Origin of the sequence: Pseudomonas sp. BRM28 (genome assembly GCF_002939405.1) — a bacterium.
GTDB classification, from domain to species: Bacteria; Pseudomonadota; Gammaproteobacteria; order Pseudomonadales; family Pseudomonadaceae; genus Aquipseudomonas; species Aquipseudomonas palmensis.
The window spans coordinates 1-112,943 of the sequence record NZ_PEFV01000001.1; the positions used below are offsets into that span (position 1 = coordinate 1).

The window sequence follows — 112,943 nt, forward strand, 5'->3', positions numbered from 1 at the left end:
CGAATTCTACAGCGTTACAACCTGCTGTCAACCACCTTTTTCACCGCTGCCGATCTTTCGATCAAAGCACCTCCAGCCTGACCTGAAACGCCCAACTCATTGATATTCAAGGAGTTTTTCGTTCCGACTGCGCCGGAAGTGGGGCGAATTATAGAGAGATTAAATCGTGCGTCAAGGGCTAATTTGAAACTTTATCAAATCAGCCCTCGCCACCCTCTATATAGATAGGAGAGGGCGCCTACAGCACACCCGCGCCACGCAGGCGCTGCACCTCGTCACCCTTCAGCCCCAGCACCTGCATCAGCACCTGTTCGGTATGCTCCCCCAGCAGCGGCGGCGCATTGCGGTACTCCACCGGCGTCTCGGACAAACGAATAGGGCTGGCCACCTGCGGCACGCTGCCGGCCAACGGGTGAGGAATCTCTATGGCCAGGCCACGCGCCTGCACCTGAGGGTCCTGGAACATCTGCGCCAGGTCGTTGATCGGCCCGCACGGTACACCCGCCTGCTCCAGCTGGCTGACCCACTCGGCGGTAGTCTTGAACACCGTGGCCTGGCGAATCAGCGGGATCAGCTCGGCGCGGTTGGCCACACGCAGTTTATTAGTGGCAAACCGCGGGTCATCCGCCCACTGCGGCTGGCCGGCCACCTCGGCGAACTTGCGAAACTGCCCGTCGTTACCCACGGTCAGGATGAAGTCGCCATCGGCGGTAGGAAAATCCTGGTAAGGCACGATGTTCGGGTGCGCATTGCCCAGGCGACGCGGCGCAACACCCGTGGTCAGGTAGTTCATCGCCTGGTTGGCCAGGCAAGCCACCTGCACATCCAGCAACGCCATGTCGATGTGTTGCCCGCCGCCATCGTGATCCCGGTGGGCGAGGGCGGCCAATATCGCCACCGTCGAATACAGCCCGGTGAGAATATCGGTCAACGCCACCCCGACCTTCACCGGCCCCGCACCGTCCTCACCCTCCGGGCGGCCGGTAAGGCTCATCAGGCCACCCAGGCCCTGGATCATGAAGTCATAACCGGCACGCTTGGCGTAGGGTCCGGTCTGGCCGAAGCCGGTGATCGAGCAATAGATAAGCCGCGGGTTGATCGCCCGCAGGCTTTCGTAGTCCAGCCCGTAGGCCGCCAGCCCGCCAACCTTGAAGTTCTCGATCAGGATGTCGGACTTGGCCGCCAGCTCGCGTACCAGTTGCTGGCCTTCGGGCTGGGTGAAGTCGATGGTGACCGACTGCTTGTTGCGGTTGGCCGAAAGGTAGTAGGCCGCCTCACTGGTGTTCTCGCCATAGGCGTCCTTGAGAAACGGCGGGCCCCAGGCGCGCGTGTCGTCGCCCGCCCCGGGACGCTCGACCTTGATCACCTCGGCCCCCAGGTCCGCGAGGATCTGTCCGGACCACGGTCCGGCCAGCACTCGCGACAGATCCAGCACCCGCAGATGAGATAGCGCGCCCATGGGCTGGCTCCTTATTAATAGAAAGCCTGCAGACCGGTTTGCGCACGCCCCAGAATCAGCGCGTGCACGTCATGGGTACCTTCATAGGTGTTGACCACCTCGAGGTTGACCAGGTGGCGGGCCACGCCGAACTCGTCGGAGATACCATTGCCGCCCAGCATGTCGCGGGCCAGGCGGGCGATGTCCAGCGCCTTGCCGCAGGAGTTGCGCTTCATGATCGAGGTGATCTCGACCGCAGCAGTGCCTTCATCCTTCATGCGGCCCAGGCGCAGGCAACCTTGCAGGGCCAGGGTGATCTCGGTCTGCATGTCGGCCAGCTTCTTCTGGATCAGCTGGTTGGCGGCCAACGGGCGGCCGAACTGCTGACGGTCCAGGGTGTATTGGCGCGCGGTGTGCCAGCAGGCTTCCGCTGCACCCAGGGCGCCCCAGGAGATGCCATAGCGCGCCGAGTTGAGGCAGGTGAACGGGCCCTTCAGGCCACGTACATCCGGGAAGATGTTTTCTTCAGGCACGAACACGTTGTCCATCACGATCTCGCCGGTGATCGAGGCACGCAGGCCGACCTTGCCGTGAATCGCCGGGGCACTCAGGCCTTCCCAGCCTTTCTCCAGCACGAAGCCGCGAATGTCGCCCGCATCGTCCTTGGCCCACACCACGAACACGTCAGCGATCGGGCTGTTGGTGATCCACATCTTGCTGCCGCTCAGGCGATAGCCACCGTCGACGCTCCTGGCGCGGGTGATCATCGAGCCCGGGTCGGAGCCATGGTTGGGCTCGGTGAGGCCGAAGCAGCCGATCCACTCGCCGCTGGCCAGCTTGGGCAGGTACTTCTGCTTCTGCGCCTCGGTACCGAATTCGTTGATCGGCACCATCACCAGCGAAGACTGCACACTCATCATCGAGCGATAGCCGGAGTCGATACGCTCCACTTCACGGGCAATCAGGCCGTAGCACACATAGTTGAGGCCGCTGCCACCGTACTGCTCGGGGATGGTCGCACCCAGCAGGCCAACCTCGCCCATTTCACGGAAGATCGCCGGGTCGGTCTGCTCATGGCGGAAGGCTTCGAGCACACGCGGGGCGAGCTTGTCCTGGGCGAAGTGGAACGCGCTGTCACGCACCATGCGCTCTTCTTCGGTGAGCTGCTGATCGAGCAGCAGCGGGTCGATCCAGTTGAAGCTTGCCTTGCCAGCCATGTGCGAATCCTCGGAAACGTTTTGTCGTGGGTTGATCCTAGGCCGTAACGGGCGTGGCGACAAACGAGAATTGCGCATAGTCTTGTGATAATTTCTCACTTCGTAACGGCACCAACGGCCATTTTTACGACTGATTAGTGAGGTTGACGTATATGCGGCGCAAGATCCCCAGCACCACGGCCCTGGTGTGCTTCGAGGCTGCAGCCCGCCACGAAAGCTTTACCAAGGCGGCCCAGGAGCTCTCCCTGACCCAGGGCGCGGTGTGCCGACAGGTGGGCGGGCTGGAGGAGTTTCTGAATGTGGAGCTGTTTCGACGCTCGCGCCGTGGCGTGAAGCTCACCGAAGCCGGCCTGTCCTATAGCCGCCGCGTCGCCACCCAGCTGGACGCGGTGGAGCGCGATACCCTGTCGGTGATGGGCCAGCAGGGCGCCAACGTGATCGAACTGGCCCTGGTACCGACCTTCGGCACGCAATGGCTGCTGCCGCGACTGAAGGACTTTCAGCGCCTGCACCCCGAAGTCACCGTCAACCTGACCAACCGCACCCGTCCGTTCCTTTTCGCCGACACTCACTTCGACGCCGCCATCTATTTTGGCGACGCCGACTGGTCGGGTACCCAGTCCCACCGCCTGATGGGCGAGAACCCCGTGCCGGTGTGCAGCCCGGCCTTGCTGGCAGGGCAGGCTAGTCTTAGCGCCGAGGACCTCGCGCAACTGCCGCTGCTGCAGCAGACCACCCGACCCTATGCCTGGCGCCAGTGGTTCAACAGCCTGGAAATGAACGTGGCCCGCGACATGACCGGCCCGCGCTATGAGCTATTCTCGATGTTGGCCCAGGCCGCCATGCACGAGATGGGCGTGGCGTTGATCCCGCCCTTTCTCATCCAGCATGAACTGGGGGAGGGCAGGCTGGTGATTGCCAACCCGCATGCGCTGTCGAGCATCAAGGCGTATTACCTGATGATCCCGGAGCGCAAGGTGGAATCCGCCTCGCTGCGTGCTTTTCGCGACTGGCTGGTAGCCGAGGCCCAGCGCTATACCGCGCAGCACAAGGATCAGAGCGGTTTGTTGACCCCGTAGTCAGCAAATATCGAGCCCTACAGATATACGAAAATGTCGCAAATGAGCAGACTGTTCCGGTGCACGCCAAAACACCCCTTAGCCCTGCTGTTTACGGGGCCTTCGCGACATAAAGCCTGTGCACAAATGCGCTTTCGCGAAATTTGTCTGAAAAAATTTCAAATTTTGCGTAATGTCCCTGAAGCCCACGGTTCGCGGGCTTCAGGCCGTTTATTGCGACATTCGGTCACAGGGTGACTTGTAGTTTATCGTTCGTCACCCTTCAGAACCGGTTGAAGCGATTCAGGATCGCCTGCAAAATGCCGCGCCCCGCCCGGATTCAGGGCGGGATCGTGCTGATCGGCCGCCCCAGACGCACCATCCGCAGTGCGCTGGTTTACCAACAAAAGATCACGCAGGAGAAATTGACGTGCACATTGGTGTTCCTCTCGAAACGCAGACGGGCGAGACACGTGTCGCTGCCACCCCCGAAACCATCAAGAAACTGATCGGCCAGGGTCATCAGGTCACTGTGCAACGTGGCGCGGGCGTCAATGCCAGCGTGCCCGACAGTGCCTATGAAGCAGCAGGCGCGACCATCGGCAGCGCTGCCGATGCGTTTGGCGCACAGCTTGTACTCAAGGTTGTGGCGCCCAACGAAAGCGAACTGGGCCAGATCAACAGCGGCACCGTTCTGGTGGGCATGCTCAACCCGTTCAACAATGACGTGATTGCCAGGATGGCCGAACGCGGGATCACCGCCTTCGCTCTCGAAGCCGCGCCGCGCACCTCCCGCGCGCAGAGCCTCGACGTGCTGTCATCGCAGGCCAACATCGCCGGCTACAAGGCCGTGCTGCTGGCCGCGCATCACTACCCACGCTTCATGCCGATGCTGATGACTGCCGCAGGCACCGTGAAGGCTGCCCGCGTGCTCATCCTGGGCGCCGGTGTGGCCGGCCTGCAGGCCATCGCCACGGCCAAGCGCCTGGGTGCGGTGATCGAGGCCTCGGACGTGCGCCCGGCGGTGAAGGAGCAGATCGAATCGCTCGGCGCCAAGTTCATCGACGTGCCGTATGAAACCGATGAGGAACGCGAGTGCGCCGAAGGCGTCGGCGGCTACGCGCGACCCATGCCCGCCAGCTGGATGCAGCGTCAGGCCCAGGCCGTGCACGAACGCGCCAGACAGGCCGACATCGTCATCACCACCGCGCTGATCCCCGGGCGCAAGGCACCGACCCTGCTCAGCGCCGAAACCGTCGCGCAGATGAAGCCGGGCTCGGTGGTCATCGACCTCGCCGCCGCGCAGGGCGGCAACTGCCCGCTGACCGTGGCCGACCAGGTGGTGATCGAGAACGGCGTGACCATCGTCGGCCCCACCAACCTGCCAGCACAGGTCGGTGCGGACGCCTCGGCCCTGTATGCACGCAACCTGCTCGACTTCATGAAACTGCTGTTCGACAAGGACGGCGCCCTCACGATCAACCTCGAAGACGACATCGTCGCCGCGTGCCTGATGTGCCGCGACGGCCAGGTCATCCGCAAGAACGGATAAGGAGCCAGACAATGGAAGACATGCTGATCTCTCACGGCGTCTACAACCTGATCATCTTCGTGCTGGCCATCTATGTGGGCTACCACGTGGTATGGAACGTGACCCCGGCGCTGCACACCCCGCTGATGGCGGTCACCAACGCCATCTCCGCCATCGTCATCGTCGGCGCCATGCTGGCCGCCGCGCTGACCGTGACCCCGCTCGGCAAGACCATGGGCACCCTCGCGGTGGCCCTGGCAGCGGTCAACGTGTTCGGCGGTTTCCTCGTCACCCGGCGCATGCTGGAGATGTTCAAGAAAAAGGCCGCGAAGGCTGAGGGGAAGAAGTAAACATGAGCATGAACCTGGTAACCCTGCTCTACCTTGTCGCCTCGGTGTGCTTCATCCAGGCGCTCAAGGGCCTGTCGCACCCGACCACCTCGCGGCGCGGCAACCTGTTCGGCATGCTCGGCATGGCCCTGGCGGTGATCACCACCGTCGGCCTGATCTACAAACTGGGCGCGCAGCTGGCCACCGACGGCATCGGCTACGTGATCGTCGGCCTGCTGGTGGGCGGCACTGCCGGCTCGATCATGGCCAAACGCGTCGAAATGACCAAGATGCCGGAACTGGTCGCCTTCATGCACAGCATGATCGGCCTGGCGGCCGTGTTCATCGCCATCGCTGCCGTGGTCGAACCACAGTCGCTGGGCATCGTGGCCAGCATCAGCGACCCGATTCCGGTCGGCAACCGCCTGGAGCTGTTCCTTGGCGCCGCCATTGGTGCGATCACCTTTTCGGGTTCGGTCATCGCCTTCGGCAAGCTGTCGGGCAAGTACAAGTTCCGCCTGTTCCAGGGCGCGCCGGTACAGTTCAGCGGCCAGCACAAGCTCAACCTGGTGCTGGGCCTGGCCACCATCGCCCTGGGCCTGATCTTCACCTTCACCGGCAACCTGACCGCCTTCGCCCTGATGCTGGCCCTGGCCTTCGTGATGGGTGTGCTGATCATCATCCCGATCGGCGGCGCCGACATGCCGGTGGTGGTCTCGATGCTCAACAGCTATTCGGGCTGGGCAGCGGCGGGCATCGGCTTCTCGCTGAACAACTCGATGCTGATCATTGCCGGTTCGCTGGTGGGTTCGAGCGGCGCGATCCTCTCGTACATCATGTGCAAGGCGATGAACCGTTCGTTCTTCAACGTGATCCTCGGCGGTTTCGGCGGCGCCGCAGAAGCGGCCGGCCCGGCCGGTGCCAAGGAGGCGCGCCCGGTGAAATCCGGTTCGGCCGACGACGCCACCTTCCTGCTGAGCAACGCCGACACCGTGATCATCGTGCCCGGCTACGGCCTGGCGGTGGCCCGTGCGCAGCATGCGCTCAAGGAACTGACCGAAAAGCTCACCCACAACGGCGTGACCGTGAAGTACGCGATCCACCCGGTGGCGGGGCGCATGCCCGGGCACATGAACGTGCTGCTGGCCGAGGCCGAAGTGCCCTACGACCAGGTGTTCGAGATGGACGACATCAACTCCGAGTTCGGCCAGGCCGACGTGGTACTGGTGCTCGGTGCCAACGACGTGGTCAACCCGGCGGCCAAGAACGATCCCAAGTCGCCGATTGCCGGCATGCCGATCCTCGAAGCCTTCAAGGCCAAGACCATCATCGTCAACAAGCGCTCCATGGCCAGCGGCTATGCCGGCCTGGACAACGAACTGTTCTACCTGGACAAGACCATGATGGTGTTCGGCGATGCCAAGAAGGTCATCGAAGACATGGTCAAAGCCGTGGAGTAAGCCCTTGAAAAGGCTGTGACAAATAGCCCCAGCGCGGTACCGGCTGGGGCTTTTTCATGCCCGCCCAGCCGACAGAAGGCTCTACTTCAGGCCTTCGCATTCGACCTTGGTCGCGGGACGCCGACAGGCGAAATCAATAGACTGCGCATCTAGCTTTAGTAGCCCGAGATAATAATCCATGTACCGTGATCGTATTCGCTTGTCCTCTTTGCACAGCAAGGTAATGAGTGCGGCCGATGCCGCAGGTTTGATCGAGGACGGCATGACCGTCGGCATGAGCGGTTTCACCCGTGCCGGCGAAGCCAAGGCCGTGCCCCACGCACTGGCCGAGCGAGCCAAGCTGTCGCCGCTGAAAATCAGCCTGATGACCGGCGCCAGCCTGGGCAACGACCTCGACAAGCAGCTGACCGAAGCCGGTGTGCTGGCCCGTCGCATGCCGTTCCAGGTCGATAGCACCCTGCGCAAGGCCATCAACGACGGCAAGGTGATGTTCATCGACCAGCACCTGTCGGAAACCGTCGAGCAACTGCGCAACCAGCAGCTCAAGCTGCCGGACATCGCGGTCATCGAAGCGGTCGCGATCACCGAAGACGGCCACATCGTGCCGACCACCTCCGTGGGCAACTCGGCCAGCTTCGCCATTTTCGCCAAGCAGGTCATCGTCGAGATCAACATGGCGCACAACGCCAACCTCGAAGGCCTGCATGACATCTATATCCCGACCTACCGGCCGACCCGCACGCCGATCCCGCTGGTGAAAGTCGATGACCGCATCGGCAGCACCGCGATCCCGATCGACCCGGCCAAGATCGTCGGCATCGTCATCACCGAGCAGGCGGACTCGCCGTCCACCGTATTGCCGCCGGACGACGAAACCCAGGGTATCGCCAACCACCTGATCAACTTCCTCAAGCAGGAAGTCGACGCCGGGCGCATGACCAACAAGCTCGGCCCACTGCAGGCCGGCATCGGCAGCATCGCCAACGCGGTGATGTGCGGTCTGATCGACTCGCCGTTCGAAGACCTGACCATGTACTCCGAAGTGCTGCAGGACTCGACCTTCGATCTGATCGACGCCGGCAAGCTGAGCTTTGCCTCGGGCAGTTCCATCACCCTGTCGACCCGTCGCAACGCCGACGTGTTCGGCAACCTGGAGCGCTACAAGGACAAGCTGGTGCTGCGTCCGCAGGAAATCTCCAACCACCCTGAAGTGGTACGGCGCCTGGGCATCATCGGCATCAACACCGCACTGGAGTTCGACCTGTACGGCAACGTCAACTCCACCCACGTGTGCGGCACGCGCATGATGAACGGCATCGGTGGCTCGGGCGACTTCGCGCGCAACGCGCACCTGGCCATCTTCGTCACCAAGTCCATCGCCAAGGGCGGCGCGATCTCCAGCGTGGTACCGATGGTCAGCCATGTGGACCACACCGAGCACGACGTGGACATCCTCGTCACCGAGCAGGGCCTGGCCGACCTGCGTGGCCTGGCGCCGCGCGAGCGCGCCCGGGTGATCATCGACAACTGTGTGCACCCGGACTACCGCGACGCACTGAACGACTACTTCACCCGCGCCTGCGAAAAGGGTGGGCACACCCCGCACATCCTGCGCGAAGCCCTGCAGTGGCATGAAAACCTGGAAGAAACCGGGCGCATGCTGGCCAGCTGAGGCCGTCCCTGTACAGCCGGTGGCGCGCAATGCGCACCGGCTGTACAGTTGCCCCGCTCAACCGTTACACAAACTGTTCTACTGTACCGGTGTTTTGACGGTACCTTCCTACGCAAAATCCCCTCATTGACCCTAAATTGCACCGTTTCAGTGCGGACCGGTACAGTTGCGTCCAATCCGAGTGCAACAGTCTGCATAAACAGTTAACTGGCCCATCACAATGCAGGTGAACTGTATCTACTGTTATGGACGACACAGGAGGATCATTGGCATCAGTTAAATCACTACCTAATGCCGCCACAAGCGGAAGGATGACACCATGGAACGTACACTCAGTTCCGATCTGGCTTTTGAAAACAACGTTCAACAATCCCAGGGTTCGCTGCCACTGCGCCTGCTGGCCAACCTGATGCTGTGGCAACGCCGCATCGCCAGCCGCCACCAACTGGCTCGCCTGGACTCGCGTCTGCTGGCTGATGCCGGTATCAGCGAAGCACAACGTTACGAAGAGCTGAGCAAGCCTTTCTGGCGTTGATGCAGGGCCCGCCGGCCAACGCCGGCACCCCGAATTCAAAAACCCGTCGCAGGTGACTGCTGACGGGTTTTTTTGTTTGAAAGGCCCGTGCCAGAGCATTCGAACCCAATACCAGTACAGTTTTTATAAACCAAAATACTACCAGTACAATCGTACAGCTGCGCTGCACGAGCCGGCGAAGCAGACGCCACTGCACCACCTGCTGCATAATAGCCGGGCCCATATTCAGGAGATCGACCATGTCCCGTACCCGCCTGCTTGGCGCCGCAATGCTGCTGGCCCTGGCCTCCACTGCCCACGCATCCAGCTTCGTGGTCACCACCGATACCGTGGTGCGTGGCGTTGCCGCCTCCACCAACGCGACCTCCGATGCCTCCTCATCGCTGCGCGATGACAAGATCGTGCGCGCCGCCCGTGACGACGCCGCCAGCTTCGTCGCCAGCCAGGGCGCCATCCGCGGCGTGAAACTGGAAAGCGCCTTCGCCCACATCCGCCAGCAGGCCCCGACCCTGCAGGCTTCCGACGCCCAACTGGCCCAGGCGATCCTGGCCATCTGAACCGCGCAAGGGCCCGGTACACGTAACAACGTGTAAAAGCCGGGTACCCTGCGCTGGTCCCCACCCGCGCATTGGGATAGCCTTGCCGCCTGATTTCACAGCCAACCAGACCTCATGCGTTATTTGCTACCGCTGCTGCTCGCACTCTGCGCGTCGACTGCCGTCCAGGCCTTCGACCTGACCACTCAAAGCCTTGTGATTGCGGGCTACGCCACCAGCAAGGTGACCACCGCCCCGTTCGATCGCAAGCTGATCCTGGCCGCCCACGACGATGCCGCCGCCTACGTCGCCAGCGACGGCGCCCTGCGTGGCGCACAGCTGGAAGCCGCCCTGAACGCACTGCGCCAGCACACCCCCGAACTTCATGCCAGCGACCTTGAACTGGCGCAGGCAATTCTCGTCCAATGATCACAACCGATTTTCCGGAGATGCTCCATGCGTAAACCGCTGATTGCCGCCACCCTCGGCCTGATGCTGCTGGCCGACGTGGTCCAGGCACAAACCCTGGTGGCCACCAGCAATATCATCGTGCGTGCCTTTGGCCGCTCGATCGACTTCACCTCCGACACCACCACCTCGATCCGCGACTCCAAGGTCGTGCGCGAGGCCCGTGACGATGCCGCCAGCTTCGTCGCCAGCCGTGGCGATATCCGTGGCGCGCAACTGGAAGCTGCCTTCGATACCCTGCGCCAGCGCGTTCCCGAAGCACGCGACGCCAGCGACCAGGTGCTGGCCGAAGCCATCCTGTCGCTGTGAAACCCCTTGCCTGGCTGTTGGGCAGCGTACTGACGCTGCTCGGCGCCCCTGCGCTGGCCGACCTGCAACTGCACCTGCAGGCAGACGGCCTCGACCCGCAACAGCAGCGGGCCAGCCAGGCATTGCTCGACGAAGCCCTGCAGGCCCTGCCGCCACGCTTGAAGGCTGAGCTGGACCGCCGCGTCGACGTCTCCTGGACCACCCGCATGCCCGAAGACGCCTATGGCCAGGCGTCGCTGGTATCGAGCCTGGAGCTCAACCGGCGCCTGCTGCCGGGCCTCACCGATGGCAGCGCTGCCACCGCGCAGACCGGTCGGCCGCATGGCACGGTGCGCCAGGAGCTGCTGGCCACCGTTCTCCACGAGCTCACTCACCTGTATGACCGCGCCCGCCTGTGGCCAGCGCCCGAGCGCCGGCTGATCAGCCGCTGCGTGCGCCAGAACACCAGCCTGGGCAAGGTGGGGCTGCCCGATGAATGCCGCGGCCAGACCGAACGCCGCTTCACCCTCAGCGACGACCCGCGCCTGCTCGACCTCGCCGGCTGGCCGCAATACGTGGGCCGGCGTGGCGAGCGCGAACAGCACAACCGCCAGATCGCGCGCACCCCGGACAGCTACGAGCTGAGCAGCCCCAAGGAATTCATCGCGGTCAACATGGAGTACTTCCTCCTCGACCCGAGCTACGCCTGTCGCCGCCCGGCCCTCTACAAGTACCTGCGCGAGCATTTCGACTGGGCGCCTGCCGCTGCCGAGTGTGCGCCTGGGCTGCCGTTCCTCAACGCCGGCAACGACTTCGACAAGCAGCCGCTGGGCCAGGTCGACCCCGAACGCGTGTACGCCGTGGACTTCCTGCTGGCCGAAGCCAACCAGAACTGGGTCAGCCGCTGGGGCCACAGCATGCTGCGCCTGGTGATCTGCGCGCCGGGGCGCCCGCGCGGTCCGGACTGCCGCCTGGACCTGGACCAGCACCTGGTGCTCTCGTACCGCGCCTTCGTCAACGACGTGCAGCTATCGAGCTGGGACGGCCTGACCGGCGCCTACCCCTCGCGCCTGTTCGTGCTGCCACTGGCACAGGTGATCGACGAGTACACCAAGACCGAACTGCGCAGCCTGGCTTCGATCCCGCTCAAGCTCGACCGGGACGAAATCGAAGACCTGGTGCGCCAGGCCGCCGAGATGCACTGGAACTACGACGGCCACTATTACTTCCTGTCCAACAACTGCGCGGTCGAAACCCTCAAGCTGCTGCGCAGCGGCACCGGCAACCCGCGCCTGGCCGGGCTCGACAGCATCATGCCCAATGGCCTGCTCGAGGTGCTGCAGGGTCGTGGCCTGGCCGACATGAGCGTGCTCGACGACCCGCGCGAAGCCTTGCGCCTGGGCTACCGCTTCGACTCCTACCGCGACCGCTACCAGGCCATGTTCCAGGTGCTCAAGCAGCACCTGCCGGTGCCGCAGGCCAGCGTGGAGGCCTGGCTCGAACAGCCACCCGCCCAGCGCCAGCAATGGTTCGCCCAGGCCGACCTGCGCACCAGCGCGGCCTTGTTGCTGCTGGAACAGGCCGGCCTGCGCCGCCAGTTGCTGCTGGCCCAGGACGAGGTCAAGCAGCGCTACCTCAGCGGTCGCGAGCTCAACGACACCAACGTGGCCCAGGCCAACAGCACCCTGCAGCAGATCCTCGCCAACAGCGGCTTTCTCAGCAAACCGGCCGAACTGCTGAACGGCAGCGGCTACGGGCTGCCCCAGGCCAGCGAACGCCAGCAGCTGGAGCAGGCCAGCAGCCAGCGCCAGCAGCAACTGCAGCGCCTGACCGGCGACCTGGACAAGGAAGTACGCGCCTTGCTCGGCCCCGAGCGCGCCGCCGAAATCGCCGCCGTCGAAGCCAACCTCAAGCAGCTCGGTGAACACCTGCGCGCATTGCACAAGGCCGCTGGCGGGCTGCAATTGCCCTGAGTCGGTAGTTGACTTTGTAACTGCCTGTGCCACTATTTCGCCGCTTGAAAAATGGCATTTGGCTGCCATTGCGCCCCGCCGAAAGGCGCCGGGACATTTCGCAGAACCTCTTTCTTTCGACGTGACGGCCTGACCTCAAGCAGGCACTGCCGCGCACGGACGACCGTTGGCATGGTGGGATTATATGGACGTAGTCGGAGACGACCGCGAGTACGAGTGGTCGCTGGATGGGCAACGCTGGTTGCAGGATGCCCATGGCAGGTTCTCCCTGACCCACGTCGCCGGCAAGGCGCTGGAAGACGCGCAGCCCGACCTGGACTTTCTCGTCGGTGCGCAGCAGGCGCCCGGTGCGCAGGGCTGGCTGCCGGCCAGCTTCCGCCATTGCCCGCAGACCGGTACAGCCCTCACACCCGTGCGCTTCGACCGCCAGCAACGCTGGTTGCCGCCCTATGGCAACGGCAGCGGACGCCGGGTGGTGGAGGGCAGTTGCCGGCTCGACGGTGCCGAACACACCCTCGCCGCGCTGTACCGCAAGCTGGACGGCGCTACCCCGCGCAGCCTGAACACCGCGCACAAGTACGACCAGCTGCCACGCAAGAACGGCTTGAATTTTCTCGTCGCCAACCTGGGCGGTCATCGCGAGGCGCTGTTTGCGCTGGCCCGCGACGGCAGCCTGTTCCGCTGGCAGCGCCAGGCCCAGGAGTGGGCGGCGCTGTTGCCGCACAGCACCCCGATCGGCCGTTGCAGCCTGCCCAGCTGGGCGTGGGGCGTGAGCCTGCGCGAGGTGGGCGAACAGCAACGCCTGCTGCTGGCCTGTGACGAGGGTGCCGCCGAGGTGCGCGTCGACCCGCTCGATGGCCGCTACCATGTCGACCGCTGCCCGGGCCGTGCCATCGCCGCCCCCGGCGATCTCGACGACCAGGTACTGATCCCGCAGCAGATGCCCGACGGCAGCTTCAGCCTGGTGGCACGCCACAATGAACAGTGGACCCTGCACCCCATCGCCCACGCCAACCCGGCGCACCTGCAGGGCCTGTCCGCGCCACTGCGCGACCCGGCCTCGCGGCGCCTGCTGTGGATCGGCGCCCACGGCTACCTCAGCGTCAAGCTCGGCGCACAGCTGGACGCCCAGTGGCTGAGCTGGCCCGCCGGTGCCCAGGCCCGCCCCGAATACGGCCCGCCGTTCGTCAACGGCTACGGCATCTGGCAGCAACTGTTCGAGGGCAGCGAGCAGTACTGCCTGCGCCTGGACTCGGACGAACGCAAGGAAGTCAAAGGCTCGCGCCTGAGCACCGGGCACCTGAACTACATGTTCAACGTGCGCCTGGATGCGCCCTGGGGCGAGCACGACGTCGACAACACCCCCACCCGGCGCGAAGTGGTCTACCCCTTCATCGAGTTCATCGACAGCCAGTACCTGCTGTCGGTGCGCGTCGAGTGGCCGTCGAGCCTGCAACAGTTCTTCGGCAACGACCAGGCCATCGACAGCCAGTTCTGCCTGGAACGCGTGGGCCAGCCGCCCTTGAGCATCACCCTCAAAGTGGCCCAACCCTGGAACGCCCAGTGGTTCTTCCACGACAACGCCCTGTGGCTGTACATCGATTCGACTGGAGCGCTCTACCGATGGAACGCATGAACCGCCTGCTGCGCCGTGGCCTGCTGCTGGCCCTGAGCCTGGTGTGCCTGAGCGCCCAGGCGCAACCGCTGCGCCAGGTGTTTCTGGTACAGAACTCCGGCTGGATGGAGCCGTTCTACCTCGACCCGGCTTCGGGCTTCAAACCGCTGATCACGCAACTGGCCGCCACCGCCGCCGGCAACGGCGAAGTGGTGATCGGCGCCTTCAACCAGGCCGACAGCAGCCACCCCTCGCCGCAATGGACCTACCGCGGCCCCGGCACCCACGCCAAGCTCGGCGACAGCGTCAATGCCCTGGCCCTGGCACGCAAGGCCAGTGGCGCCTATGCCGACACCGACTTCAAGGAAGCCCTGCTGGCCGCGATCAAGACCGGCCTGGAAGGGCGCGAAGGCATCATCTGGATCGTCACCAACAACAAGAACAGCCCCAACAACAGCAGCGAGACCCAGCTCAAGAACCGCGAGTTCTACGACCTGCTGCACAAGGAAGACGTGATCAGCCGCATCGCCGCCTTCCCGCAGAAGATGCTGGTCAAGAGCAGCAACTTCGAAGCCAACGGCCTGATGATCTACGCCCTGGCCTACGGCGCCAATGCCGGTGCCGCGCTGGAACAGGTGCTGGCCCAGCCGGCCCTGGCCAAACTGCTGAACGACGCGCGTGTACGCCTCAAGCCGCTGACCCAGGCCGCCGTGCGCTTCATCCCGACCGGCGTCAAGGACACCCCCGACGTCAGTGCAGAGCTGGCCCCCGACCAGCAGACCGTGGTGCTCAACATCAACGTCGACGGCTCGCCCAAGACCGCGGTGTTGCTGGGCCGCTTCGAGAACCAGTTCAACCCCTACCAGATCCACTCGGCCAAGGTCGCGATGAGCCTGGACATGCCCGGCGAAGCCCTGCAGTCGGCGATCTCGATGGACCGCATCGAGAACCTCGAACCCGGCGCCCGCTCCGACGAGCTGTCGATCAGCCTGCAACTGCCGCCGCTGCCGTCGCAGTGGTCCAGCGAAGTGCTGCTGTCCAGCGGCTACCAGCGTGCCGGGGCCATCGAAGTGCGCCTGAGCGAGCAGCAACTGCAGATTTCCCAGCAGTTCATCGAGCGCATGAACGAGCTGTTCCCCAACGATGCACTGCCCGATGTGTTCCTGCCGTCCAGCGAAGCCAGCGCTTCGGCCACCCGCCTGCCGATCGTGCTGCAGATCAGCTACCCGCTGGGCCCGGTGCTGTTGCTGCTGGCCCTGCTGGTGCTGGCGTTGATCGGCCTGTTGCTGGCCAAGGCCCTGATCGGCGGCAAGAAGCCGGTCACGGTGATGGTCGAAGGCATCGCCCAGCAGTACCCGCTCAAGCCGTTCAGCAGCGCCAGCGTCTATGACGCCCGGCAGAACAAGGTCGCGACCGTAAAGCGCGGCCTGTTCGGCGCCACCCTCGAAAAACTCGCCGCCGACGTCGCCGTGCGCCTCAAATAACCCAGGACCCCGATCATGACCCAGACCAGCTCCCTGCCAGCCCCCGTAGAAAACGACGCCGCACCGGCCACCACCACCTCCACCCTGAGCGTTCCGGCGCCGCTGATGGACCTGGGCCCGAAAAAGGTCGACAGCCGTGACGCCCTGATCGGCGTGGCCGTACTGGTGGTACTGGCGCTGATCTTCTTCGTGATCAAGAACGCCTACGCCAACTGGCGCGTGCGCGAGCGCGTGGCCCCCAGCCGCGCCAACGCCTCGGGCTGGTTCCTGTTCCTGGGCCTGCTGCTGGTGTCGGCCATGGCCGTGCTGGCGGTGATCAACTCCGGTCAGTTCCTCACCCCGCTGTACCTTGCGCCACTGGCTGGCGTGGCCGGCATTTCGCTGGTGGCCTGGCTGATGACCTTCTCGGCCAAGCGCTGAGCCCGGCCTGCACTGCCCGCGTCAGGCCTGGCCTGACGCTTCAATTTGATCCACGGATTTAGCCCGCCGACCCGATTCGGCCAGCCCAGCCAGGGCTCATGGAGTTTCAGATGAACGAGAATGCACAACCTTCCGGCCCGGCAGCGCTGAACATGGTCAGCGAGAAGATCCACCCGACGCTGTTCATCGCCCTGGGCGGTACCGGCATGAAGGTCAACATTCGCCTGCGCCGGCGCATTCTCAATGCCATCTGGGGCGGCAACAACCAGGTGCAGCAGATTGCCGACTTCCCCCTGGTGCAGTTCATCAACTTCGACCTGGATGCTGGCGAAGTCACCCAGGACGGCAAGTCGATCAAGACCGACGTGCTGGCCGAGCAAGTGGCCTTCACCTCCGAAGAGAAGATCATCGAGCCGCTCAACCTGAGCAAGTACACCCACTCGATGGACGAGCTCAACCGCCACCGTGAAGTGGCCGAATGGTTCCCGCTGACCCCGGACAAGATCCGCGCCCTGGGCATCGACCCCTCCAAGGGCGCCGGGCAGATCCGTGCGCTGTCGCGCCTGTACTTCTACGACAAGTACCCGGTGATCCGCGACAAGCTGCGCGACAAGGTCGGGCGCCTGCTGGCCAACATCGGCGGCAACGCCGACAAGCTCAAGAAGCTCGGCCTGGAAATCGACCCCGGCAAGATCCGTATCGTCATCAGCGGCTCGGCGGCCGGCGGCACCGGGTCCGGTTCGTTCCTGGACATGGGCTACCTGGCCAAGGCGATCCTCAAGGAACACAACATCGCCGGCAAGGTCGACCTGTTCTTCGTGTTGCCCGGCGGCTTCCATGCCTACAACACCGAGCGCGTGCAGGCCAACGGCTATGCGGCGCTGATGGAGCTGGAAACCAGCATGCGCGGCAACCGTCTGGTCAAGCACTGGGACGCCACCGACAACCTGTTCATCGACAACCGCCCGTACGATGACGTCTACATCATCGACAACAGCAACGTCGCCCAGGCCAAGACCAGCGACCAGGAAGACGTCTACGAGATGCTCTCGGACGTGCTGTTCACCGACTTCACCTCGCAGGACTTCGCCAACAAGAAGCGTTCGATCGCGGTCAACCAGAACCAGCACAAGATCCGCTCCTACACTGTGCGCCTGCCCCAGGACTACGGCGACGACACCGAGCTGCGCTTCCCGTGCTCGTACTCCTCGCTCGGCCAGGCCGTGCTCGACACCCAGATCGATGCGCGTCAGAACGTGCGCCTGAGCCGTCAGGTACAGCAGATGCTCAAGGCGTTCTTCGGCATCGCCAACGCCTCGGCCAACGACAACCGTCCTACCGACCGCGAGCGTGACGACTTCCTGCGCGAGCAGCTGAACGTCACCCCGCGTACCTTCACCGAACTGCCGGACTTCCTGTCCAAGGTCGAGCTGACCCTGGCCACCGGCGAGTTCACCCACTACCAGATCGCCGACGACCTGCTGCTGGTGGAAGGCGACAACAGCATCACCGCCCAGATCGAGCAGAAGGTCGAAGCGTTGTTCGAACGCCTGCACAGCGGCGGCGCCGACAAGGACCAGTGGCTGACCCATGTGCGCGAGATCCAGCAGCAGCTGGAACGCGACACCAAGGGCAGCAACATCGACAGTGCCGAGCGCAACCACGAAGTGCGCATCAAGGAAAACCGCCAGCGCCGCCTGGCCGAACTGGTGCGCGAAGACGCCCTGCCGGAAAAACTCTTCCGTCGCCTGGACGACGATGAGCGCGGTGGCCTGGACTACACCCTGGCCCTGGTCGAGATGCTCAAGGACCGCCTGGAAAACGAAGGCAGCGGCATCATCCCGGCGCTGGAAAAGAACGCCGCACGCTTCAAGGAACTGGCCGAGAAGCTGGAGTCCTCGGAGCTGGCCCGCGAATTCGAGCGCCTCAAGGAAACCACCGGCGGCGGCCTGATGGCCCGCCTCAGCGGCAAGGACAAGCAGGCCGAGACCGTGCTCACCCAGGTCAAGGACACCCTGCGCGACAGCCTGCTGTTCTACGTGCGCCATGTGGCCGCGCGCGAGGCGGCCCAGTTGCTGCGCGAGCTGTCCGACTGGCTGGGCCGCAAGGAGTCGGTGGACCAGAGCGGTCGCGCGGTGTGGAACGGCTTCGTCGGTCGCCTGCAGGACGGGCGCAACGCAGTCGACCAACTGCTGCGCCGGATCGAGACCGACATCAGCAAGATCGACGCCAGCATCAAGGAAAAACACGCCACGCTGATCCCCCTGGCGCTGGTGCAGAACAGCGAAGAACAACCGGTGGACGGCGCCCAGGTACGCGAGTGGGCCAAGGACGCATTCAAGGACTTCGGCGGCTCCAAGACCCTGTTCGGCAAGCTGCAGGACGAGGAGGGCCAGGAAGAGCTGCTGTCCAAGCTGCGCGCCAAGGCCGTACAGCAACTGCCGCGCCAGACCCAGGGCACCGACCCGCTGCTCAGTGCGCTGGCCGCGCTGACCCCGGACGAGCAGCGCGAGAAGTTCCGCCAGTTGCTGCAACGTGCCATGCCGTGGACCCCGCTCAACCTCACCGGCGGCTTCGGCATCGGCAAGGACCGCTACACCTGCCTGGTCGGCGTGCAGGACGCCAATGAGTTCAAGCGCACCTATGGCGCCATGCTCGGCCAGTGCCTGCCACAGGGCACCGGCATGACCGCCGGGCAGATCCAGTTCGTCGAGTCGGGCACCCCGGGCAAGCTGATCTGCTTTACCGAGCTCAGCGGCTTCCCTCTGCCGGCGCTGACCCCGCTGCCGACCTACCTGGCCAGCTACCGCAAGGAAAGCACCACCATCCCGCTGCACAGCCACAAGCGCATCAGCCAGTTCGTGCAGCCGATCCAGTTCACCCAGGAGCAGTACCGCCAGTTCGCCGAGGACTTCAAGCTGTACCTGCACGCGGTCGTGATGGGGGTACTGCGCCGCAACCCGTCGGAGCGCTACGAACTGATGATCGACCAGGACTACTTCAGCGTCGGTGACGAGTTCGCGATCCGCCAGAACGGCCTGAACCAGCTGCAGCGCAAGGACATCGAAGACCAGCTGCGCCAACGCTACGAGCAACTGCGCAGCCCGCAGCAACTGGCAGCCATGGTCGCGCTGTTCGAAGACCTGCGCCGCGGCGCCTACAAGCCGCAGATGCGCCAGGACGAAATCGGCGTGTCGTCGCTGTACCAGACCTTCCCGTACAAGATCGCCGAGTTGCTGAAAAACGAGTACGACAACCGCCTCAAGCGCCAGGCCCCGGACAACGCCGAGCGCCTTGTCGAGCAGGCGCGCGCGTTGCTGCAGCAGTTCACCGAGCCGGTCAGCGGCTCGCGCGCCGATGTGTACCGCGACGAAGTGCACGACGAGCACAGCGAGAAGCGCACCCTGCTCAAGGACTTCTTCACCAGCGGCTGGCTCGACAGCCTGTTCCAGCCGGCCGCCAGCACAGCGCCAGTTGCCGCCCCCATGCCGGGCATGGCGCCACCGCCGCCACCAGGCGCAGCCGGCATGGTGCCGCCGCCGGTGGCCGCACCGCAGTACAGCTACCACCTGAGCGTGGCCGGCACCAACTATGGCCCGTACACCACCAGCCAGTTGCAGCAGTACGTGCAGACCGGCCAGGTGACCCGCGACAGCCTGTTGTGGCGCGAAGGCATGGCCGCCTGGCTGGGCGCCGGGCAGATCGCCGAGCTGGCCCACCTGTTCGCCCCGACGCCCGCCGCAGCGCCGCCTGTCGGTACCCCACCGCCCGTTGCGCCGATGGCGCCACCGCCTGTGAACTGAGGAAGGCCCCATGTCCGCATCCGCGAAAAATCCGGCCTTCCCGCTCAACTGCGCCAGCAGCGCGTGCAACCAGCCCCTGAGCGGCCCGGTGGCGTTCTGTCCGTACTGCGGCGCCAGCAGCCAGGTTGTGGCCGCTGCACCCGCCGCGCCGGCGCCGGTGGTCGTGGTGAGCGCGGCCCCGACCGCCATGCCCGCAGCGGCGCCCGCGCCGGTGATCGAATCGGTGCACACGCTGGCCCCGGCAGGCATCGTGAGCACACCGGTGGTGACGCCGCCGCCCGTACCGCCGGTAGTGCAAGGGGCGCCGGTGGCCAAGTCGCGCAACCTCGGGCGCAAGCTTGCCCTGGCCGCCGGTGTGGTTGTGGCGGTACTCGGCTACGGTGCCTACCAGGCCAGCCAGCGCCAGTCGCTGCAGCAGTTCGAAGCCGAACTGGCCGCCGGCCAGGCGTGCCTGCGCAGCAGCCAGTTCGACTGTGCGCTGGAAAAAGCCGAAAGCGCGCTGCGCATCGAGAGCAAGGACCCGCGCGCCATCAGCCTGCTGCAACGCGCCCAGGCCGGGCTCGAGGGCCAGCAGCGCGACCAGCAGGCCAAGGCCCAGGCGGCAGCCGCCGCGGCCAGTGCGGCAGCCGCTCGTCAGGCTGCGGCCGAACGGGCGCAACGCGAGCAGCAGGCCCGTGAGCTGGCCACCAAGGAGCAGCAGCTACGCGACGAGCAAACCCAGCTCGCCAAGCGCCAGCAACAGCTGGAACAACAGGCTCGCGTCGTGCAGCCGGCGCAGCAGCGTCCGCTCACCACCCCGCGCCCGCCCGTACAACGACCTGCCAGCGCAGCCAATGCCGGGCTGGTGGGCCAGCAACTGAGCCAGGCACGCAGCGCCCTGGCCCGTCGTGACGGTGCCACCGCCCGTTCGCTGGCCAACAGCGTGCTCAGCCAGGACCCTGGCAACCGCCAGGCGCAGATCATCCTGCGCCAGGCCGAGCAACTGCGCGCTCAGTCGTTCAATACGCCAAAGGGCCTGGGCGGGGTGATCATCGAGTAGCCCGCGCTATAGCGTCTCGCCGGGCTCGCCCGGCAGCTGCTCGTCCAGGTGCACCCAGGGCAGCCGGCTGTCGGTCCAGATATGCCGGCGCGGCTGCACCTGCTCCGGTGCGTCCAGGGTGGTGATGGTGATATCGATGCTTTCGGGGCTCAGGTCGGTGGTCAGCGCCATGTGCGCGCCACAGCGGCTGCAGAAGTAGCGCACGCAGCTGGCCGACGAGTCGTAGCGCTGGGGCGTGCCCAGCAGCCACTGGAAGTCCTCGCAGCGCACCGTCGCCCAGGTCACCAGCAACCCGCCGGTCACGCGCCGGCACACCGAACAATGGCAGTGCGCGACATCCTCCAGCGCACCCGCCACACGATACCGCACGGCGCCGCAATGGCAGCCGCCTTCATGCACTTCGCCCATCCTCGTCGCTCCTGCAGACCCGCACTGGTTGATGAAACCTTCTGTCGCCTTTGTGCCGCCGAAAGCTGGCTGAAAGCTTGGGCACTTAGCATCGCCTCACCTCCGGCAAAAGACCGGTCAGCCAGGGCTCTGACTTTACTGCAGTGCCCGGCCCAATCAACAACAACAATGGTGATACTGATGTCCTTCCACGCCCGCGTTCTGCCTGCCCTCCCGCCGTCACTCCCAGCACCGCGCACCTTGCGCTGATCCGTTCGTCCCTTTCTCGACGCGCCTCGCCTGGAGTAACTGCCCCATGCTGACCTTCCTCGGCTTCGCCATGGTCATCACCTTCATGTACCTGATCATGACCAAGCGCCTGTCGGCCTTGATCGCGCTGATTCTGGTACCGATCATTTTCGCCCTGTTCGGCGGCTTCTCGGGCGAGATCGGCCCGATGATGCTGCAGGGCATCAGCAAGCTGGCACCCACCGGCGTGATGCTGATGTTCGCCATTCTGTACTTCGCCCTGATGATCGACTCCGGCCTGTTCGACCCGGCCGTGCGCAAGATCCTCAAGCTGGTCAAGGGAGACCCGCTGAAAGTCTCGGTGGGCACCGCCGCGCTGGCCCTGGTGGTATCGCTGGACGGTGACGGCGCCACCACCTACATGATCTGCGTGGCCGCCATGCTGCCGCTGTACAGCCGCCTGGGCATGAGCCCGCGGATCATGGCCGGCCTGATCATCCTGGCCGGCGGGGTGATGAACATGACCCCCTGGGGCGGCCCCACCGCCCGCGCCGCCAGCGCGCTGCACGTCGACCCGTCGGACATCTTCGTGCCGATGATCCCGGCCATGGCCTTCGGCGTGTTCGCCATCCTGGCCATCGCCTATATGTACGGCAAGCGCGAACGTGCCCGCCTGGGCGAACTGCACCTGCCGGGCGATGAAATCGACCACAGTGAAATCAGCGTATCGCAATATCCCGACGCGCGCCGGCCCAAGCTGCTGTGGTTCAACGGCGCATTGACCCTGGCCCTGATGGTCGCGCTGATCGCCGGCCTGCTGCCGCTGCCGGTGCTGTTCATGATCGCCTTCAGCATCGCCATGGTGGTCAACTACCCGTGCCTGCAACAGCAGAAGGATCGCGTCGCGGCCCACGCCGGCAGCGTGCTGGCGGTGGTGGGGCTGATCTTCGCGGCGGGCATCTTCACCGGCATCCTGTCGGGCACCGGCATGGTCGAGGCCATGTCCAAGAGCCTGCTGGCGGTGATCCCCGAAGCGATGGGCCCGTACCTGGCGGTAATCACCGCGATCGTGAGCATGCCGTTCACCTTCTTCATGTCCAACGACGCCTTCTACTACGGCGTGCTGCCGGTGCTGGCCGAAGCTGCCAGCCACTACGGCATCAGCCCGGTGGAGATGGCCCGTGCCTCGATCGTCGGGCAACCGGTCCACCTGCTCAGCCCGCTGGTACCCTCGACCTACTTGCTGGTAGCCCTGGCCGGTATAGAATTCGGCGATCACCAGCGCTTCACCCTCAAATGGGCGGTGCTGGTGTGCCTGTGCATCATGTTCGCGGCGCTGCTGATGGGAATTTTCCCGCTGTTCAGCAGCCTATAATTCATCCGTTTCATCCCAACGCTTGCGCGTCGACCCCTGCGGCGCGCAACGCCCCACACGCTCGAAGGAACACACATGGAATGGCTGACCAACCCGGAAATCTGGGTTGCCTTTTTTACCCTGACGGCTCTCGAGATCGTCCTGGGCATCGACAACATCATCATGATCTCGATCCTGGTCAGCCGCATGCCCAAGCACATGCAGCAGCGCACCCGGATCTTCGGCCTGGCGCTGGCGATGGTCACGCGCATCCTGCTGCTGCTGTCGATCGCCTGGGTCATGCGCCTGACCGCCGACCTGTTCCATGTGTTCGGCCAGGGCATTTCCGGGCGTGACCTGATCCTGTTCTTCGGCGGCCTGTTCCTGTTGTGGAAGAGCTCCCAGGAGATCTACCACGGCCTCGAAGGCGAGGACGAAACCCACGACGAGCCGTCTTCCGGCAAAGCCGGTGGCAAGTTCCTGTACACCATCATCCAGATCGCGATCATCGACATCGTGTTCTCGCTGGACTCGGTGATCACCGCAGTGGGCATGGTGTCCCACGTGCCGGTGATGGTGGCGGCGATCATCGTCGCGGTGCTGGTGATGATGCTGTGCGCCAGGACCATCAGCGAGTTCATCGACAAGCACCCGTCGCTGAAGATGCTCGCGCTGTCGTTCCTGATCGTGGTCGGCACCGTGCTGATTGCAGAAGCCTTCGACGTGCACGTGCCCAAGGGCTACGTCTACTTCGCCATGGCCTTCTCGCTGGCGGTGGAGGCGATCAACATCAAGATGCGCACCGCGGCGGCGAAAAAGAAACAGCAGAGCGACCCGGTGAAACTTCGCAAGGACATTCCGGGTCAGTAACACTGGCTGCGTTGAACAACAGGCCCCGAATGGGGCCTTTTGTCTTTTGGGAGGGCAACGCGCCAGCGAAGTTGCCCTAACCGGCGCGCGAGGTTTCAAAGCCTGTGCATGCATGCCATGCTGGCGCCACGGCCCTTGGCCGACTACAGCTTAAGTGAGCACTGGAAAAAACCGCCGGTCACCAGGCCAGGCTCACCGCGTCATCCACTTGCCCCACTGGGGCGCCTTAACAGGGGGCCGTAAGTATGCTGACCCTGCTCAACCTGCTCTCGGCCGTGGCCCTGCTGATCTGGGGCACACATATCGTACGTACCGGCATCCTGCGGGTGTACGGTTCCAACCTGCGCCGATTGCTGAGCCAGAACATGGCCAAGCGGCCCCTGGCGTTCATCGCCGGCATCCTGGTCACGGCCATGGTGCAGAGCAGCAACGCCACCGCGATGCTGGTGACCTCGTTCGTCGGCCAGGGCCTGATGACCCTCACCCCGGCCCTGGCCATCATGCTCGGCGCCGACGTGGGGACCGCGCTGATGGCGCGGGTGCTGACCCTGGACCTGTCGTGGCTGTCGCCGCTGCTGATCTTCCTCGGGGTGATCTTCTTCCTCTCGCGCAAGCAGACCCGCGCCGGGCAACTGGGGCGCGTAGGCATCGGCCTGGGCCTGATCATCCTGGCCCTGCAACTGATCGTGGAGGCCGCTGCACCGATTACCCAGGCCCAGGGCGTCAAGGTGCTGTTTGCCTCGCTGACCGGCGACATCCTGCTCGACGCCCTGGTGGGCGCGCTGTTCGCCCTGATCTCGTATTCCAGCCTGGCCGCGGTGCTGCTCACCGCCACCCTGGCCGGCGCCGAAATGATCAGCCTGCCGGTGGCCATCGGCCTGGTGATCGGCGCCAACATCGGCAGCGGCCTGCTGGCGTTCCTGAGCACCAGCATGCAGAACGCCGCCGGGCGCCAGGTGGCGCTGGGCAGCCTGCTGTACAAGCTGATCGGCCTGCTGGTGGTCATCCCGGTGCTCGACCCGCTGGTGCACTGGATGGACAGCCTGACCTTCAGCCCGCAAGAGCTGGTGATCGGCTTCCACCTCATCTACAACACCCTGCGCTGCCTGGCCCTGCTGCCCACCGCAACGCCAATGGGGCGCCTGTGCCGCTGGCTGCTGCCCGAGCGCGAGGAAACCAACGGCCACGCCAAGCCCCGCCACCTGGACCCTGCCGCGCTGGACACCCCGAGCCTGGCACTGGCCAACGCGGTGCGCGAGACCCTGCGCCTGGGCGACCTGGTCGACAGCATGCTCGATGCCATGCTCAACGTGCTGCGCGGCAGCCAGACCGCCCTGACCCAGCAGGTGCGCACCCTCAGCGACGACGTCGAGGGCCTGTACAACGCCATCAAGCTGTACCTGGCGCAGATGCCCCGCGAAGACCTCGGCGAGCACGACAGCCAGCGCTGGGCCGAGATCATCGAGCTGGCGATCAACCTCAAGTTGGCCAGCGACCTGATCGAGCGCATGCTGCGCAAGGTGCAGCAGCAGAAGACGTCGCAGCGCCGCGAGTTCTCCCAGGTGGGCCTGGAGGAGCTGACCGTGCTGCAGACCCAGCTGCTGTCCAACCTGCGCCTGGGCCTGTCGGTGTTCCTCAGTGGCGACCCGCACAGCGCACGCCAGCTGCTGCGCGAGAAGCGTCGCTTCCGCGCCCAGGAGCGGCGCCTGGCCCATGCCCACGTCAGCCGCCTGCAGCGCAAGGTGGTGCAGAGCATCGAGACCAGCTCGCTGCACCTGGAACTGATCGCCGACATGAAACGTCTCAACTCGCTGTTCTGCAGCAGTGCCTATGCGGTACTGGGCGGCAGCGATACCGGCGCCCTGATGATCGACAGCGTACCGGACGATGCCCATTCGCCTTGACCCGGCGCTGCCCCGAACCCGTGCAAGGAAGCCTGTGATGCGTTGCCTGATGTTCATCTGCCTGTTGCTGGGCGCCTCTTCAAGCTTTGCCCTCGACCGCACCCAGGTCGAGGGCTACCTGTTGCCCAACGGCCTGCAGGTGCTGCTCAAGCCCGGCTACGAGCGCGACCATGTGTCGATCCGACTGGTGGTGGGCATTGGCTTCGACGACTTCCCGTGCGCGCGCCAGGAACTGCCGCACCTGCTCGAACACCTGTTGTTCAGCGGTATCGACGACACGGGCGAAGGCGGGCTGGAAGAACGCATGCAGGCCCTGGGCGGTGAATGGAACGCCTACACCAGCAGCGCCGACACCACCTTCGTCATCGAGGCCCCGGCGCGCAACCAGCGCAAGGTGCTCGACCTGCTGCTGGCCGTGCTCCAGGACACACGTATCGATGCCAACGCCTTGCAGGTGTCGAAGAGCATCGTCGAGCGTGAAGACGGCGGGCACTACACCCACCTGCAGCGCTGGCTGGACCGCCAGGACCTCGGCCACCGTGCCAGCGACCAGCTGGCGGTGGAGCTGGGGCTCAAGTGTGCCGAGCGCTCCTCGGTGCAGGACATGACCCTGGAAGAAGTGAATGAACTGCGCCAGCACTGGTACGCCCCCAACAACATGAGCCTGATCGTGGTCGGCGGCCTGGACCGCGTGCTGCCCGCCTACCTGGAGCGCACCTGGGGCCAGCTGGAGCCGGTGGAACCGGGCGAGCGCCGGGTACTCGATGGCGTGACCCACAAGGCCCAGGCGCGCCGCGAGCTGATCCGCGGCTGGCTGGGCGACAGTGCGCGGTTGCACTGGATGTTCCTGGAGCCGGTGCTGGATGAAAACCACGACGCCACCTACGACCTGCTGCAGCGCTACCTGGACTGGGCGCTGTATCGCGAATTGCGCCTGCAGCACAGCCTGTCGTACGGGCCGTCGGCGCAGCGCGAGCGTTTTGGCGACACCGGCCTGTTGAGCCTGAATGCCGACCTGGACAGCGATCAGGTCGAGGCGGCCGAGCAGATCCTGGGGCAGATGATCGAGCGCCTGCGCAAGGACGGCCTGGACCGCGCCACGTTCGAGCGCATCAAGGCCGCGGCAATCGCCCGCGAAGCGTGGACCAGCCAGGGCAACAGCGCGCTGGCCGACTACTACTGGGGAGCGTTGAACGACTATGCCGACGGTCGGGTCGGCGAGGCGAAGACCCGGTTGCGCGAGGTCAGCCTGGAGGATGCGGATGCGGCGCTGCAGGCGCTGTTCGCCGAGCCTGGGTATGTGCGGGTAGAGAAGCCGTTGCTGGGGTATGACCAGCTGTATGGGTTGGGGGCACTGGGGCTAGGGCTGGTGTTCGCGGCCTTGCTGCTGTGGCGTCGACGCCGCGGCTGACGCAATCGCGGGTCAAGCCCGCTCCCACAATGATCACGTGCACCCTGTGGGAGCGGGCTTGACCCGCGACAGGGCCATTACTGACACCCGAAAGCAGCGTATCCTGTAACAGATTTTTACCTCACCCAGCGAACGCCCCACCATGCCCGCACTTCTCCTGCGCCTGATCGACCTGATAAAGCGCTACCCGGGGGTCATCGCCCTCGGCGGTTTCATTTCCGGTATCGGCAGTTTCATCCTGGTAGACCGTCAGGAAGGCCTGGCCAGCTGGGTCGCCATCCTGCTGCTGGTGAGCTGGCTGTGGCTGATGTTCGAGAACACCTTCACCCAGCTGTTCACCCGCCTGTTCAAGCGCGAGATCCCGCAGCCGCTGCTGCGCTACGCCACGCAGATGATCCACCAGGAAAGCCTGTTCTTCGTGCTGCCGTTCTTCTTCGTCACCACCACCTGGAACAGCGGCCAGCTGGTGTTCACCGGCCTGCTGGCCGGCGCCGGGCTGGTGTCGATCGTCGACCCGCTGTACTACCGCTGGCTGGCGCCGCGCCGCTGGCTGTTCCTGGCCCTGCACACCCTGACCCTGTTCGCCGCGCTGCTCACGGCGCTGCCGATCATCCTGCACCTGACCACGTCGCAGAGCTTCAAGCTGGCGCTGGGCATCGCCATGCTGCTGTCGTTCCCGAGCCTGGCCAGCAGCTTCCCGATCAATCACTGGCGCCGTGCCGCCATGCTGGTGCTGGTCACCCTGGCCGTTGGCGGCAGCGGCTGGCTGCTGCGCTCGTGGGTGCCGCCGGCGACACTGTGGATGACCGAAGTGGCCATCAGCACCCAGCTGCAGAACCGCACCCCCGGCGACAGCCTGGAGCAGGTCAGCGCCAGCCAGATCCGCAGCGCCGGGCTCTATGCCTATACCGCGATCAAGGCCCCGCGCGGCCTCAACGAACGCATCTACCACGTATGGAAACAGGACGGCAAAGAGGTCGATCGCATTGCCCTGAACATCAATGGCGGGCGCAAGGAAGGCTACCGCGCCTGGACCCACAAGCAGGTGTTCCCCAGCAACCCGGTCGGGCACTGGCAGGTGCGCGTGCTCACCGAAGACGGCCAGGTGATCGGCGTGCTGCGCTTCGAGGTGGTTGATGACGGTCAAGCATCCGTCGCCAAGTGACGCTATGCTCTGACCCGGCGCACTGGAGCGCCTGCCGGACTGTCTGGAGCCTATGACCACCACCGTCACCCCCGCCAGCGCCACCCTCGATACCACGCGCAGCCCGGCCTGCCTGCGCATCGCCGGCGACTGGACCCTGGCCAACTACACGCCGCTCAAGCGCAGCACCGAGGCCCTGCACGGCCAGTACGATGCCAGCGCCCAGGTCGACCTCGCCCAGCTGGGCAAGCTGGACACCGCCGGCGCCTCGCTGCTGGTCGAACTGCTGGGTGCCGAGCGCCTGGGGCAACTGGCCGATGACCACGCCAGCCCGCTGTCGGCCGCCGACCGCGCCTTGCTGCACACCGTGTACTGCTCGCTTCAGGACTACTGCCTGCCAGAGCGCCAGCCGGAAACGTCCGTGCTGACCCAGCTGCTGTGCCGCATCGGCCGGGCAGTCGACGTGCTGTGGCAAGACACCCGGCAACTGCTCGGCTTCATCGGCCTGATCATCGCCACCCTGGCGCGGCGCCTGCTGCAACCCAGGCGCTGGCGCATGACTGCCGTGGTCGCGCACATCGAACAGACCGGCCTGGACGCGGCGCCCATCGTCGCGCTGCTGACCTTTCTGGTGGGTGCGGTGGTGGCCTTTCTGGGCGCCACGGTGCTGGCCAGTTTCGGCGCGAGCATCTTCACCGTCGACCTGGTGGCGTTCTCGTTCCTGCGTGAATTCGGCGTGCTGCTTACCGCCATCCTGATGGCAGGACGCACCGCCAGCGCCTTCACCGCGCAGATCGGCTCGATGAAGGCCAACGAGGAAATCGATGCGATCCGCACCCTGGGCCTGGACCCGGTCGAGCTGCTGGTGGTGCCGCGGGTGCTGTCGCTGCTGATCGCGCTGCCATTGCTGACCTTCGTCGCGATGCTGTGCGGCATCATCGGCGGCGCCGTGGTGTGCGCGGTGTCGCTGGACATCTCGCCGGCGATGTTCCTGTCGCTGCTGGAAAGCGACATCGGCGTTCAGCACTTCCTGGTGGGCCTGGCCAAGGCGCCGTTCTTCGCCTTCCTGATCGCGGCCATCGGTTGCCTGGAAGGTTTCAAGGTGACCGGCAGCGCCGAATCGGTCGGCGCCCACACCACCTCGGCGGTGGTCCAGTCGATCTTCGTGGTGATCGTGCTGGATGCGGTGTTCGCGCTGTTCTTCATGGAGATGAGCTGGTGAGTGAGGCAAGCCGCGAGAAGGTCATCGAGGTGCGGGGCCTGTGCAACCGCTTCGGCACCCAGAGCGTGCACGAACAGCTCGACCTGGACCTGTACCGCGGCGAGATCCTCGCCGTGGTCGGCGGCTCGGGCAGTGGCAAGTCGGTGCTGCTGCGCAGCATCGTCGGCCTGCGCCGGCCCAACGAGGGCACGGTGAGGATCTTCGGCCAGGACCTCAGCCAGGCCAGCGACCAGCAGCGCTCGCAGGTGGAGCGTCGCTTCGGTGTGCTGTACCAGAAGGGCGCGCTGTTCTCGTCGTTGACCGTCACCGAGAACGTCGCACTGCCGCTGATCGAACATGCCGGCCTGAGCCGCGCCGACGCCGAGCATCTGGCCGGGGTCAAGCTGGCCCTGGCCGGGCTGCCGCTGTCGGCGGCCGACAAATACCCCGCGTCGCTGTCGGGCGGCATGATCAAGCGCGCCGCCCTGGCCCGCGCCCTGGCGCTGGACCCGGACATCCTGTTTCTCGACGAGCCCACCGCCGGGCTCGACCCGATCGGCGCGGCCGCCTTCGACCAGTTGATCCTGACCCTGCGCGATGCGCTGGGCCTGAGCGTGTTCCTGATCACCCACGACCTGGACACCCTCTACACCATCACCGACCGCGTGGCCGTGCTGGCGCAGAAGAAGGTGCTGGTGGCCGGCCCCATCGACCAGGTCTCGGAAACCGACGACGCGTGGATTCACGACTATTTTCATGGCCCGCGCGGCCGTGCGGCCTACCAGGCCGCCACAGCGCTCAAGGAGAACTGAAATGGAAACCCGCGCGCACCATGTGTTGATCGGGCTGGTCACCGTGCTGGTGGTGGCCGGCGCCATGCTGTTCGGCCTGTGGCTGGCCAAGTCGAGCGTCGACAGCACCTTCAAGGACTACGAGGTGGTGTTCAACGAGGCCGTCACCGGGCTGTCCAAGGGCAGTGCGGTGCAGTACAGCGGGATCAAGGTGGGCGATGTGATCAGCCTGCGCCTGGACCCCAACGACCCCCGCCGGGTGCTGGCGCAGATCCGCCTGAGCGCCGAGACCCCGATCAAGCAGGACACCCAGGCCAAGCTGACCCTGACCGGCGTCACCGGCACCTCGCTGATCCAGCTCAGCGGCGGCACCCCGCAGAGCCCGCCGCTGGAAGGCAAGGGCGGCCGGCTGCCGGTGATCGTCGCCTCGCCATCGCCGATTGCGCGCCTGCTCAACAACAGCAGCGACCTGGTGACCAACATCAACCTGCTGCTGCACAACGCCAACCGGCTGTTCTCCGAAGAGAACGCCACCCGCCTGGGCGCCACCCTGGCCAACCTGGAGCAGACCACCGGCGCGATCGCCGGGCAGCGCGACGACATCCGCCTGGCCATCCAGCAGATGGCCCAGGTGGGCAAGCAGGCCGGCGCGGCGCTGGAGCAGACCAGCCAGCTGATGCGCAACGCCAACAGCCTGCTCGGCAGCGACGGCAAGCAGATCGTCAACAGCGCCGACCAGGCCATGCAGTCGCTGGCGCGCAGCACCGCCACCATCGACGCGTTGCTCACCGACAACCGCGAGGCGATCACCAGCGGCGCCCAGGGCTTCAACGAACTGGCCCCGGCGATTCGCGAACTGCGCGATACCCTGACTGCCTTGAAGGGCATCTCCCAGCGCCTGGAGGCCAACCCCAGCGGTTACCTGCTGGGCCGCGACAAAAACAAGGAGTTCACCCCATGAGCCGCCCCTGCCGCACCCTCGCCCTGGCCGCGCTGCTGAGCCTGAGCAGCGCCTGCTCGATCCTGCCCAAGGCGGAGCCGGCCGACGTGTACCGCCTGCCGGCGGCGCAACCGGTGCGCAGCAACGCCGCACCCGTGGCCTGGACCCTGCGTATCAACAAGCCGCTGGCCAGCGAGATCCTCGGCACACCGCGCATTGCCGTGGTGCCGGCAGGCGACCTGATCAGCAGCTACAAGGGCGCACGCTGGGCCGACCCGGTGCCGGCACTGCTGCGCAACCGCATGCTCGACGCCTTCCAGCGCGATGGCCGGGTACAGCGGGTAAGTGCCGACGACGCCAACCTGCAGGCCGACTACGAGATCGTCGGCGAACTGCAGGCGTTCCAGAGCGAGTACAGCGATGCCGGGCTGGCAGTAGTGGTGCGCCTGGATGCGCGACTGGTGCAGGGGCGTACCCAGCGCGTGCTGGCCAGCCACAGCTTCGAGGTGCGCCAGCCGGTGGCGCAGACCCAGGTACCGGCGGTGGTCGGCGGCTTCGGCCAGGCCACCGACCGGCTGATGGCGCAACTGGTGGACTGGACCGTGGCTCAGGCGAAGAACCAGTAGCACACCGCGATGGCCGCCAGCACCCCGGCCAGCTCGGCCAGCAGCGCGCAGCCCACGGCGTGGCGTGCGCGCTGGATACCCACGGCGCCGAAGTACACCGCCAGCACGTAGAAGGTGGTTTCGGTGCTGCCCTGGATGGTCGCGGCCACCAGTGCCGGGAAGCTGTCCACCCCGTGGGTCTGCATGGTCTCGATCAGCATGGCCCGCGCCGCGCTGCCGGAGAACGGCTTGACCAGCGCGGTGGGCAGGGCATCGACGAAACGCGTGTCCCAGCCCAGCCATTCGATGACATGACGAATGCCGTCCAAGCCGAACTCCAGCGCCCCCGAGGCGCGCAGCACGCCGACCGCGCACAGCATCGCCACCAGGTAGGGCAGCAGGCTCTTGGCCACGTCGAACCCTTCCTTGGCACCTTCGACGAAGGTTTCGTACACCGGCACCCGCTTGAATGCGCCGATCAGCAGAAACAGCATGATCAGGCCGAACAGCGTGAGGTTGCCCAGGATCGACGACAGGGTGGCCAGCGCGGTGGCCGACAGGCCCGCCAGCAGCGCCATGAAGCCGCCCAGCAGCAGCGCGCCGGGCACCATGTAGGCGAGCACCACCGGGTCCCACAAGCGCAGGCGCTGCATCACCGCCACCGACAGCAGGCCCACCAGGGTCGAGGCGCTGGTGGCCAGCAGGATCGGCAGGAACACCAGGGTCGGGTCCATCGCGCCTTGCTGGGCGCGGTACATGAAGATGGTCACCGGCAGCAGGGTCAGTGACGAGGCATTGAGCACCAGGAACAGGATCTGCGCGTTGCTTGCCGTGGTGGAGCTGGGGTTGAGCTCCTGCAGGGCGCGCATGGCCTTGAGGCCGATAGGCGTGGCGGCGTTGTCCAGGCCCAGGCCGTTGGCGGCGAAGTTCAGGGTGATCAGGCCCAGCGCCGGGTGGCCGGGCGGTACCTCGGGCATCAGGCGACGGAACAGCGGGCCGAGTACCTTGGCCAGCCAGTCGACGATGCCGGCCTTTTCGGCGATCTTAAGAAAGCCCAGCCACAGGGTCAGGGTACCGAACAGCAGCACCATGACTTCGACCGAAAGCTTGGCCATGGCGAAGATGCTCTCGACCATGGCGGCGAAGATGCCCGCGTTGCCACCCACCAGCCACTGCACCAGTGCGGAGAGGGCGGCCACCACGAAAAAGCCGAGCCAGAGGCCGTTGAGCATTGGTCGTTTCCCTTGCAAGTTGGAGCGCATGATAGCGGGGTGGGTAGGCAGACGCCATAAACGGCGGCGGCCCATTCGCCGGCAAGGCCGGCCCCTACAGGTTCGGCGTCGTCTGTAGGAGCCGGCCTTGCCGGCGAAGCTTCTGGCAGGCAACAAAAAGCCCCGACGGGTCGGGGCTCTTGTGTTTCAGGCCGTCAGCAGCTTAGTGCTGAGCGGTCTCGCCAGCCGGCGCCGGGGTCTTGCTGCGCCAGTGCGGCAGCGAGTTCCAGTACGCCTGGCCCTTGGCATCGTCATACATGCCTTCCCAGCGCGAGATGACCAGTACCGCAAGGGCGTTGCCGATCACGTTCAGGGCGGTACGCGCCATGTCCATGATGCGGTCGACACCGGCGATGAACGCCAGGCCTTCGAGCGGGATGCCCACACTGCCCAGGGTCGCCAGCAGCACCACGAACGATACGCCCGGCACACCGGCAATGCCTTTGGAGGTGACCATCAGGGTCAGCACCAGCAGCAGTTGCTGGCTGATCGACAGGTCGATGCCGTACAGCTGCGCGATGAAGATCGCCGCGATGCTCTGGTACAGGGTCGAACCGTCCAGGTTGAACGAGTAGCCGGTCGGCACCACGAAGCTGCAGATGGCCTTGGGCGAGCCGTAGGCTTCCATCTTCTGGATCACGCGCGGCAGCACGGTCTCGGAGCTGGCGGTGGAATAGGCCAGGATCAGCTCGTCCTTGAAGATGCGCATCAGTTTCAGGATCGAGAAACCGAACAGGCGGGCGATCAGGCCCAGCACCATGAAGGCGAAGAAGGCGATGGCGAAGTACACCAGCAGCACCAGCTTGGCCAGCGGCAGCAGCGAGGCGAAACCGAAGTTGGCCACGGTCACCGCAATCAGGGCGAACACGCCGATCGGGGCGTAGTTCATGATCATGTGGGTGACCTTGAACATGGCTTCCGACACGCCCTGGAAGGTTTTCACCAGCGGGTCGCGGATGTCTGCCTGCAGGCTCGACAGGCCCAGGCCGAACAGCACCGAGAAGAAGATGATCGGCAGCATTTCGCCACGCATCAGCGCAGCAAAGATGTTCGACGGGATCAGGTTGAGGATGGTCTCGATGAACGCATGCTCATGCTGCACCTCGGCGGCGGTGGCCTGGTACTTGGAGATATCCACGGTGCCCAGGGTGCTCATGTCGATGCCGGCGCCCGGGTGGAACAGGTTGGCCAACACCAGGCCGACCACGATCGCGATGGTGGTCACCACCTCGAAATAGATGATGGTCTTGAGGCCGATACTGCCAAGTTTCTTCGCATCGCCAACCCCGGCGATACCCACGACCAGCGACGAAATCACGATCGGGATGACGATCATCTTGATCAGGCGAATGAAGATGTCACCTGCCGGTTGCAGGACGTTACTGATCCACCATGCCTTTTCTGCACTGAAATGGTTCAGCAACGCCCCGATGGCGATCCCCAATACCAGACCGATGAGGATTTGCCAGGCGAGGCTTAGTTTTGCCTTCTTCATGTCGTTACCCTTTGTTCAAGTGGACACGGTCACTGCCTTGAAACCTGCATTCTAGAGCCGCTGAAAGCGATTCCCTGGAGTTTTCATGGTGCAGGCAATGCGCCGTAGAAGGTCACCGCAAGTGAGCGCAAGGGGCGCTCGGACCAGCGAAAAAGGCGCAACTATTCCGATGCAGGCGCACTGAGTCTAATGCCGTAAATGACTACCCTATGCCGAATCGGCATGATCTTTTTGGCATGAAACGGACGTCCCAGCGGCAGAAAACCTACCCGTTCGGAATCCCGAATAAGGCCAAAGCGCCATGATTAGGCCGATACAGCGGTATCCACAAACCGGCAAAACAGCGTTGTTCGACAATCCGAATGCGTGAAAAACGTCATTTGGCAGGTCAAAGAAGTCAGGAATTTTTTTGATGGGTGGTCAGCCGTCTGGCCGATCTGTCACTTTAAAGCGGGGAAATGCATCAGGCTTGCGCCGGGTGCACAAGTCTGACCGGGGGCTGCCCTGGCGGCATGCGACCCCGGTCCACGACTGTGTTGCCGTTTACCACCCTGACCCGGCCCATGAAGGAGGTACTCCCTGTACCCCTAGGCCCCTCCGATCCTGTAGCAATCAGAGCAGCCCGGCCCCCTGGTCATGCGTCCGCTCTCCTCGAGCGGGCGCAGCATAGAAACTGGAACAGGCAAAAGGTTCAGCTTCCATGGTGATACTGATGCGTCCGGCGACACTCAGTAATAGTTCGGGTCTTTCTTCAGCTGCTCTTCGAGCATCTGTTTCATGCCGTCATTCGGCTCGCCCAACCAACGCTTGTCGGTGTGACGGCTGGGTGACTTGTCGGCAGGCAGGCCGGCGGGCACCTGGACCCACAGCGCGTATGCCTCATCCTTGTCCCAGCTGAAGGCCACGATAAGACGGCTGCTGTCGCAGTTCTGCTCGGTCTCACACAAGGGGCCGACCAGATACTTGTCGCCGTCTTCCTCGATCGCCGTCATCTGCTCGGTGGAAGCACCACTGAGGTTGATGACCCAATCGGGCAGCCGCTCCTGCTTTTTGACCACTTTCTGCCAGGTTTCCCGGTACTCGGGGTCCGAACCAAGCAGTTGGCTGGTCCGGACCTGGCCGTCATTGGCCGCCATCGCCGCTGTACAGGCCCCCACCATCAGGGCGCCTGCCAGGGCTCTGTAGAGCGTCCCTTTCATAGTCAACCTCTACCGCGACGACCGAAGAAGAAGGAAGCGACGAACAGTACCAGGAAGACAATGAAGAGAATCTTCGCGATACCGGTAGCGGCGCCGGCGATACCACCGAAGCCCAGTACGGCAGCGACAATGGCGATGATCAGGAAGGTGATGGCCCAACTTAACATGGTGTTTCTCCTTACCGTTTTTGAAAGCGGTTGTGTCAGATGTGGGGCATTGCTCGGTCAGAACACCCAGCGTTCCTGCGGCACGACGGTTTCCACGGTGGCCGCATCGACCGAGTGGGTACGTGGCGCGGTCCTGGCTTCCAGCATCGAAGCACGCGTGGCCTGCACATGGGCCACGTGATAAGCCTGTACGGACATCTGGTTGGCGATCTGCTTGGACTGCCAGATGCTGTACATCTGCCCTGCAACCAAGGTCAGAAGCGCCGCCAGGCAGAGAAACAGCAACTGGCGTACGTGAAGCGGGGAAATCTGCACTAGGGCGGCGGTTAACAGGTTCATGCCGGGCTCCTCTGCTGCATCGTTGTTATTGACTGATAGAGTCATTGCAGCCTGCATGCCAGCTTTTGAAATCAAATAAAACGCTTATAAATCAACATCTTATGTATGTACTGAGGGCAGCTGCAGGACGCATCCTGCACGATGCCCCCCAGGGCCTCGTGCGATTTGCACGATCAGCCCTCCACCTTGATCGCCACCTTGAGCATGTCGGCGTCCACCCCGCGCACGCCGCGGATCTGGCGGGCAATCTCCTGGGCGATGGTCTTCTGCTCGTTGCTCATGACTTCCCCGGACAGGCGCACCACGCCCTCCTGTGTCGCCACCTTGATGTTGGGCCCGTCCAGGTTGCGGCTATATAAGAAGCTGGTCTGCACCTTGTCGTTGATCCACGCGTCGCTCTGCACCTCGGCCGCTGCCGCAGCGGCCTGCTCGCGGGCCTGGGCCGGGTCGCTCACGCCCAGGCTGATCAGATTGTTGACCAGGTACACGCCATCGGTAGAGGCCGCCACGCTGCCGGCCATCTGCTTGGCCTCTGCGCTGGTCACCCGGCCACGCAGGGTGACCACCCCGGCCCGGCTGTCGACTTCGATGGGCAGGCCCTGGGTCTGGCTGCTCCACAGCAGGCGGGCGCGGATAACCGCCCCCAGGGTGGCGTCCTCTAGGCGCTGGGCATAGGCGCGCCGTTGCAGGGTTTCATCCACCAGCTCGGGGTTGACCTGCAACTGGTTGTCGACCTGCTCGATGCCGGCGGTGGCCAGTGCCACCTGCGCCGCCAGCTCGCGCTCCACCTCGTTCTCCACCTCGCCCTGCAGGCGGGCGGTCTGACCCTGGATGGCCACTTCGATCTTGAACGGGTTGAGCAGTCGGTTGAGCGCCAGGGCGGTCTGCAAGGCGCCTTCCTGACGGGCCTGCTGCAGGCCGGGTTCGGCCGCCGAGGCGCTGGTGACACCCAGCGGGGTGAGCAGAAGTGCGGCAGTCAGAACTGCCAACGGGCGTATTGCACGCATGATGAAGCCTCCTGTTGGTCAGAAGGAACATCATCGCAATCGTTGTGCCAGTGCTCAAAAAATAAACAAACTCATTATTTTCAATGAGTTAGTCATATTCGCAGCAGGGAGCTAGCATGCAGGGCGCGGAATCAATCAGAATCGACCATGCAACTTGCCCGATTTTTCCGAGACTAACCAAGAACATTCTTAAAGGAGCGTAGGAAAATGGAATCTGCCACGGAACATCAGGGCCGCATTCTGCTGGTAGACGACGAGTCCGCAATCCTGCGTACCTTCCGCTATTGCCTGGAAGATGAAGGCTACAGCGTGGCCACGGCCAACAGCGCCGCCCAGGCCGAAACCCTGTTGCAGCGCCAGGTGTTCGACCTGTGCTTTCTGGACCTGCGCCTGGGCGAGGACAACGGCCTGGATGTACTGGCGCAGATGCGTATCCAGGCGCCGTGGATGCGCGTGGTCATAGTGACCGCGCATTCGGCGGTCGACACCGCTGTCGATGCAATCCAGGCCGGCGCCGCCGATTACCTGGTCAAACCGTGCAGCCCCGACCAGCTGCGTCTGGCCACTGCCAAACAACTGGAGGTGCGCCAGCTCTCGGCGCGTCTGGAGGCCCTGGAAGGGGAAGTGCGCAAACCCAAGGACGGCCTGGATTCCCACAGCCCGGCCATGATGGTGGTACTCGAAACCGCGCGCCAGGTGGCCAACACCGACGCCAACATTCTGATCCTTGGCGAGTCCGGTACCGGTAAGGGCGAGCTGGCACGCGCCATTCATGGCTGGAGCAAGCGCTCGCGCAAGGCCTGTGTGACCATCAACTGCCCGTCGCTGACGGCCGAACTGATGGAAAGCGAGCTGTTCGGCCATAGTCGCGGGGCATTTACCGGGGCCAGCGAAAGCACCCTGGGCCGGGTCAACCAGGCCGACGGCGGCACGCTGTTTCTCGACGAGATCGGCGACTTCCCGCTGACCCTGCAACCCAAGCTGCTGCGCTTCATCCAGGACAAGGAATACGAGCGGGTCGGCGACCCGGTCACGCGCCGCGCCGACGTGCGGATTCTGGCAGCCACCAACCTCAACCTGGAGGACATGGTGCGCGACGGGCGTTTTCGCGAAGACCTGCTGTACCGTCTGAACGTGATTACCCTGCACCTGCCGCCGCTGCGCGAACGCAGCGAAGACATCCTGACCCTGGCCGACCGCTTCCTGGCCCGCTTCGTCAAGGAATACGCGCGCCCCGCCCGCGGTTTCAGCGACGAGGCCCGCGCCGCGCTGCTCAACTACCGCTGGCCGGGCAACATTCGCGAGCTGCGCAACGTGATCGAACGGGCGAGCATCATCTGCCCGCAGGAGCGGGTAGAGGTCAGCCACCTGGGCATGGCCGAACAACCCACCAGCAACGCGCCGCGGGTGGGGGCTGCATTGAGCCTCGACGAGCTGGAGCGCGCGCACATCGGTGCAGTGCTGGCCACCAGCGACACCCTTGACCAGGCCGCCAAGACACTGGGCATCGATGCCTCGACGCTGTACCGCAAGCGCAAGCAGTACAACCTGTGAAGCTGGCAATGAAGCTGCGCACGCGGCTTTTTCTCAGCATCTCGGCGCTGATCACCGTGGCCCTGCTGGGCCTGATTCTGGGCCTGGTCAGCGTGCAGCAGATGGCCAGCTCGCAGCAGAAGCTGATCAGCGACAACTCCTACATCCTCGACCTGGGCCTGAAGCTGCGTCAGAACCTGGGTGAACAGCTGTCCCTGCTGCTGGACCCAGACAGCGAGGTGCAGGCGCTGCAACCGCTGCAGGACAAGTTTCAGCAACTGCTCGACGAGGGCCTGAGCCATGAACGCCAGGCCGAGGGGTTTGCGGGTTTCAGTACCGCCAACCGTGATTACCAGGCCTTCCTCAAGGCCTTTCGCGACAGCCCCGAGCCCAGCCGCAACCTGGGCCCGGACCAACCCCTGGGCGAAGCCTTCAACCAGTTGCGCACCGACCTGATCGACTCGCACAAGCAGGCCCTGGCGCATATCAACCACAGTGAACAGAAGGCCCGCGAACGTGCCCTGCTGGTCTCCAGCATGCTGGGCCTGCTCGGGCTTGCCGTGCTGGTGCTGGGTTTCATCACTGCCCACGGCATCGCACGCCGCTTCGGCCAGCCGATCGAGGCGCTGGCCAAGGCCGCCGACCAGATCGGCCAGGGCAATTTCGAGGTCACCCTGCCGGTAACCCCAGCCGTGGAGATCAACCAGCTCACCCGCCGTTTCGGGCTGATGGCCGAGGCGCTGCGCAAGCATCAGGCCACCAATGTCGACGAACTGCTGGCCGGCCAGCAGCGCCTGCAGGCGGTGCTCGACAGCATCGACGACGGCCTGCTGATCATCGACCGCGAAGGCCATCTGGAACACCTCAACCCGGTGGCCCAGCGCCAGCTGGGCTGGGACGCCAGCCGCCTGGGCCAGGGCCTGGGCAAGGCGCTGCAACGCCCGGAGCTGGACGACCAACTGCGCCTGATATTGCGTGGCGGCAGCCTGGACCGCGTGCCGGACGACCTGAGCCTGGAAATAGATGAAGAAACCCGCCTGCTGGCCTACAGCCTGACCCCGGTGTGCCATCCACAGGGGCAGATCCTGGGCGCGGTGATGGTGCTGCACGACGTCACCGAGCAGCGCGCCTTCGAACGGGTGCGCAGCGAGTTCGTGCTGCGCGCCTCCCACGAGTTGCGCACCCCGGTGACCGGCATGCACATGGCCTTCGGCCTTTTGCGCGAGCGCCTGACGTTTCCAGCCGAGAGCCGCGAGGCGGACCTGTTCGACACCATTGGCGAGGAGATGCAGCGGCTGACCCAGCTGATCAACGACCTGCTCAACTTTTCGCGCTACCAGAGCGGCTTGCAGAAGCTCGAACTGCAACCCTGCGCGATCGACGAGTTGCTGTCGCGGGCCCGCGAGCGCTTTGCAACGGCGCTGGCCGACAAGCAGATCGAGTTGCGCGTGGAGCTTGCCGCGCCACTGCCGCGCATCCAGGCCGACCCGGCGCAACTGGACCGGGTGCTGGACAACCTGCTGGACAATGCCATCCGCCATACGCCGGTGGCGGGCAGTATCCGCCTCAATGCCCGGCGGCATGCCGAACGGGTGATCATCAGTATCGAGGACAATGGCGAAGGCATTGCCTATGGCCAGCAGGGGCGGATTTTCGAGCCCTTCGTGCAGGTTGGGCGCAAGAAAGGCGGTGCCGGGCTGGGCCTGGCACTGTGCAAGGAGATCGTGCAGTTGCATGGCGGGCGCATGGGCGTGTACTCACGGCCAGGGCAGGGCACGCAGTTCTACATGGCGCTGCCGGTGTAACCGCCTTCGCCTGCAGGCGCCAGCCTTGCTGGCGAAGGGGCGCTACGCCTCGTCATCGATCCGCCGCGGCCCCAGCCGCCGCCCCCGGGTCACCAGCTCGACGAACTGGCGCGCACTGAGCGGGTGCGCGAACAACCAGCCCTGGCCATAGTTGACCCCCTCGCTGTTGAGCAGCAACGCCTGGTCCTCGTACTCGATACCCTCGGCGATCACCCGCAACTGCAGGGCGTGGGCCATGCGGATGATGTGCGGGGCCACGCCGCTGCTGGCCGCGTCGTGCCCCAGAGCATCGATGAACGCCTTGTCGATCTTCAGGCAGTCCACCGGCAAGGTCTGCAGGTAGGCCAGGCTGCAATAGCCGGTACCGAAGTCGTCGATCAGCACCTGGTGCCCCACCGCCCGCAAGGCCTGCAGGTTGTCCCGCGCCACCACCACGTCGATCAGCCCGCGCTCGGTGACCTCGAAGGCGATCTGGCTGGCCGACACATGGTGCAAGGCCAGCAGGCGCGCCGCCACCCGGCCGATGCGCGGCACCATCACATCGCACGCCGCCAGGTTCACCGAGATATACAACTGGCGGTTGGCGCGCAGCAGCTGGCCCAGCTGTTCGAGCACACGCTGCAGCACGAAGTCGGTGATCTGGCGGATCTGCCCGGTGTTCTCCGCCAGCGGGATGAACAGGTCGGGGCTGGTCAGCGTGCCGTCGGGGCGACGCCAGCGCACCAGGGCCTCGGCGCCCACGCAGCGCCGGCTGGCCAGCTCGAAGATCGGCTGATACAGCACCTGCATTTCGCCACGGCGCAGCGCGCCCTGCAGCTCCGAGCTCATCGAACGGCTCTGGCGCACCAGCTGCAGCACCAGCCAGCCGATGCACCAGGCCAGCAGCAGGCTGCCGGGGAACAGCAGCCAGAGCACGCCGTTCATCTTCAGCGACAGGCTTTCGCGCGGGGTGATCAGCACCAGCTGGTAGTCAGGCGATTTGGTGGGCATGCGGTATACCAGGCGATCGGGCAGTTCCATCAGGTCCACCCTGGGCGGTGGCGGCCACTGGTCGCCGGGCGGCCAAGGCTGCTCCGGGCCCAGGACCGGCACGGCACGCGCGCCGTGGTCGAGCACCACCAGCAGGCTGCCACCGGGCGGCAGGTCGACCACGTCGGTCAGGTGCCCGCGCGACGTCGACACGCGAAAGTGCCCACGCCCCAGCACCAGTGCGGCGCGGTTGTCGTCGGGTTCGGTGGTGGTATTGAGCCAGTAGCTGTAGGTGGGGCCCTGGATGTCCGGTGCCCGCAGCGGGTCGAAGTTGCTGCTGCCCAGCCGGTTGGAGCACGACTGCGTGCCGTCGAGGTAAGTGGCCTCGAACACGAAGCGGTTGTCGAAGGTCACCTGCTGCAAGGCTGCCTGCATCGCACTGCTGCACCCGCGCAGGGGCTGTGCCTGAAGGGCGTCGACGCTTTCGCGCAGTTGGCCGAAGATCTGCTCCAGGCGTTCGAGAAAGCGCTCGCCCTTGGCGTTCATCTGCGCGCTTTCGCGCTGCTGCACCTGGTGCATGGCCACGCCGAGGCTGGCCAGCAGCAACAGGGTTGCACTCGCCGTGGCCGCAAGCGTGGCCAGCAGCCAGGGTCGATAGAGGAGGCGACGCAACGTGGCAAGGGCAGGCGACATCAAGAATCATCCCGTTGAATACCATGAGGTATAGCAACTGCCGGACGAATCAGCCTGCCCGTTGGGCGGTACCGCTCAGCGCTGGCTGTTCAGCACCTGCAGAATCGCGGCAGTCTGGGCATCCGGCTGGCCGTCGAACAGCTGTGGCCGAAAGCGCATCTGGAACGCTGCCAGTACATGCCGGGTGCTCACGTCCAGCTCGCCGGTCTGCTCGATGGCGTAGCCAAAGCGCGCCAGTTGCTGCTGGTACCAGGTGATGCTTGGCGGGTTGACGTCAAAGCGCGCGCGCTGCTGCGCCACCGCCTGAGCGTTGGGCCAGACGCCAAGGCCGGCGTCGGCCAGGCGTTTCCAGGGAAACATCGGGCCCGGGTCGAGCTTGCGCAGGGGCGCGATGTCGCTGTGGCCGATGATGTGTCGCGGCTGGATGCCGTTGCGCTGCACGATATCCTTGAGCAGTACGATCAGCGCCTGGATCTGCGCCTCGCTGTAGGGGTGCCACACGCGCCCGGTGGGGGTGTCGGTGAAGCCCGGGTTGACGATCTCGATGCCGATGGAAGTGGAGTTGAGCCAGGTCCGGCCCTCCCACTGGCTGTCGCCGGCATGCCAGGCGCGACGACTTTCATCCACCAGCTGATAGATGGTCGCCGGGTTGTCGCCGATCAGGTAATGGCTGCTGACTTCACCGTGGGTCAGCAGGGCCAGCGAGCGCTCGAGGTTGGCATTGGTGTAATGCAGCACCACGAACTGGATGCGGTTGTCCTGGTTGACCGAGGGGTGGCTACGGTCGATCTTCAGGCCGGTGGCGCAACCGGCCAATGTCAGCATCACAAGCGCGGTAAGGAAGGCTTTCATGGAAATGGGGCAGGGCCTGGGCAGTCGGTAATGCAATAGCATAACGTATCCTGCGCAAACCCGTTCACCCCTGTTCGACGCGGTTGCGACCCAGGTGCTTGGCGCGGTACAGCGCCTCGTCGGCGCGCTTGAGCACTGCGTCGCTGCGCTCGCCGGAGCGGAACGCGGTGATGCCGATGGACAGGGTGATGGTCACCCGTTCGCCCTTGAAGTGGAACGGGCAGGCTTCGATGGCGCCGCGCAGCGTCTCGGCCAGCTCGATGCCGCCACCCAGCGCGGTCTGCGGCACCAGCAGGACGAACTCCTCGCCGCCGAAGCGGGCGATGAAATCGCGGCTGCGCAGACGCTTGCGCAGCTCGTTGGCAACGATCTTGAGCACCTTGTCGCCGGCCTGGTGGCCGTAGCTGTCGTTGATGCGCTTGAAGTGGTCGAGGTCGAGCATGGCCATCAGCAGGTGGCCGCCGTTTTCCTGCCAGGCGAGCATTTCCTGCTCCAGGCGCTCGGCCCAGGCGGCGCGGTTGGGCAAGCCGGTGAGCGGGTCGATCAGGGCCTTCTGGCGCTGTTCTTCAAGGTGCTCGCGGTAGCCCAGGGCTTCCTGCTCCATGCTCGCGACCCGCTCGGCCAGGCCTTGCAGGCGGCTGGCCAGTTCCTGCTCGCGCAGGTCACGCTGATGCTGGTGCTCGTCCATGGTGCCGAGCAGGCCCTCGAGGCGGTTCTCGAGGATGTGCTTGAGACTGTCGAGGTCGGCAGCGCCCTGCACGCTGCTTTGCAGGCCGTCGACCTGTTCGCGCAGCTGGGTATTGAGGTCGCGGGCGACGGAGCTGTTGTCGGCATGCCCTTCGCTGGCCTCCTGCAGGTGGCTCTGGAACGTCTCGAGGCGCTCGTTGAGCTGTTGCAGGTAGGCTTCGAATTCATGCTGGCCGCTGTCGGTGATGGCCAGCATCAGTACCGCCAGGTCATCCAGCACCGGCAGCAGCTCGTACCAGTTCAGCCCGTGCTCCAGGCGCTGACGCACCGCCAGGGCCTGGGGCTTGTGGCGTTCGGGCAGGGTCAGGTCGTCGAGCAAACCGAGCAGGGTCTGCTCGATATGGGTGGCGACGGAGCTATAGGAAGGCTCGGTGCCGTCGGGGAGGGCGTAGAGGAGTTCTTCAGGGGTGGGTTCGGGTGCCCCATCGACTTCGACAGCGTCCGCGTGCTCGGTCAGCACCGGGGCAGGCGTGGGTGGCGGTGTGAGCGCTGGGGCCTCTTCGCCAGCAAGGCTGGCGCCTACAGTGTAGGAGCCGGCATTGCCGGCGATGGGCTGCGCAGCAGCCTCGGCGTCCTCTGTGTCGACCAAGGCTTGGGGCTCGGGCAACGGCTGCAGTTCATCCACATCCGCCGCAGCCGGCGCAGGCTGCTCATGCACAGGTTCGACCGCTGCTTGCGCCACCGGCTCCAGGGCCTGCGTTTCGGGTTGAGCGACCTGCGTCTCTTCTTCACGCCCGCCAAACAAGCGCTGCAGAAACCCCGGCTTGCTCGCCTCTTCTGGGTGCTCCAGCACCGCCAGCGCCTTGCCCTGCAAGCCACTGAGCTCGCTCAGCAGCAACGGCATCTCGCGTGACTGGCTGGCCCGCGCATCCAGCTGCTTGGCAAATTTCTTCAGCGGTCGGCTGACCTCGCTGGGCAACGGCAGCTTCTGCAACTGGGCCACCAGCGCGTTGAGCGCGGTGCCTACCTGGGCGATCCGGGTTTCACGGCGCTGCTCGGAATCGAGCACGGCCTTTTCCAGACGCGGGATCAACCCGGCCAGGGCGGCGTCCATGTTGTCGGTACGGATGACCTCGCGCATTTCCTTCATGCACTGGTCTACCGCGCGGTCGCTGCCTTCGGCCGCCAGGGTGCTGCGCACCAGGCCGCGGCGCAGCAGGTCGAGACGGGCGTCCCACCGGCGTTCGAGCTTTTCCTGCTGCTCGATGCTCTTGAGGTATTTTTCTTTCCAGCGTTGAGCTTCGTCGGTCATGCCAAGGTCCGCAGATAAGGGGACTAACGCAAGGCCGGAAGGGTATCGACAGTCAGGGCATCAGGCAAACGAATCTCGACCGCCACGGGGAGATGGTCGGAAATCGGCTGGGACAGCACCTCGACCCGTTCCAGGGTGAGGCTCGGGCTGAGCAGAATATGATCAAGGCAACGCTGTGGTCGCCAGCTGGGGAAGGTCGCTTCGACCTGCGGCGCAATCAGGCCCAGGTCGCGCAGCGGGGAGTGCTGCAACAGGTCGGTGGCATGGGTGTTCATGTCGCCCATCAGCACCTGGTGACGATAGCCGCCGATCAGCTCGCGGATATAGCCCAGCTGCAGGGCACGGGTTCGCGCGCCAAGCGCCAGGTGCATCATCACCACCACCAGCGCATCCTCGCCTTCACCGAACCGCACCAGGATCGCACCGCGGCCGGCCGGGCCGGGCAGCGGGTGGTCTTCGAGCAGTTGCGGCTTGAGGCGGCTGAGCACGCCGTTGCTGTGCTGGCCCAGGCGCCCGAGGTTGCGGTTGAGCTGCTGGTACCAGTAGGGGAAAGCACCCAGTTGCGCCAGGTGTTCAACCTGGTTGACGTAGCCCGAGCGCAGGCTGCCGCCGTCGGCTTCCTGCAGGGCCACCAGGTCGAAGTCGCCCAGCAGGTTGCCGATCTTCTGCAGGTTGCCGGCACGCCCCATGTGCGGCAGCAGGTGCTGCCAGCTGCGGGTCAGGTAGTGCCGGTAACGCTCGGTGCTGATGCCTACCTGGATATTGAAGCTGAGCAGACGCAAGCGACCGTCGGACGGTAGACCACTTGCATCGATATGGTGCTCGTTGACCTGCGGTTCGTGCAGGCCGACGAGGCGCTCGGATTTCCAGCGGCGCATAGTTTCGCCTCTTATTTGGCGGCGCGTTCCTTGGCAATCAGTTGGTCAGCAACGTTCAGTACGCCGTTCGGGCCACCTGCGGTGCCCAGGTCGAAGGTGTACTTGCCGTTGACGACCATGCTCGGAACGCCCTTGATGTTGTACTGCTTGGCAAGTTCCTTGGCCTGGTTGACCTGTCCCTTGATGGCGAACGAGTTGAAGGTGGCCAGGAACTTGTCCTTGTCCACACCCTGGGTGGCCAGGAAGTCGGCCATCTCTTCAGGCTTGGTCAGGTGCTTGCGCTGGTTCTGGATGGCATCGAACACGGCCGCATGCACCTTGTGCTCCACGCCCATGGCTTCCAGGGTCAGGAACATCTGCCCGTGGGCGTCCCATGGCCCGCCGAACATGGCGGGAATACGCTTGAAGTTCACGTCGTCAGGCAGCTTTTCGACCCACGGGTTGATCGTCGGTTCAAAGCTGTAGCAATGCGGGCAGCCATACCAGAACAGCTCGACCACTTCGATCTTGCCAGGCTGGGACACCGGTACCGGGTTGCTCAGCTCGACATATTCCTTGCCGGCGATCACAGGGTCTGCGGCCTGGACCGTCATACCGAAGGCGCTGGCGGCGACCAGCGCGGCGCCGAGAATCAGATTACGCATGCGTTACTCCTGAGCAGTGATGTGTCGCCTCGTCGCGACCTGGGTTCAGACAGGCCGGGGCAGGCCCGAGTTCGTTAGTGTAACGGCAGCGGGCACAAAAAAGGGTGGCCCGGGCCACCCTTTTCATTTTTGCGCCGCTGTATTAACCCAGCGTTAAACCGGGGCTCAGTGCAGGCCCTGGATGTAGCTGGACAACGCGTCGATGTCCTTGTTGCTCAGCTTGCTGGCGATGGTGCGCATGGTGGTGGCATCGCCATCGTTGGTGCGGTTGCCTTCACGGAAGTCCGTCAGCTGCTTGGCCACGTAGCTTGCGTGCTGACCACCCAGGTGCGGGAAGCCGGCGGCGGCAATGCCTGCGCCGTTGGGCGAGTGGCAACCGGTGCAGGCCGGCAGGCCTTTTTCCAGATCACCGCCGTTGAACAGTGCGCGACCACGCTCGACCAGCGCCGGGTCGGCGGCGCCCACGCTGCCTTTCTGGCTGGCGAAATAGGCCGCGATATCGGCCAGGTCCTGATCGTTGAACGCGGCCAGCATGCCGGTCATTTCCAGCACGGTACGTTTGCCCGACTTGATGTCGTGCAGTTGCTTCTCCAGGTATTTCTCGCCCTGGCCGGCCAGTTTCGGGAAATTCGGCGCCATGCTGTTGCCGTCGGGGTTGTGACACGCGCCACATACAGCGGTTTTTGCCTGACCGGCAGCAGCATCCCCAACGATATTGCCGGCAGCGTTGGCAGCCCCGGTGATGCCTAAGGTCAACAGCAGACTCACGAATAGTTTGTTCATCAGCTAATCCAACTACGGCTAAGGGTGAAAGAGTTATGTATCGAGGCAACCTGTCTTGTTGACTCACCCGGTCAGGGTGGCCTGATCGTCCTCGTTACTGCAGTCCATGCACAAACCACGCGGCGGCATAGCCTTGAAACCCTGGGGAGCTGCTTCGACAGCCTCTGCGGTCCCTTATGTCAGGCGTGACTTCCACGCTGTAGGGATCCTGTGTAGCCTGAGCGCCGAATACGACCCTTTCAGGGTTGGGGCTGCACTGCGTCTACTGCGCAAGCTTGGTCAAGCAGCTCCCGTGCACATCCTCCTACGCTGGGATAATGCGCACACAAAAACTGGGGCATTATATACTCCCGTGCCTGAAACGGAAACGACACCGCTTGCCGAGAGCCCCTCGAGCAACGCCCAATCGGAAATACCATGCAAGTCAAAAACCCCATCCTCGGACTCTGCCAGCAGGCCAAATTCGCCCTCAGTGCCGCCAAAGTCGACCAGTGCCCGGACGACGAAGGTTTCGAAGTGGCCTTTGCCGGCCGCTCCAACGCCGGCAAGTCCAGCGCCCTCAACACCCTGACCCACGCGAGCCTGGCGCGCACCTCGAAAACCCCGGGGCGTACCCAGCTGTTGAATTTCTTCAGTCTGGACGACGATCGGCGTCTGGTCGACCTGCCGGGCTATGGTTATGCAAAGGTGCCGATCCCGCTCAAGCAGCACTGGCAGCGCCACCTGGAGGCCTACCTGGGCAGCCGGGAGAGCCTCAAGGGCCTGATCCTGATGATGGACGTGCGCCATCCCATGACCGACTTTGACAAGATGATGCTCGACTGGGCCGTGGCCAGCGGCATGCCGATGCACATCCTGCTGACCAAGGCCGACAAGCTGACCTTCGGCGCGGCCAAGGGCACGCTGCTCAAGGTACAGGCCGAAATCCGCAAGGGGTGGGGCGACAGCGTGACTATCCAGCTGTTCTCGGCGCCCAAGCGCCAGGGGCTGGAAGAGGCCTACACGGTACTGGCTCGCTGGCTGCAACTGCCGGACAAGCCCGCAGAATAAGGGCTGCCCGGCAAATGCCGGGCAAAAAAAACCCCGGACTTCGTATGGGGAGGGGGAAGTTCGGGGTTCAAGTTCCGGACCGCTAGGGCGGGGTCCAGATATCTGCCAACACTTAACACAACATAGGAGCATCGAAGGGCTTCACCAGCCATTCAGTTACTCTGAGTCGTGGTTCACCGGTTTAGTTCCTCGGCGCGGGAAACTATTTTCCATAGGCCGAAAAAGCAGAAATTGCCGCGACCTTATGCCGCAGCAGATTTCTGTTTTTGGTAGGCATCAAGCACGCTTTTCAGTGCGCCTCGTCCCAGTTCGCCCCCACGCCCACATCCACCACCAGCGGTACATCCAACTGCGCGGCACCGCTCATGTGCACGCGAATCTCCTGCGCCACCTGTTCCACCAGGTCCTCGCGCACTTCCAGCACCAGTTCGTCGTGCACCTGCAGGATCACCCGGGCATCCAGCGCAGTGCTCGCCAGCCAGTTGTCCACCGTGACCATGGCGCGCTTGATGATGTCAGCTGCGGTGCCCTGCATCGGCGCGTTGATCGCGGTACGCTCGGCGCCAGCGCGCTCCTGCGGACGGTTGGAGTGAATGGTCGGCAGGTACAGGCGCCGCCCGAACAGCGTTTCCACGTAGCCCTGGTCGGCCGCCTGCTTGCGGGTGCGCTCCATGTAGTCGCGCACGCCCGGGTAGCGGGCAAAGTACACGTCGATGTAGGCCTTGGCCGTCTTGCTGTCGACGCCGATGTCCTTGCCCAGCTTCTTTGCGCCCATGCCGTAGATCAGGCCGAAGTTGATCGCCTTGGCGCTGCGCCGCTGGTCGGAGGTCACGTCGCCAAGCTCCACCTTGAACACTTCGGCCGCGGTGGCAGTGTGCACGTCCAGGCCGTTGCGGAAGGCGCTGAGCAGGCCTTCGTCCTTGGCCAGGTGGGCCATGATGCGCAGCTCGATCTGCGAGTAGTCCGCCGCCAGCAATTTGTAGCCGGGCGCCGCGATGAAGGCCTGGCGAATGCGCCGGCCCTCGGCGGTACGCACCGGGATGTTCTGCAGGTTCGGGTCGCTGGACGACAGGCGGCCGGTGGCAGCCACCGCCTGCTGGTAGGAAGTGTGGATACGCCCGGTACGCGGGTTGATCTGCTCGGGCAGGCGGTCGGTGTAGGTGCTCTTGAGCTTGCTCATGGAGCGGTACTGCATCAGCACCTTGGGCAGCGGGAAGCCTTCCTCGGCCAGCGCCTCGAGGGCTTCTTCAGCCGTCGACGGCTGGCCCTTGGGGGTCTTCTTCAGTACCGGCAGGCCGAACTTGTCATAAAGGATGGCGCCCAGCTGCCTGGGCGAACCCAGGTTGAACGGCTCGCCCGCCAGCTCGATGGCTTCGCGCTCCAGCGCGTCCATCTTGTCGCCCAGCTCGCCGCTCTGGATCCTGAGCAGGTCGGCATCCACCAGCGCGCCCTCGCGCTCGATACGCGCCAGCACCGGCACCAGCGGCATCTCGATATCGCTCAGCACACTGGCCAGGCTTGGCAGCGCCGCCAGCTCGGCGTGCAGCTTGTGGTGCAGGCGCAGAGTGATGTCGGCATCTTCGGCGGCGTAGGGGCCGGCCTTGTCCAGGTGGATCTGGTTGAAGGTCAGCTGCTTGGCACCCTTGCCGGCAATGTCGGTGAAGCCGATGGTGGTGTGGTCCAGGTACTTCTTGGCCAGGCTGTCCATGTCGTGGCGGGTGGCCGTGGAATTCAGCACATAGGATTCGAGCATGGTGTCGAAGGCCACCCCACGCACGGTGATGCCCGCGCAGTTGGCCAGGATGTTGATGTCGTACTTGGCGTGCTGCCCGACCTTGGCCTTGTTCGGGTCTTCCAGCAGCGGCTTGAGCGCGTTCAGCACCAGCTCGCGGTCCAGCTGCTGCGGGGCGCCTTCGTAGTCGTGTGCCAGCGGGATGTAGGCGGCCTCATGGGGCTTGACCGCAAACGACAGGCCGACCAGCTGGGCCTGCTGTGCATCGACCCCGGTGGTTTCGGTATCGAATGCGAACAGCTCGGCGTCCTTGAGCTTTTGCAGCCACACGTCGAAACGTGCCTTGTCCAGAATGGTTTCATAGGCGGCCTCGACAGGGGCTACCGGCTCGGCAACGGCCACCGGGGGCGCCTCGGCGTCGGGTGTGGCGGCAGGGGGCGGGGCGAGCTCCAGGCGCTTGTTCTCGCGCTGAACTTCGTCGATCCAGCCCTTGAACTCGAGTTCGGTGTACAGCTGCAGCAGCGTTTCGCGGTCAGGTTCGCCCAGGTGCAGGTCGTCCAGCCCGACCTCCAACGGCACGTCGACCTTGATCGTGGCCAGCTGGTACGACAGGAACGCCAGCTCCTTGTGCTCCAGCAGCTTGGCCGGCAGGGTCTTGGCCCCGCGGATCGGCAGGCTCGGCACCAGGTCGAGATTCTCGTACAGCTCCTTGATACCGCCATTGACGCCCACCAGCAGGCCGACGGCGGTCTTCTCGCCCACGCCCTTGACCCCGGGGATGTTGTCGGATGAGTCGCCCATCAGCGCCAGCAGGTCGATGATCTGCTCGGGTGCGACGCCGAACTTCTCCTTCACGCCCTCGATGTCCATCGACGAGCCCGACATGGTATTGACCAGGGTAATGTGCGCATCCACCAGCTGGGCCATGTCCTTGTCACCGGTGGAGATCACCACCGGGCGGGTCGCCGCGGCGCTGCTGCGGGCCAGGGTGCCGATCACGTCGTCGGCCTCGACCCCCTCCACGCACAGCAGCGGGAAGCCCAGCGCCTTGACGCTGGCGTGCAGCGGCTCGATCTGCACACGCATGTCGTCGGGCATGCTCGGCCGGTTGGCCTTGTACTCGGCGTACATCTCGTCGCGAAAGGTGCCGCCCTTGGCGTCGAACACCACCGCGAAGGGGCTGTCCGGGTACTGCTTGCGCAGGCTCCTGAGCATGTTCAGCACACCCTTCACCGCGCCGGTGGGCATGCCCTTGGAGTTGGTCAGCGGTGGCAGCGCGTGGAACGCGCGGTACAGGTAGGACGAACCGTCCACCAGGACGAGGGGAGCTTGGCTCATGAGCAGAATCAACCTTTTCAACGGGCCCGGCGCTAGAATGTCCGGAACATTGACGACAAAGGGACAAGGTTATCATGCGTAGACTAAATCGCCTGTTGCTGCTCGGTGTGTTGGCTGCCGCTCCACTGGTAGCCAATGCGGCGGATGAAGCGCCTTCGGCCGATCCGGATGTAACCATTCGCACGGAAGGCGACAAGACCATCCAGGAATACCGCCAGAACGGTTTCCTGTATGCCATCAAGGTCACCCCCAAAGGGGGCAAGCCTTACTTTCTGGTGCGCGCAGACGGCTCGGAAGGCAACTTCATCCGTTCCGACCAACCCGACATGCTGATTCCTTCCTGGAAAATCTTCGAGTGGTAATGCGGGCCCCTACCATCCACCTGGCACTTCCTGCGGGAAGTGCCCGAATGAGCAGTTTTTGACCATGTCTGTCTTCACCCCACTGACCCGGCCCGAGCTGGAAACCTTTCTGGCGCCCTATGGACTGGGTCGCCTGCGGGACTTCCAGGGAATTGCCGCCGGCACCGAGAACAGCAACTTCTTCGTCAGCCTCGAACAGGGTGAGTTCGTGCTGACACTGGTCGAACGCGGGCCGATCCAGGACCTGCCGTTCTTCATCGAACTGCTCGACGTGCTCCACGAGGCCGACCTGCCGGTGCCCTATGCGCTGCGCACCCGCGACGGCGTGGCCCTGCGCGAGCTGGCCGGCAAGCCGGCGCTGCTGCAGCCGCGCCTGCCGGGCAAGCACATCAAGGTGGCGAACAACCAGCATTGCGTACAGGTGGGCGAACTGCTCGGCCACCTGCACACCGCGACCCAGCACAAGGTGCTGGAGCGCAAGACCGACCGTGGCCTGGACTGGATGCTGGCGACCGGCGCCGAACTGATGCCGCGCCTGAACCCGACGCAACAGGCGCTGCTGCAGGGCTGCCTGGACGAGATCGTCGCGCACCAGGGCCAGATCATGGCGCTGCCGCGGGCCAACCTGCACGCCGACCTGTTCCGCGACAACGCCTTGTTCGAAGGCACCCACCTGACCGGGCTGATCGATTTCTACAATGCGTGCTCCGGGCCGATGCTGTATGACCTGGCGATCACCCTGAACGACTGGTGCTGCGACGATGCCGGGCAGATCGACCCGCCGCGGGCGCGGGCGTTGCTCGGTGCGTATGCCGCGCTGCGCCCGTTCACCGCAGCCGAGGCACACCTGTGGCCGGTGATGTTGCGGGTGGCCTGCGTGCGGTTCTGGCTGTCGCGGCTGATTGCGGCCGAGTCGTTTGCCGGGATGGACGTGCTGATTCACGACCCGGCGGATTTCGAGGTGCGCCTGGCGGCGCGTCGGCAGGTGGACATCGCCCTGCCGTTCGCGTTGTAACTGAGCCACTCCAGGTAGGAGCCGGCCTTGCCGGCGGAGCCGTTGGGCTGCAGCGCAGCCCTTCGCCGGCAAGGCCGGCTCCTACAGATCGGTGGGTCAGAGCTTTTCCAGGCACCCCGCCAACCCATTGCCCAGGTTCTCCAGCAACCGCTCATAGCCATTGGCATCCGCTGGCATCGTGCCGCCCAGCGCATCCAGCTCGGCCAGCGTCACCGGCAACCCCGCTGTCAGCGTCTCGGCCAGCCGCGGGCGTAGCGGCGGCTCGCTGAATACACAGGTCTTGCCCACTTCCTGCAGGCGCTTGCGCATCGCGGCCACGTGCTGCGCGCCCGGCTGCACCTCCGCCGCCACACTGAACACGCCGGTGTGCTTGAGCCCGTAGGCCGCCTCGAAGTAATCGAAGGCTTCATGGAAGACAAAGTACGGCTTGCCCGCAACAGCGCTCACCCGCGCCTTGAGTCGCGCATCCAAGGCATCCAGGCGCTCGCCGAATGCCTTGGCGTTGGCGGTGTAGCGCGCCTGGCTCTGCGGATCGGCCGCGCCCAGGTCCGCCGCCATCTTCGCCGCAATCACCCGCGCGTTCACCGACGACAACCACAGGTGCGCATCCAGGCTGCCTGGGCGGTGGTCATGGTCGTGCTCGTCGGCGTCTTGCGCGTGGGAATGGCTGTCCTCGCCGAAATGGCGCAAGGTCAGGCCCGGCAGGCTCTGCACCGCCACCGTCGGCTTGCTGCGGCTACCCAGCACACGGGGCAGAAAACCCTCCATGTCCGGGCCGATCCAGTACAGCAAGTCCACCTGGCCCACCTTGCGCACATCGGAAGGGCGCAAGGCGTAATGGTGCGGCGAAGCGCCCGGTGGCAGCAGCACATCCGGCGTACCGACACCGTCCTGCACCGCTGCGGCGATCAGCTGCAGCGGCTTGATGCTGGTCAGCACCTGAACCTCGGCCTGCGCCGGGGTCATCAACAGGCTGCTTGTGACAAAAGCGACAAAAAGGGCAAAAAATCGGGACACGATAGGCACTCATCGGGGCAGGAACGGGTAACATAATAACGTCTCTCAACAGAACCGTCGCTGCCCATGCCCAATACCCCGCTGGCCAACCGTCCCCACGACCACTCCCACTGCGTGCACAGCGCGCTGGCCGAGGCCGATGCGCTGTGCGCGCGTCAGGGCCTGCGCCTGACCGCCCTGCGCCGCCGCGTGCTGGAGCTGGTATGGCAAAGCCACAAGCCGCTGGGCGCCTACGACATCCTTGCCGTGCTCAGCGAGCAGGACGGCCGCCGCGCCGCACCGCCCACCGTGTACCGCGCACTGGATTTCCTGCTGGAAAACAGCCTGGTGCACCGCATCGCGTCGCTCAATGCCTTCATGGGCTGCAGCCACCCCGAGCATGCCCACCAGGGCCAGTTCCTGATCTGCCGCCAATGCCACGTGGCAATCGAACTGGAGCAAGCCTCCATCAGCGACGCCATCGTGGCCAGCGCCAATGATGTGGGTTTCAGTGTCGAGACCCAGACCGTCGAAGTGGTCGGTCTGTGCGGCACCTGCCGGAGCGCCTGATGAGCAACGCGTTGATCCGCCTCGAGCAGGTGGGCGTCACCTTCGGCGGCCAGGCCGTGCTCGACAGCATCGACCTGTGCGTGGAGCCCGGGCAGATCGTGACCCTGATCGGCCCCAACGGCGCCGGCAAGACCACCCTGGTACGCGCCGTACTCGGCCTGCTGGCGCCGCATACCGGCAGCGTATGGCGCAAGCCGCGACTGCGCATCGGCTACATGCCGCAGAAGATCCAGGTGGACGCCACCTTGCCGCTGTCGGTACTGCGCTTTCTGCGCCTGGTGCCGGGCGTGGACCGCAAGACAGCACTGGCGGCCCTCAACGAAGTGGGCGCCGAACACGTCATCGACAGCCCCATCCAGACCGTGTCCGGCGGCGAGATGCAGCGGGTGCTGCTGGCCCGCGCGCTGCTGCGCAAGCCAGAACTGCTGGTGCTCGACGAGCCGGTACAGGGCGTCGACGTGGCCGGTCAGGCCGAGCTCTACAGCCTGATCACGCGCCTGCGCGACCGCTACGGCTGCGGCGTGCTGATGGTTTCCCACGACCTGCACCTGGTGATGAGCACCACCGATCAGGTGGTGTGCCTCAACCGCCACGTGTGCTGCTCGGGCCACCCGGAGCAGGTCAGCGGCGACCCGGCCTTCGTCGAGCTGTTCGGCAACAACGCGCCAAGCCTGGCGATCTACCACCATCATCACGACCACGCCCACGACCTGCACGGGTCGGTGGTCACACCGGCCCCTGGCGGGCATGTGCACGGAGACCACTGCAAGCATGGCTGATTTTCTGTTGTATGCCCTGCTTGCAGGCTTGGCCCTGGCGCTGGTGGCGGGCCCGCTGGGCTCGTTCGTGGTGTGGCGGCGCATGGCGTATTTCGGCGACACGCTGTCCCACGCGGCGCTGCTGGGCGTGGCCCTGGGCTTCGTGCTGGACGTCAGCCCGACGCTGGCGGTGACCGTCGGTTGCCTGTTGCTGGCGCTGTTGCTGGTGACCCTGCAGCAGCGCCAGCCGCTGGCCTCCGACACCCTGCTGGGGATTCTCGCGCCGAGCACGCTGTCGCTGGGCCTGGTGGTGCTGAGCTTCATGCACGATGTGCGCATCGACCTGATGGCCTACCTGTTCGGCGACCTGCTGGCGATCAGCCCGGGCGACCTGGCGTGGATCCTGGGCGGCAGTGCGCTGGTCCTGTTGCTGATCGTGGCGCTGTGGCGTCCGCTGCTGGCGGTGACCGTGCACGAGGAACTGGCCCGGGTCGAAGGCCTGCCGGTGGCTGCGCTGCGCCTGGCGCTGATGCTGCTGATCGCGGTGGTGATCGCGGTGGCGATGAAGATCGTCGGCGTGCTGCTGATCACCTCGCTGCTGATCATCCCCGCCGCAGCCGCACAGCGGCATGCGCGCTCGCCGGAACAGATGGCGCTGGGCGCCAGCCTGATCGGCGTAGTGGCGGTGTGTGGCGGGCTGGCCCTGTCGTGGTTCAAGGACACCCCGGCCGGCCCATCCATCGTGGTGTGTGCGGCAGTGCTATTCTTGGTGAGCCTGGCGCTGCCCCGGCGCTGAGCGCGCAGCCCCATGGGCAGGGTGCGGCCGACAGGGTCGCGCCCTGCGACATTTTAATCGCCGCTACATCCTGAAGAGTTATTTTCGCGCCAGCGCGCTGGGTGTAGACTTGCTCGCTTTTTGCGCAAATAGAGAGTCGCAGGAATGAAGCCGTTCGCCTCCCGTTATCTGCTCCTTGCCGCGTTTTCCGTGCTGCTGGCCGCCTGTTCCAGCGCGCCGGTCGACCCGCCGCCGCCCGCGCAGCCCGATGCCTGGCAGCTGCTGGAGCAGAACATCGCCAGCAGCGAGCTGGCCACCGCCGAAGACCAGCTGGCCACCTTGCAGGCCCAGTCGCCGGACGATGCACGCCTCGAACCCATGCAGCGCCAGCTGGCCGAAGCCTACCTGCAGCGCAGCCAGATCGTGCTGCAGAAGGGCGATGTGAATGCCGCAGCCACCGCGCTGGCACGTGCCCGTGCGCTGATGCCCAAGGCCCCGGCGCTGACCGGCGGCGTGAATGGTGCCATCACCCAGGCGCGCAAGGCCGAGCTGGACAAGGCCGAGGCCGCGCTCAAGGCGGCGGAAACCAAGCCGCCGGCAAAAGTCATCGACCCCACGGCGCCGAGCACCGTAGTGGCGTTGAAAATCACGAAAATAGAAGAACTTCGCCGACAACTGGATGACATCGCCACCGATGTAGTGAATTACCAGTGTGACGTGGTGTTCCAGGTGCCGCGCCGTGATGACGCGCCGTGGCTACAGACCTTGCTGGCCAAGCGGGTAAGCAAGCGCGATGCGAGCTTCGCCTTGCAGCAGGCCCACGAGATTCATCGCAACCAGCAGGCGCAGGTGGTGCTTACGCCGCGGCGCGCCGAGTGATGTCGGCGGTGCCTTCTTCGCCGGCAAGGCCGGCTCCTGCAGGAGCCGGCCTTTTTGACTACGCCGGAATGGCCTTGGCGGCCGCTTCCCGCGACCACACCCGGTGCTTGGCAATCGCCGCGATCAACGCCTTGTAGGCCTTCTGATCGCTGCCCACCACCATGCCTTCATCCGCCTTGAGGCCCAGCTTGTCGAGCACGGCCTTGGCATCGCTGTCGGTACCCAGCGGCTTGAGGTGCTTGTAGGCCTCCAGCACGAAGTGCAGCGCCACGCCATCGCCGCTCAGGGCCTGCAGGCTGGCCTTGCCACCGGCGATCCATACCGCATCGAGCACCACCGACGGCATGCCTTCCATCGAGGCATCTACTGCCAGGGTCTTGCCGGCAGCGGTCTTCACCGGCGCCGAGGTCGGCCCCAGCAGCACGCCCTGGGCGCTCTCGGCCTGCAACGCCTTCACCAGCGGGTCCACCAGCGTGGCATCCACGCCATCGGCCACCAGAATCGCCACCTTGCGCCCCTTGATGCCTTCGCCCAGCAGGTTCATCTGGCTCAGCGCCGGCGAAGCCTTGAGCGACTGTGGCTTGACGTCCACGGTGCCGGCCTTGGGCGCCGGCAGGCCAAGGTTCTGCGCTACCCGCGCCGCCAGCTTGAGGTCGATGTTGGCGAGAATCTCGTTCACCTCGCGGGCACGGATATGCTCGCGCTCCACCTTGCCCAGCTCGAAGCTGTAGGCACTGATGATGTGCTCCTGCTCGGTCGGGCTCATGCTCTGGAAGAACAGCCGCGCCTGGGAGAAGTGATCGCCGAACGAGGGGCTGCGCTGGCGCACCTTGTGCGCCTCGATGCGCTCGGGGTAGGTCTCGAAGCCGCCATCCTGCGCCGCCGGCGGGGTTTCCTTCGGCCAGCCGCCATCGATGGAGTTGGGCTCGTAGGACGCCCGGCCCTTGTGCACGGTGGTACGGTGCTGGGCATCGCGTTGGCCGTTGTGGTTGGGTGCCACGGGCCGGTTGATCGGGATCTCGTGGAAGTTCGGGCCACCCAGGCGGCTGATCTGCGTGTCGGTGTAGGAGAACAGCCGGCCCTGCAGCAGCGGGTCGTTGGAAAAGTCGATGCCCGGCACGATATGACCGGGGCAGAACGCCACCTGCTCGATTTCGGCAAAGAAGTTGTCCGGGTTGCGGTTGAGCACCATCTTGCCAAGCGGTGTCACCGGTACCAGCTCTTCTGGGATGATCTTGGTCGGGTCGAGCAGGTCGAACTCGAACTTATGCTCGTCGGCCTCGGGCACGATCTGCACGCCCAGTTCCCATTCCGGGTAGTTGCCGGTCTCGATCGCTTCCCACAAGTCGCGGCGGTGATAGTCAGTGTCCTTGCCCGCCAGCTTCTGCGCCTCGTCCCACAGCAGCGAATGCACACCCTGCTTGGGCTTCCAGTGGAACTTGACGAAACTGGCCACGCCTTCGGCGTTGATCAGGCGGAAGGTGTGCACGCCAAAGCCCTGCATGGTGCGCAGGCTTTTCGGTATCGCGCGGTCGGACATCGCCCAGATCACCATGTGCGCCGACTCGGGCACCAGCGAGACGAAGTCCCAGAAGGTGTCGTGGGCAGAACCGCCGGTGGGGATCTCGTTGTGCGGCTCGGGTTTGACCGCATGCACGAAGTCGGGAAACTTGATCGCGTCCTGAATGAAGAACACCGGCATGTTGTTGCCAACCAGGTCGAAGTTGCCCTCATCGGTAAAGAACTTGACGGCAAAGCCGCGCACGTCGCGCACCGTGTCGCCCGAACCACGCGGCCCCTGCACGGTGGAGAAGCGCACGAACACCGGGGTGATCTTGTCCGGGTCCTGCAAGAAGCCGGCCTTGGTCAGTGCGGCATGCGACTCGTAAGCCTGGAAGTAGCCATGCGCGCCGGTGCCGCGGGCATGCACGATGCGCTCGGGAATGCGCTCATGGTCGAAATGCGTGATCTTCTCGCGCATGATGAAGTCTTCAAGCAGCGAGGGGCCGCGGTCACCGGCCTTGAGGGTGTTCTGGTTGTCGGCAACCTTGACCCCCTGGTTGGTGCGCAGCGCCTGGCCGGTGGCATCGCTGCGAAACGGCTCCAGGCTCTGGAGCTTGGCGTTGGTGTTGGCCTTGTCGGGCGTCTGGGCGCCGGCGAGTTGACTTTCCTGGGGCGCATTCTTCTTGCTGGGCATGGGTCTGCAACTCCTCATCATCGTACGCGGGGCCCCTGGATGGGGCTCTTCAGGTAGTGACTGACAGGAGTGCCGGGCGTTCCTTTCGAATGACCAGCGAGCAACCACTGATCGCGTTATTCCTCAAGCGTTGGTCAAACACGAAATAAATGCTAAGAACCTATATACGAACAGGCTAAAATGCGCCCCCCGGCTAACAGCTGACCCTATTTCATGCGCCCCACAAGGTTCGCTACGTGATCGAGTTTCAACAAGTCCATAAAACCTACCGCGTCGCCGGTAGGGACATTCCCGCACTGCACCCGACCAGCCTGCGCGTCGAAGACGGCCAGGTGTTCGGTCTGATCGGCCATTCCGGTGCCGGCAAAAGTACCCTGCTGCGCCTGATCAACCGCCTCGAGGCCCCCAGCGGCGGCAAGATCATCGTCGACGGCGAAGACGTCACGGCGTTCAACGCCAACGACCTGCGCCGCTTCCGCCAGCAGGTCGGGATGATCTTCCAGCACTTCAACCTGCTGGCCTCCAAGACCGTGGCCGACAACGTGGCGCTGCCGCTGACCCTGGCCGGGCGCATGTCACGCACCGAGATCGACCAGCGCGTCGGCGAGCTGCTGGCCCGGGTAGGGCTGAGCGAGCATGCCAGGAAGTACCCGGCACAGCTGTCCGGCGGCCAGAAGCAGCGCGTCGGCATCGCCCGCGCCCTGGCCACCAAGCCCAAGATCCTGCTGTGCGACGAAGCCACCAGCGCCCTGGACCCGCAAACCACCGCCTCGGTGCTGCAATTGCTGGCCGAGATCAACCGCGAGCTGAAGCTGACCATCGTGCTCATTACCCACGAGATGGACGTGATCCGCCGCGTATGCGACCAGGTGGCGGTGATGGACGCCGGGCAGATCGTCGAGCAGGGCCCGGTGGCGCAGGTGTTCCTGCACCCCAAGCACCCGACCACCAAGCGTTTCGTGCAGGAAGACGAGCAGGTCGACGAAAGCGAACAGCGCGACGATTTTGCCCATGTACCGGGGCGCATCGTGCGCCTGACCTTCCAGGGCGACGCCACCTATGCGCCGCTGCTGGGCACCGTGGCCCGTGAAACCGGGGTGGACTACAGCATCCTCGCCGGGCGTATCGACCGCATCAAGGACACCCCCTACGGTCAACTGACCCTGGCCATCACCGGTGGCGACATCGAGGCGGCATTTGCCCGCTTCATTGCGGCAGATGTTCATATGGAGGTACTGCGCTGATGGACGCCCTGAGTTTCTTTGCCAACATCGACTGGGCCGAAATCTGGCTGGCCACGATCGATACCATGATCATGCTGTTCGGCTCGCTGCTGTTCACCGTACTGCTGGGCCTGCCACTGGGCGTGCTGCTGTTTCTGTGCGGCCCGCGCCAGCTGTTCGAAGAAAAGCGCGTGTATGCGCTGCTGTCGCTGGTGGTCAACGTGCTGCGTTCGCTGCCGTTCATCATCCTGCTGATCGTGATGATCCCGTTCACCGTGCTCATCACCGGCACCTCGCTGGGCGTGGCCGGGGCCATCCCGCCACTGGTGGTCGGTGCCACGCCGTTCTTCGCGCGACTGGTGGAAACCGCCCTGCGCGAGGTCGACCGCGGCATCATCGAGGCCACCCAGTCGATGGGGGCCACCACGCGCCAGATCATCATGAACGCCCTGCTGCCCGAAGCGCGGCCGGGCATCTTCGCAGCCATCACCGTGACGGCCATCACCCTGGTGTCGTACACCGCGATGGCGGGTGTGGTGGGTGCCGGCGGGCTGGGTGACCTGGCCATCCGCTTCGGCTACCAGCGCTTTCAGACCGACGTGATGGTAGTCACCGTGGTACTGCTGCTGGTGCTGGTTCAAGTTCTGCAGAGTGTCGGCGACAAACTGGTTGTGCATTTTTCCCGTAAGTAACCAAGGGTCGGCCACGCCGACGCGCCGGGGGCCGGAACGGCCCTCACAAGGAGCGATTAGATGAAAAGACTGCTTGCTGCTGTTGCCGCCGTCGCGGCCTTCTCTGCCCACGCGGCCGAGACCCTGACTGTTGCCGCCACCCCGGTACCGCACGCCGAGATCCTCGAGTTCGTCAAACCGGCGCTGGCCAAGGAAGGCGTGGACCTGAAGGTGAAGGTGTTCACCGACTACGTCCAGCCCAACGTGCAGGTGGCCGAGAAGCGCCTGGATGCCAACTTCTTCCAGCACCAGCCGTACCTGGACGAGTTCAACAAGGCCAAGGGCACTCACCTGGTCAGCGTTGCCGGCGTGCACCTGGAGCCGCTGGGCGCCTATTCGAACAAGCTCAAGAAGCTCGACGAACTGCCATCGGGCGCCACCGTGGTCATCCCCAACGACGCCACCAACGGCGGCCGTGCCTTGCTGCTGCTGGACAAGGCTGGCGTGATCAAGCTCAAGGACAACACCAACATCCTGTCGACCGTGAAGGACATCACCGGCAACGACAAGGGCCTGAAATTCCGTGAGCTGGAAGCTGCCACCATTCCGCGCGTGCTGACCCAGGTCGACCTGGCGCTGATCAACACCAACTATGCGCTGGAAGCCAAGCTCAACCCTGAAAAGGACGCCCTGGTCATCGAAGGCAGCGATTCGCCTTATGTGAACATCCTGGTGACCCGCGAGGACAACAAGGATTCGGACGCGGTGAAGAAGCTGGTAGCAGCACTGCACACGCCTGAAGTGAAGAAGTTCATCGAAGAGAAGTACAAGGGCGCGGTCAAGCCAGCGTTCTGATTCAGAAATGCCAAGGGCTGCTACGCAGCCCATCGCGGGTCAAGCCCGCTCCCACTAGTTCTCCACCGCCCTTGAAACCAGGGATGTACCTGTGGGAGCGGGCTTGACCCGCGAAGCTTTCAGTCGCGCTTGACCAGCACCGGCAACTGCGCCACCAGCTTCTGGTTGTTGAACGGCGCCCGAATGAACCCGCGCTGGGTACCATCCGGGCCGAGCAGCGCCAGGTTGCCACTGTGATCGACCGTGTAGTTCGGCTTGCTGGTATCGGCCGGAATGAACGGGATGCTCACCGCATTGGCCAGCTTCTGCGTATCCTCCAGCGACCCCGTCACCCCGCGAAAATCCTTGTCGAAGTAGCCCAGGTACGTCTTCAACTGCGCCGGTGTATCCCGGTTCGGGTCGACGCTCACCAGCACCACCTGCAGACGGTCCACCGCCTCCTTGGGCAGCTCGCTCTTGACCTGCCGCAGTTGCGCCAGCGTGGTCGGGCAGATGTCCGGGCAGAAGGTGTAGCCGAAGAACAGCAGCGACCACTTGCCCTTGAGCTGGTCCAGCACCACCGGCTGGCCGTTCTCGTCGGTCATCTGCAGCGCCGGCACCTGGCGGCTCTGCGGCAGCAGGATGATCCCGGCATCGATCAGCGCCGTGGGGTCGCCCTGGCTGCGATTGCTCAGCACCTTGTTGATGGTAAGCCCGAGAATCAGTGCGACCAGGGCAACGAGGATGAAAACGGTTTTCTGGGTTCGAGTCATAGGTTCAACAGTAGGTAATGGTCAACAAGCAGCGCGATGAACAGCAGGAACAGGTACGCGATAGAGTACTTGAAGGTCCTGACCGCCGCGTGCGGCCGACTGCCACGGTACAACACCCAGGCCCAGTGCAGGAAGCGCCCGCCCAGCACCACGGCGCACGCCAAGTACAGCGGCCCGCTCATGTGGATCACGTAAGGCAACAGGCTCACCGCCAGCAGGGCGGCGGTGTACAGCAGAATGTGCAGCTTGGTGTAGTGCTCGCCGTGGGTCACCGGCAGCATCGGGATATCGGCCTTGGCGTACTCCTCCTTGCGATGGATGGCCAGGGCCCAGAAGTGCGGCGGAGTCCAGGCGAAGATGATCAGCACCAGCAACAGGGGCTCGGCGCCCACATGCCCGGTCACCGCCACCCAGCCCAGCAGCGGCGGCGCCGCCCCGGCCAGCCCGCCGATCACGATGTTCTGCGGCGTGGCCCGCTTGAGAAAGCCGGTGTAGAGCACCGCATAGCCCAGCAGCGAGGCCAGGGTCAGCCAGGCGGTCAGTGCGTTGGTGAAGCTCAGCAGCAGCACCATGCCCAGCACCGCCAGCAGCAAGGCGAACGCCAGCGCCGCCAGCGGTGCGACGCGCCCCTCGGCCAGCGGCCGCTTGTGGGTGCGCGCCATCAGTGCGTCGATGCGCCGGTCCACCACATGGTTGACCGCCGCCGCTGCGCCCGCACACAGGCCGATGCCCAGGTTGCCGAACACCAGCACCGTCCATGGCACGCCCGCGCGGGTGGCCAGGAACATCCCCACCAGCGAGGTGATGAGCATCAGCACCACCACCTTGGGCTTGGTCAGCTCCAGGTAGTCGCGCCACAGCGCCTGCTGGCGCGCGGGGTTCAGAAGCGTTGCCATGGGTTCTCTCCCAGATAATGCATCACGCCCACCGGGCGCAGCGGCGTCAGGCGCCAGCCCTGGCTGACCCTGCGCGCCTTGGGCTGCGTGGCCAGGCGCGTGCGGTAGTTGACCAGCACCAGCGTCAGCAGCAGCGCCGCGCCACCGGCGTTGTGCGCCACCGCCACCGCCAGCGGCAGCCCGAACGCCACATTGCTGATGCCCAGCCCCACCTGCACCGCCAGCGCCAGCAGCACCAGCCTGGCCAGGCGCCGCAGACCGATAGCGTGCAGCTGCCAGGCCAGGGTCAGCAACACCAGCGTGACCAGCAGCGCCCCCAGGCGGTGGGTGATATGGATGGCGGTACGCGCCTCGCTGTCGAGCTGTCCGCCCAGGTAGTTGGGGCCGATGTGCTGGGTGAGGTGAAAGCCGTTGGCAAAATCCGCCTCGGGCCACCACTGGCCGTGACAGGTCGGCAGGTCGACGCAGGCCACCGCGGCATAGTTGGCGCTCACCCAGCCGCCCAGGGCGACTTGACCGATCACCAGCAGCAACGCCAGTGCCGCCAGGCGCCTTAGCCGCAGCGGCAGGCCGGGCAGGGGCATGAACGCGCGCGACAGGCGCAGGCTCAGCAGAAACAGCAGGCTCAGGGTGGCAAAGCCGCCCAGCAGGTGCGCCGTGACCACCTGCGGCCACAGCTTGAGGGTGACCGTCCACATGCCGAACGCGGCCTGGAAGAACACCACCGCCAACAGCAGCAGCGGCAGGCGGTACGGCTGGCCGTTGTGCCCGTGCCGACGCAGCGCCTGCACCGCCAGCATGGCGATCACCAGCGCCAGGGTGCCGGCAAAATAACGGTGCACCATCTCGTTGCGGCCCTTGTGGGCCTCGACCGGCGTGTCCGGGTAGTGACGTTCGGCATGTGCCAGTTGCGCCTCGGTCTTGGGCACACTGATGAAGCCGTAGCAGCCCGGCCAGTCGGGGCAGCCCAGGCCGGCGTGGGTCAGGCGGGTATAGGCCCCCAGCAGCACCACCACCAGCGCGAGGAAGGTGGCGAACACGGCGAGGCGGTATCCAGGTCTGGCCATGGTGCGTGCCTCCTAGCCGATGTTGGACAGCTTGAGCAGATGGCGCAGGTCGTTGAGCAGGTCCTTGCCCTTGACCCGTGCGTCGTAGCGCAACACCAGGTTGCCGTGGGGGTCGACGATCCACAGCTGCGCGCCCTTCAGGCCCCCGGCGGCCCTGCTGTACTGCGCCAGCTCCAGCGCATAGCGCTGCAGTTGCGGGTACTCGCGCGCAAGCCTGGCCTGATACGCCTCGCTCAACGGTTGCCCGGCGGCCAGCGCGTGGCTGGCACGGGCGGCGTCGCGGCCAAGGCCGATCTGTACCTGGCGCGCCAGGTACACCAGTTGCTGGCAGTCTGCGTCACAGTCACCAGGGGTGCTGACCAGCAGTTGCCAGCGCGCCTCGTCGGTCGCGACCCCCAGCTCGGCGCGGCCCTGGCCGTTGCCGATCAGTTCGCCGTGGTAGCTGCGGCTTTCCGGCACCCAGAACTGCAGCTTGTACATGCCGGTGGCGAGCATCATCGGCCCCACCACCACCAGCAGGATCAGAATCAGCTGCAACCGCCCGCGCCAACGACGGCGCGGCACTTCAGACGTGCCGGATGGATGCATGACGGCGCCCATGGTGGTTCTCCTTGTCGTTGTGCCAGCCGAAATAGAGGTACAGCGCAACCAGCGCCGCGGCCAGGGCAAACCATTGCACGGCGTAGCCCAGGTGTTTCTCCGGGCCCATCGCTACCACTGGCCAGTCCAGCCGGTAGCTGGCCGGGCCCGGTTCCAGGCGCAGTTCATGGGCAAAGCCCTCGCGGCCCAGTTGCGGCCACAGCTGCGCGGCATCCACCGCCGTGAGCAGGTGCGGCCAGCGGCCCCCTTGCGGGTCGGCGTGCAACTGGAAGGTGCTGCCCGGCGCCACATATACCCAGGCCTGCAGGGCAAGCGGTGTCTCGGGGGTGCTGAACTGCACCGCCACACGCCGGTCGGGCCAGGGCAGCCAGCCGCGATTGACCAGCAGCCACAGGCCGCTGGCCTGGTCGTGAAAGGGTTGCAGCAGCTCGACCCCGGCCTGGCCGTCGCGCAGGCGGTTGTCGAGCAGCACACTGTGGGTGCGGTCGAAACGGCCATACAGGTGCACCCGGCGATAGGCCGGGTCGCTCGCCTGCGCCAGCTGCTCGCTGGCCAGGGGCGCTGCCACCCGGCGCTCTGCATAGGTGGCCAGCAACTCGCGCTTTTCGGCGGCGCGCCCCAGCTGCCAGCAGCCCAGCGCAATCAGCCCCGGCAGCAGCAACATCACCACCAGGGTCGGCACCCGGCCGGGGCGGAACGGCCTCATCGGGGCCCCGCAACGGCTGTCGCTATACTTGTTGTAGTCATCGCATCCCCCGGAGTACCGCCATGCTCAAAGCCGCGATTGTCCTGATGCTGCTGGCGACCGTGATCAGCCTGTTCAGCGGCCTGTTCTTTCTGGTCAAGGACGATGACAACTCGACCCGCCTGCTCACCGCCCTGAAAATCCGTGTCAGCCTGGCCGCCATCACCCTGGCGCTGGTCGCCTGGGGTTTCTACAGCGGCCAACTGGTGTCCCACGCGCCGTTCTAGGCGCGGCTACAGCACATACACGAAGATGAACAACCCCACCCACACCACATCCACGAAGTGCCAGTACCAGCTGGCCGCCTCGAAGCCGAAGTGCTTGTCGGCGCTGAAGTGCCCGCGCAGGATGCGCATCAGCATCACGAACAGGATGATCGTGCCCATGGTCACGTGGGCCCCGTGGAACCCGGTGAGCATGAAGAAGGTGGCGCCGTAGATCCCCGAATGCAGGGTCAGGCCCAGTTCGGTGTAGGCCTCGTGGTACTCGTAGGCCTGCAGGATGAGAAACGCCACGCCCAGCACGATGGTCAGCGCCAGCCAGAATTTCAGCGCACCGCGGTGATCCTTGCGCAGGGCATGGTGGGCGATGGTGATGGTCACGCTGGAGCTGACCAGCAGAATGGTGTTGATCAGCGGCAGGTGCCACGGGTCGATCACATCGCTGGGCGGTGGGAACAGCTTGGGGTCGGGGGTATGCAGCAGCGGCCAGGCGAACTGGAAGTTCGGCCACAGCATGTGCGCCACGCCCTTGGCACCTTCCCCACCCAGCGCCGGGCCGGCCAGGTGGCGCACGTAGAACAGCGCACCGAAGAAGGCCACGAAGAACATCACCTCCGAAAAGATGAACCACGACATGCCCCAGCGGAACGAGCGGTCCAGCTGCGGGCTGTAGAGCCCGGCGCGGCTTTCCTTGATCACCGCGCCGAACCAGCCGAACAGCATGTAGGCCAGGCACAGTGCGCCTACGAAGAAGATCAGCGGGCCATGGGAGTCCTCGTGGCCGGCCTTCATGTCGTTGAACCAGGTGCCCAGGCCGAACACCGTGATCAGCATGCCGAGGGTGGCGATGATCGGCCACTTGCTCTGCGCCGGTACGTAGTAGTGCTGATGAGCAGCCATGGATCGTTCTCCTTATCGGGCGCTCTGTACGGTCTGGGTGGCCACGTGGGCCACCGGCGGCTGGCGAGCGGTGATATCGAACAGCGTGTAGGCAAGCGTCAGGTGTTTCACATCCTTGGGCAGGTCGCGATCGACGATGAAGCGCACCGGCATCTCGATGCGCTCACCCGGCTGCAGCACCTGCTGGCTGAAGCAGAAGCATTCGGTCTTGTGAAAGTACGCGGCCGCCTCCGCCGGGCTGATGCTGGGAATGGCCTGGGCGGTCATCGGCTTGTCGGTGGGGTTGCGCGCCACGAAGATCATCTGGTTCACCGCGCCCGGGTTGACGTCGATCTGGTCGGCGGTGGAGTAGAAGTCCCAGACCATGTCGCTGGCATTGGTCGACAGGAACTGCACCTTCACCGAGCGCGTGGGGTCGCTGACCTGGCTGCCTGCGTACTGCCCGCCGGTCTTGCCGTTGATGCCGAAGGCCTTGCACATCACGTCGTAGATCGGCACCAGGGCAAAGCCGAAGGCGAACATCACCACCGTCAGCAGCATCAGCCGCGTCACCAGTCGCCGCAGCGACGTGCGCTCGTTCATGGCAGCACCCTCATTTCACTTCCGGCGGGGTCTGGAAGGTGTGGTAGGGCGCGGGCGAGGGCACCGACCATTCCAGCCCTTCGGCGCCATCCCATGGCTTGGCCGGGGCCGGCTTGCCGCCACGGATGCACTTGATCACGATGAACAGGAAGAAGATCTGCGTGACGCCGAAGGTGAACGCGCCGATCGACGACACCATGTTGAAGTCGGCGAACTGCAGGTTGTAGTCCGGCACCCGGCGCGGCATGCCCGCCAGGCCAACGAAGTGCATCGGGAAGAACGCCATGTTCATGCCGATGAACGACAGCCAGAAGTGCAGTTTGCCGAGGGTTTCGTCGTACATGTGCCCGGTCCACTTGGGCAGCCAGTAGTAGGCGGAGGCGAAGATGCCGAAGATCGCCCCCGGCACCAGCACGTAGTGGAAGTGCGCCACCACGAAGTAGGTGTCGTGGTACTGGAAGTCGGCCGGGGCAATGGCCAGCATCAACCCCGAGAAGCCGCCGATGGTGAACAGGATGACGAAGGCGATGGCGAACAGCATCGGCGTCTCGAAGGTCAGCGAACCTTCCCACATGGTGCTCACCCAGTTGAACACCTTCACCCCGGTGGGCACCGCGATGAGCATGGTGGCGTACATGAAGAACAGCTCGCCCACCACCGGGATGCCGACCACGAACATGTGGTGCGCCCACACGATGAACGACAGGAAAGCGATGGCCCCGGTGGCGTAGACCATCGAGGTGTAGCCGAACAGCGGCTTGCGCGAGAACGCCGGGATGATCGAGCTGACCGCGCCGAACGCCGGCAGGATCATGATGTACACCTCGGGGTGACCGAAGAACCAGAACACGTGCTGGAACAGTACCGGGTCGCCACCACCGGCGGCGCTGAAGAAGCTGGTGCCGAAATGGATGTCCATCAGCATCATGGTCACCACACCGGCCAGCACCGGCATCACCGCGATCAGCAGGAACGCGGTGATCAGCCAGGTCCAGACGAACAGCGGCATCTTCATCAGGGTCATGCCGGGGGCGCGCAGGTTGAGGATGGTGGCGATCACGTTGATCGCGCCCATGATCGAGCTGATGCCCATCAGGTGGATGGCGAAGATGAAGAAGGTCACGCTGGCCGGTGCGTAGGTGGTCGACAGCGGGGCATAGAAGGTCCAGCCGAAATTCGGCCCGCCGCCGGGGCTGAACAGGGTCGATACCAGCAGCAGGAACGCTGCCGGCAGCAGCCAGAAGCTGAAGTTGTTCATGCGCGGCAGGGCCATGTCCGGCGCGCCGATCATCAGCGGGATCATCCAGTTGGCCAGGCCGACGAAGGCCGGCATCACCGCACCGAACACCATGATCAGGCCGTGCATGGTGGTCATCTGGTTGAAGAATGCCGGCTCCACGATCTGCAGGCCGGGCTGGAACAGCTCGGCGCGGATCACCATGGCGAACGAGCCGCCGAGCAGGAACATGGCGAAGGCGAACCACAGGTACATCGTGCCGATGTCCTTGTGGTTGGTGGTCAGCACCCAGCGCATCAGGCCCTTGGCCGGGCCGTGGGCGTGGTCATGGGCGGCATGACCGTGGTCGTCGATGACTGTACTCATGTCCTGTCTCCCCGGTTCATTGGCTGTCGGCCTGCTTGAGCGCCAGCACATCCTTCGGCGTGACCATGTCGCCCTTGTTGTTGCCCCAGGCGTTGCGCTCGTAGGTGATCACGGCGGCGATATCCACTTCCGAGAGCTGCTTGCCGAACGCCGCCATGGCCGTGCCGGCCTTGCCGTGGAAGACGATGTTCAGGTGATCCTTGATCGGGCCGGTGGCGATCTTCGAACCCTTGAGCGCCGGGAACATCGGCGGCAGGCCCTGGCCTTCGGCCTGGTGACAGGCCACGCAGGTGGTGTGGTAGACCTTGTCGCCGCGCTCGCTGAGCTCCTGCAGGGTCCACTCCTTGCTGGTCAGCTCCTTGAGCTTGGCCGACTCGGCCTTGCGTTCGGCCAGCCAGGTGTCGTAGTCGGCCCTGGACTTGACCTCCACCACCACCGGCATGAAGCCGTGGTCCTTGCCGCACAGTTCGGTGCACTGGCCGCGGTAGATGCCCGGCTTCTCGACACGGGTCCAGGCCTCGTTGACGAAACCGGGGATGGCATCGCGCTTGACCGCGAACGCCGGCACCCACCAGGAATGGATGACGTCGGCGGCAGTCACCAGAAAGCGCACCTTGGCACCCACCGGGATCACCAGCGGCTGATCGACCTCCAGCAGGTAGTGCTCGTCCTTGGGTGCCTTGTTGTGGATCTGATCGGCGGGGGTGGCCAGGTTGCTGAAGAACTCCACGTCCTGGCCCAGGTACTTGTAGTGCCACTTCCACTGGTAGCCGGTGACCTGGATATCCACGTCCGACTCGCTGGCATCGTAGATGTCCACCAGGGTCTTGGTGGCGGGGATGGCCATGGCCACCAGGATCAGGAACGGCACCACCGTCCACATGATCTCGACCCAGGTGTGCTCATGAAAATGCGCCGGCTGCTGGCCGGTGGAGCGACGGTGCACCATCATCGACCAGAACATCGCGCCGAACACCACGATGCCGATCACCACGCAGATCCAGAAGATGGTCATGTGCAGGTCGAACACGGCGTTGCTGACTTCAGTCGCCCCCGGCGCCATATTCACGGTCCAGGCGGCGTGTGCCGGCGTGAACAGTGACCACAACAGCAGGCCCATCCAGGCATGTGGATGTCGCATCATTGCGGGTTCCCCTTATGATTCTTGTTATCCCGGAGGCAGGGCCTACGGCTAAGGGTACGGCGTCAAGACGGCGAACTTCGACGGCGAGCCCCTGCTGGACAGCAGGCGGGCCTCATCAACCAATCACTTTCAAAGCGGAGTATAGACAGCCGCCCGGACCGCGCAAAAAATCGCCGAGAGGGGGTTGATGGCCATTTGATATGCCTTACAGCGACATAAACGCACATCGTTTATGACAAATCCGTCTTAACTCTTTTTCGAACCGAGCTACCTTATGTCATCCGTGTGTTTCCCTTGTCCCTGGAGTTGTCATGAACATCGCCGCTTTGCGCGAGCAGATCACCCGTGCCCGTCAACATGAGGTCCAAACCGGCCAGTTGAAAAAGCAACTTGAAGTGCAACTGCCCCACCTGCATCCCTCGATCAACCTGCCTGAGCAAGACCCGCATGCGGCGCTTGTGGGGTTTGTCGACGCGTACATCGATCAGGTACCCGAATTGCTGGAGGCCGCCAATGCGGTGGCGCGCGAGGCGGGCATCGAGTCGCAGATCAAACCGGTACTGAAAATTGCCGAAGCCTATTTCCTGCAGCCGCCGGCGATCATGCAAGGCCAGGTCGGCCTGGGCTGCCTGCTGGATGAGGCCTACCTGGCGCACCGCCTGGTGGAGGAAGTGAACGACCTGTACATCAAGCATTTCAAGCAGCCACTGATCCCACTGGATACCACCGTGGCCAACCTGATCGCGCATCAGCTGATCGGCGAGGCATTCGCCAACCAGCTGGATGAGGTGGTGCACCACTCGGTGGACGAAATGCTCAACGACGAAAGCTTCGCGCTCGAATCGGTAGAGGCCTACCGCGACAAGCTGAGCAGCCCGGACACCGGCGCGGCGTGGAAGCGCTGGCCGTGCCTGTCGCGCCAGCTGGGCGTGGGGCTGGAGCTGGATCAGTCGGCCTGACCGGCTCGGCGGCGCAGCCTTCGCCAGCAACGCTGGCTCCTACAGGGTTACACCCCGTGTAGGAGCCAGCCTTGCTGGCGATTCGTTCAGGCGCCAAGCCCTGCCGCCATACGCGCCCGCCCCTCGGTGCGCCGCTTCAACCCGCGCGGCTCGATCACCAGCACCGATCCATTGCCCGCATTCGCCCGGCCCCAGTCCTCCAGCAGCTCGAGACACGCGTGGTCGATGTAGCTGAGCTGGGCCAGCGGTACATGCAACGTGGTACATACCGGTACGTTATCAAGCACCCGGGCGAGTGCCGGGACCTTGAGAAACGTCGCCGCACCGCTCAAGCGAAGCTCCAGGTGCCCCGGCGTATCCAGGTGGCTGACGCTGATCTTCAACCGCGCCGCCTTCAGCGCAAGCTTGAGCAAAGTCAGGGCGAAACCCAGCAGTACGCCGGTCAACAGGTCGGTGAAGATGATCGCCAGTGCGGTCGCCGCGTAGGTGAACATCGGCATGCGCCCATAGCGCCCCAACCCGCGGAACGCCTTGAAGTCCACCAGCTTGAAGCCGGTGTACACCAGTACACCTGCCAGGCTCGCCACCGGGATCTGCTGCAGCACACTGCTCAGCACCACCACGAACGCCAGCAGCCATGCCCCATGCAGAATAGCCGACAGCCGCGTCTGCGCACCGGCCTGCACGTTGGCCGAACTGCGTACGATCACCCCGGTCATCGGCAACGCCCCCAGCACGCCACAGAGCATGTTGCCCACCCCCTGGGCCGACAGTTCACGGTCGAAGTCCGAACGCTGGCCACTGTGCATGCGGTCCACCGCTGCCGCCGACAGCAGCGTCTCGGCACTGGCGATGAATGCCAGGGCGAGCGCCGCCACCAGCAGGTGCGGGTTGGCCAGTTGCAGCAGGTCGGCGGGGCGCAGCCAGTCAATGGCCTCGGCCAGGTTGGCGGGCACCACCACGCGGTTCACCGGCAACGCCAGCCACAGGCTCAGCAGGGTCATCAGCGCCACCCCGAGCAAGGCCCCCGGCACGAAGCGCAGACGCTGCGGGCGCAGGCGCTCCCAGCCCCACATGATCGCGATGGTGCCCAGGCCCAACGCACCCGCCTGCCAGGCATTGCCGGGGCCTTCCGGGGTCAGCGCCTGCAGTACGGTCTGTGGGAACGCCGTCAGGTTGGCCAGCCCGGAAGGCTGCGGGCTGGCGTCGAACATCACATGCGCCTGCGACAGTACGATCAGCACGCCGATACCGGCGAGCATGCCGTACACCACCGCCGGCGCCGTGACCCGGAACCAGCAGCCCAGGCGCAGGCGCCCGGCCAGCAGTTGCAGCAGGCCCGCCAGCAGCAGGATCGGCCCGAGCATGGCCATGCCATGCTGGCGTACCAGCTCGAACACCAGCACCGCCAGGCCCGCCGCCGGGCCGCTGACCTGCAATGGCGAGCCGGCGATGAACCCCACCACCAGGCCACCGACGATGCCGGTGATCAGACCCTTGGCCGGGGGCATGCCGGAAGCGATGGCGATGCCCATGCACAGCGGCAGCGCCACCAGAAACACCACCACCGAAGCCAGCAGTTCACGCGGCAGGGCCGCTTTCAATTGCGTCATGTTCACCTTGATTCTCCCTCTATCGATCACGACGGGCCATTCCGCTGGCCCGCACGCCGCAGTAACGCCGCCACGCGGGCAGCCGCAAGCCGCCGGCAGGCCGGCAAGGCATTCATGGAAATTCAAGGCAGCCGACTACCTGGGCTGCACGCGAACGTGCAGCCTTCAGTCACCCTGTTGCGAATGAGGTGTGGCTAGTAGCGCCCGCGCGGGGTGGCGCAGGGAATCGGCTGGCCGCTCTGCAGGGGCAGGAAGCGGTCGCTTACCGCGTCATAGGCGGTGATTTCGCTGGTTTCGATGTCGTAGATCCAGCCGTGGATATACAACTGGCCGGCCGCCAGGCGCGAGGCGACCGAAGGGTGGGTACGCAGGTGCTGCAACTGCGCGATGACGTTTTCCTTGGTCAGCACCTGCATGCTTTCGTGTTCGTTGTGGCAATGGCAATTGTCTTCGACCACCGTGCGCGCCACCTCGGCATGCCGCAACCAGGCCTTGACCGTGGGCATCTTCTCCAGGCTCTGCGGGTTGAGCACGGCACGCATGGCCCCGCAATCGGAATGCCCGCACACGATGATGTGCTGCACGCCCAGGGCCATCACCGCGTACTCGATGGCCGTGGATACACCACCGTTCATCTGCCCGTAGGGCGGCACCACGTTACCCACATTGCGGGTCACGAACAGGTCGCCTGGGGAGCTGTGGGTAATCAGTTCGGGCACGATGCGCGAGTCGGCGCAGGTAATGAACATCGCCCGCGGCTTCTGCGCAGTGGCGAGTTTCTTGAAGAGCTCTTCCTGTTGCGGGAAGACTTCATGATGAAAATGCAAAAAGCCGTCGACGATATGCTTCAGTGCGGCATCGGCGCTTTCGGCTTGATCAGCCGGGCCGTTTTGAGAGGGGTCCTGGTCTTTCATTGTTGATCCTCTTTGACGGTTTGAAGGTAAGTCCATTTTACCGGTTCAAGATTCAGACAACGCAATGAAGCTTGGATGTCGCTCACGCTCAATAAAGCACAGTGCGGCTGCCTGGCGTTTCACGCTACGCGGAAAAACTTAACTCAAACTGAATTTGGAGGCTCTAGAACGGGCGTTCCAGAACAAAAGGGCGGGCCTCGGATACTAGCAAAAAAGCATTAATGGCAACTACCCATTAATGCATTACAGCAGCGACAACTGCCCACCGGGCGGGCAGAACGCGCTGCAATCGAGCGCATGGCCTTCACGCCGGTTCAGTCCCAGGCGGCGCATGGCCTTGTCGAAACGCTGCGCCAGCAAGTCGGCAAACACGCCTTCGCCCCGCATGCGTGCGCCAAAACGGCTGTCGTACAGCTCGCCGCCACGGCTCTGACGGATCAGGCTCAGCACATGGGTCGCACGTTGCGGGTAATGATCCTGCAGCCATTGCTCGAACAGCGGCGCCACCTCCAGCGGCAGGCGCAGCAGCATGTAGGCCGCGTGCAGTGCCCCGGCCTGCTTGGCCGCCTCCAGCAGGTGTTCCAGTTCGCTGTCGTTGATCATCGGGATCATCGGCGAACACAGCACACCTACCGGTACACCCGCCTCGCGCATCACCCGAATCGCCCGCAACCGCGCCTTGGGCGCGGCGGCACGCGGTTCCAGGGTGCGCTTGAGCTCGTCGTCGAGGGTGGTCAGGCTGATCATCACCGACACCAGGCGCTGCTGTGCCAGTTCGGCCAGCAGGTCGAGGTCGCGCAGGATCAGCGAGCCCTTGGTCACGATGGTGACCGGGTGACGGTAGCGCAGCAGCACTTCGAGCAGGCGCCGGGTCAGCTGCTGTTCGCGCTCGATGGGCTGGTACGGGTCGGTGTTGGACCCCAGGTTGATCGGGGCGCACACGTAGCCTTTCTTCGACAGCTGTTGTTCCAGCACCGCCGCCGCGTTGGTCTTGGCGATCAGCTTGGTCTCGAAATCGAGCCCCGGCGACAGGTCCCAGTAGGCGTGGCTGGGGCGGGCATAGCAATAGATGCAACCATGCTCGCAACCTCGGTAGGGGTTGATCGAGCGGTCGAAGGGCAGGTCGGGCGAGGTGTTACGGGTGATGATGGTTTTGGCCGTCTCGATGCGGACTTCGGTGCCCTGGGTCAGCGGCACCTCCTGGTACCAGCCATCATCCTCGGCCACAGAGCGGGCAGGGGCGAAGCGGTTGTGCGGGTTGTGCGCGGTACCGCGACCACGCACAGGCGCTGGAGTGAACATGGCGGGCCCCTATACTGTTTTTATATACAGTACTGCATCGCCACCAGGACCTCCAGCACCGCTCGGCGCCCGACGTGGCTACGGGTTAAGGCCATGCCACTGCAGAAACGGCAGGGGGCTCACGTCACGCCCGCGAAACACCTTGAACCCTGCCGTGATCGAGCGCCCGGCCCCCGGGGCAACAATGGCCTCGAGCAGGGCACGCCCGGTGGCCGGGTTGAGCACGCCTTCGGCTTCGAACCGGGCGAAGGCATCGATCGCGTAGACCCGTGACCACAGGTAGCTGTAATAGCCCGCCTCGTAGCCGCTGGCCAGGTGATCGAAGGCCTGGGCCGGGCGCTCGAAATCGCCCAGCGGCCACGGCAGCACTGCGTCGAACTGTTCCACCACCTGCTGCTGCAGGCTTTGCGCAGCAGCCGGGTAGGTCTCGCCATGCAGGTGCAGGTCCAGGCGCGCCATTGCCAGGTCTCGGGCAAACGTGAGCCCTTGCTGCTGTTTCTGCTGGTCGAGAAACGCCTGCACCGTGGACTGCGGCAGTGCCTTGCCTGTCTGGTAGTGGTGGGAGATACCGGCCAGGTACTCGGCCGACCAGCACCAGCGCTCCAGCAGCTCACTGAAGAACTCGATCCCGTCCGGCCCCAGGCTGTCGATATCGGACAGGCGGTAATCGGTGGTGGCCACCAGCAGCTGGTGCAGGCAGTGACCGAACTCGTGGTACAGCTTGCGCAGGTCCAGGTGGGTCAGCAACGGTGGGGCAACCCCGTCGCCACGCTCGACTGCGCAGAACAGCGCCGCCGCGCCCTTGTGAAAACGACCCTCGGCATCCACGTGGCGGTTCCATACCCGCAGGCTCCAGGCGTAGTCCTCCTTGCCCGGGCGGGTGATCGCATCCATGTACAGGTACCCCACCAGCGCATGGCCCTGGGTTACCTCGAAGCACCGCACATCCGCATGCCAGGCCTGCAACGTGCTGGACGGCGTGATCTGCACGCCGAACAGGGTATCGGCCAGCTGCGTCATGGCCAGCACCACCTGCTCCAGCGGGAAGTAGCCACGCATTTCCTCGCCAGACAGCGCCAGCGGGTGCCGATGCGCACGCTGCGCGTAGAAGGCGATGTCCCAAGGCTGCAGGCCACCCAGGCGCGCCTGCTGGTCGAAGGCCCGCAACCGCGCGGTTTCGGCGCTACGCCAGGCGGCGCTGTGGGTGCTCAGGTCCTGCAGAAACCGCGTGACCTGTTGCGTCGATTCTGCCGTCTTGGTCTGCAGGCTGAGTTCGGCAAAGCTGGCAAACCCCAGCAGTTGCGCCTGCTCATGGCGCAGTCGTCGCAACTCCAGCAGCACCGGGCCGTTGTCGGGGCCTGCGTCCAGCTCCGACGCGCGGCCATGGTAGGCCCGATACACGGTTTCACGCAGGCTGCGGTCTGTGGCCTGCTGCAGGATGGCCAGGCACGGGGCCTCTTCCAAGGTCACCAGCCAGCCCTCGAGGCCCTTGGCCTGGGCCTTGCGAGCCATGGCGGCGGTCTCCAGCGCGTCGACCCCCTGCAGGCGCCGGGCATCGGTGATCAGCAGGGTCCAGGCGCCGGTGGCGTGTGCCAGGTTGTCGAGGAACAGGTTGCGCTGGGCACTGATGCTGGTTTGCAGGGCCATCAGGCGGGCACGCTCGGTTTCACCGAGCTCGGCGCCGCTCAGGCGAAAGGCCTTGATCGACTGCTGCAGCGACATCCTGCGTTCGTGGCTGAACAGCGCACCGTGGGCGCTGTCGGCCAGACGCTGATAGAGCGCCAGCAACGTGGCGTTCTGCAGCTTTGCCTGATGATAGGCCTGGGTCTTGAGCCAGCACTCGTCCACGGCGGCCTTCCAGGCCTCGCCGCGGGTGTACAGGGGCACGATCAGGCGAACGGCGTTGTTGAGGCGTGCATCCAGTGCATCGATGGCCATCACCAGGTCGTCCCAGGTGGGCAGGCCACGCTGGGCCAGGATGATGCGGGCCAGGGCGTTGTGGTTGTCGAGGATGATCTGGTCGATGCCCGCCGTCAGGTGTTCCAGGCGGATGTCGGCGTAGGCTGGCGGATCGAGGGGGGCGAGCAGGGGATTGCTGGTCATGGGCAGCTCCTTGAGTGACGGGAAGGTCCCGTCACTTTCAAGGGTTGCCGGTGCGCCAGGGGCTAACTATGTATGCCCCTGCACCAGCCACACGGCCCGCTAGGGCTTCTTCAGCTTCGGATTGGGGAAGAACTGCACCGTCTGCACCGCAGGCTGGGGCGCCTTGGCCTCGGCCTGGTTGACGCGGGTGCCCAGTTCCTTGGGCACCGACAGGCCCTGTTCGTTGAGCGTGTCGGAGAACCCGCAGGCCACGCACTCGCGGTGTGGCACTCCGTCTTCGCTCCACATCATCAGCTTGTCCGGCTCGCTGCACGCCGGGCATACGGCCCCGGCAATGAAGCGTTTCTTGGTCTTGCTCATGCCGCCAGGTCCTCGCTCAGGCCACTGTGGCGCAACAGCGCATCGATCGACGGCTCACGGCCACGGAAGTCGACGAACAGGCGCATCGGCGCCTGCGAGCCGCCACGGGCCAGAATCGCCTCGCGGAAGGCGCGACCGGTTTCGGCGTTGAGCACACCCTCTTCCTCGAAGCGCGAGAAGGCATCGGCCGACAGCACTTCAGCCCACTTGTAGCTGTAGTAACCGGCCGCGTAGCCGCCGGCGAAGATGTGCGCAAAGCTGTTGGGGAAGCGGTTGTACGCCGGCGGGCGCATCACCGAAACCTCGTCGCGCACCCCTTCGAGCACCTCCAGCACGCTGCGGCCATCGCCGTGGCTGGCGTGCAGTTCGAAGTCGAACAGCGAGAACTCCAGCTGGCGCACCATCATCAGGCCCGACTGGAAGTTCTTCGCCGCCAGCATCTTCTCCAGCAGGTCCTGCGGCAGGGCAGCGCCACTTTCGTAATGACCGGAGATCAACGCCAGGCCTTCGGGCTCCCAGCACCAGTTCTCCATGAACTGGCTCGGCAGCTCGACCGCGTCCCAGGCCACGCCATTGATGCCGGATACCCCGGCATGCTCGATGCGGGTCAGCAGGTGATGCAGGCCGTGGCCAAACTCGTGGAACAGGGTGGTGACTTCATCGTGGGTCAGTAGTGCCGGCTTACCCGGGGCGGCCGGGGTGAAGTTGCACACCAGGTTGGCCACCGGGCTCTGCAGGCTGCCATCGGCCGTGCGGCGACGGTCGCGGGCGCCGTCCATCCAGGCACCGCCGCGCTTGTTGGCGCGGGCGTACAGGTCGAAGAAGAAGCGCCCCACGTGCTGGCCGTTTTCCTTGATCTCGAACAGGCGCACGTCCGGGTGCCAGGTATCGAAGCCTTTCACCTCGGCGATCTCGATGCCGTACAGGCGCTGCACGATGGTGAACAGGCCCGACAGCACCTTGTCGATCGGGAAGTAGGCACGCAGGGCTTCCTGCGACACGCTGTAACGCTGTTCGCGCAGCTTCTCGCCATAGAAACCGCTGTCCCAGCTCTGCAGGTCCGGGCAGCCCTGCTCGGCGGCGTAGGCCTTGAGCTGGGCCAGGTCCTGGGCGGCGAAGGGTTTGCTGCGCTTGGCCAGGTCACGCAGGAAGCTCAGCACCTGGTCGCTGGACTCGGCCATCTTGGTGGCCAGGCTCAGCTCGGCGAAGTTGGCATAACCCAGCAGCTCGGCCAGCTCCTGACGCAGGTCGAGGATCTCGCGCATCACCGGGCCGTTGTCGAACTGGCCGGCGTTGGGGCCCTGGTCCGAGGCACGGGTGCAGTAGGCCGCGTACAGTTCTTCGCGCAGGGCACGGTCGTGGGCGTAGGTCATCACGGCGTAGTAGCTGGGGAATTCCAGGCTGATCAGCCAGCCATCCAGGCCCTTGGCCTGCGCGGCGGCCGCCATCTGCGCCTTGGCCGATTCGGTCAGGCCGGCCAGTGCGGCCTCGTCGGTGACGTGCTTGGTCCAGGCCTGGGTGGCGTCGAGCAGCTGGTTGGAGAAACGGCTGCCCAGCTCCGAGAGCTTGCTCTGCACCTCGGCATATCGCTTCTGCTGGTCGGCCGGCAGGTCGATACCCGACAGGCGGAAGTCACGCAGGGCATGTTCGAGGATGGTTTTCTGCGCCACATCGAAGCCGGCGGCTTCGGGGCTGGCGATCAACGCTTCATAGGCCTGGAACAGCTCGCGGTTCTGGCCCATTTCGGTGGCGTAGGCGCTCAGGGCCGGCAGGCAGGCCTCGTAGGCCTCGCGCAGCTCGGCGCTGTTGCACACCGCGTTGAGGTGGCTGACCGGGCTCCAGGCGGCACCCAGTCGGTCGTTGAGTTCGTCCATGGCCAGCACCAGGCCGGCCCAGGTGGGGTTCTGGCCCTGGGTTTTCAGGATCGAGGCGATGGCGCTGCGGTTGTCGGCCAGGATCTGTTCGATCGCCGGCAGCACATGCTCGGCACGGATCGCCGAGAAGGGCGGCAGGTCATAAGACTGCAGAAGCGGGTTGTTCGCACTCACGGTTAAACACCTTGGCAGAAGAAACACCGCTCCATCTTAATTACAATCGACGCTGACCGCAGCTATCAGCCTTACAGAGAGACACTATTCATGGCCATCCGCAGCTTCCAGCAACACATTCCGCGTCTCGGCGCCCGCGCCTTCGTCGACCGCAGCGCAGTGGTGCTGGGTGATGTCGAGATCGGCGAGGACAGCTCGGTATGGCCTCTGACGGTGATCCGCGGCGACATGCACCGCATCCGCATCGGCGCGCGCACCAGCGTGCAGGACGCCAGCGTGCTGCACATCACCCATGCCGGGCCGTTCAATCCCGACGGCTACCCGCTGCTGATCGGCGATGACGTGACCATTGGTCACAAGGTCATGCTGCATGGCTGCACCCTGGGCAACCGCATTCTGGTCGGCATGGGCAGCACCATCATGGACGGCGCGGTGGTCGAGGACGAGGTGATCATCGGTGCCGGCAGCCTGGTACCGCCGGGCAAGACGCTGGAGAGCGGCTTCCTGTACGTGGGCAGCCCGGTGAAGCAGGCACGGGCGCTGACCGACAAGGAACGCGCGTTCTTCCCCTACAGCGCCGCCAACTACGTGAAGCTCAAGGACCTGCACCTGGCCGAAGGCTTCGACCAGCCCGAGTGAGTTATCCACAGCCCCCTTTTTTCGAGACTGTCATGCACCAGCAAACCATTCTGTTCGACCTCGACGGTACACTTACCGACCCCCGTGAAGGCATCACGCGCTCCATCCAGTACGCCCTCGCCAAGCTGGACATCGACGAGCCGGACCTGGCCCGCCTGGAACACTTCATCGGCCCGCCCTTGCTGCAGGCGTTCATGCAGTTCTACGGCTTCGACGAGGCCAAGGCATGGCAGGCGGTGAACTTCTACCGTGAGCGCTTCAAGGTCACCGGGTTGTACGAGAACCGCGTGTTCGAAGGCGTGAGCGAGCTGCTCGAAGGGCTGCAGGCGCAGGGGCGCACGCTGTACATCGCCACCTCCAAGCCCTGGGAGTTCGCCCGCGAGATTGCCCGGCACTTCGATTTTGCCCGGCATTTCAAGGTCATCTACGGCAGCGAGCTGGACGGTACGCGCACCAACAAGGTGGAGCTGATTGCGCACCTGCTGGCCGAAGAAAACCTGGACCCGGCGCAGACGCTGATGATCGGCGACCGCAAGCACGACCTGATCGGCGCGCGCAGCAACGGGCTGGAAGCAGTGGCGGTGGGCTACGGGTTTGGCAGCCGCGAGGAATTGACCGCAGAGCAGCCGGCTTATCATTTCGACACGCTGGGCGAGCTGCATCGGGCCTTCATGCGGTCCTGAAGGCCTTTTCGCCGGCAATGCCGGCTCCTACAGGGGGTGCGAAGCGTTGTAGGAGCCGGCCTTGCCGGCGGAGCTTTCCAGGGCCTGCTGGCGCTGCTCGAACGGCAACCGCCCCCAGGCCTCGACCCGCTGGTAGAACACCGCCCAATCTCCGCCAACCTCCCGGAACAACGCTGCAAACGCAGGCACCCACTGGTCATACAGCCCGAACGGCAGCAGCTTGGCGTTGTTCATCGGCGCGTTGATCCACGCGTCATAGCGCTTGTCGCCCTGCCACCTTGTATCGCGCAGCACCCGGTACTCGCTGCGCAGGCGCTCGAACTCGGCCTGCTTGCCCGCGCGCATCGCTGCCTCGTCCAGCGGCTGTGCATACAACGTCTTGAGCCGCTCGCGGCTGGCCAGCACCAGCCCCACGAACTCGTCACGCTGGCGCGCTCCACCCTGCGGCAAGGGCGCCAGCCCGCGGGCCGCGCGCCACTGGCGCGAACCTTCCTGCTCCACAAAGGTGGCAAACGACTCGTTGAACGCCGTGTCGTCCTTCACGTACACGCGCTGGTGCGCCAGTTCGTGGAAGATCACCGTGGCCAGGCGCTCGTCGCCCCAGCCCAGCATCGAACTGAGAATCGGGTCGTCGAACCAGCCCAGGGTCGAATAGGCCTCCACCCCGCCCACATACACATCCTGCCCCTGCGCCTTCTGCAACGCCGCCGCCCCGCGCGCCGCACCCTGGCTGTAGTAGCCGCGATAGGCCACGCAACCGGCGATGGGGAAGCAGTAGGTATGCGGTTCCAGCGAAAACTCCGGGGTGGCGAACACGTTCCACACCACGAACGGGCGCCCGATATCGGCGTACACCCGGTAGCTGCGGTTGTCCGGCAGCTTAAGGTGGCTGCTGGCAAAAGCGCGTGCCTGCTGCGCTTTCGCCAGGTGCTGGCGCAGGGCAGGGGGGGTGGCCGGGTCGGCCACCAGCACCGCCACCGGCTCGCGCGCGCGCAGCAGCTGCCATTGCCCGCTGGCCAGCTGGCTGTAGTAGCCGAGGCTGGTGCAACCGTTGAGCAGCCCGAGCAGCAGCACGGGAACCAACCCGCGGAAAACGCGGTCGAGTGCCCCGGGGCTTGAGCGCAACCAGAAAAAAATTCGAACCATGTGCAGGGATGTCTCGCTCAAGTGCTCATCGGCCCAAGACTATCCTGCCTGCCCGGAGTTTTGCCATGCGTACGATGCTTGCCGCCAGCGCTGTGCTGGCCCTGACCGGCTGCGCCGGCCTGCCCGCCGCCGACCCGAACCAGGCCTGGGTCGACCTCCAGCCCGCTGCCGACGACACCCTGCACGCGCTGGAGGTGGACGAGCGCAGCTGGGCCGACACCCGCTACTTCGAAGTCACGCCGGGCAGTCACGAGCTGACGGTGCGCTATCAGTTCGCGGTAGCGCCCGGCAATATCGGGCCGGTGGACGAACCACTGTGGCGCGATTGCCAGCTGAACGTGAAATTCAAGGATTTCAATGCCGGCCAGCGCTATCAGTTGCAGGCCGGCAGTATCGGCTTCAGGCCCTGGGCCAAGCTCTACGACGAGCAGCGCAAACTGGTCGGCACCGGTTTGCCTGCCGGATGCCAGCGTACCTGAACAGACTAATGGCGCTATGCTTGTAGCTTGTAGCCCGCCAGCGGAGATTGCCATGCGCCAGCCCATGATGCTGCTTGCCATCAGTACCTTGGGGGCCTGTGCCAGTCCCCTGCCACCGGTCGACAGCAAGCAGGCCTGGATCGACCTGTATACCGTCACGCCGGGCAAGGTGCTCATGGCCGACCGCCTGGATGGTCAGCGCCTGAACGACGGCCGTTTCTTCCAGGTCACGCCGGGCAAACATGAACTGGTGGTGCGCTTTGATTTCGAGGTGTATTCAGGCGGTTTCAGCACCGACCCCACCGAACGCACCTGCTACCTGAAGATTCGCTACGATGACTTCCAGGCCGGCCAGCGCTACCGCATCGAAGCCCGCGCCCCGGCCATGCAGCCCAGTGCCTATCTGTACGACGCGCAGCGCAAGCTGGTCGCCGAAGAACAGAACGACATCTTCTGCATCCCGTGACGGCTAGCGATCGTTTTTCTGGTAGATGATCTTCTTGGTGCCGTTCTCACAGCTGCCCACCACCATGTTCTGGTCATGGACTTCATCGTTGGTCACGATTTCCAGGGTGTAGGAAGAGACATTGTTGGCCTGGATCTTGGCTTCGATCTCGGCCTTGAGCTCGGCGCAGTCCTTGGGCGCGGCCAGCGCACTGGTGGCCAGCAACGAGGTCAGCACAGCGAATGCAATACGAGTCATCAGAACAGCTCCTTGTGGCGGCAGACCATCTGCCGACAGCCATTTGACCACAAGAAGCCGTGCGTCGTTCTGATCTGCGCCGGCGTCAGTCCACCAGGGTGGCGTCCAGGCTGATCTGGGCCTTGAGCACCTTGGATACCGGACATCCCGCCTTGGCCTTGTTGGCCAGCTCCTCGAATTTCGCCTTGTCGGCACCGGGCACCTTGGCCTTGAGGATCAGGTGCACGGCGGTGATGGCAAAACCATCGGGCTGCTTGTCCAGGGTCACTTCGGCGATGGTGTCGATACGCTCGGCGGTCAGGCCGGCTTCGCCGAGGATCATCGAAAAGGCCATGGAGAAGCAGCCTGCATGGGCAGCGCCGATCAGTTCTTCAGGGTTGGTACCAGGCTGGCCTTCGAACCGGGTGTTGAAGCCATAGGGGTTGGCCTTCAAGGCGCCACTCTCGGTGGAGAGCTGGCCCTTGCCGGTCTTCAGGTCGCCTTGCCAGATTGCCGATGCTGTCTTTTTTATCGAACTCATAAAGCCTCCTGAGTGCCTGAGAGCGCGGGGGATCGCGCCTGGCGTTCAATTCAGAGGGCGTCACCACGGGCAAGTTCAGCCCGATTGCAGGGGCAGGCATTGAATACCTGTGATCTGCCCATACAGAGTCAGAAAGGTCGCGGCATGCTGTCGGCCTAACCATTCAGGAGGCGTACACGCCATGACGCGACTCGCGGACATCAAATACTCCACCCTCGACCTGGTACCGGTACGCCAGGACAGCGGCCCGGCCCAGTCGCTGCGCAACTCGCTGGACCTGGCGCAACACGTGGAGAAATTCGGCTACAACCGCTTCTGGGTGGCCGAGCACCACAACATGGACGGCATTGCCAGCTCCGCCACCTCGGTGCTGCTGGGGTACCTGGCCGGTGGCACCTCGACGATCCGCGTGGGTGCAGGCGGGGTGATGCTGCCCAACCACGCGCCGCTGGTGATTGCCGAGCAGTTCGGCACCCTGGCCAGCCTGTACCCGGGCCGTATCGACCTGGGCCTGGGACGTGCGCCGGGCTCCGACCAGATGACCGCCCGCGCCCTGCGCCGCGAGCGCTCGGGCAGCGCCGACGACTTCCCGGACGATGTAGAGGAACTGGTGCGCTACCTGGGCCCGCGCACGCCCGACCAGAAAGTGATTGCCGTGCCGGGGTATGGCACCGAGGTGCCGATCTGGCTGTTGGGCTCGAGCCTGTTCAGTGCACAGCTGGCGGGGATGCGCGGCTTGCCGTATGCGTTTGCCTCGCACTTTGCGCCGCGCATGATGCATGAAGCGATCCGCGTGTACCGCAACCACTTCAAGCCCTCGACAGTGCTCGACAAGCCCTATGTGATGTTGGGTGTACCGCTGGTGGCGGCCGATACCGACGAGCAGGCCGAGTACCTGGCCACCTCGGTGTATCAGCGAATTCTGGCGTTGATGCGTGGGCAGAGCCTGGTGCAGCGCCCGCCCGTCGATAGCATGGACGGCCTGTGGCAGCCCCATGAGCGGGAGGCAGTGGGAAGTTTCCTGGGCCTGGCGATGGTGGGCGGGCCAGAGAAGATCCGCGCCAAACTGGACGTGCTGCTGGAGCAGACCGGTGCTGATGAGCTGATCTTTACCTGCGACCTGTACGAGCATGCGGACCGGATCCGGTCCTACGAGATTCTGTCTCAGGTCATCAAGGGCAACTGAAGGCCCTTTCGCCAGCAAGGCTGGCTCCTACGTAGGAGCCAGCCTTGCTGGCGAAAGACTCACCGATCAACCGCGCTTGTACACGATTTCCTTGGTACCGCCTTCACACGACCCCACCACCTTGCCATCGGTCGCAGCGCCCTTGTCGACGATCTCCAGCGAATAGTGCGGTACGCCATTGGCGTCGATCTTCGCGGCAATCTCGCTCTTCAATTCTTCACACGGCTTGCCCGCCGCCAGCGCAGTCCCGGCCAGGGTCATCAAGCCAAACGCCAATACCAACTTCTTCATCGATCGCATTCCTTGTTCAGATCAAAAAGGGTTCAGGGCCAGCCGGCCGCCATCAGCTGTTGGCGATACGGAAGCCCACCTTGATGGTTACCTGAAAATGCGCCGCCTTGCCATCCTTGATATGGCCCCGGGTCTCGGTCACTTCGAACCACTCCAGGTGCTTGATGCTCTTGGCCGCTTCGGCCAGGGCATTGTTGATCGCGTCCTCGATGCTGCTGGGCGAGGAGCCGACCAGTTCGACCTTCTTGTACGTGTGGTGATCAGACATGACTACTCTCCATCAATGGTGTGCATTGAGCCTAGCAGCGCCAGGCAGGTTTACCTGTGTGGGTAAAAACCTGGCAAAAGTTCGATTGCTCTGCACTTTCGCGGCACTGCGCAGTCCCATTCTTCACATGCCACTCAAACCCTGAAGGAGAGCCACCATGGCCAATAGCTCGCTACGTAAAGCCTCGTTGCAAAGCATGGAAGCGGAAATCGAAAGTCTCCTCAAATCCCTGGAAAACCTCAAAGACGATGCTTCGGACGAGTCGCGCAAGACCCTGAAGAGCCTCAAGGGCAATGCCGAAAATGCCCTGCGTCACTCGCGCAGCCTGCTCACCGATGCCTATGAAGAGGTCAAGACCAAGACCCGAGAAACCGGCATCGCCACCCGTGACTATGCCCAGCAACACCCCTGGACCACCGCCGGCGTGGCCGTGGGCGCACTGGGCCTGCTGGCCGCCTACCTGCTGTGCAAGCGCGGCGACTAAAGCGTCTGCCGCCCCAGTTCGGCGCGCAACCAGTGCGCCAGCTGCTCGGCGCGCCCGTCCGCGGCGCGCCGGGGCACCCACAGCGCCAATGACGCCCGCGTAGGACCAAAGCCCCACGGTGCCGCCAGCCTGCCGGCACGCAGGTCATCGGCCACCAGCGGCTGCGGGGCGATCGCCACCCCCAGGCCGGCCACAGCTGCCTCCAGCAAGTAATACAGATGCTCGAACCCTTGCCCGTAGCGCATTGCCTGCGGGTCGATGTGCTGTTGGCGGGCCCAGTCGGGCCAGGCCTGGGGCCGCGAGGTGGTGTGTAGCAGGGTTTCCCCCAGCAAGGCGCTGGCTGGCGCCTGACGCAGGCGGTCGAACCCTGGAAAGTGCGGGCTGAGCACCGGCCCGATGCATTCCTGTGCCAGCACGTGCACCTGCATGTCGGCCGGCCACGGCGGCTCGGCGAATACCAGCAGCGCATCCAGCCCCGGCCGGCGCGGGTCCAGGTCGCCTTCGCCCGCCGACAGGTGCAGACGCAGCTCTGGCAGGTCGGCCTGCAGGCGCCCAAGGCGCGGAATGAACCAGCGCGCCAGCAGGCTGCCTGAACAACCCAGCACAAACGGTGCGTCGGCGCGGTCCTGGCCCAGCTCGGCGCACACGCTGCGCAGGCGCTCGAAGGCGTCGCTGCTGGCGTCGCGCAGGCGCACACCTGCATCTGTGAGTTTAATGCCGCGCCCTTCCTTGACGAACAGGCTCACGCCCAGGTGCTCTTCAAGCACCTTCAACTGCCGGCTCACCGCACCGTGGGTCACGTGCAGTTGCTCGGCAGCCTGGCTGACGCTGTTGAGCCGGGCGGTGGCTTCAAAGGCCCGAAGGGCATTGAGCGGGGGCAGTTCTCTGGCCATTGACGTGTGAGTTTTCCTGACAGGTTGTGGCGATCTTATCGGTTTTCAGCGGCGCGTGTCGTGGGTAGAGTAGGCCCATTGCGACCTCATACCCACGCCCTGGAGCGACCCATGACCCAGACCAACTTCCGCAGCGGCCCCGATGCCAACGGCCTGTTTGGCGCATTCGGTGGCCGCTACGTGGCCGAAACCCTGATGCCGCTGGTGCTCGACCTGGCCCGCGAATACGAAGCGGCCAAGGCCGACCCCGAATTCAACGAGCAACTGGCGTACTTCCAGCGCGACTACATCGGCCGTCCTAACCCGCTGTACTTCGCCGAGCGCCTCACCGAACACTGCGGCGGGGCGAAGATCTTCTTCAAGCGCGAAGAGCTCAACCACACCGGCGCGCACAAGGTGAACAACTGCATCGGCCAGGTGCTGCTGGCCAAGCGCATGGGCAAGAAGCGCCTGATCGCCGAAACCGGCGCCGGCATGCACGGTGTGGCCACCGCCACCGTGGCCGCACGTTTCGGCCTGCCCTGCGTGATCTACATGGGCGCCACCGACATCGAGCGCCAGCAGGCCAACGTGTTCCGCATGAAGCTGCTGGGCGCCGAGATCGTGCCGGTCACCGCCGGCACCGGCACCCTCAAGGACGCCATGAACGAAGCGCTGCGCGACTGGGTGACCAACGTCGACGACACCTTCTACCTGATCGGCACCGTGGCCGGCCCGCACCCGTACCCGGCGATGGTGCGCGACTTCCAGTCGATCATCGGCAAGGAAACCCGCGAGCAGCTGCAGGCCAAGGAAGGACGCCTGCCCGACAGCCTGATCGCCTGCGTGGGTGGTGGCTCCAACGCCATGGGTCTGTTCCATGACTTCCTCGATGACGCCAGTGTGCAGATCATCGGCGTCGAGGCCGGCGGCCACGGGGTCGACACCGACAAGCACGCAGCGAGCCTCAACGGCGGCGTGCCCGGCGTGCTGCACGGCAACCGCACCTACCTGCTGCAGGACGCCGATGGCCAGATCACCGACGCCCACTCGATTTCCGCCGGCCTGGACTACCCCGGCATCGGCCCGGAGCACGCCTACCTGCACGAAGTGAAGCGCGTCGAGTACGTGAGCATCACCGACGACGAGGCGCTGGATGCGTTCCACGCCACCTGCCGTCTGGAAGGCATCATCCCGGCGCTGGAAACCTCCCACGCGCTGGCCGAAGCCATCAAGCGTGCGCCCACCCTGCCCAGGGACCACCTGATGGTGGTGTGCCTTTCGGGGCGTGGCGACAAGGACATGCAAACCGTAATGAGCCATATGGCCGCGCAGGAGAAGCAGGCATGAACCGTCTTGAACAACGTTTTGCCGACCTCAAGCGCGAGGGCCGCGCTGCCCTGGTGACCTTCGTGACCGCCGGTGACCCGGGCTACGACGCTTCGCTGGCGATCCTCAAGGGCCTGCCGGCTGCGGGTGCCGACGTGATCGAGCTGGGCATGCCGTTCACCGACCCGATGGCCGACGGCGTGGCCATCCAGCTGGCCACCCTGCGTGCGCTGGAGGCCGGGCAGACCCTGGCCAAAACCCTGCAGATGGTGCGCGAGTTCCGCACCGGCAATGCCACCACGCCGATCGTACTGATGGGTTACTACAACCCGATCCACCGCTTCGGCGTGGAGAAGTTCGTGGCCGAGGCCAGGGATGCGGGCGTGGACGGCCTGATCATCGTCGACCTGCCGCCGGAGCACGACGCCGAGCTGGCCACCCCGGCCCAGGCCGCGGGCATCGACTTCATCCGCCTGACCACCCCGACCACCGATGACGCGCGCCTGCCACGCGTGCTGGAGCGCAGTTCGGGCTTTGTGTACTACGTGTCGGTAGCCGGCGTGACCGGCGCAGGCTCGGCGACCAGCGATCAGGTAAGCGGCGCCATCGAGCGCCTGCGCCGCCACACCGACCTGCCGATCAGCGTGGGCTTCGGCATTCGCACGCCTGAACAGGCGGCAGCCATTGCGCGGCTGGCCGATGGTGTGGTCGTGGGTTCGGCGCTGGTGGACAAGGTGGCCAACGCCAGTACGGGCGAGCAGGCGGTAAGCGATGTGCTGGCGCTGTGTTCGGCGCTGGCCGAAGGTGTGCGCGGCGCGCGCAAAGGCTGATACCGCGTCGCCTCTTTCGCCGGCAAGGCCGGCTCCTACAGACACCGCAGTCCTGTAGGAGCCGGCCTTGCCGGCGAAAGCCTCACCGCCGCTTCAAGCCCCTTCGAACATCGAAAGATCCAGCGGCCGCACGGCCCCCATCCAGATCGCATGGTCCCGATGATCGGCCAACTCATCGCCGGTCAGCGGATGCAGAAACACCACCAGCCCCTTGCGGTACAACGCCAGCCACGGCAGCACCACGCCCACCATCTCCGGCCCGAATGCCAGCTGGCAGCTCCAGTCCGGGTGCGGCCCCACCGGTTTCTGATGCATGCGCCCCATGCTCACGCCAAACAGCGTGGCGGCTTCCTCGCACAGCGCCCGCGCCTGCTCCATCGTACCGGCGTCGTAATACACATGGGCGTGATACCCCTTTATCCGTTGCACGCTGCCTCCTGAATTCGACCGAACCCCCAGGTGCTCCCGCAGGTCCAAAGGCCATCAGGATACCCCCGGAGCGCTATCGTGAAAAACGCCGAAACACCTGTCTTCAAACTGATCCTGCTCGGCGGCCAGTGCACCCTGGGTGATGCGCTGGTAAGCGAACTGCTGCAGCGCCAGCACGAGGTGACCCTGATCCTCGACGACCTCAACCAGCCCCAGGCGCGCCCCGGCCTGCACGTCAAGAACGGCGGCCTGGCCAGCGCAGACCAGGCCGAACAGAGCATCGCCGGCGGCTCGGCCGTGGTGTGCCTGCTCGACGGCCTGGCGCCCGGCGACTTCTCGCGCCAGGGGCTGATGACCCAGGCCCTGCTCGCGGGCATGGCCCGCACGCCCCTGCGTCGCATCGTGCTGGTGGGCCAGTTTGGCGGCGGCGCGGCGCCGCTGGCGGAGTTGTTGCAGGCCGGTGGCCTGCGCTGGACGTTGGTCAACACGCCACTGAGCGAGCACCCGGACAGCCTGGCAGGCATCGCTGCGGGCATTGCCGACCTGCTGGACCTGAACCTGCATGTTGGCGAACAGGTGAATTTCATCGAGGCCCCCTGACTTGCACCGGGCCGCCATAGCCTGCACCCTGAGCCTTCACCGCACTGCATAGAGAGCTTCATGGCCTGGCTAGAGCGCCACCGTCTGTTTCCCTTTCTCGCCTCGTTGCCTCGGCAAACCCGTGCCAGCGTGCGGCGCGACCTGCTGGTGGGGCTCAGCGGGGCGATCCTGGCCCTGCCGCAGTCGATCGCCTATGCGCTGATCGCCGGCCTGCCCGCCGAGTACGGGCTGTACGCGGCCATCGTGCCGGTGCTGATCGCGTGCCTGTGGGGCTCGTCGTGGCACCTGATCTGCGGGCCCACCGCCGCCATCTCCATCGTGCTCTACGCCAGCATCAGCCCCGTGGCGGTGCCCGGCAGCGACGACTACATCCGCCTGATCCTGCTGCTGACCTTCCTGGCCGGGGTGTTCCAGTGGCTGCTGGGCATGCTGCGCTTCGGCGCGCTGGTGAATTTCGTCTCGCACTCGGTGGTGCTCGGCTTCACCCTCGGCGCTGCAGTGGTGATCGCCCTGGGCCAGGTGCCGAACCTGCTGGGGCTCGACCTCGCCAGCCAGGCCACCGCCCTCAGAACCCTGCAAGGCCTGCTGCAGCATGCCGGCGACATCGACTGGCCATCGCTGCTGGGGCTGGGCACCTTGCTGCTGGGGCTGTCGATCAAGCTCGCACGGCCGCGCTGGCCGGCGCTGTTGATCAGCCTTGCCGGCGCCAGCCTGCTGGTGTGGCTGTGGCCGGCACTGTTCGGCCATGTGGCGCTGGTGCCGGCGTTCATTGGCCGGCTGCCACCGCTGAGCCCGCTGCCGCTGCTGGACCTGGAGCTGATCCTGCGCCTGCTGCCCAGTGCCGTGGCGGTGGGCATGCTGGGGCTGGTCACCAGCCTGTCGATTGCGCGCTCGCTGTCGATCCGCTCCGAACAGCTGATCGACGCCAACCAGGAGATCCGCGCCCAGGGCCTGTCCAACCTGGGCGGTGCATGGTTCTCCGGCTACCTGTCGTCGGGCTCGTTCACCCGTTCCGGGCTCAGCTATGAGGCCGGGGCGCAGTCTCCGCTGGCGGGGGTGTTCTCGGCCCTGTGGGTGGCGCTGTTCGCCGTGGCGGGCGCCAGCCTGATCGCGCACATCCCGATCCCGGCGATGGCCGGCAGCATCCTGCTGATCTGCTGGGGGCTGGTGGATCACCGTGCGATTCGGGCGCTGTACCGGGTCAGCCGGCCGGAGTTTCTGGTGATGCTGCTGACCTGCGTCGCTACCTTGCTGCTGGAGCTGCAGACGGCGATTTATGCCGGGGTGCTGGCGTCGCTGTTCTTCTACCTCAAGCGCACTTCGCAGCCACGGGTACAGCAGTCGCGCGAAGGCGAGGCGGATGTGCTGCGGGTGTTCGGCTCGATCTTCTTCGGCGCCAGCCATTATCTGCAGGTGCGCCTGCAGCGGTGCCAGGCACCGGTGGTGGTGATCGATGCGCGGCAGATCAACTTCATCGATTACTCGGGGGTGGAGATGCTGCACCAGGAGGCGCGGCGGCTGCGCCGGCAGGGACGTCAGCTGGTGCTGCGGCGGGCGAGGGGGCAGGTGGTGGAGGAGTTGCAGAAGCTGGAAGGGGCGGCTGATTGCCCGGTCCAGTTTGAGGATTGAGTTGCGCCCTTCGCCGGCAAGGCCGGCGCCTACAGGGGCCGGCCTTGCCGGAGAAGGCAGCGCCGCGTTCTAGCCCCGCGCCAGCTGCCGGCGCAGCTCATCGAGCACCGGCCCGGTGTCCGGGCGCACCCCGCGCCAGATGAAGAACGCCTCCGCCGCCTGCTCAGCCAGCATTCCCAGCCCGTCCAGCACCTTGGCCGCCCCATGCTCGGTGGCCCAGCGACAGAACGGCGTGGGCTCCTTGGCGTACATCATGTCGTAGCACACGGTCACGCCCGGTTCGATCAGGCTCGCGGCAATCGGCGGCATCTCGCCGGCCAGGCTCGCCGAGGTGGCATTGATGATCAGGTCCACCGGCTCTTCCAGCCAGCTGAAGCCGCTGGCGGCCACCGGCCCCAGGTCGTCGAACTCGCGGGCCAGCTGCTCGGCCTTTTCTACCGTACGGTTGGCAATCACCAGCGACGCAGGCTCATGCGCCAGCAACGGCTCGAGCACCCCGCGCACCGCGCCGCCGGCCCCCAGCAGCAGGATGCGCTTGCCCTTGAGCTCGACCCCGGCATTCACCGTGAGGTCGCGCACCAGGCCGGCACCGTCGGTGTTGTCGCCCTGCAGGCTGCCGTCGGGCAGCCGGGTCAGCGTGTTCACCGCCCCGGCTCGCCAGGCGCGTGCGGTCAGGCCGTCACCCACCAGGCGGTAGGCTTCCTCCTTGAAGGGCACGGTGACGTTGGCGCCACTGCCCTGCTTGAAGAAGCCCAGCGCGCACATGCTGAAATCGTCCAGCGGCGCCAGCAGGGTGTTGTACTCCAGCTGCTGGCCGGTCTGGTCGGCGAACAGCCGGTGAATCAGCGGCGACTTGCTGTGGCCGATCGGGTTGCCGAATACAACGTACTGGTCCATGACGCGTTTCCTGAGTCCGCCCGGCGAATCGGGCACGTTATCCACAATGGGTTCAGTGAGCGGCCTTGTCCAGGCCCAGCCAGTCGCGGTCCTGCAGGAAGTACTCGGTCAGGCGTGCTTCTTCGCTGCCCGGCGCAGCCTTCCAGTCATAGCCCCAGCGCACCTGCGGCGGCAGCGACATCAGGATCGACTCGGTACGACCGCCCGATTGCAGGCCGAACAGGGTGCCACGGTCGTACACCAGGTTGAATTCCACGTAGCGCCCGCGGCGGAACTCCTGGAATTCACGCTGCTGGGCGGTGTACGGCTGCGCCTTGCGCCGTTGCACGATGGGCAGGTAGGCCTCGACGTAGGCATCGCCAATGGCGCGGATGAAGGCGAAGCAGGTGTCGAAGTCCCACTCGTTCAGGTCGTCGAAGAACAAGCCGCCGATGCCCCGCGGCTCGCCCCGGTGCTTGAGGTGGAAGTAGCGGTCGCACCAGGCCTTGTAGCGCGGGTACACATCGGCGCCGAACGGTGCGCAGGCCTGCTCGGCCACGCGGTGCCAGTGGATGCAGTCTTCTTCGTGGGCGTAGTAGGGCGTGAGGTCGAATCCGCCGCCGAACCACCATACCGCCTCTTCGCCTTCCTTCTCGGCAATGAAGAAGCGCACGTTGGCGTGGGAGGTCGGTACATGGGGGTTGTGCGGATGGATCACCAGCGACACCCCCAGCGCCTCGAAACCACGGCCAGCAAGTTCGGGGCGGTGCGCGCTGGCAGACGGCGGCAGGCCGCTGCCGAACACGTGCGAGAAGTTGACCCCGCCTTTTTCGATGACGTTGCCTTCGCCGATCACCCGCGTGCGCCCACCGCCACCGGCTTCGCGTACCCAGGCGTCCTCGACGAAGCGGGCGCCGCCGTCTTCGCTTTCCAGGGCGGCGCAAATCCGGTCTTGCAGGTCGAGCAGGTAGGCCTTCACGGCCTCGGTGCGGGTAGTCATCAGGTCACCTTGGAAACGGGCTAGGGCCGGGCCAGGCGGGGGCCGGCGCTGAATTCGGCGCGTAGCATACCACCGGCGGCAGGCCACCCGCAGTTGACGGCGATCAAGCAAAGGCGTCCGATAGGGGTTTTCCCGGATCCAGCAGGAGAGTGCAGATGGCCAAGCGTATCCAGTTCAGCCAGCATGGCGGCCCCGAGGTATTGACCCTGGTGGACTTCGAACCCGCCGCGCCCGGCCCGCAACAGGTCCGCGTGCGCAACCACGCCATTGGTCTGAACTTCATCGACACCTATTTCCGCAGCGGGCTGTACGCGCCGCCGGCACTGCCCTCGGGCCTGGGCACCGAAGCTGCCGGCGTGGTCGAGGCGGTGGGCGAGGGCGTGACGCGGATCAAGGTGGGCGATCGGGTGGCCTACGCTGGCGGTCCGCTGGGTGCCTACAGCGAGGTGCACACGCTGCCTGAAGCCAACCTGGTGAAGCTGCCCGAGAGCATCAGCTTCGAGCAGGCCGCCGCGGTGATGCTCAAGGGCCTGACCGTGCAGTACCTGCTGCGCCAGACCTACGCGCTGCAGGCCGGCCAGACGGTGCTGTTCCATGCCGCCGCCGGTGGGGTGGGTTCGCTGGCCTGCCAGTGGGCCAAGGCCCTGGGCGTGAAGCTGATCGGTACCGTGAGCTCGCCGGAGAAGGCGGCGCGGGCCAAGGCCCTGGGTGCATGGGAAACCATCGACTACAGCCGTGAAGACGTGGCGCAGCGCGTGCTGGAGCTGACCGGCGGCAAGAAGTGCCCGGTGGTGTACGACGGCGTGGGCCAGGACACCTGGCTGACCTCGCTGGACTGCCTGGCGCCGCGCGGGCTGATGGTGAGCTTCGGCAATGCGTCGGGCGCGGTGAGCGGAGTCAATCTGGGGATCCTGGCGCAGAAGGGCTCGCTGTATGTGACCCGGCCGACGCTGGCCAGCTATGCCAACAATGCCGAGAACACCCAGGCGATGGCCGACGAGCTGTTCGAAATGATCGCCAGCGGCAAGCTGGCTGTGGATATCCAGCAGCGCTATCCGCTGGCCGAGGCGGCCAAGGCTCAGGCAGAGCTGTCGGCGCGGCGGACGGTTGGGTCTACGGTACTGCTGCCCTGAATCGGCGCTGAATGCTTCGCCGGCAAGGCCCGCTCCTACAGACGTTGGCGCGCCTTTAGGAGCCGGCCTTGCCGGCGAATGGGGTCACCCCGCTCTGACGACCTGCCCCGTGGCCAGGTCGCGAATCACGCTCGGGTTGCGCCGCCCGCCCAGGCTGCCGCCCAGGATCACATCCAGCTGCCCGTGGAAGTACTGTTCCACACGCAGGCGCGAGCGCGCTGCCGGCCGGCCCTGCGGGTTGGCCGAGGTCGACACCAGCGGGCCCACCAGCGAACACAGGTCGCGCACCACCGGGTGGTCGCTGACCCGCAGCGCCACGGTGTCATGCACGCCGGTGATCCATTCCGGCAACATGCCCTGGTGCGGCACCAGCCAGGTATTGGGCCCCGGCCAGGTGCTGGCCATGCGGTCCAGCCACAGCTCGGGGAAGTCCTCGAACAAGAAGTCGAACTGGCGGATGTTGTCCGCAATCAGGATCAGCCCCTTGTTCACCGAGCGGGACTTGAGCGCCAGCAGGCGGTCCACCGCCTCCTCGTTCCACGGGTCACAGCCCAGGCCCCAGACCGCCTCGGTCGGATAGGCCAGTACCGCACCCGCCCGAATTTCCCGCGCGGCTTGTTGCACACGCCAACTGTTCACCATCGTTGTCACTCCGCGTTCAAAGGCTGGTACGCAGTGTACTTAGCCCGGCCGGGCAAACCAACGCCCCGCGTCACTGCACACACGCCCGTCCAGCTCCAGTTCGGTGAGCGTGGCCAGCACCTGGGGCAGGGCCTGACCGCTGGCCAGCGCCAGCGCCTCGGTGGTGTGCGGCGCCGCCAGCAGCAACCCCAGCAGCGGGTGCACCACCGGCTCGGGGGCGGCCGACGGAAGGTTCTGCCAGCCACGCAAACTTTCCAGAATCTGCTCTATGCTCTCCACCAGCATCGCGCCATCACGTATCAATTGATGGCAGCCCCTGGCCCCCGGATGGTAGATGGAGCCAGGAATCGCGTACACCTCGCGCCCCTGTTCGGCTGCCAGGCGCGCGGTGATCAGCGAACCGCTGGCCAGGCTGGCCTCCACCACCAGCACGCCGAGCGACAGCCCGCTGATGATGCGATTGCGCCGCGGGAAGTTGGCCGCCACCGGTCCGGCATCCAGCGGGAACTCCGAGACCACTGCGCTACCGCGCTCGGCCATGGCCTGCGCGAGGGCATGATGTCGCTGTGGATAAAGTTTTTGCAGGCCGGTGCCGAGCACGCCGATAGTGCGTCCGCCAGCATCCATTGCAGCCTGGTGAGCGGCACCGTCGACCCCCAGTGCCAGGCCGCTGGTAATCACGAAACCGGCCTGGGCCAGTTGCCTGGAAAACGCGGCCGCGGTGTCCAGGGCCGGGCGTGAAGCGCGCCGGCTGCCGACGATGGCCAGCTGCGGCTGCTCCAGAATCATCGGGTCGCCGGCAATGAACAGAAGGGGCGGGGCATCGCAAAGCTCGGCCAGCAAGCCAGGGTAGGTGGGGGCGTCCCACATCAGCAAATGCTGCCCGGGCCGCTCTAGCCAGGCCATTGCAGCCGCTGCGCCGGCGTAAGCCTCGGCACTGTGGCGGGCCGTTATGCTGGCCGGGCTGCGGCCCAGCGCCCGCCATTGTGTGGCGGGCGCATCAAGCGCGGCGGCCGCGCTGCCAAAGGCTTCCAGCAGCAGGCCAAAGCCCTTTGGCCCGATATCGGGAAGGCGGTGCAGGCGCAGACGTGCCTCGAGTTCAACCGGCGAGCACGCCGCAACAGGCGGGAGGGGCATCGGATCATCCTTGATCGAAGGCGGGTCAGCCACGCGTGAAAACCTGTGGATAACTCTGTTGATAATAGTTTGACAACTCGCCGCCCGGTGCGGGCCGCCAGTCGCCTTCAAAACCCTAGCCGACCTTGAGAAGGGTGCCGAACGCGCCGAATACCTTTATTATGTGCATTCATGTTTGCAACCCATCGCACAGTGCAGCTCATACGCTTATGGCCATCTTGAACATCCTCGAATTCCCGGACCCGCGCCTGCGCACCATCGCCAAACCGGTGACGGAAGTGGACGACAGCATCCGTCAGTTGATCGATGACATGTTTGAAACCATGTACGAAGCCCCTGGCATCGGCCTGGCCGCCACCCAGATCAACGTGCACAAGCGCGTGGTGGTCATGGACCTGAGCGAAGACCGCAGCGAACCGCGGGTCTTCATCAACCCCGAGCTGGAAATGCTCACCGACGACATGGACCAGTATCAGGAAGGCTGCCTGTCGGTACCCGGCTTCTACGAGAACGTCGACCGCCCGGTGAAGGTCAGGGTCAAGGCCCTGGATCGCGACGGCAAGCCCTTCGAACTGATCGCCGAAGGCCTGCTGGCCGTGTGCATCCAGCACGAATGCGACCACCTCAACGGCAAGCTGTTCGTCGACTACCTGTCGAACCTCAAGCGCGACCGCATCAAGAAGAAACTGGAAAAGCAGCACCGCCAGAACGCTTGATCCCTCATTCCAGAAGGCTTGCTCCGGCAAGCCTTTTTCTTTTTAAGCGAGAACTGCATGCGCATCGTCTTCGCGGGCACCCCCGAGTTTGCCGCCGAACACCTCAAGGCCCTGCTGGCCGGCCCCCATGAAATCGTCGCGGTCTACACCCAGCCAGACCGCCCGGCCGGCCGTGGCCAGAAGCTGATGCCCAGCCCGGTCAAGCAGCTGGCTGTGGATAACGCCATCCCGGTGCTGCAACCGCCGACGCTGCGCAGCCCCGAGGCGCAGGCCGAGCTGGCCGCACTCAAGCCCGACCTGATGGTGGTGGTGGCCTACGGCCTGATCCTGCCCCAGGCGGTGCTGGATATTCCGCGCCTGGGCTGCATCAACAGCCACGCCTCGTTGCTGCCACGCTGGCGCGGCGCCGCGCCGATCCAGCGCGCGGTGCAGGCCGGCGACGCCGAAAGCGGCGTGACGGTCATGCGCATGGAGGCCGGCCTGGACACCGGGCCGATGCTGCTCAAGGTCAGCACCCCGATCAGCGCCAGCGACACCGGCGGCAGCCTGCACGATCGCCTGGCCGAACTGGGCCCGCCCGCGGTGCTGCAGGCCATCGACGGCCTGGGCGCGGGCACCCTGCACGGCGAAGTGCAGGACGACGCCCTGGCCACGTATGCCCACAAGCTGAACAAGGACGAGGCGCGTCTGGACTGGTCGCGCCCCGCCAAGGAACTGGAGCGCCTGATCCGCGCCTTCAACCCGTGGCCGATCTGCCACAGCACCCTGGGCGGCGAAGCCCTCAAGGTGCTGGGTGCGCGCCTGGCCGATGGCAAGGGCGCGCCGGGCGAGATCCTGTCTGCCAGCAAGGACGGCCTGATCGTGGCCTGCGGCGAGCAGGCGCTGTGCCTGACCCGCCTGCAACTGCCCGGCGGCAAGGCGCTGAACTTCAGCGACCTGTACAACAGCCGCCGCGAAAAATTCGCCAGCGGCACGGTGCTGGGCCAATGAACCCGCGTCTGGCCGCCGCCCGCGCCCTGGCCGCCGTGCTCAGCGGCAAGGCCTCGCTCAACAGTTCGCTGCCCGCCCAGCTGGACAAGGTCGAGGCCCGCGATCGCGGCCTCACCCAGGACCTGGCCTTCGGTACCGCACGCTGGCAGCCACGCCTGTCGGCACTGGCCGAGCGCCTGCTGCAAAAGCCGTTCAAGGCCGCCGACAAGGATGTCGAGGCGTTGCTGCTGGTGGGCCTCTACCAGCTGCTGTACACCCGCGTGCCGGCCCACGCCGCCATCGGCGAAACGGTCGGGTGCGCCGACAAGCTGAAAAAGCCCTGGGCCAAGGCCCTGCTCAATGCCGTGCTGCGCCGCGCCCAGCGCGAGAGCAGCGAGATGCTTGCCAAACTCGAACGCGACCCGGTGGTGCGCACCGCGCACCCGCGCTGGCTGCAGAAGTCGCTCAAGGCGTTCTGGCCCGAGCAGTGGGAAGCCATCTGCGCCGCCAACAATGCCCACCCGCCGATGATCCTGCGGGTCAACCGCCGCCACCACAGCCGCGATGCCTACCTGGGCCTGCTGCGCGAAGCCGGCATCGATGCCGCGCCGTGCACGTACAGCCGTGACGGTATCCTGCTCGCCGAGGCCTGCGACGTGCGCGGTTTGCCGGGCTTCGAACAGGGCTGGATCAGCGTGCAGGACGAAGCCGCGCAGCTGGCCGCCGACCTGCTCGACCTGGCGCCCGGCCAGCGCGTGCTCGACGCCTGCTGCGCCCCCGGCGGCAAGACCTGCCACCTGCTCGAGGCGCATGCCGGGCTGGAGGCGGTGGTGGCCATCGACCTGGAAGCCAAGCGCCTGACCCGCGTGCGTGAAAACCTCGACCGCCTGGGCCTGGAGGCCCAGTTGATCGCCTGCGATGCCCGCGACACCGCCAGCTGGTGGGACGGCAAGACCTTCCAGCGCATCCTGCTGGACGCTCCCTGCTCGGCCACCGGTGTGATCCGTCGCCACCCGGACATCAAGCTGACCCGCCAGGCCGATGACATCGCTGCCCTGGCCAGCCTGCAGGGCGAGCTGCTCGACGCGCTGTGGCCAACCCTCGAAGTGGGCGGCATCCTGCTCTACGCCACCTGCTCGACCCTGCCGACCGAGAACACCGAAGTGATCGAGGCGTTCCTGGCCCGCACGCCGGGCGCGCGCGAGCTGGACCTGGCCACCGAGGCCGGCATCCGCCAGCCCCATGGCCGGCAGCTGCTGGCGCAGGAAGGCGGCCACGATGGCTTCTACTATGCCAAGCTGATCAAGATCGCCGCCGTTCGCGGACACTAACCAGCACAAGGGAGAGCGGATGAAGATCATCATCCTGGGCGCGGGGCAGGTCGGCGGCACGCTGGCCGAGCACCTGGCCAGCGAAGCCAACGACATCACCGTGGTCGACACCGATGGCGACCGCCTGCGCGATCTGGGCGATCGCCTCGACATCCGCACCGTGCAGGGCCGCGCCTCGCTGCCGACGGTGCTGCGCCAGGCCGGTGCGGATGATGCCGACATGCTGGTGGCGGTGACCAACAGCGACGAGACCAACATGGTCGCCTGCCAGGTGGCCTACACCCTGTTCCACACCCCGACCAAGATTGCCCGGGTTCGCGAGTCGGCCTACCTGACCCGCAGCGGCCTGTTCAACAACGAGGCGATCCCGGTCGACGTGCTGATCAGCCCCGAACAGGTGGTCACCCACTACATCAAGCGCCTGATCGAGCACCCCGGCGCCCTGCAGGTGATCGACTTCGCCGAGGGCAAGGTCCAGCTGGTGGCGGTCAAGGCCTACTACGGCGGCCCGCTGGTGGGCCAGCAGCTGCGCCAGATCCGCGAGCACATGCCCAACGTGGACACCCGCGTGGCGGCGATCTTCCGTCGCGACCGGCCGATCAAGCCACAGGGCGACACGGTGATCGAGGCCGACGACGAGGTGTTCTTCATCGCCGCCAAGAACCACATCCGCGCAGTGATGGGCGAGCTGCGCCGCATCGACGAAACCAACAAGCGCGTGGTGATCGCCGGCGGCGGGCAGATCGGCGAACGCCTGGCCGAGGCCATCGAGAGCCGCTACCAGGTCAAGATCATCGAGATGAACGCGGCCCGTTGCCGCTACCTGTCCGACACCCTCGACAGCACGGTGGTGCTGCAGGGCAGCGCCTCGGACCGCGACCTGATGCTGGAAGAGAACATCGCCGACGCCGACATCTTCCTGGCCCTGACCAACGATGACGAAGCCAACATCATGTCCTCGCTGCTGGCCAAGCGCCTGGGCGCGAAGAAGGTGATGACCATCATCAACAACCCGGCCTATGTCGACCTGGTGCAGGGCGGCGAGATCGACATCGCCATCAGCCCGCAGCAGGCCACCATCGGCACCTTGCTGGCCCACGTACGCCGCGGCGACATCGTCAGCGTGCACTCGCTGCGCCGTGGCGCGGCCGAAGCCATCGAGGCCATTGCCCACGGCGATTCGAAGTCGAGCAAGGTGATCGGCAAGGCCATCGAGGACATCGCGCTGCCGCCGGGCACCACCATCGGTGCGATCATCCGCGACGAGCAGGTGCTGATCGCCCACGACGACACGGTGATCGAGTCCGGCGACCACGTGATCCTGTTCGTTGTGGATAAAAAGTACATCCGCGACGTGGAGAAGCTGTTCCACGTGGGCCTGAGCTTCTTCTAGGGAGAAACCGGAATGCGCGAATCACTGGAAAAGATGCTGGCCAAGGGTGTGGATAACTCGCTGCTGCGCTTCGGCCTGGGCAAGGCCTGGCTGGATGAGGGCAACGGCGCAGAGGCCGCGCTGCACCTGCGCCGCTGCGTGGAGTTCGACCCCAAGTACTCGGCGGCGTGGAAGCTGCTGGGCAAGGCGTATCAGGTGCAGGGCGACGTGGCCGGCGCGCGCCAGGCCTGGACCGAAGGGCTGGCTGCAGCGCAGGCGCATGGGGACAAGCAGGCGGAGAAGGAGATGACGGTGTTTCTCAGGAAGCTCGACAAGGCCTGAGCGCGCGTCGCTTCATTCGCCGGCAAGGCCGGCTCCTACGCAAATCGCCTGTAGGAGCCGGCCTTGCCGGCGAAGGGGCGCTCAGTACCAGCGCGTCTCGCCCGGCGGGCGCTTCTTGAAGCGCTTCATGCTCCACATGTACTGGCTTGGATACGTGCGCACATAACGCTCCACCACCTTGCTCATGGCCGCCGCCGAGGTCTCCACGTCGGTGCTGTACATCGCATCCGGCGCCGCTTCCAGGATCACCTTGAAGCCCGAACCGTCCGGCAGGCGCAACGCATGCAGGAACACCCCCACCGCCTTGCCACCGGCCAGCATGTTCGGCACGAACTTGCTGGTCAGTGCCTTGGTGGCAAAGAACGGCACGAACACCCCCGCCGATTCCGCCGGCTCCGGGTCGGCCGGAATGCCCACCTGGCCGCCCTTGCGCACTTCCTTGATGATGCTGAGGATGCCTTCCTTGGTCGACGCCGCCACGCGGTTGCCCAGTTGCACGCGCTGTTCGCGCAGCAGGTCATCCACCGCCTTGAGCTTGGGCGGACGGTAGAAGATGATCGGCTTGCACTGGCTGCAATAGAAGTGGTTGAGCACTTCCCAGTTGCCCAGGTGGCTGGTGATGCCCACCACGCCCTTGCCCGACGCCAGTGCCTCGTGCAGCACCTCCAGGCCCTCGACCTCGCGCACCAGGTCGATGGAGCGCTGCGCCGGCCAGATCCACGCACAGGCGCTTTCGGTGAACGACTTGCCGATATCCATCAGCGTGCGGCCCACAAGGCGCTCGCGTCCGGCCGGGTCCATCTCGGGGAAACACTTGGCCAGGTTGATGCGCACCACGTTGCGCGAGCTGTTGGGCACCTTCCACATGATCCAGCCGATGGCCGCGCCAACCCGCTGCACCGCGCCCCAGGGCAACTTGGCAAACAATCGCAACGCCCCGACCATCAAGGCGCCCTTGAACTTATCCACAGGCAGGTTCCTCCTTCTGCAAGCCGCGCATTGTAACCGTCAGCGGCGCAGGGCGGCGTAACGATCGCAATCGGTGGTGTGATCCATGACCATGCCAGTGGCCTGCATGAAGGCATAGCAGATGGTCGGCCCGACAAAGGTGAAGCCGGCCTTCTTCAGGGCCTTGCTCATGGCCGTGGCCTCATCGGTCACCGCCGGCACCTCGTTGCGCTGGCTGAAATGATTGATTTTCGGCACCCCGCCGACGAACGACCAGAGCCACTGCGCCGGCTCGTCCAGCGCCAGCCAGGCCCTGGCGTTGCGCCGCGCGGCGTTGAGCTTGAGGCGGTTGCGGATGATGCCGGGGTCGAGCATGCGCTCCTCGATCTCGGCATCGGTCATCTGCGCCAGGCGCTGCGGGTCGAAGCCGAACAGCACCTCACGGTAGCGCTCGCGCTTCTTCAGCACCGTGATCCACGACAACCCGGCCTGAAAGCCTTCGAGCAGCAGCATTTCGAACAGCGCGCCGGGCTCGCGCTGGGGCGTGCCCCACTCGCTGTCGTGGTAGGCCTGGTACAACGGATCATCGGTACACCAAAAGCAGCGTGGCATAAGGCTCCAAGGGTAGAGGCGGGGGCGAATCGGGTTATACTCCCGCTCTTTATATTCGCAGCCCTGGAAAAGGTGAATTTCGTGAGCCAGCCTACGCCAGCCGTGCGTACCTTCCAAGACCTGATCCTCGCCCTGCAGCAGTACTGGGCCGAGCAAGGTTGTGTGGTACTTCAGCCCTACGATATGGAAGTAGGCGCCGGCACTTTTCATACCGCCACCTTCCTGCGCGCCATCGGCCCGGAAACCTGGAACGCCGCTTATGTGCAGCCCAGTCGTCGCCCGACTGACGGCCGCTACGGCGAAAACCCCAACCGCCTGCAGCACTACTATCAGTTCCAGGTGGTCCTGAAGCCGAACCCGGACAACTTCCAGGAACTGTACCTGGGCTCGCTCAAGCACGTGGGCCTGGACCCGCTGGTGCACGACATCCGCTTCGTCGAAGACAACTGGGAGTCGCCGACCCTGGGCGCCTGGGGCCTGGGCTGGGAAGTCTGGCTCAACGGTATGGAAGTGACCCAGTTCACCTACTTCCAGCAGGCCGGCGGCATCGAGTGCTACCCAGTCACCGGCGAGATCACCTACGGTCTGGAGCGCCTGGCCATGTACCTGCAGGGCGTGGACTCGGTCTACGACCTGGTATGGGCCGACGGCCCGTTCGGCAAGGTGACCTACGGCGACGTGTTCCACCAGAACGAGGTGGAGCAGTCCACCTACAACTTCGAGCACGCCAACGTCGACAAGCTGTTCGAACTGTTCGACTTCTACGAGAGCGAGGCCAAGCGCCTGATCGAACTGGACCAGCCGCTGCCGCTGCCAAGCTATGAAATGGTGCTCAAGGCCTCGCACACCTTCAACCTGCTGGATGCACGCCGCGCCATCTCGGTGACCGCGCGTCAGCAGTACATCCTGCGCGTGCGCACCCTGGCGCGTGCCGTGGCCCAGGCCTACCTGCTGGCCCGTGCCAAGCTGGGCTTCCCGATGGCGACCCCGGACCTGCGTGACGAAGTATTGGCCAAGCTGGAGGCTGCACAATGAGTGCTCAAGATTTCCTGGTAGAACTGGGCACCGAAGAGCTGCCACCCAAGGCCCTGAACACCCTGGCCGAAGCCTTCCTGGCCGGCATCGACAAGGGCCTGCAAGCGGCCGGCCTGAGCTTCGAGAGCAAGACCGTGTACGCCGCGCCACGTCGCCTGGCGGTGCTGATCACCGCCCTGGCCACCCAGCAGCCGGACCGCAGCGTCAACCTCGACGGCCCGCCACGCCAGGCCGCGTTCGACGCCGACGGCAACCCGACCCAGGCCGCCCTGGGTTTTGCCAAGAAGTGCGGCGTGGACCTCAGTGAAATCGACCAGAGCGGGCCGAAGCTGCGCTACAGCCAGAACATCGTCGGCAAGCCGACCGCCAGCCTGCTGCCGACCATCGTCGAAGACTCGCTCAACGACCTGCCGATTCCCAAGCGCATGCGCTGGGGTGCACGCAAGGAAGAGTTCGTGCGTCCGACCCAGTGGCTGGTGATGCTGCTCGGTGACCAGGTCATCGATTGCACCATCCTCGCCCAGAAGGCCGGCCGCGACTCGCGTGGCCACCGCTTCCACCACCCTGAAGCCGTGCGCATCACCTCGCCTGCCAACTACCTGGCCGACCTGCGCGCCGCCTATGTGCTGGCAGACGCCAACGAGCGCCGCGAGCTGATCAGCAAACGCACCGCCGAACTGGCCACCCTGCAGGAAGGCACCGCGATCGTGCCGCCGGCCCTGCTCGACGAAGTGACCGCGCTGGTCGAATGGCCGGTGCCGCTGGTGTGCTCGTTCGAGGAGCGTTTCCTCGAGGTGCCGCAGGAAGCCCTGATCACCACCATGCAGGACAACCAGAAGTACTTCTGCCTGCTGGACGTGGACGGCAAGCTGCTGCCGCGCTTCATCACCGTGGCCAACATCGAGAGCCGCGATCCGAAGCAGATCATCGAAGGCAACGAGAAGGTCGTGCGCCCGCGCCTGACCGACGCCGAGTTCTTCTTCAAGCAGGACAAGAAGCAGAAGCTCGAAAGCTTCAACGAGCGCCTGCAGAACGTGGTGTTCCAGGCACAGCTGGGCAGCGTGTTCGACAAGGCCGAGCGCGTGGCCAAGCTGGCTGCGTTCATTGCCCAGCGCATCGGCGGCGACGCCCAGCGCGCGGCGCGTGCCGGCCTGCTGTCCAAGTGCGACCTGGCCACCGAGATGGTTGGCGAGTTCCCTGAAATGCAGGGCGTTGCCGGCTACTACTACGCCCTCAACGACGGCGAGCCCGAAGACGTCGCCCTGGCCCTGAACGAGCAGTACATGCCGCGCGGTGCCGGTGCCGAACTGCCCTCGACCCTGACCGGTGCGGCCGTGGCCATCGCCGACAAGCTCGACACCCTGGTCGGCATCTTCGGCATCGGCATGCTGCCAACCGGCAGCAAGGACCCCTATGCCCTGCGCCGCGCCGCCCTGGGCGTGCTGCGTATCCTGATCGAGAAGCAGCTGGACCTGGACCTGAACGAGGCGGTGAACGTCGCCGTCGCCCAGTTCGGTGCCAAGGTCAAGGCTGCCGGCCTGAGCGAGCAGGTGCTGGAATTCGTCTTCGACCGCCTGCGTGCGCGTTACGAAGATGAAGGCATCGACGTGGCCACCTACCTCTCGGTACGTGCGCTCAAGCCAGGCTCGGCACTGGACTTCGACCAGCGCGTGCAAGCCGTGCAGGCGTTCCGCAAGCTGCCGGAAGCCGCAGCCCTGGCTGCGGTGAACAAGCGTGTGTCCAACCTGCTGAGCAAGGCCGAAGGTTCGGTGGCTACCTCGGTAGAGCCCAAGTACTTCGACAACGCCAACGAGTTCTCGCTGTACTCGGCCATTCAACAGGCCGATCAGGCGGTACAACCGATGGCCGCTGCGCGTCAGTACAGCGAGTCGCTGGCGCGCCTGGCCGCGCTGCGCGAGCCGGTGGATGCGTTCTTCGAGGCGGTGATGGTCAACGCCGACGACGCCAACGTGCGAGCCAACCGTTATGCCCTGCTCAGCCGCCTGCGCGGCCTGTTCCTGGGCGTGGCCGACATCTCGCTGCTGGGGTAGGACGTGAAGCTGCTGATTCTCGATCGGGACGGGGTGATCAACCAGGACTCCGACGCCTACATCAAGTCGCTGGACGAGTGGATTCCCATCCCGGGTTCGATCGAGGCCATTGCGCAGCTGAGCAAGGCCGGCTGGACGGTGGCGGTGGCCACCAACCAGTCGGGCATCGCCCGTGGCTATTACAGCCTGGCCACCCTCCACGCCATGCACGCGCGCCTGTGCGAGCTGGTGGCGGAGCAGGGCGGCGAGGTGGGCCTGATCGTCTATTGCCCGCATGGCCCGGACGACGGCTGCGATTGCCGCAAGCCCAGGCCGGGCATGCTGCGCACCATTGCCAACCATTACGCGGTCGACCTGGCCGGGGTGTGGTTCGTGGGTGACAGCAAGGGTGACCTGGAAGCCGCGCGCGCCGTCGATGCACAACCGGTTCTGGTAATGACCGGCAAAGGCGAGCAGACCCTGAGCAAGGGCGTGCCCGAGGCAACGCTGATTTTCGATGACCTGGCGTCGATCGCCAGTGCACTTATCCACACACAGGCGGGTTAGCCCGCAACGGTACATTCCGCTATGTCGATCCTGCAGGCGATCAGAATTTTTCTTTTTTACCTGCTGCTGGGTACCAGCTCGTTGCTGTGGTGCACCCTGAGCTTCTTTATCGCGCCGTTCCTTTCGTTCCGCGCCCGTTACCGCTTCATCAATGTGTACTGGTGCCGTTTTGCGCTGGTGCTGGTGCGTGTTTTCCTGAACATTCGGGTGAACGTCACCGGGGCCGAGAACATTCCGGCGCAACCCTGCGTGATCCTCTCCAATCACCAGAGCACCTGGGAGACGTTTTTCCTCTCCGCCTATTTCCAGCCCTTGAGCCAGGTGCTCAAGCGCGAACTGCTGTACGTGCCGTTCTTCGGCTGGGCCATGGCCATGCTGCGGCCCATCGCCATCGACCGCGACAACCCCAAGGCTGCGCTCAAGCAGGTGGCCACCGAAGGCGACAAGCTGCTCAAGGACGGTGTGTGGGTGCTGATCTTCCCGGAGGGTACCCGCGTGCCGTTCGGCAAGATCGGCAAGTTCTCCCGTGGCGGTACCGCGCTGGCGGTTAATGCCAACCTGCCGGTGCTGCCGATCGCGCACAACGCCGGCAAGTACTGGCCCAAGGAAGGCTGGGGCAAGCGCGCCGGCACCATCGAGGTGGTGATCGGCGAGCCTATGTATGCCGAAGGCACCGGGCCACGCGCCATCGCAGCGCTCAACGACCGTGCGGCGGCATGGAACGAGCAGACCCAGCGCGACCTCGGTTCGCTGCCGGCGCACGCCCCAGACGACGCCCAGCCGGTGACCTGACCGTTCTGTGGATAACGTGTGTACAGTATTTGGATTTCTTTCAGAAAAATTCGCTAACCTTATGATTTAACTTCTTATTTCTCTGTATGACTGTTTTGCGAAAATCGTGCATAAGTTTTTTCGCGCGATAAAAAAACCGGCTTTTAGGCCGGTTTTTTTGTGGATTACTTAAGGCCCTTTCACACCTTGTCCAGGTCCACCTTGTTGGTCTCCTTCAGGCAGAAGATCCCCACCACCAGGCTCACCCCGGTAATCAGCACCGGGTACCACAGCCCGTAGAAGATATCCCCGGTATACACCACCAGCGCGAACGATACCGTCGGCAGGAAGCCGCCGAACCAGCCATTGCCGATGTGATACGGCAGCGACATCGAGGTGTAGCGGATGCGCGTGGGGAACAGCTCCACCATCACCGCCGCCAGCGGACCATAGGTCATGGTCGCGATCAGGATCATCACCACGATCAGCAGCACCACCATCGGCTGGTTCACGTTGGCCGGGTCTGCCTTGGCCGGGTAGCCAGCCTTTTCGATGGCCGCACGCATGGCCGCTTCGTCGAAGCCGTCGATACGCTGCTCGCCGATGGTCACCACCACCTCGGTGCCGGCAGGCACCGATTGCGAGCTGTACGGCAGGCCCTGCTTGACCAGGAAGGTCTTGACCTTGTCGCAGGTGCTGTCGAAACGTGCCTTGCCCACCGGGTCGAACTGGAAGGTGCAGCCCTGCGGATCGGCCATCACCACGATCGGCGCCTGGCGGCTGGCCGCGTCGATCTGCGGGTTGGCGTAGTGGCTCAGGCCCTTGAACAGCGGGAAGTACAGCACGGTGGCCAGCAGCAGGCCGAGCATCAGGATCGGCTTGCGCCCGATCCGGTCCGACAGCCAGCCGAAGAACACGAAGAACGGCGCGCCGATCACCACGCTGATGATCAGCAGGGTATTGGCCTGGGCCGGGTCCATCTTGAGCATCTGGGTCATGAAGAACAGCACATAGAACTGCGCGGTGTAGAAGGTCACCGCCTGGCCGGCGTTGATGCTGAACAGTGCGGTGAGCACGATCTTGAGGTTGGCCCACGAGCCGAACGACTCACGAATCGGCGACTTGCTGGTCTTGCCCTGGGCCTTCATTTTCACGAAGGCCGGCGACTCGTGCATGCTCATGCGGATCCAGGTGGAGATACCCAGCAGCACGATCGACAGCAAAAACGGCAGGCGCCAGCCCCATACCTCGAACTGGTCGCCCGTGAGGTAACGGCTGCCCAGCACCACCAGCAGCGAAAGCAGCAGGCCGAGGGTAGCGGTGGACTGGATGAACCCGGTGTGAAAGCCGCGCTTGCCGGGCGGCGCGTGCTCGGCCACATAGGTGGCCGCGCCGCCGTACTCGCCACCCAGGGCCAGGCCCTGGAGCATGCGCAGCACCACCAGGATGATCGGCGCGGCAATGCCGATGCTGGCGTAGTTGGGCAGCAGGCCCACCGCAAAGGTCGACAGGCCCATCAGCACGATGGTGACCAGGAAGGTGTACTTGCGCCCGATCATGTCGCCCAGGCGCCCGAACACCAGAGCGCCAAAGGGCCGTACCAGGAACCCGGCAGAGAACGCCATCAGCGCGAAGATGAATGCCGTGGTGTCGTTGACCCCGGCGAAGAACTGCTTGCTGATGACGACCGCCAGCGCCCCATAGAGAAAAAAGTCATACCACTCGAAAACCGTCCCGAGGGATGACGCGAAAATGATCTTGCGTTCTTCGCGGCGGCTGTTGCCCGCGGCTGCAGCGCCCTGCTGTTGAAGAGTGTCCGACATCGTGCTGTCCTCGGCCCTTGCGGGCACAGTGATTCTTGTTGTTGTTCCACTGTCGTCGCCGGCCGACCGCTGCCGACGTCACTACACGCCGCCCTCAGGGCGTCGCTAACGCGGTCTTGCCACTGCTGTTGCTGGCTGCGGGTGCGGCCTTAAGAATCAGTTGCGCGGCCTTCTCGCCGATCATCAAGGTGGGTGAACAGGTATTGCCAGAGGTGATCTGCGGCATGATCGAGGCATCGGCGATGCGCAACCCCGCCACGCCATGCACGCGCAGTTGCGCGTCCACCACATCCAGCGGGCCGTTGCCCATGCGGCAGGTACCTACCGGGTGGAAAATGGTGGTGCCGATCTGCCCGGCAGCCTGCTGCAACTGCTCCTCGGTATCGAGTGCTGCGCCTGGCAGGTATTCGACCGGTGCAAAAGCGGCGAGGGCAGGGGCCTGCACGATCTGTCGGGTAAGGCGGATGGCCTGGGCGGCGACGCGCAGGTCTTCAGGCTCGCTGAGGTAGTTGGGGTCGATGACCGGTGCATCGCCCGGGTTGGCCGAGCGGATATCCACACGCCCGCGGCTGAGCGGGCGCAGGTTGCACACCGAGGCGGTAAATGCGGCAAAGCGGTGCAGCGGCTCGCCGAAGCGGTCCAGCGACAGGGGCTGCACGTGGTACTGCAGGTTGGGCGTGGGCTGCTCGGGGTGAGAGCGCACGAACGCCCCCAGCTGGCTCGGCGCCATGGCCAACGGGCCGCTGCGGTCATACAGATAGCGCAGGCCCATGCCCAGCTTGCCCCAGTGGGTGTTGGCCACCTGGTTGAGGGTGCGCACGTTGCTGACCTTGTAGATCAGGCGCAGTTGCAGGTGATCCTGCAGGTTGCCGCCCACGCCGGGCAATTCGTGCAATACCGGGATGCCTAGGCGTTCCAGCAATGGCCGCGGGCCGATGCCGGAGCGTTGAAGAATGCCCGGCGAACCCACCGCCCCGGCACACAGGATGATTTCGCGGCGGGCCTGGTAACGCTGTTCGCTGCCCTGCCAGCGCGCCTGAACGGCCGAAGCGCGACCATTGTCGAGCAGCACCTTGTCCACCTCGACGCCGGTCAGCACCGTCAGGTTGGGGCGGTGGCGCACGGGGCGCAGGAATGCCTTGGCCGCATTCCAGCGCACGCCGCTGCGCTGGTTGACCTGAAAGTATCCACAGCCCTGGTTATCCCCACCGTTGAAGTCGTCAATGCTGGCGATGCCGCTCTGGGCTGCCGCCTCGCGAAACGCATCGAGGATCGCCCACGAATAGCGCTGGCGTTCGACCCGCCATTCGCCAGCGTTGCCGTGCAGCTCGCTGGCGCCGCCAAAATGGTTTTCGCTGGCCTTGAACAGTGGCAGCACGTCATTCCAGGCCCACCCGGGATTGCCCTGTTCGGCCCAGTGATCGTAGTCGCGGGCCTGACCGCGCATGTAGATCATGCCGTTGATCGAGGAACACCCGCCCAGCACCTTGCCCCGTGGGTAGCCCAGGCTGCGACCGTCGAGCCCCGGTTGCGCTTCGGTCTTGAAGCACCAGTCGGTACGCGGGTTGCCAATGCAATAGAGGTAGCCCACCGGAATGTGGATCCAGGGGTAGTTGTCGCGACCGCCGGCTTCGAGCAGCAGCACGCGGCAGCCAGGGTCGGCAGACAGCCGATTGGCCAGTAGACAGCCGGCAGGGCCGGCACCGACTACCACGTAGTCGTAGGAATGATCGGCTGGTGCCATGAAGACCTCGCGCCTGATTTTTATTCTTGTCCAGGCCAGTGTTATTGATTATTTTCGAGTTGAACACGTTAGATTTCACGCAACGGCTGTGCGTTTTAGAACAACGCAAGTGAACCTCTGATTCACAAGGAAAAGCATGTTCGACTGGAATGACCTGCGGTTTTTTCTCGAGTTGCAGCGTAGCGGCCGCCTGCTGACCGCCGCCAAGCGCCTCAACACCACCCATAGCACCGTGGCCCGGCATATCGAGAGCATCGAGAGCAGCCTGGGCACGGCACTGTTCGTGCAGCACGCCCAGGGCTATGAACTGACCCCGGCCGGGCAGGCCCTGCTCAAGCACGCCGAAGCCATGGAGAACGTCGCCTTGCTGGCGCAGGAGGAGATCACCCAGGCCATCACGCCGCTGGGCAAGATTCGCCTGGGGGTGACCGAGGGCATCGGCATCATGTTCTTCACCCCGCGCATGGGCAGCCTGTTCGAACGCTACCCGGGGCTGGAGGTGGAGCTGGTCGCAGTGCCGCGCTTTGTCAGCATCATCAACCGCGAGGCAGAGATCAGCATTCACCTGGAACGCCCGCATGCCGACCTGTTGATCACGCGAAAACTCACCGATTACCGCCTGGCGCTGTATGCCAGCCCCGAGTACCTGGCCAGGGCTGCGCCGCTCAACAGCCGCGAAGACCTGGCCCGGCACAGCTGGATCGGCTACGTGGACGACCTGCTGTTCAGCCAGCAGTTGCTGTTTCTCAACAGCTTCTGCCGCGCACCGAACGTGGTGTTTCGCAGCACCAGCGTGATCGCCCAGCAGCATGCGGCGCGTGCCGGGCTGGGCATCGCGGTACTGCCCAACTACATGGCCCGCCACGACCCGCACCTGGTGCGCGTGCTGCCCAGCGAAACCATCCAGCGCAGCTACTGGATCAGCACCCGGCGCGAACTGCACAAGTCGGTGCGCCTGCGGGTAGTGTGGGACTACCTGCTGGCGCTGTGCGCCGACGAGCAGGGCGAACTGCTCGCCGAGTGAGCGGCGTTCAGCGCGCCAGGGTGTTGACCGCCAGCAACAGGGCAGCCGCTATCCCCACCAGCGCAAAGCCCTGTTGCAGACGCGGCCCGGCCAGGCGGTGGGCGAACTGGCGCGCAACCACCAGGCCCGCCACCGCACCGCCGGCAAACGGCACGCCGACACCCCAGTGCATCACCCCGCTGAGGCTGGCGCTCAACACGCTGCCCAGCGACACCAGGGCGATCACCGCCAGCGACGTGGCGACGATGCTTTTCATCTCAAGGTTGGTGTAGCGCCCCAGGGCAGGCACGATCACAAACCCGCCACCGACCCCGAGCAGGCCGGACAGCAGGCCGCTGAGCAATCCGGTGAAGGCCAATGCGCGGGCGCAGGGCAGGGTCCAGCGCAAGCGCCCCTGCAACGGGTTGAGCACACAGGGCTGCAGGGCACGATCCGCACAGGGCGGCTCGCCCCGCAGCTCGCGCCGGGCCTTGCGCAGCATGCGTGCGCAGGCATACACCAGCACCACGCTGAACCCCAGCGCCAGCGGTGCGTTGGGCAGGCGATGCGCCAGCAGCAGGCCGAAGGGGGTGGCGCACATGCCGATCAGCGCGACGAACAGCGCGGCCCGGTAGCGCACCAGCCCCTGACGCAGCCCCAGCACCGCACCTACACCTGCCGCCAGTCCCACCGCCAGCAGGCCGACCGGGGCCGCCTCGACCATGCTCAGGCCCAGGCCGAACACCAGCAGCGGCACCGCAAGAATGCCGCCACCGGCGCCCGTCAGGGCCAGGATGATGCCAATGAGGGCGCCCAGACCGGCGCCGACCAGTTCATGCTCTGTCACTGGCGCGCCTCACGCAGTCGCGCAACTGGCTTGGCCAGCCATTCGCGCCCCTTGAGCATGCAGCGCCAGTACAGCGGCGGCAGTATCCGCGCCTTGAGCAGCCAGGCCAGGCGCGTGGGCCTGCGCCCGTCGAGCAACCAGCGCGGAAAGCTTGGTGCCAGCTTGCCGCCGTAGGTGAACTCGGCCAGCACGATCTTGCCGCGCTCCACCGTCAGCGGGCACGACCCGTAGCCGTCGTACTCGGCCAGACGCGACAGGCGCCCCAGTGCCACCAGCACGTTGTTGGCCACCACCGGCGCCTGCTTGCGGGCAGCGGCGGCCGTCTTGGCATTGCTGGTGTTGATCACATCGCCCAGGCCATGGATGTTGCC

At 65.1% G+C, this 112,943-nt stretch carries 109 protein-coding genes and 1 pseudogene (1 of these 110 running past the window's edge); 59 read left to right on the forward strand and 51 right to left on the reverse strand.

Translation table 11 applies throughout. The annotated features are described in order from the left end of the window. Positions 1-238: 238 nt before the first annotated feature. Together CR917_RS00005 and CR917_RS00010 are read right to left on the reverse strand one after the other, a co-directional pair. Positions 239-1,459: a CaiB/BaiF CoA-transferase family protein gene (locus CR917_RS00005; protein WP_043862337.1), complete on the reverse strand. Its 1,221-nt coding sequence runs from the start codon at positions 1,457-1,459 to the stop codon at positions 239-241. A 14-nt stretch (positions 1,460-1,473) separates the two neighbouring features. Then, positions 1,474-2,655 carry an acyl-CoA dehydrogenase gene (locus CR917_RS00010; RefSeq protein WP_054916007.1) on the reverse strand — a complete coding sequence of 394 codons (1,182 nt, stop codon included), beginning with the start codon at positions 2,653-2,655 and terminating at the stop codon, positions 1,474-1,476. Positions 2,656-2,807: 152 nt separating this feature from the next. Here CR917_RS00010 and CR917_RS00015 point away from each other — a divergent pair, with 152 nt between their 5' ends. The 15 genes from CR917_RS00015 (at position 2,808) to CR917_RS00085 (ending at position 20,866) form a co-directional block, all read left to right on the forward strand. Then, positions 2,808-3,734: a LysR family transcriptional regulator gene (locus CR917_RS00015; RefSeq protein ID WP_104571727.1), complete on the forward strand. Its 927-nt coding sequence runs from the start codon at positions 2,808-2,810 to the stop codon at positions 3,732-3,734. Between the two features lie 409 nt (positions 3,735-4,143). Continuing rightward, positions 4,144-5,265, forward strand: a complete 1,122-nt coding sequence (locus tag CR917_RS00020; RefSeq protein WP_043862334.1) for a Re/Si-specific NAD(P)(+) transhydrogenase subunit alpha — start codon at positions 4,144-4,146, stop codon at positions 5,263-5,265. Positions 5,266-5,276: 11 nt separating this feature from the next. Beyond that, the gene (locus CR917_RS00025; RefSeq protein ID WP_043862333.1) at positions 5,277-5,594 is read left to right on the forward strand and encodes an NAD(P) transhydrogenase subunit alpha; all 318 of its coding nucleotides are present in this window, start codon (positions 5,277-5,279) and stop codon (positions 5,592-5,594) included. Between the two features lie 2 nt (positions 5,595-5,596). Continuing rightward, positions 5,597-7,033: an NAD(P)(+) transhydrogenase (Re/Si-specific) subunit beta gene (locus CR917_RS00030; protein WP_043862332.1), complete on the forward strand. Its 1,437-nt coding sequence runs from the start codon at positions 5,597-5,599 to the stop codon at positions 7,031-7,033. 178 nt (positions 7,034-7,211) lie between these two features. Next, on the forward strand, positions 7,212-8,705 hold the full coding sequence (locus CR917_RS00035; protein ID WP_043862331.1) for an acetyl-CoA hydrolase/transferase family protein: 1,494 nt from the start codon (positions 7,212-7,214) through the stop codon (positions 8,703-8,705). A 319-nt stretch (positions 8,706-9,024) separates the two neighbouring features. Beyond that, positions 9,025-9,240: a DUF1127 domain-containing protein gene (locus CR917_RS00040; RefSeq protein ID WP_104571728.1), complete on the forward strand. Its 216-nt coding sequence runs from the start codon at positions 9,025-9,027 to the stop codon at positions 9,238-9,240. 239 nt (positions 9,241-9,479) lie between these two features. Continuing rightward, complete coding sequence (locus tag CR917_RS00045) at positions 9,480-9,797, forward strand: DUF2388 domain-containing protein (protein WP_043862329.1); 318 nt, start codon at positions 9,480-9,482, stop codon at positions 9,795-9,797. Positions 9,798-9,911: 114 nt separating this feature from the next. Then, positions 9,912-10,205 carry a DUF2388 domain-containing protein gene (locus tag CR917_RS00050; protein WP_104571729.1) on the forward strand — a complete coding sequence of 98 codons (294 nt, stop codon included), beginning with the start codon at positions 9,912-9,914 and terminating at the stop codon, positions 10,203-10,205. Between the two features lie 27 nt (positions 10,206-10,232). Then, positions 10,233-10,553, forward strand: coding sequence for a DUF2388 domain-containing protein (locus CR917_RS00055; RefSeq protein ID WP_043862327.1), 321 nt, complete (start codon positions 10,233-10,235; stop codon positions 10,551-10,553). After that, complete coding sequence (locus CR917_RS00060; RefSeq protein ID WP_104571730.1) at positions 10,550-12,505, forward strand: DUF4105 domain-containing protein; 1,956 nt, start codon at positions 10,550-10,552, stop codon at positions 12,503-12,505. Before CR917_RS00055 ends, CR917_RS00060 begins: the two co-directional genes overlap by 4 nt. 184 nt (positions 12,506-12,689) lie before the next feature. Beyond that, positions 12,690-14,141 carry a hypothetical protein gene (locus tag CR917_RS00065; RefSeq protein WP_088514222.1) on the forward strand — a complete coding sequence of 484 codons (1,452 nt, stop codon included), beginning with the start codon at positions 12,690-12,692 and terminating at the stop codon, positions 14,139-14,141. Then, complete coding sequence (locus CR917_RS00070; RefSeq protein WP_104571731.1) at positions 14,129-15,604, forward strand: hypothetical protein; 1,476 nt, start codon at positions 14,129-14,131, stop codon at positions 15,602-15,604. Before CR917_RS00065 ends, CR917_RS00070 begins: the two co-directional genes overlap by 13 nt. 15 nt (positions 15,605-15,619) lie before the next feature. Beyond that, on the forward strand, positions 15,620-16,024 hold the full coding sequence (locus CR917_RS00075; RefSeq protein ID WP_054916013.1) for a hypothetical protein: 405 nt from the start codon (positions 15,620-15,622) through the stop codon (positions 16,022-16,024). Between the two features lie 110 nt (positions 16,025-16,134). Next, a complete protein-coding gene (locus CR917_RS00080; RefSeq protein WP_054916014.1) occupies positions 16,135-19,827 on the forward strand; it encodes a tubulin-like doman-containing protein in 3,693 nt (1,230 codons plus the stop codon). Positions 19,828-19,837: 10 nt separating this feature from the next. Next, on the forward strand, positions 19,838-20,866 hold the full coding sequence (locus tag CR917_RS00085) for a hypothetical protein (RefSeq protein WP_104571732.1): 1,029 nt from the start codon (positions 19,838-19,840) through the stop codon (positions 20,864-20,866). A 6-nt stretch (positions 20,867-20,872) separates the two neighbouring features. On the opposite strand, the gene CR917_RS00090 is transcribed toward CR917_RS00085, so the two are convergent. Beyond that, complete coding sequence (locus tag CR917_RS00090) at positions 20,873-21,274, reverse strand: GFA family protein (RefSeq protein ID WP_043862321.1); 402 nt, start codon at positions 21,272-21,274, stop codon at positions 20,873-20,875. Positions 21,275-21,569: 295 nt separating this feature from the next. Between CR917_RS00090 and CR917_RS00095 the strand changes: the two genes are divergently transcribed. From CR917_RS00095 to CR917_RS00135, 9 genes are all read left to right on the forward strand, one after another. Continuing rightward, on the forward strand, positions 21,570-22,877 hold the full coding sequence (locus CR917_RS00095; RefSeq protein WP_043862320.1) for a CitMHS family transporter: 1,308 nt from the start codon (positions 21,570-21,572) through the stop codon (positions 22,875-22,877). Between the two features lie 75 nt (positions 22,878-22,952). Continuing rightward, a complete protein-coding gene (locus CR917_RS00100; RefSeq protein WP_043862319.1) occupies positions 22,953-23,726 on the forward strand; it encodes a TerC family protein in 774 nt (257 codons plus the stop codon). A 245-nt stretch (positions 23,727-23,971) separates the two neighbouring features. Further along, positions 23,972-25,630 carry a Na/Pi cotransporter family protein gene (locus CR917_RS00105; RefSeq protein ID WP_043862318.1) on the forward strand — a complete coding sequence of 553 codons (1,659 nt, stop codon included), beginning with the start codon at positions 23,972-23,974 and terminating at the stop codon, positions 25,628-25,630. Positions 25,631-25,667: 37 nt separating this feature from the next. Next, positions 25,668-27,041: a pitrilysin family protein gene (locus tag CR917_RS00110; RefSeq protein WP_104571733.1), complete on the forward strand. Its 1,374-nt coding sequence runs from the start codon at positions 25,668-25,670 to the stop codon at positions 27,039-27,041. 142 nt (positions 27,042-27,183) lie between these two features. Beyond that, a complete protein-coding gene (locus tag CR917_RS00115; protein ID WP_054916017.1) occupies positions 27,184-28,206 on the forward strand; it encodes a DUF5924 family protein in 1,023 nt (340 codons plus the stop codon). A 43-nt stretch (positions 28,207-28,249) separates the two neighbouring features. Then, positions 28,250-29,407, forward strand: a complete 1,158-nt coding sequence (locus tag CR917_RS00120) for an ABC transporter permease (protein WP_173925070.1) — start codon at positions 28,250-28,252, stop codon at positions 29,405-29,407. Then, positions 29,404-30,198 (forward strand): ABC transporter ATP-binding protein, encoded by a 795-nt coding sequence (locus tag CR917_RS00125; RefSeq protein WP_043862314.1) that lies wholly within the window; start codon positions 29,404-29,406, stop codon positions 30,196-30,198. The genes CR917_RS00120 and CR917_RS00125 overlap by 4 nt, the downstream gene beginning before the upstream one ends. Position 30,199: 1 nt before the next feature. Then, complete coding sequence (locus CR917_RS00130; RefSeq protein WP_043862313.1) at positions 30,200-31,138, forward strand: MlaD family protein; 939 nt, start codon at positions 30,200-30,202, stop codon at positions 31,136-31,138. Continuing rightward, positions 31,135-31,743, forward strand: a complete 609-nt coding sequence (locus tag CR917_RS00135) for an ABC-type transport auxiliary lipoprotein family protein (protein WP_078481270.1) — start codon at positions 31,135-31,137, stop codon at positions 31,741-31,743. The genes CR917_RS00130 and CR917_RS00135 overlap by 4 nt, the downstream gene beginning before the upstream one ends. Here CR917_RS00135 and CR917_RS00140 read toward each other — a convergent pair. The 6 genes from CR917_RS00140 to CR917_RS00165 all read right to left on the reverse strand — a co-directional run bounded on the left by CR917_RS00140 (position 31,725) and on the right by CR917_RS00165 (position 37,200). Beyond that, the gene (locus CR917_RS00140) at positions 31,725-32,954 is read right to left on the reverse strand and encodes a nucleoside recognition domain-containing protein (RefSeq protein ID WP_043862311.1); all 1,230 of its coding nucleotides are present in this window, start codon (positions 32,952-32,954) and stop codon (positions 31,725-31,727) included. The genes CR917_RS00135 and CR917_RS00140 overlap by 19 nt on opposite strands. A gap of 202 nt (positions 32,955-33,156) precedes the next feature. Next, a complete protein-coding gene (gene gltP, locus CR917_RS00145) occupies positions 33,157-34,488 on the reverse strand; it encodes a glutamate/aspartate:proton symporter GltP (RefSeq protein WP_054916020.1) in 1,332 nt (443 codons plus the stop codon). A gap of 728 nt (positions 34,489-35,216) precedes the next feature. Next, positions 35,217-35,687 (reverse strand): inhibitor of vertebrate lysozyme family protein, encoded by a 471-nt coding sequence (locus tag CR917_RS00150; RefSeq protein ID WP_104571734.1) that lies wholly within the window; start codon positions 35,685-35,687, stop codon positions 35,217-35,219. Positions 35,688-35,689: 2 nt separating this feature from the next. Continuing rightward, the gene (locus tag CR917_RS00155) at positions 35,690-35,854 is read right to left on the reverse strand and encodes a DUF1328 domain-containing protein (protein WP_009401691.1); all 165 of its coding nucleotides are present in this window, start codon (positions 35,852-35,854) and stop codon (positions 35,690-35,692) included. Between the two features lie 57 nt (positions 35,855-35,911). Continuing rightward, entirely contained in the window at positions 35,912-36,193 is a 282-nt protein-coding gene (locus tag CR917_RS00160; protein ID WP_043862308.1) for a hypothetical protein, read from the reverse strand. Positions 36,194-36,366: 173 nt separating this feature from the next. After that, the gene (locus CR917_RS00165; RefSeq protein WP_043862307.1) at positions 36,367-37,200 is read right to left on the reverse strand and encodes a BON domain-containing protein; all 834 of its coding nucleotides are present in this window, start codon (positions 37,198-37,200) and stop codon (positions 36,367-36,369) included. 207 nt (positions 37,201-37,407) lie between these two features. On the opposite strand from CR917_RS00165, the gene algB reads away from it, so the two are divergent. Then, the gene (gene algB, locus CR917_RS00170; RefSeq protein WP_043862306.1) at positions 37,408-38,754 is read left to right on the forward strand and encodes a sigma-54-dependent response regulator transcription factor AlgB; all 1,347 of its coding nucleotides are present in this window, start codon (positions 37,408-37,410) and stop codon (positions 38,752-38,754) included. Positions 38,755-38,762: 8 nt separating this feature from the next. After that, positions 38,763-40,538 (forward strand): KinB sensor domain-containing domain, encoded by a 1,776-nt coding sequence (locus tag CR917_RS00175; protein WP_173925029.1) that lies wholly within the window; start codon positions 38,763-38,765, stop codon positions 40,536-40,538. Between the two features lie 42 nt (positions 40,539-40,580). Here CR917_RS00175 and CR917_RS00180 read toward each other — a convergent pair whose 3' ends face one another. The 7 genes and pseudogenes from CR917_RS00180 to CR917_RS27965 form a co-directional block, all read right to left on the reverse strand. Next, positions 40,581-42,200 (reverse strand): EAL domain-containing protein, encoded by a 1,620-nt coding sequence (locus CR917_RS00180; RefSeq protein ID WP_043862304.1) that lies wholly within the window; start codon positions 42,198-42,200, stop codon positions 40,581-40,583. Between the two features lie 75 nt (positions 42,201-42,275). Then, a complete protein-coding gene (locus tag CR917_RS00185) occupies positions 42,276-43,052 on the reverse strand; it encodes an N-acetylmuramoyl-L-alanine amidase (RefSeq protein WP_043862303.1) in 777 nt (258 codons plus the stop codon). Between the two features lie 64 nt (positions 43,053-43,116). Next, a complete protein-coding gene (locus tag CR917_RS00190; protein ID WP_104571735.1) occupies positions 43,117-45,051 on the reverse strand; it encodes a GGDEF domain-containing protein in 1,935 nt (644 codons plus the stop codon). Positions 45,052-45,074: 23 nt separating this feature from the next. After that, the gene (locus CR917_RS00195; protein WP_043862301.1) at positions 45,075-45,929 is read right to left on the reverse strand and encodes an endonuclease/exonuclease/phosphatase family protein; all 855 of its coding nucleotides are present in this window, start codon (positions 45,927-45,929) and stop codon (positions 45,075-45,077) included. An 11-nt stretch (positions 45,930-45,940) separates the two neighbouring features. Then, positions 45,941-46,573 carry a thiol:disulfide interchange protein DsbA gene (gene dsbA / locus CR917_RS00200; protein ID WP_043862300.1) on the reverse strand — a complete coding sequence of 211 codons (633 nt, stop codon included), beginning with the start codon at positions 46,571-46,573 and terminating at the stop codon, positions 45,941-45,943. A 165-nt stretch (positions 46,574-46,738) separates the two neighbouring features. Continuing rightward, positions 46,739-47,356 (reverse strand): cytochrome c, encoded by a 618-nt coding sequence (locus CR917_RS00205; protein ID WP_043862299.1) that lies wholly within the window; start codon positions 47,354-47,356, stop codon positions 46,739-46,741. Positions 47,357-47,419: 63 nt separating this feature from the next. After that, positions 47,420-47,506 (reverse strand): annotated as a pseudogene (locus CR917_RS27965) (cytochrome C); the annotation flags it as partial. A gap of 267 nt (positions 47,507-47,773) precedes the next feature. On the opposite strand from CR917_RS27965, the gene yihA reads away from it, so the two are divergent. Continuing rightward, on the forward strand, positions 47,774-48,406 hold the full coding sequence (yihA, locus tag CR917_RS00210; RefSeq protein ID WP_054916024.1) for a ribosome biogenesis GTP-binding protein YihA/YsxC: 633 nt from the start codon (positions 47,774-47,776) through the stop codon (positions 48,404-48,406). A gap of 289 nt (positions 48,407-48,695) precedes the next feature. On the opposite strand, the gene polA is transcribed toward yihA, so the two are convergent. Next, complete coding sequence (gene polA / locus CR917_RS00215) at positions 48,696-51,476, reverse strand: DNA polymerase I (RefSeq protein WP_100634941.1); 2,781 nt, start codon at positions 51,474-51,476, stop codon at positions 48,696-48,698. A 74-nt stretch (positions 51,477-51,550) separates the two neighbouring features. Here polA and CR917_RS00220 point away from each other — a divergent pair, with 74 nt between their 5' ends. Both CR917_RS00220 and CR917_RS00225 read left to right on the forward strand, forming a co-directional pair. Continuing rightward, positions 51,551-51,838, forward strand: coding sequence for a DUF2782 domain-containing protein (locus tag CR917_RS00220; protein ID WP_043862296.1), 288 nt, complete (start codon positions 51,551-51,553; stop codon positions 51,836-51,838). A gap of 64 nt (positions 51,839-51,902) precedes the next feature. Then, on the forward strand, positions 51,903-52,853 hold the full coding sequence (locus tag CR917_RS00225; protein ID WP_100634956.1) for a homoserine kinase: 951 nt from the start codon (positions 51,903-51,905) through the stop codon (positions 52,851-52,853). A 96-nt stretch (positions 52,854-52,949) separates the two neighbouring features. On the opposite strand, the gene CR917_RS00230 is transcribed toward CR917_RS00225, so the two are convergent. Then, positions 52,950-53,870, reverse strand: coding sequence for a zinc ABC transporter substrate-binding protein (locus CR917_RS00230; protein WP_104571736.1), 921 nt, complete (start codon positions 53,868-53,870; stop codon positions 52,950-52,952). Between the two features lie 66 nt (positions 53,871-53,936). Here CR917_RS00230 and zur point away from each other — a divergent pair, with 66 nt between their 5' ends. From zur to CR917_RS00250, 4 genes are all read left to right on the forward strand, one after another. Next, positions 53,937-54,419 (forward strand): zinc uptake transcriptional repressor Zur, encoded by a 483-nt coding sequence (gene zur, locus CR917_RS00235; RefSeq protein WP_043862294.1) that lies wholly within the window; start codon positions 53,937-53,939, stop codon positions 54,417-54,419. Continuing rightward, positions 54,419-55,198, forward strand: a complete 780-nt coding sequence (gene znuC, locus CR917_RS00240) for a zinc ABC transporter ATP-binding protein ZnuC (RefSeq protein ID WP_043862293.1) — start codon at positions 54,419-54,421, stop codon at positions 55,196-55,198. Before zur ends, znuC begins: the two co-directional genes overlap by 1 nt. Beyond that, the gene (znuB, locus tag CR917_RS00245; protein ID WP_043862292.1) at positions 55,191-55,973 is read left to right on the forward strand and encodes a zinc ABC transporter permease subunit ZnuB; all 783 of its coding nucleotides are present in this window, start codon (positions 55,191-55,193) and stop codon (positions 55,971-55,973) included. Before znuC ends, znuB begins: the two co-directional genes overlap by 8 nt. Before the next feature lie 144 nt (positions 55,974-56,117). Then, positions 56,118-56,831, forward strand: a complete 714-nt coding sequence (locus CR917_RS00250) for a PA5502 family lipoprotein (RefSeq protein WP_104571737.1) — start codon at positions 56,118-56,120, stop codon at positions 56,829-56,831. 58 nt (positions 56,832-56,889) lie between these two features. Here the strand turns inward: CR917_RS00250 and katE are convergent, their stop codons facing one another. Further along, positions 56,890-59,046, reverse strand: coding sequence for a catalase HPII (gene katE / locus CR917_RS00255; protein WP_104573130.1), 2,157 nt, complete (start codon positions 59,044-59,046; stop codon positions 56,890-56,892). Between the two features lie 218 nt (positions 59,047-59,264). Here katE and CR917_RS00260 point away from each other — a divergent pair, with 218 nt between their 5' ends. Genes CR917_RS00260 through CR917_RS00270 form a run of 3 tightly spaced genes read left to right on the forward strand, consistent with a single transcriptional unit; the run spans position 59,265 to position 61,777 of the window. Then, positions 59,265-60,272, forward strand: a complete 1,008-nt coding sequence (locus CR917_RS00260) for a methionine ABC transporter ATP-binding protein (RefSeq protein WP_104571738.1) — start codon at positions 59,265-59,267, stop codon at positions 60,270-60,272. Beyond that, entirely contained in the window at positions 60,272-60,943 is a 672-nt protein-coding gene (locus CR917_RS00265) for a methionine ABC transporter permease (protein WP_043862288.1), read from the forward strand. The genes CR917_RS00260 and CR917_RS00265 overlap by 1 nt, the downstream gene beginning before the upstream one ends. A gap of 60 nt (positions 60,944-61,003) precedes the next feature. After that, a complete protein-coding gene (locus CR917_RS00270) occupies positions 61,004-61,777 on the forward strand; it encodes a MetQ/NlpA family ABC transporter substrate-binding protein (protein ID WP_043862287.1) in 774 nt (257 codons plus the stop codon). Between the two features lie 119 nt (positions 61,778-61,896). Here CR917_RS00270 and CR917_RS00280 read toward each other — a convergent pair whose 3' ends face one another. The 5 genes from CR917_RS00280 to CR917_RS00300 are packed head-to-tail and all read right to left on the reverse strand — an operon-like array spanning position 61,897 to position 65,798. Next, complete coding sequence (locus CR917_RS00280; RefSeq protein WP_104571740.1) at positions 61,897-62,529, reverse strand: SCO family protein; 633 nt, start codon at positions 62,527-62,529, stop codon at positions 61,897-61,899. Continuing rightward, entirely contained in the window at positions 62,526-63,425 is a 900-nt protein-coding gene (gene cyoE / locus CR917_RS00285) for a heme o synthase (RefSeq protein WP_104571741.1), read from the reverse strand. The genes CR917_RS00280 and cyoE overlap by 4 nt, the downstream gene beginning before the upstream one ends. After that, positions 63,410-64,492 (reverse strand): heme A synthase, encoded by a 1,083-nt coding sequence (locus tag CR917_RS00290; RefSeq protein ID WP_058541994.1) that lies wholly within the window; start codon positions 64,490-64,492, stop codon positions 63,410-63,412. The genes cyoE and CR917_RS00290 overlap by 16 nt, the downstream gene beginning before the upstream one ends. Positions 64,493-64,504: 12 nt before the next feature. Further along, the gene (locus CR917_RS00295) at positions 64,505-65,092 is read right to left on the reverse strand and encodes a hypothetical protein (RefSeq protein WP_058541993.1); all 588 of its coding nucleotides are present in this window, start codon (positions 65,090-65,092) and stop codon (positions 64,505-64,507) included. Further along, positions 65,058-65,798, reverse strand: coding sequence for an SURF1 family protein (locus CR917_RS00300; protein WP_054916032.1), 741 nt, complete (start codon positions 65,796-65,798; stop codon positions 65,058-65,060). The genes CR917_RS00295 and CR917_RS00300 overlap by 35 nt, the downstream gene beginning before the upstream one ends. A gap of 62 nt (positions 65,799-65,860) precedes the next feature. On the opposite strand from CR917_RS00300, the gene CR917_RS00305 reads away from it, so the two are divergent. Next, a complete protein-coding gene (locus CR917_RS00305) occupies positions 65,861-66,064 on the forward strand; it encodes a twin transmembrane helix small protein (RefSeq protein WP_043862281.1) in 204 nt (67 codons plus the stop codon). A 6-nt stretch (positions 66,065-66,070) separates the two neighbouring features. Here the strand turns inward: CR917_RS00305 and CR917_RS00310 are convergent, their stop codons facing one another. Genes CR917_RS00310 through coxB form a run of 4 tightly spaced genes read right to left on the reverse strand, consistent with a single transcriptional unit; the run spans position 66,071 to position 70,287 of the window. Continuing rightward, entirely contained in the window at positions 66,071-66,958 is an 888-nt protein-coding gene (locus CR917_RS00310; protein ID WP_043862280.1) for a cytochrome c oxidase subunit 3, read from the reverse strand. Positions 66,959-66,970: 12 nt separating this feature from the next. Then, positions 66,971-67,540, reverse strand: a complete 570-nt coding sequence (locus CR917_RS00315; protein ID WP_043862279.1) for a cytochrome c oxidase assembly protein — start codon at positions 67,538-67,540, stop codon at positions 66,971-66,973. Between the two features lie 10 nt (positions 67,541-67,550). Then, entirely contained in the window at positions 67,551-69,143 is a 1,593-nt protein-coding gene (gene ctaD, locus CR917_RS00320) for a cytochrome c oxidase subunit I (RefSeq protein ID WP_054916033.1), read from the reverse strand. Between the two features lie 16 nt (positions 69,144-69,159). Then, entirely contained in the window at positions 69,160-70,287 is a 1,128-nt protein-coding gene (coxB, locus tag CR917_RS00325; protein WP_043862277.1) for a cytochrome c oxidase subunit II, read from the reverse strand. Between the two features lie 311 nt (positions 70,288-70,598). Between coxB and CR917_RS00330 the strand changes: the two genes are divergently transcribed. Then, positions 70,599-71,246, forward strand: coding sequence for a hypothetical protein (locus CR917_RS00330; RefSeq protein WP_054916034.1), 648 nt, complete (start codon positions 70,599-70,601; stop codon positions 71,244-71,246). 86 nt (positions 71,247-71,332) lie between these two features. On the opposite strand, the gene CR917_RS00335 is transcribed toward CR917_RS00330, so the two are convergent. The 6 genes from CR917_RS00335 to prlC form a co-directional block, all read right to left on the reverse strand. Next, entirely contained in the window at positions 71,333-72,859 is a 1,527-nt protein-coding gene (locus CR917_RS00335) for a SulP family inorganic anion transporter (protein WP_173925030.1), read from the reverse strand. 194 nt (positions 72,860-73,053) lie between these two features. After that, on the reverse strand, positions 73,054-73,773 hold the full coding sequence (locus tag CR917_RS00340) for a carbonic anhydrase (RefSeq protein ID WP_043862274.1): 720 nt from the start codon (positions 73,771-73,773) through the stop codon (positions 73,054-73,056). Between the two features lie 243 nt (positions 73,774-74,016). Continuing rightward, positions 74,017-75,075, reverse strand: coding sequence for a PA0069 family radical SAM protein (locus tag CR917_RS00345; protein WP_043862273.1), 1,059 nt, complete (start codon positions 75,073-75,075; stop codon positions 74,017-74,019). 78 nt (positions 75,076-75,153) lie between these two features. Then, a complete protein-coding gene (locus tag CR917_RS00350) occupies positions 75,154-77,178 on the reverse strand; it encodes a M3 family metallopeptidase (RefSeq protein WP_104571743.1) in 2,025 nt (674 codons plus the stop codon). 99 nt (positions 77,179-77,277) lie between these two features. After that, complete coding sequence (locus CR917_RS00355) at positions 77,278-77,538, reverse strand: YheV family putative zinc ribbon protein (RefSeq protein WP_043862271.1); 261 nt, start codon at positions 77,536-77,538, stop codon at positions 77,278-77,280. Continuing rightward, positions 77,535-79,586, reverse strand: a complete 2,052-nt coding sequence (prlC, locus tag CR917_RS00360; protein ID WP_043862270.1) for an oligopeptidase A — start codon at positions 79,584-79,586, stop codon at positions 77,535-77,537. Before prlC ends, CR917_RS00355 begins: the two co-directional genes overlap by 4 nt. Before the next feature lie 90 nt (positions 79,587-79,676). On the opposite strand from prlC, the gene CR917_RS00365 reads away from it, so the two are divergent. Next, positions 79,677-80,225: a gamma carbonic anhydrase family protein gene (locus CR917_RS00365; RefSeq protein WP_043862269.1), complete on the forward strand. Its 549-nt coding sequence runs from the start codon at positions 79,677-79,679 to the stop codon at positions 80,223-80,225. A gap of 32 nt (positions 80,226-80,257) precedes the next feature. Continuing rightward, positions 80,258-80,908 (forward strand): HAD family hydrolase, encoded by a 651-nt coding sequence (locus tag CR917_RS00370; protein WP_054916038.1) that lies wholly within the window; start codon positions 80,258-80,260, stop codon positions 80,906-80,908. A 27-nt stretch (positions 80,909-80,935) separates the two neighbouring features. Here the strand turns inward: CR917_RS00370 and CR917_RS00375 are convergent, their stop codons facing one another. Then, positions 80,936-82,054 (reverse strand): aminopeptidase, encoded by a 1,119-nt coding sequence (locus CR917_RS00375; RefSeq protein ID WP_104571744.1) that lies wholly within the window; start codon positions 82,052-82,054, stop codon positions 80,936-80,938. 65 nt (positions 82,055-82,119) lie between these two features. Between CR917_RS00375 and CR917_RS00380 the strand changes: the two genes are divergently transcribed. Then, on the forward strand, positions 82,120-82,533 hold the full coding sequence (locus CR917_RS00380) for a hypothetical protein (RefSeq protein WP_054916040.1): 414 nt from the start codon (positions 82,120-82,122) through the stop codon (positions 82,531-82,533). A gap of 52 nt (positions 82,534-82,585) precedes the next feature. Then, positions 82,586-82,999, forward strand: a complete 414-nt coding sequence (locus tag CR917_RS00385) for a hypothetical protein (RefSeq protein WP_043862265.1) — start codon at positions 82,586-82,588, stop codon at positions 82,997-82,999. A 3-nt stretch (positions 83,000-83,002) separates the two neighbouring features. Here the strand turns inward: CR917_RS00385 and CR917_RS00390 are convergent, their stop codons facing one another. Further along, on the reverse strand, positions 83,003-83,236 hold the full coding sequence (locus CR917_RS00390) for a DUF1161 domain-containing protein (RefSeq protein WP_043862264.1): 234 nt from the start codon (positions 83,234-83,236) through the stop codon (positions 83,003-83,005). A gap of 85 nt (positions 83,237-83,321) precedes the next feature. Beyond that, positions 83,322-83,756 (reverse strand): OsmC family protein, encoded by a 435-nt coding sequence (locus CR917_RS00395; RefSeq protein ID WP_088514205.1) that lies wholly within the window; start codon positions 83,754-83,756, stop codon positions 83,322-83,324. 181 nt (positions 83,757-83,937) lie between these two features. Between CR917_RS00395 and CR917_RS00400 the strand changes: the two genes are divergently transcribed. Then, the gene (locus CR917_RS00400; RefSeq protein WP_043862263.1) at positions 83,938-84,942 is read left to right on the forward strand and encodes an LLM class flavin-dependent oxidoreductase; all 1,005 of its coding nucleotides are present in this window, start codon (positions 83,938-83,940) and stop codon (positions 84,940-84,942) included. Between the two features lie 66 nt (positions 84,943-85,008). Here the strand turns inward: CR917_RS00400 and CR917_RS00405 are convergent, their stop codons facing one another. Together CR917_RS00405 and CR917_RS00410 are read right to left on the reverse strand one after the other, a co-directional pair. Beyond that, positions 85,009-85,233, reverse strand: coding sequence for a DUF1161 domain-containing protein (locus CR917_RS00405; protein WP_054916042.1), 225 nt, complete (start codon positions 85,231-85,233; stop codon positions 85,009-85,011). 52 nt (positions 85,234-85,285) lie between these two features. Further along, complete coding sequence (locus tag CR917_RS00410) at positions 85,286-85,501, reverse strand: dodecin (protein WP_043862261.1); 216 nt, start codon at positions 85,499-85,501, stop codon at positions 85,286-85,288. Between the two features lie 157 nt (positions 85,502-85,658). On the opposite strand from CR917_RS00410, the gene CR917_RS00415 reads away from it, so the two are divergent. Further along, positions 85,659-85,985 (forward strand): YqjD family protein, encoded by a 327-nt coding sequence (locus CR917_RS00415; protein ID WP_043862260.1) that lies wholly within the window; start codon positions 85,659-85,661, stop codon positions 85,983-85,985. Here the strand turns inward: CR917_RS00415 and CR917_RS00420 are convergent. After that, complete coding sequence (locus CR917_RS00420) at positions 85,982-86,878, reverse strand: LysR family transcriptional regulator (RefSeq protein WP_104571745.1); 897 nt, start codon at positions 86,876-86,878, stop codon at positions 85,982-85,984. The two genes, CR917_RS00415 and CR917_RS00420, sit on opposite strands and share 4 nt — an antisense overlap. Before the next feature lie 111 nt (positions 86,879-86,989). On the opposite strand from CR917_RS00420, the gene trpB reads away from it, so the two are divergent. Next, positions 86,990-88,207: a tryptophan synthase subunit beta gene (gene trpB, locus CR917_RS00425; RefSeq protein ID WP_043862258.1), complete on the forward strand. Its 1,218-nt coding sequence runs from the start codon at positions 86,990-86,992 to the stop codon at positions 88,205-88,207. Next, entirely contained in the window at positions 88,204-89,016 is an 813-nt protein-coding gene (gene trpA / locus CR917_RS00430) for a tryptophan synthase subunit alpha (RefSeq protein WP_104571746.1), read from the forward strand. Before trpB ends, trpA begins: the two co-directional genes overlap by 4 nt. A 93-nt stretch (positions 89,017-89,109) precedes the next feature. Here the strand turns inward: trpA and CR917_RS00435 are convergent, their stop codons facing one another. Continuing rightward, positions 89,110-89,445 carry a DOPA 4,5-dioxygenase family protein gene (locus CR917_RS00435; RefSeq protein ID WP_043862256.1) on the reverse strand — a complete coding sequence of 112 codons (336 nt, stop codon included), beginning with the start codon at positions 89,443-89,445 and terminating at the stop codon, positions 89,110-89,112. Positions 89,446-89,523: 78 nt separating this feature from the next. On the opposite strand from CR917_RS00435, the gene CR917_RS00440 reads away from it, so the two are divergent. Together CR917_RS00440 and CR917_RS00445 are read left to right on the forward strand one after the other, a co-directional pair. Continuing rightward, positions 89,524-90,045, forward strand: a complete 522-nt coding sequence (locus CR917_RS00440) for an NAD(P)H-binding protein (protein WP_058541986.1) — start codon at positions 89,524-89,526, stop codon at positions 90,043-90,045. 60 nt (positions 90,046-90,105) lie between these two features. Beyond that, positions 90,106-91,674, forward strand: coding sequence for a SulP family inorganic anion transporter (locus CR917_RS00445; RefSeq protein ID WP_104571747.1), 1,569 nt, complete (start codon positions 90,106-90,108; stop codon positions 91,672-91,674). A gap of 69 nt (positions 91,675-91,743) precedes the next feature. Here the strand turns inward: CR917_RS00445 and aroE are convergent, their stop codons facing one another. Together aroE and hemF are read right to left on the reverse strand one after the other, a co-directional pair. Further along, positions 91,744-92,571 carry a shikimate dehydrogenase gene (aroE, locus tag CR917_RS00450; RefSeq protein WP_043862253.1) on the reverse strand — a complete coding sequence of 276 codons (828 nt, stop codon included), beginning with the start codon at positions 92,569-92,571 and terminating at the stop codon, positions 91,744-91,746. A 52-nt stretch (positions 92,572-92,623) separates the two neighbouring features. After that, positions 92,624-93,550, reverse strand: coding sequence for an oxygen-dependent coproporphyrinogen oxidase (gene hemF / locus CR917_RS00455; RefSeq protein ID WP_043862252.1), 927 nt, complete (start codon positions 93,548-93,550; stop codon positions 92,624-92,626). Between the two features lie 155 nt (positions 93,551-93,705). Here hemF and CR917_RS00460 point away from each other — a divergent pair, with 155 nt between their 5' ends. After that, positions 93,706-94,683, forward strand: a complete 978-nt coding sequence (locus CR917_RS00460; protein WP_054916045.1) for an NADPH:quinone reductase — start codon at positions 93,706-93,708, stop codon at positions 94,681-94,683. Between the two features lie 84 nt (positions 94,684-94,767). On the opposite strand, the gene CR917_RS00465 is transcribed toward CR917_RS00460, so the two are convergent. Together CR917_RS00465 and dprA are read right to left on the reverse strand one after the other, a co-directional pair. Further along, positions 94,768-95,325 (reverse strand): L-threonylcarbamoyladenylate synthase, encoded by a 558-nt coding sequence (locus CR917_RS00465; protein WP_043862251.1) that lies wholly within the window; start codon positions 95,323-95,325, stop codon positions 94,768-94,770. A gap of 39 nt (positions 95,326-95,364) precedes the next feature. Further along, entirely contained in the window at positions 95,365-96,462 is a 1,098-nt protein-coding gene (gene dprA, locus CR917_RS00470; RefSeq protein WP_104571748.1) for a DNA-processing protein DprA, read from the reverse strand. Positions 96,463-96,671: 209 nt separating this feature from the next. Between dprA and def the strand changes: the two genes are divergently transcribed. The 5 genes from def to CR917_RS00495 are packed head-to-tail and all read left to right on the forward strand — an operon-like array spanning position 96,672 to position 101,192. After that, positions 96,672-97,178, forward strand: coding sequence for a peptide deformylase (gene def / locus CR917_RS00475; RefSeq protein WP_043862249.1), 507 nt, complete (start codon positions 96,672-96,674; stop codon positions 97,176-97,178). Positions 97,179-97,235: 57 nt separating this feature from the next. Then, positions 97,236-98,168 (forward strand): methionyl-tRNA formyltransferase, encoded by a 933-nt coding sequence (gene fmt / locus CR917_RS00480; RefSeq protein ID WP_104571749.1) that lies wholly within the window; start codon positions 97,236-97,238, stop codon positions 98,166-98,168. Then, positions 98,165-99,478, forward strand: coding sequence for a 16S rRNA (cytosine(967)-C(5))-methyltransferase RsmB (rsmB, locus tag CR917_RS00485; RefSeq protein ID WP_104571750.1), 1,314 nt, complete (start codon positions 98,165-98,167; stop codon positions 99,476-99,478). Before fmt ends, rsmB begins: the two co-directional genes overlap by 4 nt. 19 nt (positions 99,479-99,497) lie before the next feature. Beyond that, positions 99,498-100,871, forward strand: coding sequence for a Trk system potassium transporter TrkA (gene trkA / locus CR917_RS00490; RefSeq protein ID WP_043862246.1), 1,374 nt, complete (start codon positions 99,498-99,500; stop codon positions 100,869-100,871). A gap of 12 nt (positions 100,872-100,883) precedes the next feature. Beyond that, on the forward strand, positions 100,884-101,192 hold the full coding sequence (locus tag CR917_RS00495; protein WP_088514199.1) for a tetratricopeptide repeat protein: 309 nt from the start codon (positions 100,884-100,886) through the stop codon (positions 101,190-101,192). A gap of 81 nt (positions 101,193-101,273) precedes the next feature. Here the strand turns inward: CR917_RS00495 and CR917_RS00500 are convergent, their stop codons facing one another. Beyond that, positions 101,274-102,161 carry a lysophospholipid acyltransferase gene (locus tag CR917_RS00500; RefSeq protein WP_104571751.1) on the reverse strand — a complete coding sequence of 296 codons (888 nt, stop codon included), beginning with the start codon at positions 102,159-102,161 and terminating at the stop codon, positions 101,274-101,276. A gap of 39 nt (positions 102,162-102,200) precedes the next feature. After that, positions 102,201-102,752, reverse strand: coding sequence for a DNA-3-methyladenine glycosylase I (locus CR917_RS00505; RefSeq protein WP_043862243.1), 552 nt, complete (start codon positions 102,750-102,752; stop codon positions 102,201-102,203). An 81-nt stretch (positions 102,753-102,833) separates the two neighbouring features. Here CR917_RS00505 and glyQ point away from each other — a divergent pair, with 81 nt between their 5' ends. The 4 genes from glyQ to CR917_RS00525 are packed head-to-tail and all read left to right on the forward strand — an operon-like array spanning position 102,834 to position 107,176. Continuing rightward, on the forward strand, positions 102,834-103,787 hold the full coding sequence (glyQ, locus tag CR917_RS00510; protein WP_043862242.1) for a glycine--tRNA ligase subunit alpha: 954 nt from the start codon (positions 102,834-102,836) through the stop codon (positions 103,785-103,787). Continuing rightward, complete coding sequence (glyS, locus tag CR917_RS00515; protein WP_043862241.1) at positions 103,784-105,838, forward strand: glycine--tRNA ligase subunit beta; 2,055 nt, start codon at positions 103,784-103,786, stop codon at positions 105,836-105,838. Before glyQ ends, glyS begins: the two co-directional genes overlap by 4 nt. Positions 105,839-105,841: 3 nt before the next feature. Continuing rightward, positions 105,842-106,384: a D-glycero-beta-D-manno-heptose 1,7-bisphosphate 7-phosphatase gene (gmhB, locus tag CR917_RS00520; protein ID WP_104571752.1), complete on the forward strand. Its 543-nt coding sequence runs from the start codon at positions 105,842-105,844 to the stop codon at positions 106,382-106,384. A 21-nt stretch (positions 106,385-106,405) separates the two neighbouring features. Then, entirely contained in the window at positions 106,406-107,176 is a 771-nt protein-coding gene (locus tag CR917_RS00525; RefSeq protein WP_043862239.1) for a 1-acyl-sn-glycerol-3-phosphate acyltransferase, read from the forward strand. A 179-nt stretch (positions 107,177-107,355) separates the two neighbouring features. Here CR917_RS00525 and CR917_RS00530 read toward each other — a convergent pair whose 3' ends face one another. Together CR917_RS00530 and CR917_RS00535 are read right to left on the reverse strand one after the other, a co-directional pair. Continuing rightward, positions 107,356-108,978: an MFS transporter gene (locus CR917_RS00530; protein WP_043862238.1), complete on the reverse strand. Its 1,623-nt coding sequence runs from the start codon at positions 108,976-108,978 to the stop codon at positions 107,356-107,358. Between the two features lie 94 nt (positions 108,979-109,072). After that, a complete protein-coding gene (locus CR917_RS00535; protein WP_104571753.1) occupies positions 109,073-110,722 on the reverse strand; it encodes a GMC family oxidoreductase in 1,650 nt (549 codons plus the stop codon). A gap of 136 nt (positions 110,723-110,858) precedes the next feature. On the opposite strand from CR917_RS00535, the gene CR917_RS00540 reads away from it, so the two are divergent. Continuing rightward, positions 110,859-111,746, forward strand: a complete 888-nt coding sequence (locus CR917_RS00540) for a LysR family transcriptional regulator (protein WP_054916053.1) — start codon at positions 110,859-110,861, stop codon at positions 111,744-111,746. A gap of 7 nt (positions 111,747-111,753) precedes the next feature. Here CR917_RS00540 and CR917_RS00545 read toward each other — a convergent pair whose 3' ends face one another. Beyond that, positions 111,754-112,572, reverse strand: a complete 819-nt coding sequence (locus CR917_RS00545) for a sulfite exporter TauE/SafE family protein (RefSeq protein ID WP_043862235.1) — start codon at positions 112,570-112,572, stop codon at positions 111,754-111,756. Then, positions 112,569-112,943 carry the 3' portion of an FAD/NAD(P)-binding oxidoreductase gene (locus CR917_RS00550; RefSeq protein WP_104571754.1) on the reverse strand. It continues 903 nt past the right edge of the window, so 375 of the gene's 1,278 nt are visible here — the last part of the coding sequence; the start codon falls outside the window, past its right edge; its stop codon occupies positions 112,569-112,571. The genes CR917_RS00545 and CR917_RS00550 overlap by 4 nt, the downstream gene beginning before the upstream one ends.

Coding starts and splice junctions, on each gene's coding strand:
- CR917_RS00495 (WP_088514199.1), top strand. CDS start 100,884: ATGCGCGAATCACTGGAAAAGATGCTGGCCAAGGGTGTGGATAACTCG.
- CR917_RS00220 (WP_043862296.1), top strand. CDS start 51,551: ATGCGTAGACTAAATCGCCTGTTGCTGCTCGGTGTGTTGGCTGCCGCT.
- CR917_RS00270 (WP_043862287.1), top strand. CDS start 61,004: ATGAAAAGACTGCTTGCTGCTGTTGCCGCCGTCGCGGCCTTCTCTGCC.
- CR917_RS00295 (WP_058541993.1), bottom strand. CDS start 65,092: ATGGGCGCCGTCATGCATCCATCCGGCACGTCTGAAGTGCCGCGCCGT.
- CR917_RS00330 (WP_054916034.1), top strand. CDS start 70,599: ATGAACATCGCCGCTTTGCGCGAGCAGATCACCCGTGCCCGTCAACAT.
- CR917_RS00105 (WP_043862318.1), top strand. CDS start 23,972: ATGCTGACCCTGCTCAACCTGCTCTCGGCCGTGGCCCTGCTGATCTGG.
- yihA (WP_054916024.1), top strand. CDS start 47,774: ATGCAAGTCAAAAACCCCATCCTCGGACTCTGCCAGCAGGCCAAATTC.
- rsmB (WP_104571750.1), top strand. CDS start 98,165: ATGAACCCGCGTCTGGCCGCCGCCCGCGCCCTGGCCGCCGTGCTCAGC.
- CR917_RS00055 (WP_043862327.1), top strand. CDS start 10,233: ATGCGTAAACCGCTGATTGCCGCCACCCTCGGCCTGATGCTGCTGGCC.
- dprA (WP_104571748.1), bottom strand. CDS start 96,462: ATGCCCCTCCCGCCTGTTGCGGCGTGCTCGCCGGTTGAACTCGAGGCA.
- polA (WP_100634941.1), bottom strand. CDS start 51,476: ATGAGCCAAGCTCCCCTCGTCCTGGTGGACGGTTCGTCCTACCTGTAC.
- CR917_RS00390 (WP_043862264.1), bottom strand. CDS start 83,236: ATGACTCGTATTGCATTCGCTGTGCTGACCTCGTTGCTGGCCACCAGT.
- CR917_RS00010 (WP_054916007.1), bottom strand. CDS start 2,655: ATGGCTGGCAAGGCAAGCTTCAACTGGATCGACCCGCTGCTGCTCGAT.
- CR917_RS00350 (WP_104571743.1), bottom strand. CDS start 77,178: ATGACCAGCAATCCCCTGCTCGCCCCCCTCGATCCGCCAGCCTACGCC.
- CR917_RS00465 (WP_043862251.1), bottom strand. CDS start 95,325: ATGGTGAACAGTTGGCGTGTGCAACAAGCCGCGCGGGAAATTCGGGCG.
- coxB (WP_043862277.1), bottom strand. CDS start 70,287: ATGATGCGACATCCACATGCCTGGATGGGCCTGCTGTTGTGGTCACTG.
- CR917_RS00420 (WP_104571745.1), bottom strand. CDS start 86,878: ATGGCCAGAGAACTGCCCCCGCTCAATGCCCTTCGGGCCTTTGAAGCC.
- CR917_RS00345 (WP_043862273.1), bottom strand. CDS start 75,075: ATGTTCACTCCAGCGCCTGTGCGTGGTCGCGGTACCGCGCACAACCCG.
- CR917_RS00205 (WP_043862299.1), bottom strand. CDS start 47,356: ATGAACAAACTATTCGTGAGTCTGCTGTTGACCTTAGGCATCACCGGG.
- CR917_RS00190 (WP_104571735.1), bottom strand. CDS start 45,051: ATGACCGACGAAGCTCAACGCTGGAAAGAAAAATACCTCAAGAGCATC.
- CR917_RS00290 (WP_058541994.1), bottom strand. CDS start 64,492: ATGGCCAGACCTGGATACCGCCTCGCCGTGTTCGCCACCTTCCTCGCG.
- znuC (WP_043862293.1), top strand. CDS start 54,419: ATGAGCAACGCGTTGATCCGCCTCGAGCAGGTGGGCGTCACCTTCGGC.
- CR917_RS00530 (WP_043862238.1), bottom strand. CDS start 108,978: ATGTCGGACACTCTTCAACAGCAGGGCGCTGCAGCCGCGGGCAACAGC.
- glyS (WP_043862241.1), top strand. CDS start 103,784: ATGAGTGCTCAAGATTTCCTGGTAGAACTGGGCACCGAAGAGCTGCCA.
- CR917_RS00355 (WP_043862271.1), bottom strand. CDS start 77,538: ATGAGCAAGACCAAGAAACGCTTCATTGCCGGGGCCGTATGCCCGGCG.
- CR917_RS00115 (WP_054916017.1), top strand. CDS start 27,184: ATGCCCGCACTTCTCCTGCGCCTGATCGACCTGATAAAGCGCTACCCG.
- CR917_RS00315 (WP_043862279.1), bottom strand. CDS start 67,540: ATGAACGAGCGCACGTCGCTGCGGCGACTGGTGACGCGGCTGATGCTG.
- CR917_RS00385 (WP_043862265.1), top strand. CDS start 82,586: ATGCGCCAGCCCATGATGCTGCTTGCCATCAGTACCTTGGGGGCCTGT.
- CR917_RS00140 (WP_043862311.1), bottom strand. CDS start 32,954: ATGCTCAACGGCCTCTGGCTCGGCTTTTTCGTGGTGGCCGCCCTCTCC.
- CR917_RS00410 (WP_043862261.1), bottom strand. CDS start 85,501: ATGTCTGATCACCACACGTACAAGAAGGTCGAACTGGTCGGCTCCTCG.
- CR917_RS00380 (WP_054916040.1), top strand. CDS start 82,120: ATGCGTACGATGCTTGCCGCCAGCGCTGTGCTGGCCCTGACCGGCTGC.
- CR917_RS00335 (WP_173925030.1), bottom strand. CDS start 72,859: ATGACGCAATTGAAAGCGGCCCTGCCGCGTGAACTGCTGGCTTCGGTG.
- algB (WP_043862306.1), top strand. CDS start 37,408: ATGGAATCTGCCACGGAACATCAGGGCCGCATTCTGCTGGTAGACGAC.
- CR917_RS00070 (WP_104571731.1), top strand. CDS start 14,129: ATGGAACGCATGAACCGCCTGCTGCGCCGTGGCCTGCTGCTGGCCCTG.
- CR917_RS00160 (WP_043862308.1), bottom strand. CDS start 36,193: ATGAACCTGTTAACCGCCGCCCTAGTGCAGATTTCCCCGCTTCACGTA.
- CR917_RS00305 (WP_043862281.1), top strand. CDS start 65,861: ATGCTCAAAGCCGCGATTGTCCTGATGCTGCTGGCGACCGTGATCAGC.
- CR917_RS00250 (WP_104571737.1), top strand. CDS start 56,118: ATGAAGCCGTTCGCCTCCCGTTATCTGCTCCTTGCCGCGTTTTCCGTG.
- CR917_RS00085 (WP_104571732.1), top strand. CDS start 19,838: ATGTCCGCATCCGCGAAAAATCCGGCCTTCCCGCTCAACTGCGCCAGC.
- CR917_RS00415 (WP_043862260.1), top strand. CDS start 85,659: ATGGCCAATAGCTCGCTACGTAAAGCCTCGTTGCAAAGCATGGAAGCG.
- CR917_RS00400 (WP_043862263.1), top strand. CDS start 83,938: ATGACGCGACTCGCGGACATCAAATACTCCACCCTCGACCTGGTACCG.
- CR917_RS00050 (WP_104571729.1), top strand. CDS start 9,912: ATGCGTTATTTGCTACCGCTGCTGCTCGCACTCTGCGCGTCGACTGCC.
- trpB (WP_043862258.1), top strand. CDS start 86,990: ATGACCCAGACCAACTTCCGCAGCGGCCCCGATGCCAACGGCCTGTTT.
- CR917_RS00030 (WP_043862332.1), top strand. CDS start 5,597: ATGAGCATGAACCTGGTAACCCTGCTCTACCTTGTCGCCTCGGTGTGC.
- CR917_RS00040 (WP_104571728.1), top strand. CDS start 9,025: ATGGAACGTACACTCAGTTCCGATCTGGCTTTTGAAAACAACGTTCAA.
- CR917_RS00375 (WP_104571744.1), bottom strand. CDS start 82,054: ATGGTTCGAATTTTTTTCTGGTTGCGCTCAAGCCCCGGGGCACTCGAC.
- CR917_RS00445 (WP_104571747.1), top strand. CDS start 90,106: ATGGCCTGGCTAGAGCGCCACCGTCTGTTTCCCTTTCTCGCCTCGTTG.
- CR917_RS00165 (WP_043862307.1), bottom strand. CDS start 37,200: ATGCGTGCAATACGCCCGTTGGCAGTTCTGACTGCCGCACTTCTGCTC.
- CR917_RS00075 (WP_054916013.1), top strand. CDS start 15,620: ATGACCCAGACCAGCTCCCTGCCAGCCCCCGTAGAAAACGACGCCGCA.
- gltP (WP_054916020.1), bottom strand. CDS start 34,488: ATGAAGAAGGCAAAACTAAGCCTCGCCTGGCAAATCCTCATCGGTCTG.
- hemF (WP_043862252.1), bottom strand. CDS start 93,550: ATGACTACCCGCACCGAGGCCGTGAAGGCCTACCTGCTCGACCTGCAA.
- CR917_RS00045 (WP_043862329.1), top strand. CDS start 9,480: ATGTCCCGTACCCGCCTGCTTGGCGCCGCAATGCTGCTGGCCCTGGCC.
- CR917_RS00460 (WP_054916045.1), top strand. CDS start 93,706: ATGGCCAAGCGTATCCAGTTCAGCCAGCATGGCGGCCCCGAGGTATTG.
- CR917_RS00015 (WP_104571727.1), top strand. CDS start 2,808: ATGCGGCGCAAGATCCCCAGCACCACGGCCCTGGTGTGCTTCGAGGCT.
- CR917_RS00180 (WP_043862304.1), bottom strand. CDS start 42,200: ATGTCGCCTGCCCTTGCCACGTTGCGTCGCCTCCTCTATCGACCCTGG.
- CR917_RS00035 (WP_043862331.1), top strand. CDS start 7,212: ATGTACCGTGATCGTATTCGCTTGTCCTCTTTGCACAGCAAGGTAATG.
- aroE (WP_043862253.1), bottom strand. CDS start 92,571: ATGGACCAGTACGTTGTATTCGGCAACCCGATCGGCCACAGCAAGTCG.
- CR917_RS00065 (WP_088514222.1), top strand. CDS start 12,690: ATGGACGTAGTCGGAGACGACCGCGAGTACGAGTGGTCGCTGGATGGG.
- CR917_RS00505 (WP_043862243.1), bottom strand. CDS start 102,752: ATGCCACGCTGCTTTTGGTGTACCGATGATCCGTTGTACCAGGCCTAC.
- znuB (WP_043862292.1), top strand. CDS start 55,191: ATGGCTGATTTTCTGTTGTATGCCCTGCTTGCAGGCTTGGCCCTGGCG.
- CR917_RS00365 (WP_043862269.1), top strand. CDS start 79,677: ATGGCCATCCGCAGCTTCCAGCAACACATTCCGCGTCTCGGCGCCCGC.
- CR917_RS00025 (WP_043862333.1), top strand. CDS start 5,277: ATGGAAGACATGCTGATCTCTCACGGCGTCTACAACCTGATCATCTTC.
- CR917_RS00395 (WP_088514205.1), bottom strand. CDS start 83,756: ATGAGTTCGATAAAAAAGACAGCATCGGCAATCTGGCAAGGCGACCTG.
- trkA (WP_043862246.1), top strand. CDS start 99,498: ATGAAGATCATCATCCTGGGCGCGGGGCAGGTCGGCGGCACGCTGGCC.
- CR917_RS00370 (WP_054916038.1), top strand. CDS start 80,258: ATGCACCAGCAAACCATTCTGTTCGACCTCGACGGTACACTTACCGAC.
- CR917_RS00535 (WP_104571753.1), bottom strand. CDS start 110,722: ATGGCACCAGCCGATCATTCCTACGACTACGTGGTAGTCGGTGCCGGC.
- CR917_RS00110 (WP_104571733.1), top strand. CDS start 25,668: ATGCGTTGCCTGATGTTCATCTGCCTGTTGCTGGGCGCCTCTTCAAGC.
- zur (WP_043862294.1), top strand. CDS start 53,937: ATGCCCAATACCCCGCTGGCCAACCGTCCCCACGACCACTCCCACTGC.
- katE (WP_104573130.1), bottom strand. CDS start 59,046: ATGAGGAGTTGCAGACCCATGCCCAGCAAGAAGAATGCGCCCCAGGAA.
- CR917_RS00405 (WP_054916042.1), bottom strand. CDS start 85,233: ATGAAGAAGTTGGTATTGGCGTTTGGCTTGATGACCCTGGCCGGGACT.
- CR917_RS00175 (WP_173925029.1), top strand. CDS start 38,763: ATGAAGCTGCGCACGCGGCTTTTTCTCAGCATCTCGGCGCTGATCACC.
- dsbA (WP_043862300.1), bottom strand. CDS start 46,573: ATGCGTAATCTGATTCTCGGCGCCGCGCTGGTCGCCGCCAGCGCCTTC.
- CR917_RS00195 (WP_043862301.1), bottom strand. CDS start 45,929: ATGCGCCGCTGGAAATCCGAGCGCCTCGTCGGCCTGCACGAACCGCAG.
- CR917_RS00100 (WP_043862319.1), top strand. CDS start 22,953: ATGGAATGGCTGACCAACCCGGAAATCTGGGTTGCCTTTTTTACCCTG.
- CR917_RS00265 (WP_043862288.1), top strand. CDS start 60,272: ATGGACGCCCTGAGTTTCTTTGCCAACATCGACTGGGCCGAAATCTGG.
- CR917_RS00135 (WP_078481270.1), top strand. CDS start 31,135: ATGAGCCGCCCCTGCCGCACCCTCGCCCTGGCCGCGCTGCTGAGCCTG.
- def (WP_043862249.1), top strand. CDS start 96,672: ATGGCCATCTTGAACATCCTCGAATTCCCGGACCCGCGCCTGCGCACC.
- CR917_RS00540 (WP_054916053.1), top strand. CDS start 110,859: ATGTTCGACTGGAATGACCTGCGGTTTTTTCTCGAGTTGCAGCGTAGC.
- CR917_RS00280 (WP_104571740.1), bottom strand. CDS start 62,529: ATGACTCGAACCCAGAAAACCGTTTTCATCCTCGTTGCCCTGGTCGCA.
- CR917_RS00005 (WP_043862337.1), bottom strand. CDS start 1,459: ATGGGCGCGCTATCTCATCTGCGGGTGCTGGATCTGTCGCGAGTGCTG.
- ctaD (WP_054916033.1), bottom strand. CDS start 69,143: ATGAGTACAGTCATCGACGACCACGGTCATGCCGCCCATGACCACGCC.
- CR917_RS00080 (WP_054916014.1), top strand. CDS start 16,135: ATGAACGAGAATGCACAACCTTCCGGCCCGGCAGCGCTGAACATGGTC.
- trpA (WP_104571746.1), top strand. CDS start 88,204: ATGAACCGTCTTGAACAACGTTTTGCCGACCTCAAGCGCGAGGGCCGC.
- CR917_RS00340 (WP_043862274.1), bottom strand. CDS start 73,773: ATGAAAGACCAGGACCCCTCTCAAAACGGCCCGGCTGATCAAGCCGAA.
- CR917_RS00095 (WP_043862320.1), top strand. CDS start 21,570: ATGCTGACCTTCCTCGGCTTCGCCATGGTCATCACCTTCATGTACCTG.
- CR917_RS00525 (WP_043862239.1), top strand. CDS start 106,406: ATGTCGATCCTGCAGGCGATCAGAATTTTTCTTTTTTACCTGCTGCTG.
- fmt (WP_104571749.1), top strand. CDS start 97,236: ATGCGCATCGTCTTCGCGGGCACCCCCGAGTTTGCCGCCGAACACCTC.
- CR917_RS00090 (WP_043862321.1), bottom strand. CDS start 21,274: ATGGGCGAAGTGCATGAAGGCGGCTGCCATTGCGGCGCCGTGCGGTAT.
- CR917_RS00150 (WP_104571734.1), bottom strand. CDS start 35,687: ATGAAAGGGACGCTCTACAGAGCCCTGGCAGGCGCCCTGATGGTGGGG.
- CR917_RS00155 (WP_009401691.1), bottom strand. CDS start 35,854: ATGTTAAGTTGGGCCATCACCTTCCTGATCATCGCCATTGTCGCTGCC.
- cyoE (WP_104571741.1), bottom strand. CDS start 63,425: ATGGCAACGCTTCTGAACCCCGCGCGCCAGCAGGCGCTGTGGCGCGAC.
- CR917_RS00300 (WP_054916032.1), bottom strand. CDS start 65,798: ATGAGGCCGTTCCGCCCCGGCCGGGTGCCGACCCTGGTGGTGATGTTG.
- CR917_RS00225 (WP_100634956.1), top strand. CDS start 51,903: ATGTCTGTCTTCACCCCACTGACCCGGCCCGAGCTGGAAACCTTTCTG.
- CR917_RS00185 (WP_043862303.1), bottom strand. CDS start 43,052: ATGAAAGCCTTCCTTACCGCGCTTGTGATGCTGACATTGGCCGGTTGC.
- CR917_RS00310 (WP_043862280.1), bottom strand. CDS start 66,958: ATGGCTGCTCATCAGCACTACTACGTACCGGCGCAGAGCAAGTGGCCG.
- CR917_RS00130 (WP_043862313.1), top strand. CDS start 30,200: ATGGAAACCCGCGCGCACCATGTGTTGATCGGGCTGGTCACCGTGCTG.